The following is an 86,246-nucleotide window of genomic DNA, read 5'->3' as shown; positions in this document are numbered from 1 at the left end:
TAAGGTAGCGAAATTCCTTGTCGGGTAAGTTCCGACCTGCACGAATGGCGTAACGACTTCTCGACTGTCTCAACCATAGGCCCGGTGAAATTGCACTACGAGTAAAGATGCTCGTTTCGCGCAGCAGGACGGAAAGACCCCGGGACCTTTACTACAGTTTGATATTGGTGTTCGGTTCGGCTTGTGTAGGATAGGTGGGAGACTTTGAAGCCGTGACGCCAGTCATGGTGGAGTCGCCGTTGAAATACCACTCTGGTCGTGCTGGATGTCTAACCTCGGTCCGTGATCCGGATCAGGGACAGTGTCTGATGGGTAGTTTAACTGGGGCGGTTGCCTCCCAAAGGGTAACGGAGGCGCCCAAAGGTTCCCTCAGCCTGGTTGGCAATCAGGTGTTGAGTGTAAGTGCACAAGGGAGCTTGACTGTGAGACCGACGGGTCGAGCAGGGACGAAAGTCGGGACTAGTGATCCGGCGGTGGCTTGTGGAAGCGCCGTCGCTCAACGGATAAAAGGTACCCCGGGGATAACAGGCTGATCTTCCCCAAGAGTCCATATCGACGGGATGGTTTGGCACCTCGATGTCGGCTCGTCGCATCCTGGGGCTGGAGTCGGTCCCAAGGGTTGGGCTGTTCGCCCATTAAAGCGGTACGCGAGCTGGGTTTAGAACGTCGTGAGACAGTTCGGTCCCTATCCGCTGTGCGCGTAGGAATATTGAGAAGGGCTGTCCCTAGTACGAGAGGACCGGGACGGACGAACCTCTGGTGTGCCAGTTGTCCTGCCAAGGGCATGGCTGGTTGGCTACGTTCGGGAGGGATAACCGCTGAAAGCATCTAAGCGGGAAGCCTGCTTCAAGATGAGTATTCCCACCTCCTTGAGAGGGTAAGGCTCCCAGTAGACGACTGGGTTGATAGGCCAGATGTGGAAGCCCGGTAACGGGTGGAGCTGACTGGTACTAATAGGCCGAGGGCTTGTCCTCAGTTGCTCGCGTCCACTGTGTTAGTTCTGAAGTAACGACCGTGTTGTCATCCGGTTGGTTAACTTCATAGTGTTTCGGTGGTCATAGCGTTAGGGAAACGCCCGGTTACATTCCGAACCCGGAAGCTAAGCCTTTCAGCGCCGATGGTACTGCAGGGGGGACCCTGTGGGAGAGTAGGACGCCGCCGAACAATCATTGTGGGAAAGCCCCGCACCTTCTGGTGCGGGGCTTTTCTGCGTTCCGGGCGCGTTCAGCCGTTTACCGGCACGCGGTTCCCGTCAACCTGCGCTGACTGCTCGTATGGTGGGCCGATGGGCTACGAGCTGGTCATCTTCGACAACGACGGCGTCCTCGTGGACAGCGAGCCGCTCGCCACTACGACCCCGCCCGGGCGCGAACTGCGGCCCGTGCCCGGGGTGACCGAGGTGCTGGGAGAGCTGTCCGCGCTCGGACTTCCCTACTGCGTCACCTCCTCCTCCAGCCGCGACCAGATCCGGGCCGAGCACGGCGCGTCCGGGATGGGCGAGTGGTTCGAGGAGGAGTGGATCTTCAGTGCGGAGGACGTCGGCCAGGGCAAGCCGGCGCCGGACCTCTTCCTGCACGCCGCCGACATGATGGGCGTCGCCCCCGAGCGGTGCGTGGTGGTGGACGCCGGCCCGCTCGGGGTGCAGGCCGCACGGGCCGCGGGGATGGCCGTGCTCGGTTTCACCTCCCTGGTCCCCGCCGAGCAGCTCGCCGGCGCCACGGCCTGCTTCGGGGAGATGAAGGAGCTGTCCGCCCTGCTGGGGCTGGGCCGCTGATCGGTTGTGTGATCGCTCTACCCACCGGTAGTGGCGGCGCCTACGCTGTGCCGCCATGACGGTTGACGTACGGCTTCGCCGTGGGCGCGGGGCGCTCGGATTCAGCTTCTTCGCGCAAGGGGTGGCCTTCGCCCTGCTGGTGACGCGGATCCCGGCCATTCAGGACCGGTACGGGATATCCGACGGGCTGCTGCCCGCCTTCCTCGCCGCCGTGCCGGTCCTCGCCGGGGTCTCGAGCGTCGCCACCGAGCACCTGGTGAAGCGGATCGCGCCCAGTGCGGTGCTGCGGTGGGCGCAGCCCGTCGTCCTGCTGGCCCTGCTCGGGGTGGGGGCCGGCAGCCGGATGTGGCACGTGGCGGTGGCGCTGGGGGTGTTCGGGCTGGCGGTGGGTGCGCTGGACGCCTCCATGAACATGCTCGGGGTGAGCCTCCAGCGGGCGTACGGGCGTTCCATCATGCTGGGCTTCCACGCCGCGTACAGCCTGGGCGGGATCCTGGGGGCTTCGGCGGCGTGGGCGGGGGCGCACTGGCACCTGTCGTTGTTCGCGGGGTACCTGCCGGCGGTGGCGGTGGTGCTGCCGGCGGCGTTGCTGGCGAGCCGGTACTACGTGGACGTCGAGGCCGGGCCCCGGGAGGCGGGGCAGGGGTGGCCCGCGGGGGGCGGGAAGCTGTTGTTGCCGCTGTGCCTGGTGATGGCCTGCGCGTACATCGGGGATTCGACGGTGGCGAACTGGAGTGCCAAGTACCTGCAGGACGTGCTGGGCAGCTCCGAGCAGCTCGCGACGGTGCCCTACAACGTGTACATGGTGACGACGCTGGCCGGGCGGGCGGTCGGGGACCTAGGGGTGCGGAGGTTCGGGGCGGTGGCCGTGGTGCGGGCCGGGACGGTGGTGGCGGCCGGCGGGTTCGCGGTGGTGGCGGTGGCGCCGGGGGCCTGGGTGGGGATGCTCGGGTTCACGCTGCTGGGCGTCGGGTTGTGCGTGATCGTTCCGCAGACCTTCGCCGCCGCGGGGCGGCTGTTCCCCGGTGCCTCCGACACGGCGGTGGCGCGGTTGAACATCTTCAACTACGTGGGGTTCCTGATCGGTTCGCCGCTCGTGGGCGGGATCGGGGAGGCGTGGAACTACCGGGGCGCGATGGTGGTGCCGATGGTGCTGGTGCTGGTGACGTTGTTCTACGCCCCTTCGTTCGGCACGGACCGGGCCCGATACGGTGTCGGGCATGAGCGGCGAGCCGGTGACCGGGCTGTTGATGTGGGACGAGGCGGTAACGGGGTATGACTTCGGGCCGAGCCATCCGATGGACCCGGTGCGCCTGGCGCTGACCATGGGCCTGGTGCGTGCCTTCGGGTTGGACCGGGAGGTGGAGGTGCGGGCGGCTCCCGCGGCCGGGGATTCGACGCTGAGGCTGGTCCACCGGGAGGACTACGTCGCCGCGGTGCGGGAGGTGTCGGCGGATCCCGGCGCGGCGGACGGCTCGTACGGGCTGGGGACCGTCGACGATCCGGCGTTCCGCGGGATGCACGAGGCCTCCGCGCTGATCGCCGGGCAGTCGGTGGCGGCGGCGGAGGCGCTGTGGCGGGGTGAGGCGGGGCACGCGGTGAACTTCGCGGGCGGTCTGCACCACGCCATGCCGGGCGGGGCGGCGGGGTTCTGCGTGTACAACGACGCGGCGCTGGCGGTGGCGCGGCTGCTGGAGCTGGGCGCCGAGCGGGTCGCGTACGTGGACGTGGACGTGCACCACGGGGACGGGGTGCAGGCGGCGTTCTGGAACGACCCCCGGGTGCTGACGGTCTCGCTCCACGAGCATCCGCGGACGCTGTTCCCGCAGACGGGCTGGCCGGAGGAGACGGGCGGCGAGGCGGCCGCGGGCAGCGCGGTGAACGTGGCGCTGCCGGCCGGGACCGGGGACGAGGGGTGGCTGCGGGCCTTCCACGCGACGGTGCCGGAACTGCTGGCGGACTTCCGGCCGCAGGTGCTGGTGACGCAGCACGGGGCCGACACGCACTTCGAGGACCCCCTCGCGCACCTGGCGGTGTCGCTGGACGCGCAGCGGGCCGTGCAGGAGGCCTGCCACGCGCTGGCGCACGAGTACGCGGGCGGGCGCTGGCTCGCGCTGGGCGGCGGCGGGTACGCGGTGGTGGACGTCGTACCCCGGTCGTGGACGCATCTGGTGGGGATCGCGGCGCACCGGCCGGTGGATCCGCTGTCACCGGTGCCGCAGTCCTGGCTGGACGAGGTGTACGCGCGGACGCGGCAGCCGGGGCCGGCCCGGATGACGGACGGCCGGACGCCGCGGTGGCGGGACTGGGACGCGGGCTACGATCCGGCGGACCGTACGGATCAGGCCGTTCTGGCGACGCGCCGGGCGGTGTTCCCGCTGCGCGGGATGCTGGTGTGACGCGGGGCCGGCCCGTGGCACGGTTACGCCAACTGTGGGGGGAATCGGCGTAATTGATGAACCGGCAGGTGCGGTGCGGCAGCATCGGAGGGTGTTGAGCACCGGCGCGTTGCGTGCGCATCTGCTGGCCGCCCGGTTGGCCGGGCCCGTCGCCACGACGCGGGAGGAGAGCTTACGCAGTTACCGGCTGTTCGCGGCGCGGGATCCCCGGGTGCTGCTGGGGCTGGAGCCGGAGCGGCGCTGGGACGTGGGTGAGCTGCTGGGGCTGATGGCGGCCAGGTGCGGGGTCTCGGCGGATCCGGCGCACGTCAGCGGCCCGGACGTGATCGACCCGGAGCGGACGGTGGCGGCGCTGGAGGCCTTCGCGGAGCGGCTGGCGGCCGCGGCGGATGCCCGGTCGCCCGTGCTGCTCGGGACGGGGCACCCGCACCGGCTCCTGGGCTTCTACGCCGCTTTGGGGCAGGCGTTGTCGGCGGCGGGATGTGTTGTCCTCACCCCGGCGCAGGGGGTGGGTGTCGACATGGCGACCCGGTTCGGCGTACGTCCGCACCGCATCGATTACGTACGGGGTGTCGCGCTGGTGCGGGAGCCCGGCGCGCGGGGGGCGGGGAGTGCCACCGGCGCACACTCCCATTCGCCGCTGCCGGTTCGGATCGTCCTGGGGGCGCTCGCGGAGGCCGGCGGGCCGCTGCCGGACCTGGTGGTCGGGGACCACGGGTGGGTCTGCGGTGCAGGTCAGCTGGGTGTGGAGGCCATCGGGCTGGGCGATACGGATGATCCGGCGCTGTTCGTCGGGGAGGCCGAGGGGCGGGTGGCGGTGGCCGTTCCGCTTGATGACGGGGTGCGCTCGGACTACTACGGCCCACTCCTCCGGCACGTGTTGCACCGCGCCGGGCTGGCGGGGCGTCAGGAGTGGCCGTAGCTCCTCTTCCCCACTCGTATCACCCGCCCCTACTCTGGGGAGTGAGCGTGCGACGACGAGGAGTAACCGGAGGGGAAGCCGGTGCCCGTCATGCGCGGAAGGTCAGGTGGGTGTCATGGCTGCTGGCGAGAGGCCTCTCAGTGAGGTTCAGTTCCTGACCGTGGCGGAGGTCGCCTCGGTGATGCGAGTGTCGAAGATGACCGTGTACCGGCTGGTGCACAACGGTCATCTGCCCGCGATCCGGGTGGGCCGGTCCTTCCGGGTCCCCGAGAACGCGGTTCACGAGTACCTCAGGGAGTCCTTCGTGGGGGTGGAGTCGGCCTGAGACTCTCCCCTTCCGAGGGGGCTCGGCCACATCTCGGAGGGCTCGGATTACAAGCTCAGAGCTTGGGCGGGTAGGCTAGGCCGACGTAGGTCGTGTGGGCCCAGACGCCCCGCACCGATCCCCGCTGGCGCGGGGATGTTCCGAGAAGTGAGCGAGGGTAGTCGTGGGCTCTGTTATCAAGAAGCGGCGCAAGCGGATGGCTAAGAAGAAGCACCGCAAGCTGCTCAAGCGCACCCGCGTCCAGCGCCGTAACAAGAAGTAAACGGCAGCTGTACGTGTTCTCCGCAGCCCCTCCACCATCCTGGTGGGGGGGCTGCGGTGCAGCCGGGGGTACTTCTTCGAGGGAGGCGCTGAGCTCGTGGGGAAGGTCGTGCTCGTCACCGGGGCTGCCCGGCAGCTGGGGGGCCGCTTCGTGCGCCGCATCCAGCGCGACCCCGAGGTGGAACGGGTCATCGCGGTCGACGCGGTGAGCCCGCCGCACCGGCTCGGTGCGGCCGAGTTCGTGCGGACGGACATCAGACAGTCGGCCATCGCCCGGGTGCTCGCGGAGCACGCCGTGGACACGGTGGTCCATCTGGCGGTCACCGGTGGCGCCGTGGGGGCGCCGGGCGGGCGCAGCACCGTCAAGGAGACCAACGTCATCGGGACGATGCAGCTCCTGGGGGCCTGCCAGAAGTCCCCGACGGTACGGCGGCTCGTGGTGAAGTCGAGCACCAGCGTGTACGGGGGCACGGCGCGGGATCCGGCCGTCTTCACGGAGACCACGCAGCCGAAGTCGTTGCCGGCGGGCGGTTTCGCGAAGGACGCCGCCGAGGTCGAGGGCTACGTACGGGGCTTCGCGCGCCGGCGGCCGGACGTGGCGGTGTGCGTGCTGCGCTTCGCGAACATCCTGGGGCCGTTCGCGGATTCCGCGCTGGCGGAGTACTTCTCGATGCCGGTGATGCCGACGGTGCTGGGCTACGACCCGAGGCTGCAGTTCGTGCACGAGGACGACGTGGTGGACGTGCTGCGGCTGGCGGCGGGGGAGCCGCGGCGGGGGACGCTGAACAGCGGGACCTTCAACATCGCCGGTGACGGGGTGCTGCTGCTGTCGCAGTGCGCGCGGCGGCTGGGGCGGCCGACGCTGCCGCTGCTGCTGCCCGCGGTGACGTGGGTGGGGCAGGCGCTGCGGGCGGTGGGGGCGACGGACTTCTCGCCGGAGCAGATCCGGCTGCTGACGCACGGGCGGGTCGTGGAGACGACGCAGATGCGGGAGACGCTGGGGTTCCGGCCGGTGTACACGACCGCCGGGGCCTTCGCGGACTTCGCGCGGAGCCGGGGGAGCGGCTTGTTGCCGCCGGAGCGGGTGGGCCGGGCCGTCGGGCGGGTAGCGGAGCTGTTGAACGTTGACGAGGGAGTGGAGCGATAGTGGCCGACGCCAAGGTCATCCCGTTCGACGAGGACCGGCCGCGCCGCCGGGTCGGTGCGCCCCGGACGGTGCGGGCGGTTCCGGAACCGCCGGAGCCGGTGGAGCCGGTCGCCCAGGCGCCCGCGCGGCGCGGCGGTGACGGCGGCTGGGACCGGCGGATCGCGGGCGGTCTGGCGTTCCTGCGGCGGCGGATCACCGGGGAGTACGAGGTCGACGAGTTCGGCTACGACAAGGAGCTGACGGACCAGGTCCTGATGTCCTTGATGCGGCCGCTGTTCGACAAGTACTTCCGCGTCGAGGTCAAGGGCGTCGAGAACATCCCGAAGGACGGCGGCGCGCTGATCGTGGCGAACCACTCGGGGACGCTCCCGCTGGACGGGCTGATGCTCCAGGTGGCGGTGCACGACCACCATCCGGCGGAGCGGCACCTGCGGCTGCTGGCGGCGGACCTGGTGTTCATGCTGCCGGTGGTGAACGAGCTCGCCCGCAAGGCCGGCCACACGCTGGCCTGTGCGGAGGACGCGCAGCGGCTGCTGGAGGCCGGGGAGCTGGTGGGCGTGATGCCGGAGGGCTTCAAGGGGATAGGGAAGCCGTTCGGAGAGCGGTACAAGCTCCAGCGGTTCGGGCGGGGCGGGTTCGTCTCGACGGCGCTGAGGGCGGGCACGCCGATCGTGCCGTGTTCGATCGTCGGGGCGGAGGAGATCTACCCGATGATCGGCAACGCGAAAACCCTGGCGCGGTTGCTGGGGGTGCCGTACTTCCCGGTGACGCCGACGTTCCCGTGGCTGGGGCCGTTGGGGGCGGTGCCGTTGCCGACGAAGTGGACGATCCAGTTCGGTGAGCCGATCCCGACGGACGGGTACGCGCCGGAGGCGGCGGAGGACCCGATGCTGATGTTCAACCTGACGGACCAGGTGCGGGAGCAGATCCAGCACACCCTGTACAAGCTGTTGGTGCAGCGGAGGTCGGTCTTCTTCTGACGTCGGGCCGGGCGCGGGTGACGCCGGTGGGGCTGGTTGCGGCCAGCCCACCGGCGTTTCTCCTGCTACTCCGCGTCCTCCGCCTGGATGCCCAGGCCCGGGAGGAGACCCGGGAGGAGGGGCGGCAGGGTGATGTCCGGCTGGGGTTGCGCCGGGGGAGCCGCGGGCGGGGGTGTGGACTGGCCGGGCGCCGGCGGGTTCAGCAGGTTGCCCGTGCCGCCCAGGAGGCCACTGCCGGGCGCCGGGGCATTGCTGCCGGACGGGCTGGGCGCGGCCGGAGGCGCCGCCGAGCTGGCGGCGTCCGGTGCCGGTGCGGGCTGCTGCTTGCCCGGGGCCGGGCTGCTCGGCCTGGCCGGGCCGCCGCCCGGACCGCCGCGGTGCTGCTCCGGGGCCTTGGGCAGCATGCCCTGGAGCGGCGCCACCTCGTCGTCTATGGCCTGGAAGACCGAACTCACCTGGTCCCCCACGTCCGTGAGCTGCGGCGGCAGGTTGGACCGGAGCCGGCCCCACGCGTCGCGGTGGGAGTTGGAGAACGAGGACAGCGCCTGGATCGGGCCGAGCGAGCCGTCCCGCTTGTAGGCGGCCTGCAGCAGCCGGTGGCCTTCGGCCGCGTCGTGCTGCATCCCTGCCAGCGCCCGCCGGATCTCCCCGAGGACCTCGTGGTCCAGGGGGCCCGAGCGGCCGCGTTCCATCAGCCGGCGGGCTTCCGACAGCCGGTTCGAAGCCCGGTCGAGGTAGACCTCGCCCCGGTCCGCGCCCTCGTCGGCCAGACCCAGCTTCAGGTCCTCCATGCCCAGCTTGACCGGGTAGAGGGGATCACCGGGCAGGGCGTCGGTGCTGGCAGCGGCCACTCCGCTGAAGGCCCCGGCGGCCACACCCACGGTGAGGCCCCCCGCTGCGATGCCCTTGGACCAGCGGGAGCGGGGCCGCAATTTCCGGAGCGAGGTCGCCCGGTGGGCGCCGCGGCCGGTCCGCTGTTCGGGCACCAGAGGGTCCGCGGCGGCACCGCCTCCGGCCCTCTCCTCCATCACCATGGCCTCCATGGCGGCGACGAGCTGCGCTCGTTGCACCACTTTGACCTCGGGGTCCAGCACCGGGCGCGGCATTTCGCCGAGCACGCTCGCCAGGGCCAACAACCGGTCGTGGTCGGCGGATTCGGCAGGTGCCTCGGACTGCTCGGCCGCCGGATCCGGATCCGAAGGACCGGACGGGGTCCGATCCTCCAGGGCCTGGGCGAAGGCGTTCGCCCGCCGGTGCGGAGTCACGTTCGCGATCACTGGCGGCACCTCCTCTCGTCATGACGATCGACTCCCCAAGGTGTCCGGAAGGTTGCCTTCCTTGAGCACATCCACACTTTCGGGTGAGCGGCTTCGGGCAGGGCGTGTCCAAAGGGAGCCTGCATTCCGCACAACGAGCGGCGCGGCACTTGGGTTACGGACGAAGGATGATCGGACCACAGCGTCATCGAGGGGTCACCGGGTGTGAGGTCGTGTCGTGAGAGCGGGAGGGTGTCAGCGGGCGTCGTCGGGCAGCAGGCGGGCGAGGGTGCGGACCGCCCGGTACTGGAGCGTCTTGATGGCGCCTTCGTTCTTGCCCATCACCCGGGCCGTCTCGGCGACCGAGAGGCCCTGGAGGAAGCGCAAGGTGACGCACTCCTGCTGCTGGGGGTTGAGTTTCCGGACGGCTTCGAGCAGCGCCGCGTTGGAGAGGGACTCCAGGACGGAGTCCTCGGGGCTGCGCTCCACCTCGTTGGCGTCGAGCATCTCGCCGGTGGTGACCTCCAGGCGGAAGCGGCTGGACTTGAAGTGGTCCGCCACCAGGTTCCGCGCGATGGTCACCAGCCAGGCGCCGAAGTCGCGGCCCTGCCAGGTGAAGGTGGAGATGCGGCGCAGCGCGCGCAGGAAGGTCTCACTGGTGAGGTCCTCCGCGGTCGCCTTGCCGCCGACGCGGTAGTAGATGTAGCGGTACACCGTGTCGCTGTACTGGTCGTAGAGGCGGCCGAAGGCCTCGGCCTCGCCGGCCTGGGCGCGTTCGACCAGGTCCATCATGCGGGCCTGGTCGCTGTCCGCCGTGGGGCGGCGGGCGGCGGGCGCGCTCGTCCCGCCGGCGGCGGCCGGGCCGGAGCCCGAGCGAGCGCGTCTGCCCACGGTCGCCCCGCCGTCCGTCAGGGCGTAGCAGGGGCCGGCCGGGCCGAGGCCGGCAGGGACCGCGGCGGCGAGGGCGGGGACGGCGTACGCGGTGGGGACGAAGCCGCGCAGGTGGTCGAGGACCGTCGCGCGCAGCGTAGCCAGGCCCGAGGCGTCAACCCCGACAGGTGGGTACACGGGACTCCCAGAGGCAGAGCTTCCATCACGTGCAGTGCGGGACCGTTCACCCGTCTCGTGGCGACAGATGGGCGGTGGCATGCGTTTGAGGAGAATAACGCTTCGTACAGGCAGCGCTACACCCAGTTGCCTAAATCACCGGTTCCGACATTTCTGTTGCGTGTCCAGGGCATATTCAGACCTGGTTGGTGATCGATTCCTGATCGCTTGGGTGCGCGGAATGGACGCTTCCACGGTGGCTCGCGACCGAGTAGGGCAGGCCGGAGTGCCGCGCCGACGGCGCGGGTAGAGGGGAGCGAATGACCGGCGGGCGGCCCGTGGCGGGGCCGGGGCCCGGCGTTGCTACTTGCGGCGCCGGTGGAGGGCGACCGCGGCGGCCGCGCCGCCCGCGATCGCGCCGACTCCGGCGGCGGCCGGGACGCCGACCTTCACGGCCTTGCGGCCGGTCCGATAGTCGCGCAGCCGCCAGTCGTGGGCGCGGGCATGCTTGCGCAGTTTTGTGTCGGGATTGATCGCGTACGGATGCCCGACGAGTGACAGCATCGGGATGTCGTTGTGCGAATCGCTGTACGCCGCGCAGCGTTCGAGGTCGAATCCCTCGGCGGCGGCCAGCGCGCGCACCGCCTCCGCCTTGGCGGGGCCGTGCAGCGGCTCTCCCACCAGGCGCCCGGTGTAGATCCCGTCCACGGACTCGGCGACGGTGCCCAGGGCGCCGGTCAGGCCGAGGCGGCGGGCGATGATCGTGGCCGTCTCGACGGGGGCGGCGGTGACGAGCCACACCTTCTGGCCGGCGTCGAGGTGGGCCTGGGCCAGGGCGCGGGTGCCCGGCCAGATCCGCTCCGCCATGTACTCGTCGTAGATCTCCTCGCCGATGGCCATGAGTTCGGAGACCTTGTGGCCCTTGACGATGGACAGGGCGCTGTCGCGCGCGTCCTGCATGTGCTCGGGGTCCTCGACGCCGGCCAGCCGGAACCACGCCTGCTGCCAGGCGAAGCGGGCCAGTTCGCGGCGGCGGAAGAACTCGCGCTTGTAGAGGCCGCGGCCGAAGTGGAAGATCGCGGCGCCCTGCATGACGGTGTTGTCGAGGTCGAAGAAGGCGGCGGCGAGGGCGTCGCCCGGAACCGGGAACTGCGGCTCGGCGGCCTCCGGTGCGGCCGTCCCGGGCGCGGCTTCGGCGGCGGCCCCGGGAGCGCCCCCCGGGCCGCTTTCCGGCACGTCTTCCGTGCCGGGGGCCTGTGGCGCACCGGCCTGCGCGGTCTTGCGGGCGGCCTCGGCCGAGGCCTCGCCTGCCAGCACGCTCCGCGCCGTCGCGGAGCGCCTACGGGGGGTGAGCCATCCCAGAGCGGCCATGACGCGAGCATAGCCATTGTGTTCGGGAGTTCCCGAACCGCCGGGAAACGGAGCGGTTAACTCTTCGGGCGCCCCGGCCCGGCGCGGGACAATGACGGCATGAGTCCTCTGCTGCGCCGTAAGGAAAAGAAGCGTCCCGAGGAGCGGATGGTGACGCTCATCGGGAAGCCGGGGTGCCATCTGTGCGATGACGCCCAGGAGGTGATCGAGAAGGTCTGCGCCGAGACGGGCGCACAGTGGGAGAAGAAGGACATCTCGCAGGACGAGGAGCTCTACCGGCTGCACTGGGAGCAGATCCCGGTGGTGTTGGTGGACGGCGAACAGCACACCTTCTGGAGGGTGAACCCCGAACGGTTGCGGCGGGCATTGGGAGCCTGACCGGTTCGCCCGCTACCATCGTGGGCGATTTGTGGGGACTCGGGGGCGTATCGATGAGGAGTGTGTACCGTTTTGCCCCCCTCGGGATTTGAACGGGTTCGGCCCGTTCGCGGCCCGGGTGCCATCTGCCCAGCCCGCGTGACCCCGGTCACTTTGCTCGGACAAACCGGACACAATCTTTGTGCACGCGTTCACAAAGACATAGCCTGCATTCGACGGGGCGGTCCTGGGACACGAGGCCGCCTGCAGCCCCGCTCATCCCGCAGGAGCATCGTGGCAACTGGCCGAACTCACCGACCGGCGACCCGCAGCCGAGGTATTCCCGAGGCCACTGTCGCCCGGCTTCCGCTGTACTTGCGCGCCCTCACCGCGCTCTCCGAGCGATCGGTGCCCACGGTGTCCTCCGAGGAGCTCGCGGCCGCCGCCGGAGTGAACTCCGCGAAGCTGCGCAAGGACTTCTCCTACCTCGGCTCCTACGGGACGCGCGGCGTCGGCTACGACGTCGAGTACCTCGTCTACCAGATCTCCCGCGAGCTCGGCCTGACCCAGGACTGGCCGGTCGTCATCGTCGGCATCGGCAACCTGGGCGCAGCCCTCGCCAACTACGGCGGCTTCGCCTCGCGCGGCTTCCGCGTGGCCGCGCTGATCGACGCCGACCCGGCCATGGCCGGCAAGCCGGTGGCGGGCATCCCGGTGCAGCACACCGACGACCTCGAGAAGATCATCGAGGAGAACGGCGTCTCCATCGGCGTCATCGCCACGCCCGCCGGCGCGGCCCAGCAGGTCAGCGAGCGGCTCATCGCCGCCGGTGTCACCTCCATCCTGAACTTCGCGCCGACCGTGCTGTCCGTGCCGGACGGCGTGGACGTGCGCAAGGTCGACCTGTCCATCGAGCTCCAGATCCTGGCGTTCCACGAGCAGCGCAAGGCCGGCGAGGGCGCCGGCGGCGCGGACGCGGACGCCGGGTCCGGTGCGGAGACCGCCGCCGCGGGCGGGACGGGCGCGGCTCCGGCCGCCGCCGTCGAGCCGCCGGCCGGGCGGGCCGCCGCGGCCGCGCGCAAGGGCGGCCCCGAGGGCGACGTGCCGGCGGTGATGCCGGCATGAGTCTGCTCGTCGTAGGCCTCAGCCACCGCAGCGCGCCGGTGAGCGTGCTGGAGCGGGCCTCGCTGTCCGCCGACGCCAAGGCCAAGCTGCTGCACGACACCCTGGCGGCGGAGCCGGCGGCGGAGGCCGCGGTGCTCGCCACCTGCAACCGCATCGAGCTGTACGCGGACGTGGACAAGTTCCACGCCGGCGTCGCCGAGCTGTCGACGCTGCTCGCCCAGCACAGCGGGGTCGCGCTGGAGGAACTCACCCCGTACCTCTACGTGCACTACGAGGACCGGGCGGTGCACCACCTGTTCTCGGTGGCGTGCGGGCTGGACTCGATGGTCGTCGGCGAGGGCCAGATCCTCGGCCAGATCAAGGACGCGCTCGCGCTGGGGCAGGAGCTCCACACCGCGGGCCGGCTGATCAACGACCTCTTCCAGCAGGCGCTGCGGGTCGGCAAGCGGGCGCACTCGGAGACCGGGATCGACCGGGCCGGGCAGTCGCTGGTGACGTTCGGGCTGGAGCAGCTCGCCGTGCACCTGCCGGTGGAGGAGTGGGCCGCCGGGAAGCGGGCGCTGGTCATCGGCGCCGGGTCGATGTCCTCGCTGGCGGCGGCCACGCTGGCGCGGGTGGGTGTCGCCGAGGTCGTGGTGGCGAACCGGACCGCGGAGCGGGCGGAGCGTCTTGCGGAGATTTTGGTTGCCTCGGGCACTGGTGTCGCTGCGCGGGCCGTGCCGATGGCGGCTGTCGCCGGTGAGCTGGGCCGGGTCGACGTGGTCGTGTCGTGCACCGGGGCCACCGGGCTGGTGCTGACCGGGGACGACGTCGCCGACGCCCTTGCCGGTGCCGGTGGGATGGACCCTGCGGGGCTCTCCCCCACCCCGCCCCTCCCCGGAACCGGGGCCGCGCCCCGGGCCTCCGCGCAGGGTGTGGCCGACGGCTTCGCCGCGGCGCGTGCCGGGGCCCCGGCCGCCGGCACGGGTGGGGCCCTCGCCGACGTGCCGCAGGCGGCCGTCGGCGGCGTCGACGCCGAGGTCGTCGCGCGGCTCGCCGCCCTCGCGGAGGCCGGGCGGCGGATCGCCGACGCCGGGGCCGTGCGGACCATCACCGCGCCCGCCGCCGTCGAGGGCGACGGGTGTCCCGTCGGGCCGGACGCGCCGGTCGCGCTCGCCGGTGACGGGCGCTCCGCGCTCGCCGGGGTCGACGCCGGGTCGCTCGAACTGCACGGGGCCTGGGCCGATCAGGGAGAGGCCGCCGCGCAGCGGCAGCCCCGCCGGGCGGCCCGGAGCCAGGCCGACGGGGCCGTCCCCGTACGGCTGGCGCTGCTGGACCTGGCCATGCCCCGGGACATCGACGCCGCCGTGCACCGCATCCCCGGGGTGCGCCTCGTCGACATCGAGAGCCTCGCCGAGGCGTCCGCCGACGCGCCCATGGCCGCCGACGTCGACGCCGTGCGCGGCATCGTCGCCGGCGAGGTGGCCGCGTTCGGCGCCGCGCAGCGGGCCGCGCACATCACGCCCACCGTCGTCGCCCTGCGGGCGATGGCCGCCGAGGTCGTCGCCATGGAGGTGGCACGGCTCGACGGGCGGGTACCGGACCTCGACGAGCGGCAGCGCGCGGAGGTCACCCAGACCGTGCGCCGCGTCGTCGACAAGCTCCTCCACGCGCCGACCGTGCGCGTCAAGCAGCTCGCGAGCGAGCCCGGCGGCGCCGGGTACGCCGAGGCGCTGCGCGAACTCTTCGACCTCGACCCTCAGACGGTGGCATCCGTCAGCCGGGCGGACGCGGCCGATCCGAAGAACGACGACCCAGGACGGGCATCATGAACACACGTCCCGACCAGCCCCTCAGGCTCGGCACGCGGCGCAGCAAGCTGGCCATGTCCCAGTCCGGGCACGTCGCCGAGGCGGTACGGGCGATCACCGGCCGGCCCGTCGAGCTCGTGGAGATCACGACCTACGGTGACGTCTCCCGCGAGAACCTCGCGCAGATCGGCGGCACCGGCGTGTTCGTCACGGCCCTGCGCGACGCGCTGGTCCGCGGCGAGGTCGACTTCGCCGTGCACTCGCTGAAGGACCTGCCGACCGCGCAGCCCGACGAGCTGGTCATCGCGGCCATGCCCGAGCGCGAGGACCCGCGCGACGCGCTGGTCGCCCGCGACGGCCTGACCTTCGAGCAGCTGCCCGACGGCGCCCGCGTCGGTACCGGTTCGCCGCGCCGCATGGCGCAGCTGAACGCGTACGCCCGCAGCCTCGGCAAGTCCATCGAGACCGTCGCCATCCGCGGCAATGTCGACACCCGCATCGGTTTCGTCCGCGCCGGCGAGCTCGACGCGGTCGTGCTGGCCGCGGCCGGGCTGAACCGGATCGGGCGCGCCGACGAGGCGACCGACCTGCTGTCGGTCGACAACGTGCTGCCCGCGCCCGGCCAGGGTGCCCTGGCCGTGGAGTGCCTCGCCTCCGACGCGGACCTCGTCTCCGCGCTCGGCCGGCTCGACGACCCGCACACGCGGGCTGCCGTGACCGCGGAGCGTGCGCTCCTCGCCGCCCTGGAGGCCGGGTGCAGCGCACCCGTGGGCGCGCTCGCCGACCTTCTGGGCGACGGGCGGATTGTCAATGAAATGCGCCTGCGTGGTGTCGTCGGAACCCTCGACGGTTCGACGCTGGTGCAGCTGTCCACCACCGGTCCCGTGCCCCAGTCGTACGACGAGGCCATGGCGCTCGGCCGCGAACTCGCGGACGAGATGCTGGCCAAGGGCGCGGCCGGTCTGATGGGGGAGCGATCCCGTTGAACCCCTCAAGCCCCACCACCTCCCCCTTCGCGGGCGTCGCCGCCCCCGGGCTCGTCACCTTCCTCGGTGCGGGCCCGGGCGACCCGGGTCTGCTGACGCTGCGCGCCGTGGAGGCGCTCGCCGCCGCGGACGTGCTGATCGCGGAACCCGACGTGCTCGAGGTCGTACGGACCCACGCGCGCTCGGGTGTCGACACGCCGCAGCTGACGGTGGCTGACGAGGTGTCAGCCGCCGCCGGGGTCCCGGCGATCCGTACTCCGTCGACCGCCGCGGACGTCGCCAATCTTGTCATGGAGGCCGCGCGCTCCGGCAGGCGGGTCGTCCGTGCGGTGACCGGCGACCCCGGACTCGAGGGCAACGCGGCCGAGGAGATGCTGGCCTGCGCGCACGCCGGCATCCCCTTCGAGGTGGTGCCCGGCGTGGCGACCGCCGTCGGCGTGCCCGCGTACGCGGGTGTTCCGCTGCGCGGCGAGCAGGGCGCGGACGTGCGGTTCGTGGACGCGCGGCACGCCTCGGCGCGGTGCTGGAGCGAGGTCGGCACGAGCGACTGCGGCGTCGTGGTGTCCGCGACGCTGGAGACCGTCGCCGGCGCGGCCGCCGAGCTGGTGGCGGCCGGGCGCAAGCCGGAGACGCCGCTCACCGTGACCGTGGGCGGTACGACGACCCGCCAGCGGACCTGGAGCGCGACCCTGGGCACGATCGCCCAGGTGTTCAAGCAGGGCAAGGTGCTCCCCTCCCCCGAGGGCTCGCGGCCGGTCATAGCCGTGGTCGGGGAGCAGGGTGCCGCGGCGCGGCGCGAGGAGCTGGCCTGGTTCGAGTCGAAGCCGCTGTTCGGCTGGCGGGTGCTCGTCCCGCGGACGAAGGAGCAGGCCGCTTCGCTCTCCGACCAGCTGCGTTCGTACGGCGCGGTGCCGCACGAGGTGCCGACCATCGCCGTGGAGCCGCCGCGCACCCCGCAGCAGATGGAGCGGGCGGTCAAGGGCCTGGTGACGGGCCGCTACGAGTGGATCGCCTTCACGTCGGTGAACGCCGTCAAGGCGGTGCGCGAGAAGTTCGAGGAGTACGGGCTCGACGCGCGGGCCTTCGCGGGCATCAAGGTGGCCGCGGTGGGCGAGCAGACGGCGGCCGCGCTGGTGGAGTTCGGCGTGAAGCCGGACCTGGTGCCGAGCGGTGAGCAGTCGGCGGCCGGGCTGCTGGAGGACTGGCCGCCGTACGACCCGGTCTTCGACCCGATCGACCGCGTCTTCCTGCCGCGTGCCGACATCGCGACGGAGACGCTGGTGGCCGGGCTGATCGAGCTGGGCTGGGAGGTCGACGACGTCACGGCCTACCGGACGGTGCGGGCCTCGCCGCCGCCGGCGGACACCCGTGAGGCGATCAAGGGCGGCGGTTTCGACGCGGTGCTGTTCACCTCGTCGAGCACCGTGCGGAACCTGGTCGGCATCGCGGGCAAGCCGCACAACGTGACCGTGATCGCCTGTATCGGGCCGGCGACGGCCAAGACGGCGGAGGAGCACGGGCTGCGCGTGGACGTGCTGTCGCCGGAGCCGAGCGTGAGCAAGCTGGCGGAGGCGCTGGCCGCGTACGGGGAGGCGCGCCGGGCGGCGGCCAAGGAGGCCGGCGAGACGGTGTCCAGGCCGAGCGAGCGCCGCCCGGGCGCACGGCGGCGCCGGGCGACGTGAAGTGAGCGGCGGAGGGGCCCGGGAGCGGTGTACGCCCCCGGGCCCCTTCGGCGTACCGGGTGCCTTCGGCGTGCCGGGGAGGGCGGGCCGGGTGCCTTCGGCGTGCCGGGGCGGGCGTACGGGGTGGGCGTACGGGGCGTCCGGACGCGCGGGTACTCAGGCCGGTGCGGGTGGCGGGTTGAGTAGCCGCGCGGATTCCGGCGCGGCCCGGGGCGCGGTTCAGTGGGGCCCATGACCGAGAACCCCGTCGCCCACGACGCCCCCGCCGCAGCCGCCCGCGACCGGCGGGCCTTCCTGGCGCCGCTGCTCTCCACGCTGCTGACGCTGCCGATGGCGCTCCTCGCGCTGTTCTACGCCGGGATGTCGCCGATGGCCTGCGACTCCTGCGACGGCGAGGCCGCGGCCGCCTTCGACGCCGGTTTCGAGACCGCCTGGCCGGTGTTCCTGGGCGCGCTGGTGGTGGCGCTCCTCCTGCTGGCGGCGTGCTGGATCCTGCCGTGGGAGCGCCGCAACGCCGCCCGCCGCGTCCTGCTCGCCCTCGCCGCGCCCGGAGCGGTCCTGCTGGGCACCGTCGTCTTCACGGCGCTGATCGACTGGCCCTAGGGGGGTGGCGGGGAGGTGGCGGGGGCGGGCCTACGCTTGGGGCGACTGCTGTCGAGGCTCGAAGAGGCGACTAGAACATGAGCGCGTACGGATCCTTCCCCGGCTCGCGGCCCCGTCGGCTGCGCACCACCCCGGCGATGCGGCGGATGGTCGCGGAGTACCGGCTGCACCCCTCGGACCTGATCCTGCCGGCGTTCGTCCGCGAGGGCATCAGCGAGCCGCTGGCGATCTCGGCGATGCCCGGCGTCGTGCAGCACACCCGGGACACGCTGCGCAAGGCCGCCGTCGAGGCGGTCGAGGCGGGGGTCTCGGGCATCATGCTCTTCGGTGTTCCGGCGGACGAGAACAAGGACGCGCTGGGCACGGCGGGTACCGAGCCGGACGGCATCCTCCAGCTCGCGATCCGGGACGTGAAGGCGGAGGTCGGCGACGACCTGGTGATCATGTCGGACCTGTGCCTGGACGAGTACACCGACCACGGCCACTGCGGGGTCCTCGACGAGCACGGCCGGGTCGACAACGACGCGACGCTGGAGCGGTACGCGGAGATGGCGCAGGTCCAGGCCGACGCGGGCGTCCACGTGGTGGGCCCCAGCGGGATGATGGACGGCCAGGTCGGCGTCATCCGCGACGCGCTGGACGAGACGGGCCACGAGGACGTGGCGGTCCTCGCCTACACGGCGAAGTATTCCTCCGCCTTCTACGGGCCCTTCCGCGAGGCCGTCGCCTCCTCCCTCCAGGGCGACCGCAAGACCTACCAGCAGGACCCGGCCAACGCGCGCGAGTCGCTGCGGGAGCTGGCGCTGGACCTGGAGGAGGGCGCCGACATGGTCATGGTGAAGCCGGCGGGCCCCTACCTGGACGTCCTGCACCGCGTCGCGCAGGCCGTGGACGTGCCGGTGGCGGCGTACCAGATCAGCGGCGAGTACGCGATGGTCGAGGCGGCCGCGGAGAAGGGCTGGATCGAGCGGGACCGGGCGATCCTGGAGACGCTGCTCGGCATCAAGCGGGCGGGCGCGGACACGATCCTGACGTACTGGGCGACCGAGGTCGCGGGCTGGCTGCGCGCGGAGCGGTAGGCCGCCCCGGCCGCTGCGGCACGCTCCCCGCGGCCGTGCGGGAGCGGTCGCGGTGGGGCGGGCGCACCCTGGAGGGGTAGGCCGACTGTGGAGGTGATCCGCCATGCCCACGCTCGCCGGATGGCACGTGGAGCTGGAGTTCTCCGAGGAGGGCCACCGCACCAGCGCGGCCGCGCTGGTCAGGCTCGCCGACGGCTCCGAGATGAAGGCGCGCGGCTACGCCATGCGCCACCCTTCCGACCCGGAGCAGCTGCGGGTCGGGGAGGAGATCGCGGGCGCGCGTGCGCTCATGGATCTCGCGTCCCAGCTGCTGCAGAAGGCGCACGCGGAGATCGACGAGGCGTCGGGCAAGCACTCCTATCCGTTGAACGGTTGAGCCGCTGACCCGCTGACCCGCTGACCCGCTGACCGGCTGACCGGCTGACCGCCGCTGCGCCGAAGGGCCCGCCCGGGCCCCGGCGCGGGCCTTCGGCGGGCCGGCCGGCCGGGCGGGCGGTCAGCGCGTGCGGTGGCGGAACAGGGCCGTGGCGAGGGCCAGGGCCAGGGCGGTGATGCCCGCGCACCAGGCGAGGGCCGTCCACGGGGTGGTCCCGACGGGCTGGTCCAGGAGCAGGGCGCGCAGCGATTCGATGACCGGGGTCAGCGGCTGGTGCCCGGCGAAGCCGTGCAGCCAGGTCGGCATCGTCGCGATCGGGACGAAGGCGCTGGAGGGGTACGGCAGGAACATCATCAGGAAGGTGAAGCCGCCCGCCGCCTCCGGGGTGCGGGCCAGCAGCCCGAGGGCGGCCGCGAGCCAGGAGATCGCCGTGATGTAGGCGACGAGCAGTCCGGCGGCGGCGAGCAGCGCGAGCGGCCCGCCCGAGGGCCGGAAGCCGATGGCGAGGGCGACGGCCAGCACCAGGGTGGTGGAGAGCAGGTTGCGCACGACCGAGGCCGCGACGTGCCCGGCCAGGACGGGCAGGCCGCCGACGTCCAGGGAGCGGAAGCGGTCGATGACGCCGTTCTGCAGGTCGGCGGCCACGCTCACGGCGGTGCTCGCCGCGCCGAAGCCCGCGCACAGCAGCATGGCGCCGGGGACCACGTACGTCACGTACGCCGTCCCGGTGTCGATGGCGCCGCCGAAGAAGTAGACGAAGATCAGCATCAGCATGACCGGCAGCATCAGGGCGGCGATCAGCGCGTCCGGGCTGCGCCGGCTGATGCGCAGGCTCCGTCCGGTCATGGTCAGGGCGGCGGTGGCGGTCATCGGGCGGCTCCCGTCAGGGCGAGGAACACGTCGTCGAGGGTGGCGCTGCGGAGCGTGAAGCGGTCGACGGCGGTGCGGTCGGGGTCGAGTTCGTCGAGCAGGGCCCGTACGTGGGCGGCGGAGCCGTCGGTGGCCAGGCCCAGCGTCAGCTCGTCGGGGGCGTGGTGCACGGCGCGGGCGGCGAGCGCTTCGTAGGCGTCGCGGCTGGCCAGGGTGAGGTCGAGGCGGTGCCGGGCGACGCGGGCCTTCAGCTCGGCCGGGGTGCCCTCGGCGACGGTCCGGCCCGCGTCGAGGACGCTGACCCGGTCCGCGAGCCGGTCCGCCTCCTCCAGGTACTGGGTGGTGAGCAGGACGGTGGTGCCGTCGGCGCGCATCTCCCGTACGACGTCCCACAGTTCGGCGCGGCTGCGCGGATCGAGTCCGGTGGTGGGTTCGTCCAGGAAGAGCACCTCGGGCCTGCCGACGAGGCTCGCGGCGAGGTCCAGGCGCCGCCGCATCCCGCCCGAGTAGGTGCGGGTGAGCCGGCCGGCGACCTCGGACAGGCCGAAGCGCTCCAGCAGTTCACCGGCGCGGGTGCGGGCGTCGCGGGCGGACAGCCCGGTGAGCCTGCCCGTCATGCACAGCGTCTCGGCGCCCGTCTGGAGGTCGTCCAGGGCCGCGAACTGCCCGGTGAGGGCGATGCGTTCGCGTACGAGGGCCCGGGCGCCCGCGATGTCGTGCCCGGCCACGCGGGCGGTCCCGGAGTCGGGCCGGGTGAGGGTGGCGAGGATCCGGACGGTGGTGGTCTTGCCCGCGCCGTTGGGGCCGAGCAGGGCCAGGACGGAGCCGCGGGGGACGGCCAGGTCGAGGCCGTCGAGGACGCGGGTGCCGCCGTAGGACTTGGTCAGTGCGTGGGCGTACAGGGCGTGGTCGTGCGTGGTCATCGGCAACACGGTCCCTTCTGCGTATGGGTTACGCGCTTCTGTGTAAGTAATACACAGAACTAGGATGTGGGTCAACGACGGAGGAGGGAGGGGTGGCGGTGGAGAAGGACCCGGCGGACGACACCGGCCTCCCGGCGAGCCTGCAGATGGCCTGGGGCCTGCGTGAACGCCCCGGCAAGGGCCCGCGCCCCACCCTCACCCTGCCGAAGATCGTCGACGCGGCCGTCGCCCTGGCCGCCGGCGAGGGCATGGACGCCGTCTCCATGGGCCGCGTGGCCAAGGAACTGGGCGTCTCCACCATGTCCCTCTACCGCTACGTCACGGCGAAGGAAGAGCTGTACATCCTGATGTCCGAGGCGGGCGTCGGCACCCCGCCCCCGCTCCCGGCCGAAGCGGAGCAGTGGGGCTGGCGGGAGCTGCTGACCGACTGGGCGTACGCGCAGCGCACCCTGCTGATGACGAAGCCGTGGATCCTGCGGATCCCGCTCACCGCCCCGCCGGCCTCGCCGAACCAGCTCGCCTGGATGGAACGCGGCCTCGCCTCGATGGCCGGCACGGCGCTGGAGGAGGGCGAGAAGCTCTCGGCGGTCATCCTCATCGGAGGCCTCGTCCGCAACGAAGCCACCATGGCCGCCGACATGATGGACGCCATCATCAAGGGAGGCGTCCCCCCGGACCAGGTGCTGGGCCGGTACGTGACCACCCTGCGCCTGCTGACCGGCCCGGACAGCCACCCCGCGCTGACCCGGCTGCTGGAATCCGACGCCTTCACCGGCTCCGGCGAGCCCGACTTCCAGTTCCGCTTCGGCCTGGACCGGATCCTCGACGGCCTGGCCCGCCTGATCGCGGACCGGACCGCTCCGCCGAGCGCGTAGCCGCCACCGGGTGCACCCTGGAATCCAGCGGCCACGGAGGTGATCGCCATGAAGGATGCCGTCGGATGGCACGTCGACGTGCGGTTCGAGGAGGACGACGAACGCACCCGCGCCGCCGCCCTCGTCCGCCTGCCGGACGGGAGCGAGCTGCGCTCACACGGCTACGCCAGCCGCCACCCCAGTGACGGGAATCAGCCGAGGGTGGGTGAGGAGCTCGCGGCGGCGCGCGCGCTCAACGATCTGAAGGAGCAGTTGCTCACGAAGGCGCACGACGAGATCGACGGGGCGTCGGGCCGCACGTCGTACCCGATCACGCGCTGACCCCGCCTGGGCGGCACCTACCGGCCGACCCAGCCGGTCAGCGCCGCCCAGCTCGCGGGCGCGAGGTCCAGGACGGGCCCGTCGGCGACCTTGGAGTCCCGGACGTGCACGGTGGCGGGCGTGGTGGCGACCTCGACGCAGTTCCCGCCGTTGCTGCCGCTGTAACTGGATTTGAACCACTTCGGTTCGGTGCTCATGGCTGTAGCTCTCCTAGCAGGCGGTCCAACTCGACCCGAGTCTCATCGAGGTTGAGGGCCAGTGTCCGCAGCATGGCATACCTGCGTTCCACCACGCTGACTTCTTTTCCGTGGGAGGTGAGGTGGCTGCCGTGCTGGCTTTCCATGTAGGCGAGTCGCTGGTGGTCCGGGGTTTCCAGCAGGACGAAGGGGCCGTCGAGCGCCGGGTGCTGGGTGCGCTCCAAGGGATAGAGCTGGAGAGACACGCCCGGAAGTACCGAGCAGGCGCGCAGATGGCTCAGCTGCGCCCGGTAGACCTCCCGGCCTCCCAGCCTCAGCCGGAGAGCGGGCTCCCAGATGACGAAGCTGAGCATGACGGGCTCCTTGCGGCTGAGGATCTCGCGCCGCTGGGTGCGTACCGCTGTACGGCCGACGATCTCCTCCTCGTCCAGTACGGGTACGCAGCTGCGGAAGACGGCTTCCGCATAGGCGTCCGTCTGAAGCAGGCCGGGCAGCACCTGGTTCTCGTACGAGGAGATGGCGATAGCCTCGCGCTCACGGTCGAGATACTCCTCGACCCATGGCGGGATCGCATCCACAGAGGGCATCTCATGGGCCGCAACGGTCAGCGTGCCCGGCAGGCCCAGGTGCAGGTCCAGCAGCTCCGCGACGTTCGGCATCAGGGCCCGGCGCCCCTGTTCGATGGAGGCGATCGTCTCCTCATCCAGCTTGACCAGGTCAGCCAGCTGTTTTTGGGTCAGGCCCTTGGCGACGCGGGCGGCGGCTACCTGCCTTCCGATCATCTTCATGGTCGTCGCGTTGGCGCGCGGGCGCTTCTTGGGTGGCATGGCGATGGACTCCCCACCTCTGCACATGGATTACCCCGGACCGACCCGTACTCATCAAGGAGTACGGGTTGGCGCAGGGTCACAGGCTAGTCACGCCGCGCCACCATCGTCCCGTGAACCTAAACACTCAACCCGGTCTGCTGCGCGAGCGGTTGTTCCCGCGGGCCTTCCAGACGGTGGCCGCCGCCCGGGCCTTCACCCGCGACACGCTCACCACATGGGACCTGACCGACCGCCGGGACGACGTGGTGCTCTGCGTGAGCGAACTGGCCACCAACGCCCTGCGGTACGGGGTCCCGCGCGGGCGCGCGTACCGCCTCCGGCTGCTGAACTTCGGCTGCTGCGTCCGCGTCGAGGTGCACGACAGCGGGCCCGGGCTGTCGCGGATCACGGCCGGACCGCCCGGGAACGGGCTGCTGCTCGTCGCCGGGGTGGCGGACGGCTGGGGAGTCCTGCCCCGGCGGCCGGGAAAGGTCGTATGGGCGGAGTTCGGCCCGGGCGGCTGCTAGCTTCGGCTGATCGGAAGGTGTGACGGCCGGAGGGGGATCAATGCCGCGTCCCTGGCGCTGGGTTGTGGTGGTCGGTGCGACCGGCATGGGGTTCCTGATCGCCTTCCGCATCGGACTGTGGGACCCCCTCGGCTGGTTCCCCGAGAAGGAGTCCGACCGGGCCTCCGCCGCCGCCGGCCTCGGCGGGGCCATGGCCGCCGTCATCGCGCTGGTCGGCGGCTGGTGGGCCGGCGGCAGCGGCGGGGACGGCGGGACCTCGGTCCGGCAGCGCGCCCGCGCGACCGGGACGTCGCGGATCACCCAGAGCGGTGCGGCCCCGGCTCCCGGCCGGGTCGACCAGCAGGCCCGCGCCGACGGCGACGCCGAGGTCCGGCAGACCGGCGGCGGTGAACCCGGCGGGGAGGCCTCCTAGTGGCCGCCGAACAGCGCGCCCGGGCCGTCGGCAACGCGCGGATCACCCAGGTCGGTGGCGACCACATCACCTACGCCGCCGGGGCCGGACCCGCGCCCCCGGCAGCCCTCGGGATCCCCGAAGGCCCCGCCGTACTGGTGGGGCGGGACGGAGCGCTCGAGGAACTGGTGGCCCTGCTCGCCGAGGGCGGGCCCACCGTGGCCGTCGTCACCGGGCTGGCCGGGGTCGGCAAGAGCGCGCTGGCCGTGGCGACCGCGCACCGGGCGGTGGAGCTCGGCTGGTTCGGGGACCGGGTGTTCTTCCTGCCCCTGCGCGGCTACGCCCCGGACGGAGGGCTGAGCGGGCCGCAGGCCGTCCAGGAGATGCTGCGGCTGCTCGGCGTACGGGACGCGGACATGCCGGGGTCGCCCGAAGCCTGGGCGGCGCTGTACCGGGCGCGGCTGGCGGGCTTCGCCCGGGCGGGGCAGCGGGTCCTGGTCGTCGCGGACGACGCGGGATCGGTGGCGCAGATCCGCGACCTCGTACCGGCCGGCCCCGCCCATCGGCTGCTGGTCACCTCCCGGCACCGGCTCGTGGCCCCGGGGTTCGCGGCCCGGCTGGTGGGGCTGGAGGAACTGGAGGCAGCGCCGGCGGTCGAGCTGCTGTCCGCCGCGCTGTCGGACGACCCCAGGCCGTCGCGGGAGCCGGAGGCCCTCACCGAGGTCGCGGAACGGTGCGGCCGGCTGCCGCTGGCCCTGACCGTCGCCGGGGCGTTGCTGGCGGGTGACCCGGGTCTGCCGGTGCGGGAGTTGGCGTCGCGGCTCGCGGTGGGGCTGGAGGCGCTGACCTTCGACTACGGCGGCGAGGTGCCGGTCGGGGTGCGGGCGGCCTTCGACCTCTCGTACGCGCGGCTGCCGGCAGGGCAGGCGCGGCTGCTGCGGCTGCTGACGGTCAATCCGGGCCCCGACTGCTCGACGGCCCACGCCGAACTCCTCGCCGGGGCGCAGGACCTGCGGCCGCAGCTCGCCGCGCTCGTACGGGCCAGCCTGCTGACCGAGCAGCCCGTCGGCTCGGGACGCTGGCGCATGCACGACCTCGTACGGCTGTACGCGCGCGAGCGGGGAGAGGAGAACGCCCGGGAGGACGGCCGGGAGGGCGTGATCGACGCCTTCCTCACCCGGCTGCGCCACGACACCGCGGAAGGCCGTGCGGCCCTGGGCCTGGACGGGAGGCCGGTGGCGGGGCAGGGCGTTCCCTCGGCGGCGGAAGCCCTCGGCCGGCTGGAAGCGGAACGCGCCGTGGCCGTCGCCGCCGTGGGCTTCGCGGCCGACACCGGACGGGTCGGGGAGGCGTTGATGCTGTCCATCGACCTGTGCGCGTACCTGAAGCTCTACGGGAACCGGCAGGACGAGCTCGTCGTGACGCGCAAGGTGGCGCAGGCGGCGCGACGGGCCGGATCCCCGGAGTTCCTGGCCGTGGCCCTGAGCAACTACGGCAGTGCCCTGACCGACCAGCAGCAGCCGGCGGAGGCCGTGGAGCAGCTGACCGAGGCGCTCGCCCTGTTCCGGGCGTTTCCCTTCCGGGAGGGGGAGGGCCTGGCGCTGACCGAGCTGGGGGCCGCGTACGCCGGCATGCAGCGCCTCCAGGAGGCGCGGGACGCGAACGAACGGGCCCTGCGGATCTTCCGTGAGCTGGGGAACCTGCACAGCCAGGGCCCGCCCCTGGCCCGCCTCGGGGAGATCCATTACAAGACGGGGAACCTGGACGCGGCCGTGGACGCGTTCCGGCAGGCGGTCGCCCTGATGAGGCGGACCGGGGACCGTCACCGGGAGGCCACCTGGTCCGGCTCCCTGGCGACGGCCCTGTGGGAGGCCGGGCAGCGTCAGGAGTCCCTGGCGGTCCGGGAGCGGGCCCTTGAGACCCTGAGGCAGCTGGGCCACCGGACGAAGGTGGCCTGGACGCTCACCGGGCTCGCCAGTTCGCTGCTTGACGCGGGGGAGCCGCAGGAGGCGTTCGTGCGGATGGAAGAGGCCTACACCCTCTTCCGGGACGCCGGTGACCCCAGGGCGGCGTCCGCCCTGAGCGATCTCGGCCTGCTCCATCTGAAGGCGGGCCGGGTGCGGGAGGGGCTGGAGTCGGCGCAGCGGGCCCGGGCGCTGCTCGCGGACGCGGGGGAGCCGGACGATCAGGCCAGGGCCGCTCAGCGGACGGCGATCGGGCTGTCCCTGCTCGGCCGGACGGGCGAGGCCGTGGAGGCCTTCGAGCGGGCGGCGGAACGCTTCCGGGAAGCCGGCCTGCCCCAGGACGCGGCGGAATGCCGCGAGCTGGCGGCCGCCCTGCGGGAGGAAGCCTCCCCACCGGGTCCACGGCGGCCGGGGCGCCGCGGGCGGAAGTGAGGGCCTTCGCGGACGCGGACCGCAGGCCCGGCCGTCCGTCGTCCGCGGGCGGGCCGCTGCGCGTACTGCTCCCCGCACCCGGCCCACCCCGGCACCCCGGCCGTCACACCGCCCGGCCGGGACGGGCGTCAGGCCGGCTGTTCCGGGGAGGACGCCGTGATGATCGAGAACGCGCCGCCCTGCGGGTCGGCGAGGACCGCCATGCGGCCGGCGACCATGTCGAACGCCGGGGCGAGGACGGTGGCGCCGGCGCGGACGGCGGCCGCCTGGATGTCGTCGACGCTGTCCACGTGGAAGTACGGCTGCCAGTGCGGCGGTACGCCCGGCGGCAGCTTGCTCATGTCCATCATCCCGCCCACCGCCCGGCCGGCGACCTTGAACTCGACGTAGTCGTCGGCGCCGGCCATCTCGGAACGGGCCGTGGTGACGGGCAGGACGGAGGAGTAGAACGCGGAGGCTGCCGGGATGTCGCCGGTGGTGAGTTCGTTCCAGATCAGTGCGCCGTGCTCGTTGACGATGCCCGCGCCCTCGAAGGTCCCGGGCTGCCACAGGCCGACGACGGCGCCGGTCGGATCGGCGACCAGGGCCATCCGCCCGAGGTCCATGACGTCCACCGGGCCCATCATGACGGTGCCGCCCGCGTCGGTGACGGACTTGAGCGTGGAGTCGATGCTGTCCGTGGACAGGTACGTGGTCCACACGGTCGGCGGCAGCGGGTCCGGCACCGTCCCGTCCGGGTTCATCGCCTTCATGATCCCCGCCACCGGCTTGCCCTTGAGGGTGCAGACGGAGTACCCGCCCTGCTCCGCCGGGCCGACCTCGCCCTGCCAGCCGAAGAGGTCGCAGTAGAAGTCGAGGGCGGCCTGCTGGTCGGGGACCATCAGGTCGATCCAGCACGGGGTGCCGGGCTTGTAGGGGCCGTTCATGTCGGGCACGGATGCCTCCGTCGGTGGTGCTGGGGAAGGACGGGCCAACCCCTACCCGGCCCCGGCGCCCGGAACCGGCCCGTACGGGTGACGTCCCGGCGCCGGGCCCGGTGCGGCGTCAGGGGCAGAGGTGGCCGGGGCGCGGGCTGCACTCGCCGGGGTCCGGGTCGACCGGGCCGCCGGGGCGGAAGGTGGACCACCAGATCGGCGTGCCGCCGGAGTAGACCACCGTGTTCCCCGTGTTCTGGATGGCGAGGTACGCGCCCAGGTGGCCGTGGGTGCGGCTGTTCGTCACCAGGCTTCCAGCACCCGGGCCGCGTCAGGGCGGAACCGGCCGTTGTCTCAGGCGCCGGACTTCCGTGCGCGGGCGTCCAGCCGGCGGGCCGCCCCCTCCAGTTCCCGCAGCGTCCCGAACGGTACGACCGCCGCGCGCGCGGGGATCCGTACGCCCCCCGTCAGGGCGATGCGGGTGCCCGACCCGTCCGGGGTCGGGGCCGCCGCCAGCCCGGCGATCAGGAACCGGCTCTGCAGCCAGCACCAGCCGGGGCGGCGGAAGCCCCGCAGGTGGGCCCGGAAGCCGTACCTGCCGCGGGCCAGCGCCTCGACGCGCTCCCCGTCACAGCGCACCACGCGGATCCGCTCGAAGTCGGGCAGGAAGTCCAGGGCGGCCATCACCGGCCACACCTCCTCGAACGGGGCCGCCACCACGCGCTCGGCCACGCGGGCCCCGCGCACTGCGGCGGCCATCACGTGCAGCCGTGCCACGGTGTCGATGTCGGTGCCGGTCATGCGGACCACGCCTTTCGGAAGCTGGAACGGGCCCGGTGCAGCCGGGACTTGGCGGTGCCGGCCGGGACACCGAGGACGGCCGCGGCGGCCTCCTCGTCCAGGCCCTCCACGTCCCGCAACACCAGCACCGCCCGGTGCGCGGGCGACAGCCGGGCCAGGACGTCCCCGATGTCGGCGGCCAGCTCGGGATCCCCTTGCGCCGGCACGTCCGCCGGCTCGGCGGGACGGACCCGGGCCGCGCGCTGCGCCGCGCGCACAGCCTCCCGCACCGCGATCGCCCGCACCCACCCGTACAGCGCCTCCGGCTCCCGCAGCGACCGCAGCGACGTGAACACCGCCAGCAGCGCCTCCTGCGCGGCGTCCGGGCCGTCCCCGAGGGCGATCGGGGTGCAGATCCGGGCGATGTAGGGGGCCAGGTGGTCGAGCAGCTCGTGCAGCGCCAGGGTGTTCCCCGCCCGGGCCGCCCGGGCCAGCGCCACCCCGCGCTCGCGTTCCTGCGGGCTCACCTGGCGCGTGCCAGCCGGGCCACCGCCCAGCCGAAACCGAGGCAGGTGGGCGTGTACACGGCCAGGTTCAGGGCGTGGAAGGGGCTGCCCGGCGGACTCGCGAGGACGCCCGCCGCCCAGCCCAGCCCCGCCAGGCCTCGTACTCCGAGCCCCACGGCCACCGCCCCCGTCACGGCCCGCGCGAGCCGGCCCCCGCGCCCGTACCCGTGCGCCAGGACCCCCGCCCCGGCGGTCAGCGTCAGCGCCGCCAGCGGCAGCACCACCCGCGGCCCGAAGGACACCTCCGTGCCGAGCACGGCGAGCGACAGGGCCCGCTCCCCGGACGCCGGCCAGGTCGCCCCGGTCGCCCAGTACAGGTGCGCCAGCCCGTCTGCCCCCAGCAGCCCCGCCACCGCGATCCCGGCCCGCCGCCGCGCCGTCCCGTCCATCCCCGCTCCCCTCACCGTGCCGCGCCCTGACACACCGAAGAGGCCCGCTCCCGCCCGGACGTTCCCCGTGACGCCGCTCACACGCACGACGGCCCCCTCCCTTGCCGGGAGGGGGCCGTCCGCCGAGCCGGTGCCGGACCTCGTCAGAGCTTCTCGGGAGTGCGGATGCCGAGGAGGGACATGCCCTTCGACAGCGTCCGCGCGGTCAGGTCGCACAGGAAGAGGCGGTTCTCGCCGACCACGAGCTCCGGCTCCGGCTTGATGACCGGGCACTGGTCGTAGAACGTCGTGAACAGCGACGACAGCTGGTAGAGGTACGCCGCCAGCTTGTGCGGCGCGTACTCCGCCGCGGCCTCGCCGATCAGCGCGCCGAAGCCGTCCAGGTGCAGGCCCAGCGCGCGCTCCGCCGGGGCCAGCTCCAGCTCCGGGTGGGCGGCCGGCCGCCGCTCGCCCGCCTTGCGCAGGATGGACCGGATCCGGGCGTACGCGTACTGGAGGTAGACGGAGGTGTCGCCGTTGAGCGAGACCATCTGGTCCAGGTCGAACTTGTAGTCGCGCGCGGCCGACGTCGACAGGTCGGCGTACTTCACCGCGCCGATGCCCACGTACTGGCCGTTCTCGACGATCTCCGCCTCCGTCAGGCCCACCTTCTCGGCCTTCTCGCGGACGACGGCCGTCGCCCGCTCGACCGCCTCGTCCAGCAGGTCGACCAGCCGGACCGTCTCGCCCTCACGGGTCTTGAACGGCTTGCCGTCCTTGCCGAGGACCGTGCCGAACGCCAGCTGAACGGCCTTGACGTCCTCGTTGAGCCAGCCGGCCCGGCGGGCCGTCTCGAAGACCATCTTGAAGTGCAGCGACTGCCGCGCGTCCACCACGTAGATCAGGGACGTGGCCGACAGGTCGGAGACGCGGTTGCGGATCGCGGAGAGGTCGGTGGCGGCGTAGCCGAAACCGCCGTCGGACTTCTGGACGATCAGCGGCGTCGGGTTGCCGTCCGGCCCCTTGTACTCGTCGAAGAACACGCACAGCGCGCCGTTGGAGCGGACGGCGACGCCCGACTCCTCCAGCAGCTTGCAGGTCTCGACCAGCATGTCGTTGTAGCCGGACTCGCCGACGACGTCCGGGTCCTGGATGTCCATGTCCAGCTTGTTGAAGACCGAGTAGAAGTAGATCTTCGACTCGTCCACGAACCGCTGCCACAGGGCCAGGGTCTCCGGGTCGCCCGCCTGGAGGTCCACCACCCGGGCCCGGGCGCGCGTCTTGAACTCCTCGTCGGAGTCGAAGAGGGCGCGCGAAGCCTTGTAGAGGCGGTTGAGGTTGGACATCGCCTCTTCACCGGAGGCCTGGGGGTCCCCCTCGGCGGCCTTGTGGTCCAGCTCGTGCGGGTGCTCCAGCAGGTACTGGATCAGCATGCCGAACTGGGTGCCCCAGTCGCCGATGTGGTGGCGGCGGATCACCGTCTCACCCGTGAACTCCAGGATCTCCACCATCGCGGCACCGATCACGGCGGACCGCAGGTGGCCGACGTGCATCTCCTTGGCCACGTTGGGCTGCGCGTAGTCGATCACGGTCGTGCCGGCGGACGCGTTGAGCGGCACGCCGAGCCGGTCGTCGGCGGCACGGGCGGCCAGGGTCTTGATGATCGCCTCGTCGGAGACGGTGATGTTGAGGAAGCCGGGGCCCGAGACCTCGACCTCCTTGATCACCCCGCCCTTGTCCAGGCCGTCGAGGACGGTGGCCGCCAGCTCGCGCGGGTTGGCCTTGGCCTTCTTCGCGAGCGCCAGGATGCCGTTGGCCTGGAAGTCGGCCCGGTCGCTTCGTCGCAGCAGCGGGTCGGCGGCACCGGCCTCCGGCAGGGCGGAGACGAGGGCGTCCGCGACGCGCTGTTCGACGGAGGAAGCGAGGGAAGGGACCGAGGCCATGAGCTGCCGTTCCTGTGAGGTTGCGCCTGAAGGTGCACTTGGGTGTTCCGACAAGTGCCGAGTATCCCACGCGGAGGGGCCCGGCCTCTCGGGATATCACTGCGCGGAAGCAACCCCGGAGCGGCAGCTTCCGTCTGGGAGAATGGCCGAAGCCAGCATTCGAGATAGAAGGACGTGTCGTGGCTCAGAGCGCCCAGAGCAGCAGCACAGAGACCGACTGGGTCTCCCGTTTCGCGGACGAGGTCATCGCCGAGGCGGAGCGCCGAGCCCCGGGCAAAGTGATCGTCGTCGCGTCCGGGCTCTCCCCCTCCGGCCCGATCCACCTCGGCAACCTGCGCGAGGTCATGACCCCGCACCTGGTCGCGGACGAGATCCGCCGCCGCGGCCACCAGGTCCGCCACCTCATCTCCTGGGACGACTACGACCGGTACCGCAAGGTCCCCAACGGCGTCCCCGGAGTCACCGAGGCGTCCCACGCCCAGCACATCGGCCGCCCGCTGACCGCCGTGCCCGCGCCCGAGGGGTCCCCGTACCCGAACTGGGCCGAGCACTTCAAGGCCGCCATGGTCGACTCCCTGGCCGAGCTGGGCGTCGAGTACGACCCGATCAGCCAGACCGAGCAGTACACCTCCGGTGCCTACCGCGAGCAGGTGCTGTTCGCGATGAAGCACCGCGCCGACATCGACGCCGTCCTCGACCAGTACCGCACCAAGCAGAAGCCGGGCGGCAAGAAGCCCCAGCAGAAGCAGGCCGACGCGGCCGAACTCGAGGCCGCGGAGGGCTCGGGCGCCGCCGCCGAGGACGACGGCAGCGCCGAGGGCGCGGAGTACTTCCCGTACAAGCCGTACTGCGGCGCGTGCAACAAGGACTTCACCAAGGTCACCGCCTACAACGACGAGACCACCGAGCTGACCTACGTCTGCACCGAGGACGAGTTCACCGAGACCGTCAAGCTCTCCGAGTTCAACCGCGGCAAGCTGGTCTGGAAGGTCGACTGGCCCATGCGCTGGGCGTACGAGGGCGTCGTCTTCGAGCCCTCGGGCGTCGACCACTCCTCGCCCGGCTCCTCCTTCCAGGTCGGCGGGCAGATCGTCGGCCTCTTCGGCGGCGAGCAGCCCATCGGCCCGATGTACGCCTTCGTCGGCATCTCGGGCATGGCGAAGATGTCCTCCAGCAAGGGCGGGGTCCCCACCCCGGCCGACGCGCTGAAGATCATGGAACCGCAGCTGCTGCGCTGGCTGTACGCGCGCCGCCGCCCCAACCAGTCCTTCAAGATCGCCTTCGACCAGGAGATCCAGCGCCTCTACGACGAGTGGGACAAGCTGGAGGCCAAGGTCGCCGACGGCACCGTCCTGCCGGCCGACGCCGCCGCGCACGCCCGCGCCGTCCGCGTCGCCTCCCACGAGCTGCCCCGCACCCCGCGTCCGATGCCGTACCGCACCCTCGCGTCGGTCGTCGACATCACCGCCGGGCACGACGAGCAGACCCTGCGGATCCTCTCCGACCTGGACCCCTCCCAGCCGCTGGGCTCCCTGGACGAGGTCCGGCCGCGCCTGGACCGCGCCGAGAACTGGATCACCACCCAGGTCCCGGCCGACCAGCGCACCCTCGTCCGCGAGGACGCCGACACCGAGCTGCTGTCCTCCCTGGACGACGCCGGGCGCGAGTCGCTGCGGCTGCTCCTGGAGGGCCTCGACTCGCACTGGTCCCTGGACGGGCTCACCACGCTCGTCTACGGCGTGCCGAAGGTGATGGCCGGCCTGGAGCCCGACGCCAAGCCGACGCCGGAGCTCAAGGTCGCCCAGCGCGAGTTCTTCGCCCTGCTCTACCGGCTGCTCGTGACCCGCGAGACCGGCCCGCGCCTGCCCACGCTGCTGCTCGCGGTGGGCGCGGAGCGGGTGCGCAAGCTGCTCGCCGCCTGACGCGGAGCGCCCGTACGGAAAAGGGCCCGCACCCCCGGTTCGCCGGGGGTGCGGGCCCTTTTCCGCGGTCGCGGCGCGCGGTCGCGCGGGTTACGGGATGTGCTCGTCCATCAGGTCGCGCTGGTAGCGCTCCTTCAGCCGGGGGATCAGCTGCTTGAGCTCGGCCGCGTCGCGCGAGTCCGCGATCCCGAGGCGGTCGGAGAGGCGCTCCTCCAGCTGCACGGGGCTCGGGACCTGGGCGTACTCCTCGATGTAGGCCCGGAAGACCTCGTACGCGGCCTCCCGGAACTTCTCCTCGTCGGCGTCGGAGAGGGCGTCGGCGGGCTCGGCCTGCTCGGCCTGCTCCTCCGGCCCGGCCGGGGGCATGACCGGGATCGGCTCCAGGCCCTCGACGTACTGCGGGTTGTAGTCGCCCTCGTACGCCGCCTGCGGGGCGAGCGGCGCCGCGAACCAGGCGCTGTCGTGCGCCGCGGGCATGGCCGTCGGCTCCACCACGAAGGGCGCCGGGCCGTGCACGGGGCCGGGGACGGGGGCGGGGGCGGCGACGGGCGGCTGGGCCTGCGGGCCGGCCTGCCGGGGCAGCCCGGCGGGGGCCCGCGTACCGGTCTCGGGCTGCACGGGGGCGGCCTGCGCGGGTTCCGGCACGGAGTGCTGCCCGGAGGCGTGCGCGGGTTCCTGCGCGGAGGTGTGCGCGGGTTCCTGCGCGGAGGTGGGAGCCGGGCCGGGGGCCGGCGCCGCCACCAGGGCGGGAGCACCCGCCGAGCCCGCGGTGACCGCCGCCGGAGGCAGCAGCACCGGGTCGATGCCCGCGGCCGCCAGCCCCTCGGGCGCCGTCTGCGACAGCGGCACACCGATCCGGGCCAGGCGCAGCGGCATCAACGCCTCCACCGGCGCCTTGCGCCGCCACGCCCGCCCGTAACGGGCCTGGAGCCGCGCCTGGTAGATCAGCCGGTCCTGCTCCATGCCGACCGCCTGCTCGTAGGAGCGCAGCTCCCACAGCTTCATCCGGCGCCACAGCTTGAAGGTGGGCACCGGCGACAGGAGCCAGCGGGTGATCCGCACCCCCTCCATGTGCCGGTCCGCGGTGATGTCCGCGATCCGGCCCACCGCGTGCCGAGCCGCTTCGACCGTGACCACGAACAGCACCGGGATCACCGCGTGCATGCCCACGCCCAGCGGGTCCGGCCAGGCCGCCGCGCCGTTGAACGCGATCGTCGCCGCCGTCAGCAGCCACGCCGTCTGGCGCAGCAGGGGGAACGGGATGCGGATCCACGTCAGCAGCAGGTCCAGCGCCAGCAGCACGCAGATGCCCGCGTCGATGCCGATCGGGAACACCAGCGAGAAGCTGCCGAAGCCTTTCTTCAACGCCAGCGCGCGCACCGCGGAGTACGAACCCGCGAAACCGATGCCCGCGATGACCACGGCTCCGGCGACCACGACACCGATGAGAATCCGGTGCGTACGAGTCAGCTGCATCGCGGCCACGCGATCCCCTCCCCTTGCCTTGTCGAGCTACGGCAGGCACAGCGTACGGGTGACTGCGCGTCACCCGTGCCGTAGGCCCCCTCCTGTCGGCGGGTCTGCTGCCGGGCTACTGCTGGGGCGAGGCCGACGCGGAAGCGGAAGCCGAAGCGGAACCGGACGGAGCCGCACCCTGGTCGGTGTTGGCGGAGGCGATCGAGGCAACCGTCTCCTTGGCCGCGGAGATCGCGTCCTGGAGCAGCTTGCCCTGGTCCGGCGCACCGGCGCCCTCGTAGGCGGCACCGTTGAAGTCGAGGGTCACCACCACGTTCTGCGTGCGGACGACGACCGTGTTGTTGAAGAAGTCGACGTCCTTCTTCACGCCGTAGGCCACCGTGGTGCCCTGGTCGCCGACCCCGCCGGCCTGCTCCACCTTGACGTCGTGCGCGCCCTCGGAGGCCTTCGCCAGCTCGATCTGCTTGTTGTACTGGTCTTCCGCACGCTTGTTGCCGCTGCCGAGGGAAGCGTGCGAGTCGTAACGGACCAGGGAGACGGACAGCCAGCGGTACTGCGAACCCTTCGCACCGTCGGTGTCCAGGCCGTTCCAGGAGCAGCTGGCGCGGTTCGAGAGGTCGTTGGACTTCGCCGCCGTGCCGTTCTTGTCCTTCGCCTCGGGGACGAGCGACTCGACGGTCTTGCCGGCCAGCGCCTTGCAGGGGTCGGGCAGCTTCGCGAAGGCCACCTTCTCCAGCGGGGCCGACGGCTTCGTGCTCGGCTTGGCGGACGCGGAGGAATCGGACTTCTTGCCGGAGTCCGAGCCGCCCGAGGACTTGCCCGAGTCGGACGAGCAGCCGGCGACGGCGAGGATCACCGGGACGGCTGCGCAGGCGAGAACGCGGGTGAGGCGCGAGGCTGATCGGTGCATGTTTCCTTCAGACGTTGGGGGCTTCTTCGGGGCGCGTTACGGGCGCGGGACCCGAGCAACGGTAGCCCGACCGGGCGCCCGGCTGCTGTGCGCGCCGTCACGGGGGGCGTGCGCGCCCCCCGTGGGGGGCGCTGTCACTGGTTGAAACGCTCGGCCAGGGCCTGCGCCAACTGACGTGCCCTGTCCTGCGTTTCCGCACTCGGGGGGACCGTGCCCGGGCCGGACGGCTGCACGCTGTACTCGACGGTGACCAGGACGTTGGAGGTGCGGAAGACGATCCGCACGGTCCGGGCCTGGGCGGCGGTGGCGCCGGCCGCGGCGAGCTTGTCGTCGAGGAAGGCCTCGTTGCCGAGCCCCTCCAGGACGCGCGAGCCGAGCTCGGGCGGGGTACTGGGGGAGGCCGGCGCGGAAGCCGGAGCGGAACCCGAACCGGAAGCGGCCGGGGCAGGCGCGCCACTGCCGCCCGGAAGGCCGGCGGGGCTCGCGCCGGGGCCCGTGGCGGAGCCTGTGGCGGGGGCGCCGCCCGGGGGCGGGCCGGTCGTCGGGCCGCCCGTCGGGTTGCTCGTCGGGCCGCCCGTCGGGTTTGCCGTCGGACTGACCGTCGGGCCGGTCGGGCCGGGGAAGGGCAGGTGCGCGTCGGTCAGCCGGCGCACGTACACCTGGCGCGCCTTGTCGTCGTCGCTCGTCGTGGCACGGTCGTACGAGACGACGCGCTCGAAGGTGACCGACAGCAGCAGCGTCCCCTCGGGGGTCTGCGCGTTCCACCGGCAGCCGACGTGCCGGTCACCGTCGTACGAGGCCTCCGCGGTCCCGGCGTAGAGCTGGTCGCGCTGTTCGGTGGTCAGGGAGTCGACGGCCGGGAGCATGGCCCGGAGCCGCTTGGGGTCGGCGGCCTTGCAGGGCTGCGGCAGGCTGCGGTACTTGCCGGGCTGCGCGGGCACGGCGGTGTTCCCGCCGCCCTTGGGGTCGCCGGCCCCGGTGCCGCTGCTGTCGGTGCACCCGGCGAGCCCGGCCGTGCCGGCCACGAGCGCGGTGAGCATCGCGATGCCCGGCAGGACTCGGCGACGTACCGGCGATCGGTCCACGTCCACTGGCTCCCCTGGCTCCTTCGGGAAATTCCGTTGCCGCGACTCGGGCACGGATGGACACAATGTCTATCGCACACGCTGGTGCCGGCGCCGGTTCCCTGTCTGCTTTGGGGCTATGAGCGCGGCTTTTCGCGTATTCATACTTTTCTGTGGATTTCAGGGGATTCTTGTCTTATGTCGTACGTAGAGGTACCAGGGGCGAACGTCCCGATCCGGATGTGGGCGGACCCGGCGTCCGTCGAGGACAGCGCGATGCGGCAGCTCCAGAACACGGCCGGGCTGCCGTGGATCAAGGGCCTGGCCGTGATGCCGGACGTGCACTACGGCAAGGGCGCCACGGTGGGCTCGGTCATCGCCATGAAGGACGCGGTCTGCCCGGCCGCGGTCGGCGTGGACATCGGCTGCGGCATGTCCGCGGTCAAGACCTCCCTGACGGCGAACGACCTCCCCGGCGACCTGTCCAAGCTGCGCTCGCGCATCGAGCAGGCGATCCCGGTGGGTGCGGGCATGCACCGCGAGGCGGTGGACCCGGGGCGGCTGTACGGCTTCTCGGAGGAGGGGTACTCCGACCTCTGGGAGCGCTTCGACTACCTCGCGGACGCGGTCAAGTTCCGGCGGGACCGGGCACTGCGGCAAACCGGGACATTGGGCTCTGGTAATCACTTCGTAGAGATTTCAATCGATATGTCGGGAGAAGTGTGGCTCATGCTGCACTCGGGCTCCCGCGGTATCGGCAACGAGCTCGCCGCGCACCACATCGGCGTGGCGCGGGGACTGTCGCACAACCAGAACCTCGTCGACCGGGACCTGGCGGTCTTCCTCGCGGCAACCCCGGAGATGGAGGCGTACCGCAGCGACCTCTTCTGGGCGCAGGAGTACGCGAAGTACAACCGCGCCGCCATGATGTGCCTGCTCAAGGAAGTCATCCGCAAGGAGTTCCGGAAGGCCAAGGTCTCCTTCGAGCGGGAGATCAGCTGCCACCACAACTACGTGGCGGAGGAGCGGTACGACGGAATGGACCTGCTGGTCACCCGGAAGGGCGCGATCCGCGCCGGCAGCGGCGACTACGGGATCATCCCGGGCTCGATGGGCACGGGGTCGTACATCGTGAAGGGGCTCGGCAACGAGAAGTCCTTCAACTCCGCCTCGCACGGAGCGGGCCGCAGGATGAGCCGGACGGCGGCGAAGAAGCGGTTCACGACGCGCGACCTGGCGGAGCAGACCCAGGGCGTGGAGTGCCGCAAGGACTCGGGCGTCGTGGACGAGATCCCGGGCGCGTACAAGTCGATCGAGCAGGTCATCGACCAGCAGACGGACCTGGTGCAGGTCGTGGCGAAGCTCAAGGCCGTCGTCTGCGTGAAGGGCTGAAGCGCTGAAGCGCTGAAGGCCCGAGGGGGGCACCGCCGTGGCGGTGCCCCCCTCGGTCGCCCGTCTGCCGGTGTGGTGTCAGCGGGCAGGGGTGCTAGCTGATCTTCGAGAGGCCCTTGTCGATGTGGGGGGCGCTGCTCGGCTTCAGCGGGGTGTGCTTCTTCTTGGTGGGCGGCGGCGGGACCTGTCCCGGCTGGGGGTTCGCCGGGGTCCAGACGACCGGGGTCGGGCAGTCGAGCCGGTCCGGCTCGCCCCGGACCACCGCGCACTCGGTCTCGTAGACGGTTCCGGATGCGGTGAGCACCTCGACGATGACCCGGTTGGCGGTCTCGGCGATCGTGACGCCGCAGGGGTTGGCCGGGAACGTCGGGGAGCCGGTGGTGAGGTTGTACCAGGTGTAGGCCGGGGTGGTCGGGTTGGCCGCGTTGAAGTCGTAGACACCCGCCCACACGATGCCGTTGGGGCCCAGTACGGCCTTGTACTTGACTTCTTCCTCGTCCCAGGAGGTGGAGATGTCCACGCAGGGTCCGGGCGGCCCGGGGGTGCCGGGGGCGCCGTCGCGGCCGTCACGGCCGTCACGGCCGTCGCGCCCGGGAGGTCCGGGAGGCCCGGGAGGGCCGACCCGGCCTTCGCACTTGTCCTTGTGCGGGTTGGCCTTGGCGCCCTTGACGTCGGGGTCGTAGTCGTCGTCGTCCCTGCAGTCGTCGCCGCCGCCCTGCGCGCTCGCGGCGGCCACCGCGGCCGCCTGCGGCGCACCGGTGTCGGCCTGCACGGGGGTGGCGAGGCCGAGCATCGCGATGGCCATCGAAGCCACCGCACCGCCGGCGAGCCATCTGGTCTGCCGGGGTAGCGGGCCCATGGGGGACGGTGTCCTTGTCTCAGGACTCATGTGTGGTGCTCCTCGTGGAACCGGAGGGTCTGACCCTGGGGGGTCGACCTCGAGGTCTGGCGACCTCGATCTGCATGGTTCGGCCGCCGGGTCCCGTGCGGCGTGAGGCGCGAGGTCCGATCATCTGATCGGCGGCACATATGGCGCCGATCGGCCGAGCCGGGGTTCCGGCGGGGTCGCGGCGGGTGAGGGACGCGGCGAGGGCCGCCGGCTGGCGCCGGCGGCCCTCATGTCGCTCCGCAGGGCCGACTAGAGCTCGCGGTGCACCTTCGTGTTCGAGGCCTGGGCGCGGGGGCGGACCACCAGGAGGTCGATGTTGACGTGGCTGGGGCGGGTCACCGCCCAGGTGATGGTGTCGGCCACGTCGTCGGCGGAGAGGGGCTGCGCCACGCCCGCGTAGACCTTCTCGGCCTTGGCGGAGTCGCCGCGGAAGCGGGTCTTCGCGAACTCCTCGGTCTTGACCATGCCGGGGGCGATCTCGATGACGCGGACGGGCTGGCCCACGATCTCCAGGCGGAGGGTCTCGGCGAGGACGCGGGCGCCGTTCTTGGCGGCGACGTAGCCCGCGCCGCCCTCGTACGTGGCGTGGCCGGCGGTGGAGGAGAGCACGACGACCGTGCCGTCGCCGGAGGCGGTGAGGGCGGGCAGCAGCGCCTGGGTGAGGTTGAGGGTGCCGATGACGTTGACCTCGTACATCGTGCGCCAGTCGGCGGGGTCGCCGGTGGCGACGGGCTCGGCGCCGATGGCGCCGCCGGCGTTGTTGACGAGGACGTCGACGGAGGGGAAGCGTTCCAGGGAGGCGGCGAAGGCGTCGACGGCGGGGCGGTCGGTGACGTCGAGGGCGTGGGCGGTGGCCTCGTGGCCGGCTTCGGTGATCTCGGCGGCGAGGGCCTCGATGCGGTCCTTGCGGCGGGCGGTGAGGACGACGTGGTAGCCGGCCGCGGCGAGCTGCCGGGCGGTGGCCGCGCCGATTCCGCTGCTCGCGCCGGTGACTACGGCGGTTCGGGTGGCCGGGCGCGTGCTCATGGGCGGGGCTCCTCGTGGGGTCGCGTGGTCGCGGGGGTCGCGGGTCGCGTGGTCGCGGGGTCGCCCGCCGGTTCGGTCGTTCGTACGGGCGAATGCCCGCCAGCATAGGCCGGGTCGGCGGCGCGGCGCGTACGTGATCACGGCTGCTGCGGCGGGGGTGAGGGGCGCGGTGGCGGTGATCGGCCTGGTCCGCGGCCTGCGCCGGGGCCCGGTGCCGGGGGCGGGGCGAATGGCGGAGGGCTTGCCCTCATTCGTGTGATGGTCCGATCGGCGGCTGGGCGGGGTGGCTACCGTCCGCGCGAGGAGGTGGTGGCGGTGCGCCGTGGTGCCGTACGGAGTGTGGTGGTGGCGGGCTTGCTGGTGCTGTGCGGGGCCGGGCCGGCGGATGCCCGGTCCGGCCCCGGGGCGGAGGCGGACGTGGCGTACCACGGGCGGGTCCGGCTGTCCCACGGGCAGCTGAAGCTGTGGATGGTGCCGCGGAACGAGGGCCCGTCCGCGGTGCCGGACGCGACGGTGCGGGTGCGGCTGTCGGCGGACCTCGCCGACCGGCCCGAGCTGGACGAGGGGTGCGCGCGGGTGGGCCGGCGGGAGGTCGTGTGCGAGACGGGCGCGCTGCCGGAGCACGGGCAGGGCCGGCACATCGCGCTGCTGCTGGGGCTGCGGGAGCGGCCGGCAGAGGTCGCGGTGCGGATCGACACCCTGTGGGACGGCGGCGCGACCGACCGCAACCACGCCAATGACGAGCACGTGGTGCTGGCCCTGGACACGGGCGACACGTACGCCTTCTGAGGCCTGTCGGAGGCTGCTACGCCTTCCGGGGCCGTCCTCCCGGGAGCAGCCAGCGGGCGACGGCGGCGGCGGTCTTGGCGTCGTCGGCCGCGGGGGCGCTCCAGGCGACGTAGCCGTCGGGGCGTACGAGGACGCGGGCGGTACGCCCCTGCGTGGCCCAGTGGTGGTGCGTGAGGGGCGTTCCGGGCGGGGTGGCCGCGCCGGGCGGGGTGATGAGGACGAAGCCGCCGGCGCGCAGGGCCTCGTAGAGCCGCGTTCCGGCGGCGAGGGGGAGGTCGGGGGCGCGCCGGCCGGCGGGGGTGGGGCGCCGGGTGCCGGGCGGCGGCGGGTAGGCGATGCCGATGCCGGAGACGAGGCCGAGCGCGCGGTCCTGGGCGGGGCCGAGGCGGGCGAGGAGGCCGGCGCCGAGGCGGCGGGCGGTGCGCCGGGCGGGGGTGCCGGCGGTGACGGCGCGGACGAGGGCGCCGCTGGCGCGCAGGACGAGGCGGCCGACGGGGTGGCGCTCGCGGTGGTAGCTGTCGAGGAGGGCTTCGGGGTCGGGGGCCTGGCCGTGCAGGACGGCGGCGAGTTTCCAGGAGAGGTTGGCGGCGTCCTGGAGCCCGGTGTTCATGCCGAGGCCGCCGGCGGGGGAGTGGACGTGCGCGGCGTCGCCGGCGAGGAAGACGCGGCCGGCGCGGTAGTGGGGGACCTGGCGTTCGTCGCTGTGGAAGCGGGACATCCAGCGCGGGTCGTGCATGCCGTGGTCGCTGCCGAGGGCGGCACGGGTGAGGGCGCGCAGTTCGTCGAGGGAGGTGGGGTCGGTGTCGGCGGCCCGGGCGTCGGGGCTCCAGGCGATGGCGCGGTACCAGCCGTCGCCGAAGGGGACGAGGAAGGCGAAGGCGTCGGCGGTGCCGTTGGCGGTGAGGGTGTCCTCGGGCGGGTCGGTGAGGCGGACGTCGGCCAGGATCATGGAGCGGACGACGGCCTGGCCGGGGAAGGGGAGGCCGAGGCGGTCGCGGACGGTGGAGCGGACGCCGTCGGTGCCGACGACGTGGCGCGCGTGGATCTGGCGGGGGCGGCCGTCGGGGCCGGGGCCGTGGTCCTCGGGGCCGTGGTCTTCCGGGCCGGCCTTCTCCGTGTCCTGGACGTCGAGGGTGACCGTCTCGTGGTCCTGGCGGAGGCCGGTGACCTGGCAGTCGTATTGGATGACCGTCCCTGTGGACAGTGCGCGGCGCTCGAGCAGTTTCTCTGTCTCATATTGAGGCGTGATGAGCACGAAGGGGTAGCGGCTACGCAGTCGTCGGAGGGAGAGGGCCATGGAACCGAAGGGGCGCAGCAGGTCGATCCGCCGGCCGGTGGAGACGAGTTCGTCGGCGAGGCCGCGCGCGTCGAGCAGTTCGAGGGTGCGGGCGTGGACGGCGAAGGCGCGGGTGAGATTGGCGGCCGTGCGGGGCCGCTTCTCCAGGAGGGTGACGGAGAGTCCGGCGGCGGCGAGGTCGCCGGCGAGCAGGAGTCCCGTGGGTCCCGCGCCGACGACGGCCACGTCGAAGACCTCGGTGGTGCCGGTGTCGCCGGATGCTCCGGTGGTGTCCTCAGCGGCAGTCATGCTCCAGGAGTCTGCCAGCCGGGAGCGGCCGCCGCAGGGCGCTACACCGGGGCGCCGTTGCCGAATTCGGCCAGGGCGTCGTCCACGATCCGTTCCAGGCGCGAGTGGTGGGCGCCGCGCCAGTAGACGCGTTCGCAGTCGGTGCACTGCGCGAAGACGTCGTACGAGCGCTGCGTGCCGTGCTCCAGCCGGTCGCCGACGCTGTCCTTGTCCGCTTCCCGGAGCGGGCCGTTGCAGGCCGTGCAGCGGGTCCAGGGGGTGAGCTCGGGTGCGAACCGGCTGAGTACGTCCCGCAGTTGTTCGTCCGGGTTGTCGCTGTAGACGTACGCGCCGGCGAAGATCTCGCGGCGGCGCAGCAGGCCGCGGTCGCGGGAGAGCAGGACGCGCTGCTCGGCGGCGGAGCGGGTGGCGAGGGCGGGGTCGCCGATGTCCTCGTTCTCGTAGGCGGCGTCGACGCCGAGCAGGCGCAGCCGGCGGGCGAGGGTGCCGAGGTGGACGTCGAGGAGGAAGCGCAGGGGGGCGCCGGCGATCCGCTGGGGCCGGTCCACGCCGAACACCTCGACCGTCTGGCCCGCTTGGGGCACGTACGAGACGGGGACCTCCTGGCCGTCGACGACCAGGCGGCCCACCTCGGTGAGGGGGACGCCGGCGGATTCGACGACGTGTCCGATGCTGGAGGCGCCGTCGGTGGCGGTCGGTACGCGGTCCGCGCGCCGGCTGGGCGGGGCGAAGAGGCGCAGTTCGGGGGCGAGGGTGAGCTGAATGCCGGGACCGTTCACGGTCCCAGCATGCCATCGGGGGCCCGGCGGCGCCGCCGAATTCGGTGGTTCCGGGTGGAGGGGGTCAGGTGGTGGCGGTGGCCTGGTCATAGGCCTCGCGGTGGGCACTGACCTCGTCGAAGTGGTTCTCGGCCCACTTCTTGACGGAGGAGAGGAGGCAGCCGAGGCTGCCGCCGAGTTCGGTGAGGCGGTAGTCGACGCGGACGGGGACGGTCGGGGTGACGGTGCGGGTGACGATGCCGTCGCGTTCGAGGGAGCGGAGGGTCTGGGTGAGCATCTTCTGGCTCACGCCGGGGATTTTGCGGCCCAGTTCGCTGTAGCGCATGGAGCCGGTTTCGGCCTCGCCGAGGGCGCTGAGGACGAGGCCGACCCACTTGTCGCTGATGCGGGCGAGGAGCTGGGTGGTGGGGCAGTCCCTGACGAAGGCGTCGTAGGCGGCGCGGGCCTCTTCGCGCAGGGCGGCGGCGGTGCGGGTGGCCATGGTTGCCCACTTCCGGGTCGGGTACGCACTCCGAAGTGCGTACTTTCGAAAAGAGAGTACCTCTCCCTAGGTTAGTGGTCATCGGGAACGGCTGACCGGGACCGAACGAGACCTGACGAACGGGGAGAGAGACATGAGCGAGCAGCAGCGGACCCGCGGCATGCGGGCAGCGGTGGTCACCACCTTCGGCGGGCCGGAGCGGGTGGAGCTGGCCGAGGTGGCGGTTCCCCAGCCGGCGGCCGGCCAGGTCCGCGTCCGGGTCCGGGCGGCCGGGCTGAACCCGGTGGACGGCGCCGTCCGCGCCGGCGTCTTCGGCGGGGCCGGACAGCGGCTCGGGCTCGGCTGGGACGTGGCGGGCGAGATCGACGCGGTCGGCCCCGGGGTGGACGGCTGGGCGGAGGGCCGCAGGGTGGTCGGGCTGCACTACGGCCCGGTGAAGCCGCTCGGGACGCACGCCGAGTACGTGGTGCTGGACGCCTCGGCGGTGGCGGCGGCCCCCGCATCGGTGGACGACACGGCCGCGGCGGCGCTCCCGCTGAGCGGGCTGACCGCCGCCCGCGCGGTGGACCTGCTGGGGCTCGCCCCGGGCGACTCGGTCCTGATCACCGGCGCGGCCGGTGTGGTCGGCGGCCTCGCGGTCCAGCTGGCCGCGCGGGCGGGCCTGGTGGTGACGGCCCTCGCGGGCGAGGGGGACGAGGAGTTCGTACGCTCCCTGGGCGCGGCCGGGTTCGTGCCGCGCGGGTCGGCTCCGGCGGAGCCGGTCGACGGGGTCCTGGACGCGGCGGTGCTGGGGGAGACGGCGCTGGGCTTCGTCCGCGAGGGCGGTGCGTACGTGGGCCTGATCCCGGGCGCGGCGCCGGCCGCGGAGCGGGGGATCCGGGTGGAGGAGCAGGAGGTCGCCCCGGACGGCGCCCTGTTGGCCCGGCTGTCCGCCCTGGTCGACGCCGGCGCGCTGACGCTCCGCGTGGCGGGCACCTTCGACCTCTCCGAGGCCGCCAAGGCCCACACGGCCCTCGCCACCCCGGGCACCCGAGGCCGCCTGATCCTGACCGTGTCCCCCTGAACGCACCGCTCGCACCGCTCAGCGCCGGCGCGCTTCCCGGGCTTCGCGCCGCTGCGCCGGACTCCGTCCGTCGACCGGCCGGGCGGGGTCACGGGCCGGGGCGGGTACCGACGGTCGCCTACGGGTGGCGTGCCGCTGCGCGGGGTCCGGGGCGGAGTCCCGGGGAACGGTGGAAGGGCGGGTAGGGGATCTCCGGCTCCGCGCAGCGCCACACCGCCCGCACCGGGGCCCGGTGGCCCGACGGGCGGCGGGTGGGGCTGGGCGGTGGAGGGGTTACGGCGGTGGGGGGCGGAGGAGCCAGTGGCGGGTGAGGGCCAGCATGTCGGCGGGGCTGCGTCCGCCGTGGTCGACGGCGATGAACCGGCCGCCGATCCGCAGGGAGAACGCCATCAGGCAGCGGACCTCCACGTCGTCCGGGTCCGGGCAGAACGCGCCGAACAGCTCCCGCAGGTAGTCCATCCTCCGGTTGTCGACACGGCGCAGCCGCGCCGCGACGGCCGCGTCGCGCCGGGCCCAGTCGCGGACCGCCAGGTCGACCGCCGTCCCCCGCACCGGCCCGTCGGCCGACTCCTCGACGATGGTGAACAGCCGCTCCAGCTTGGCCCGCGCGTCACCGCCCGCGCCCTCGGTCTGCTGGATCACCCCGTCCGCGACCTCGTGTTCCCACGTGTCGAGCATCTCCTCCAGCAGCGCGTCGCGGTTGCGGAAGTACCCGTAGAAGCCGCCCTTGCTGACGCCGAGCGCCTGCGCCAGCGCCTCGACGCGGACGGCGTCCGGGCCGCCGGCGGCGAGGGCGCGCAGGCCCTGCTCGATCCACTTGCCGCGGGGCGTGCGGGCGGTGGCCATGGTGTGTCTCCCGTCACGTGCCGATGATCTGTACGGGTGCGTACAGACAGGTCTAGCCTCATCTATACGGCATCGTATAGATGAGGGGCACGCCATGAAACTCCCCAGTTCCGCCCACACCTCCCGGCCCTGGCGGATCCACGAGATCGCAGGCGACTTCCAGCTCGAGGACGTGTGGGCCCTGCCCACCCCGGGCGGCCCGGACGACCTCGCGCGGCTGGTGGCCCAGTTCGCGCAGGGCCCCAGCCAGACCTCCGGGATCTCCGCCCCCGCCTACCGGATCCTCTTCGCCGTCCGCTGGAAGCTCGGCGCGCTGCTCGGCTGGGACAAGCCCGGCGACGGCGTCGGCGGCCGGGTGCGCTCGCTGCGGGAGCGGCTGCCGGCGGACCTCGCCGAGGGGCCGCAGGGCCCCGACCTCCAGGCGCTCCCCTTCACCTCCGTCTACCAGACGCACGACGAGTGGGCCGCGGAGATGGGCAACAAGACCGTGCACGGGATCATGCACATCGGCTGGGTGCCGGACGGGCGGGGCGGCCACCGCGGCCAGATGGCCGTCCTGGTCAAGCCCAACGGGCTGCTCGGCCTCGTGTACATGGCCGCCATCAAGCCCTTCCGCTACCTGGGCGTGTATCCGGCGCTGATCAAGGCGATCGGCCGCCAGTGGCAGGAGAACGCCGCCGCGCGCGACGCGGCCTGACGCCCCGCCCCGACCTGACGCCCCGGCCTGACGCCCCGGCCTGACGCCCCGGTCTGACGCCCCGGCCGGCGCGGCCCGCCTCAGGGCCAGACGAGGCAGTACGCCTGGTGGCCGTTCTCGTGGAGGCGGTGGGAGAAGTCCTGCCATTCGTGCAGCAGCTGGTAGACGTTGAAGGCGTCGCGCGGGCCGCCCCGGTCGGGGACCGTCGACCAGATGAACGCGGCCGCTCCCACCGACTCCTCGCCCACCCCGCGCAGCGGGTCGACCACCGTCATCGGCAGCTTGACCACCGCGTAGTCGGGGTGCAGGACGACCAGTTCCAGCGGGGGCACCTTGTGCAGCGGTATGCCCTCGATGCCGGTCAGGACCATCGCGGCCATCGTCTCCGGCTTGATCTTGGTGAACATGCCGCCCATGCCGAGCTCGTCGCCGCCCAGTTCCTCGGGCCGCATCGTCTGCGGCACCCGCGCGGCCGTCGCGCCGTCGGGGGCGCCGAAGTACTTGTACGTCACTCCCATACCGCGGCCCTTGGGCAGGCCGCCGGTGTCGTCCGCGTCGTCCGCCGCCGCGTCGGCCTCGCCGCCCGGCGCACGGGGCAGCCCCGGTACGGGATCGACGGCCTCGGCGCCGCGCCGCCGGTGCCTGCCGCGTCGGCGGGCTTCGCGGGCGCGCTGCGGGTCGAGGCCGTCCGTACCCTCGCCCGGTCCACCACCGCGTTGCATATCTCCACCCGACACGTATTGCCTGCCCCGGCCCCGCGGCCCCCGCCACGCAGCCTGATCATCATGGCAGTGACCTCCCCCGCGGCGGCGCGGTGAAACGCCCGTCCGCAAGTCTGTCGCGGCCTCTGAGACCATGGCTGGTGTGAGCTACCCGTACCCGTATGAAGCCCCAGTTTCGCAGACGCTCTTCGAGCGCGCGTCCCTCGTGACCCCCGGCGGCGTGAACTCTCCCGTACGCGCCTTCCGTGCCGTGGGCGGTACGCCCCGGTTCATGGTGTCCGGTACCGGTCCCTACCTGACCGATGCCGACGGGCGTGAGTACGTCGACCTGGTCTGCTCGTGGGGGCCGATGATTCTCGGCCACTCCCACCCCGAGGTGATCGAGGCGGTGCAGGCGGCCGTCGCCCGCGGCACCTCCTTCGGCACGCCCGGTGAGGGCGAGGTCGCCCTCGCCGAGGAGATCGTGGCCCGTATCGAGCCCGTCGAGCAGGTGCGCCTGGTGTCCTCGGGCACCGAGGCGACCATGTCGGCGATCCGGCTGGCCCGGGGCTTCACCGGCCGCGCCAAGGTCGTGAAGTTCGCCGGCTGCTACCACGGACACGTCGACGCGCTGCTGGCCGCCGCCGGTTCCGGCCTGGCCACCTTCGCCCTGCCCGACACCCCCGGGGTGACGGGCGCGCAGGCCGGCGACACGATCGTGCTCCCCTACAACGACCTCGACGCCGTCCGGGCCGCCTTCGCCGCGCACCCCGGCGAGATCGCCTGCGTGATCACGGAGGCCGCGCCGGGCAACATGGGCGTCGTCACCCCCGGCGAGGGTTTCAACCAGGGCCTGGCCGACCTGTGCCGCGAGAACGGCGCGCTGTACATCTCGGACGAGGTGATGACCGGATTCCGTACCTCCCGCGCCGGCTGGTACGGGGTGGACGGGGTCAAGCCCGACCTGATGACCTTCGGCAAGGTCATGGGCGGCGGCTTCCCGGCGGCGGCGTTCGGTGGCCGCGCGGACGTCATGGGGCACCTGGCCCCGGCCGGCCCCGTCTACCAGGCGGGCACGCTCTCCGGCAACCCGGTCGCCACCGCCGCCGGCCTCGCGCAGCTGCGGCTGCTGGACGGGGCGGCGTACGACAAGGTCGACGCGGTCTCGAAGGAGATCCAGGGCCTGGTGACGGCGGCGCTGAGCAAGGAGGGCGTGGCGCACCGGCTGCAGACCGCCTCCAACATGTTCTCGGTGTTCTTCACCGCGGACCCGGTCCGCAACTACGACGACGCGAAGAAGCAGGAAGGGTTCCGCTTCAACGCGTTCTTCCACTCGATGCTGTCGCAGGGCGTCTACCTGCCGCCGTCGGCGTTCGAGTCCTGGTTCGTGTCCACCGCTCACGACGAGCGGGCCGTCGAGCGCGTCGCGGCCGCGCTGCCGGCCGCCGCGCGTGCCGCCGCGGAGGCGAGCGCATGAGCGACATCACCGTCGTCCACGTGATGCGGCACGGCGAGGTGCACAACCCGGACGGGGTCCTGTACGGGCGCCGCTCCGGCTACCACCTCTCCGAGCTGGGCCGGCAGATGGCCGACCGGGTCGCCGAGCACCTCCAGGGCCGGGACGTCACGTACGTGGTGGCCTCGCCGCTGGAGCGGGCGCAGGAGACGGCCGCGCCGATCGCGAAGGTGCACGGCCTGGAACTGGCCACCGACGGCCGGCTGATCGAGGCCGGCAACGTCTTCGAGGGCAAGACCTTCGGCGTCGGTGACGGGGCGCTGCGCAAGCCGGGCAACTGGAAGCACCTGACGAACCCGTTCAAGCCGTCGTGGGGCGAGCCGTACGTCGAGCAGGTCGTACGGATGATGAGTGCGATCGAGGCGGCGAGGGACGCGGCGCGCGGGCACGAGGCGGTGGCGGTCAGCCACCAGCTGCCGATCTGGATCGTACGGAGCTTCGCGGAGCGGCGGCGGCTGTGGCACGACCCGCGGCGGCGGCAGTGCACGCTGGCGTCGCTGACGTCGTTCACGTACCAGGGCGACAAGCTGGTGTCGGTCGGGTACAGCGAGCCGGCGCGGGACCTGGTGCCGGCGCATCTGCTGGCGGGCGCCAAGCCGGTGAAGGGCAAGTCGAAGGCGTTCGGGGCGTAGCCCCGGGCCCCGGACCCGGCGGGGCGGTCCCGGGGGCGGGGTGCGGGGCCGTGGGCGCCGCTGCGCGGGGCTGGGTTCCCCTACCCGCCCTTCGCCCGTTCCCCGGGGCTGCGCCCCGGATCCCGCGGGGCTGTGCCCCGGATCCCGCGGGGCTGCGCCCCGGATCCCGCGGGGCTGCGCCCCGGATCCCGCGGGGCTGCGCCCCGGATCCCGCGGGGCTGCGCCCCGGACCCCGCGGGGCTGCGCCCCGGACCCCCGCGCCTCGAACGCCGGCGGGGCTGGAGGCCGCCGGGTTGGGTTTGAGGTTGACCTGGGGGTTCATGGGGCGCTGGGGGGTGCGGAAGATCCGCAAATCGGTCATGCGAAACTTTTCACATGAGCCTTAGCCGCGCGCGTGACCGTCGAACCAACCGCCGCTCGACCAGCGGCCGCGCCGTCCTGCTGACCGCGATCACCCTCGCGAGTGCCCTGACCCTGTCGGCCTGCGGTGATTCCGGCAGCGGAGGCAAGCCGGCCGGTTCCGGCGGGGGGAACTACGTGACGGGCCCCAGCGGCATCTCCACCGTCGCCAAGGCCGACCGCACCGACGCCCCCAAGCTCGACGGGGACACCGTCGACGGCAAGACGCTCGACACCACCGCCCTCAAGGGCAAGGTCGTCGTCCTCAACGTCTGGGGCTCCTGGTGCCCGCCCTGCCGCGCCGAGGCCCCGTACTTCGCGAAGGTCTCCAAGGAGATGGCCGACGCCGGCAAGGACGTCGCCTTCGTCGGGATCAACACCCGCGACAACAGCAAGCAGAACGCCGCCGCCTTCGAGGAGAACTTCGGGATCACCTACCCGAGCCTCTACGACCCGGACGGCAAGCTGATGCTCCGCTTCCCCAAGGGCACGCTCAACGCGCAGTCCATCCCCTCCACGATCGTCCTCGACAAGCAGGGCAGGATCGCCGCCCGCACCCTCGTCGCGGTCAACGAGGAGCAGCTGCGCTCGATGATCGACCCGCTCCTCGCGGAGCAGTGAGCGCGTGGACCCGCACCTCCTCCTCGCCGCCGAGGCGACCGGCGTGAACACCACGGTCCTCAGCGGCGCGCTCCTGCTGGCCCTGCCGATCGCGCTGCTCGCCGGGCTGGTGTCGTTCTTCTCCCCCTGCGTGCTCCCGCTCGTGCCCGGCTACCTCTCCTACGTCACCGGCGTCAGCGGTGCCGACCTCGCCGAGGCCCGGCGCGGGCGGATGCTGGCGGGCGCGAGCCTGTTCGTCCTCGGCTTCACCGCCGTCTTCGTCTCGACGGGCGCGCTCTTCGGCCAGTTCGGCGACGTCTTCCAGGGGGAGAACAAGGAGATCGTCACCCGGGTCATGGGCGGTCTGGTGATCCTGCTCGGCCTGTTCTTCATGGGGGCGATCCCGGGGCTGACCATGCGGGAGTTCCGCTTCCACAGGAAGCCGACGGCCGGCCTGCTCGGGGCGCCCGTGCTCGGCGTGCTCTTCGGCATCGGCTGGACCCCGTGCATGGGCCCCACCCTCGCCGCCGTCAACACGCTCTCCATCGACCAGGCCAGTGCCGGGCGCGGCGCACTGCTGATGGTGGTCTACTGCTTGGGCCTCGGCCTCCCCTTCATCCTCGCGGCGATCGCCTTCCGCAAGGCGCTCGGGGCGTTCGGATGGGTCAAGAAGCACTACGCGTGGGTGATGCGCATCGGCGGCGGCATGCTGATCGTCACCGGTCTGCTGCTCGTCACGGGACTGTGGGGCGGCATCGTCAACGAGATGCAGAGCTGGACGAACGGCTTCACGGTGGGGATCTGAGGACTACACGGACATGAGTACGACCGACAAGGCGCCCGCCGAGGCGCCGAACGACTCCGGCACGCCCAACGACTCCGGCGGCACGCCGAACGACTCCGGCACGCCGCACGACGACGCCGCAGCCGGAGCGCAGCTCTCCACCGCCCCCGTCGAGGACGGCGCGGCCACCCCCGTCGGCATCGGGGTCACCGGCTGGATCCGCTGGTTCTGGCGCCAGCTCACCTCCATGCGGGTGGCGCTGATCCTGCTCTTCCTGCTCTCCCTCGGCTCCATCCCCGGCTCCCTCGTCCCCCAGACGCAGGTCGACCCGATGAAGGTCGCCCAGTGGAAGAAGGACCACCAGTTCTGGGTGCCGGTCGCCGAGAAGCTCCAGCTCTTCGACGTCTACAGCTCGGTGTGGTTCTCCGCGATCTACATCCTGCTGTTCGTGTCGCTGATCGGCTGCATCGTCCCGCGCACCTGGCAGTTCGTCGGCCAGCTCACCGGCCGCCCGCCGGGCGCGCCGCGCCGCCTGGAGCGGCTGCCGGCGTACGCGGCGTGGCGTACGGAGGCCTCCCCGGACGAGGTGCTCTCCGAGGCGAGGACCCTGCTGCGCAAGCGGCGCTTCCGTACGGAGCCGGTCGGCGATGCCGTCGCCGCCGAGAAGGGCTACCTGCGCGAGGCCGGGAACCTGGCCTTCCACATCGCCCTGATCGTGCTGCTGGTGGCCTTCGCGGCCGGGCAGCTCTTCAAGTCCGAGGGCGGCAAGCTCGTCCTGCGCGGCAAGGGCTTCGCCAACACGCTCACCCAGTACGACGACTTCAAGTACGGCAGCCTCTTCTCACCGGACAGCCTGCCGCCGTTCTCGTTCACCCTGGACCGGTTCGACGCGACGTACGAGAAGAGCGGCCCGCAGAAGGGCACCCCGCGCGACTTCAAGGCGTACGTCACCTACAGCGAGGGCGCGCACGGCCGGCCGAAGCAGGCCGAGATCGAGGTCAACAAGCCGCTGGAGATCGACGGCTCCAAGGTCTTCCTGCTGGGCCACGGCTACGCGCCGGTCATCTCGGTGTCCGACCCCTCCGGCAAGGTGATCTACAAGGACGCCGTGCCGATGCTGCCCTTCGACGCCAACCTGAGTTCCTCGGGCGCGGTCAAGGTCCCGGACGGCTACCGCAACAAGAACGGCGACAAGGAGCAGCTCGGCTTCAACGCCATGTTCGTGCCGACCTTCGCCGGAGCCGGCAAGGGCACGATGCTCTCGCAGTTCCCCGCCCTGGACTTCCCGGTCCTCGCCCTCAGCGCCTACCACGGCAGCCTGGGTGTGGACGCGGGCCTGCCGCAGAACGTGTACCAGCTGAACACCTCCAAGATGCAGGAGTTCAAGAACCCCGAGGGCGAGCTGTTCAAGCAGCGGCTGCTGCCGGGCGAGACGATGACCCTGCCGGACGGCGCGGGCACCGTGAAGTTCGAGGGCATCGAGCGCTGGGCCACCTTCTCGGTCACCCAGCAGCCCGGCAACGGGCTGGCCCTCGCGGGTGCGGTCGTCGCCATCGGCGGTCTGGCCGCGTCCCTGTTCATCCAGCGCCGCCGGATCTGGGTCCGTGCGGTCCGGGGCGAGGACGGCCTGACCGTCGTGGAGATGGCGGGCCTGGGCCGCAGCGAGTCGGCGAAGCTGCCGGAGGAGCTGTCGGTGCTCTGCGCCGCCCTGTACGAACGGGCGCCGAGCCCCGTGCAAGCCGTAACCACAGAGGAAGAAGAGGGGGAGCGCGCATGACGACGCTGCTCGCGGCGGCGACGAACGAGAGCCTCGCCGATCTCAGCAACAAGCTGGTGTACGCGTCGATGGCGGTCTACACGCTCGCCTTCCTCGCGCACATCACCGAGTGGGTCTTCGGCAGCCGCAGCAAGGTGGGCCGTACGGCCGCCGCGCTGACGGCGCCGACGGCCGCGGCCGGTGCGGCGCCCGCCGTGCGGGTGCGGACCAAGGGTGGCGCGACGGCCGTCCTCGACAGGCCGGAGGTCGTCACCCGCTCCGCGTCCGGCACCCGGGACGTCCCCGACGGCCCCGGCGCGGCGGGCGGCACCGAGCAGGGCGACCTGTACGGGCGCATCGCGGTCTCGCTGACCGTGCTCGGCTTCCTCATCGAGGCGGCCGGCGTGGTCGCCCGCGCGATGTCGGTGCAGCGGGCCCCCTGGGGCAACATGTACGAGTTCTCGGTGACCTTCTCCACGGTCGCGGTCGGCGCGTACCTGATGCTCCTGGCGCTGAAGAAGAACGTCCGCTGGCTCGGCCTGATCCTGGTCACCACCGTCCTGCTGGACCTCGGCATCGCCACGACCTGGCTGTACACCGCCAGTGACCAGCTGGTGCCGGCCCTGCACTCGTACTGGCTGTGGATCCACGTCTCCACCGCCATCTTCTGCGGCGCCGTCTTCTACATCGGCGCGGCCGGCGCGGTCCTCTACCTGTTCCGCGACAGCTACGAGAGCCACCTGGAGGCCGGCCGCACCCCGGGCCGGTTCCGGACCTCGGTGCTGGAGCGGCTGCCCTCGGCGGCCTCGCTCGACAAGTTCTCCTACCGGATCAACGCGGCCGTCTTCCCGCTGTGGACCTTCACCATCGTCGCGGGCGCCATCTGGGCGGGCGACGCCTGGGGCCGCTACTGGGGCTGGGACCCGAAGGAGGTCTGGTCCTTCGTGACCTGGGTGGCGTACGCCTGCTACCTGCACGCGCGGGCCACGGCGGGCTGGAAGGGCCGCAAGGCCGCCTATCTGGCGCTCTTCGCCTTCGCCTGCTGGATCTGGAACTACTACGGCGTGAACATCCTGCTCAGCGGCAAGCACTCGTACGCGGGCGTCTGACCCGCCGGAGTGGGACGCTGGTGGTATGTCTCCTGTGAGCCATGCCACCAGCGAGCCGCACGGCTCCGGCCGCTGGACCATCCGCTTCGAGATGCACCTGCCGTACGGCTACCAGGCCCTGTGGCCCGCCGTGACGACGCCGGACGGGCTGCGCGGCTGGCTGGCGGCGGCGGACGTGCTGGAACGCCGGCTCGGCGGGGCCGTCACCCTGCGCTGGCTGAACACCGGCACCACGGTGTCCGGGCACGTCACGGCCTGGGACACCGAGCGGGTCGCCGAGTACACCGTCTCCGAGCACGGCCGGATCCGCTTCCACCTGGAGGCGGTGGGCACCGACTCGACGGTGGTCCGCTTCCTGAACGAACGCGGCGGCTCCGCGCAGGAGCGCCTCGACTGCCTGGCCGGCTGGCACGACCACCTCGAACGGCTGGAGGCCGCGTTGGCCGGGCATCCGACCGACTGGGCGGCCTGGACCGACGCCCGCTGGGGCGAGCTGCGCGCCTCCTACGCGTCCTTCTCGCGGACGTAGGCTCACCACACCGGCCGCAGCGGCGGCAGCCCCCCGTCCCCGTGCAGGGCGCGGATGACGCGCGCCAGCTCCCCCCGCAGCGCGGCGAGGTCGGCCCGTGCGGCCAGCTCGGCCTCCAGTTGGTGCAGGACCCGCCCGGCGGTGGCCAGGTGCCGGTCGGCGGCCGGGGTGAGGACCACCAGTTTGCGGCGTCCGCCGCCGGGGTGCGGTTCGCGCCGGACGTAGCCGCGCTTCTCCAGGTCGTCCACGATCTGCCCGGCGGCCTGCTTGGTCACCCCGAGCCGTTCGGCCAGCTCGCTCGCGGTGGCGCCGGGTCCCTTGAGGGCCTGGAAGGCCATGCCGTGCAGGGGGCGCAGGTCGGCGTAGCCCTCATCGGCGAGGCGCCGGGTGAACTCGCCGAGCATCAGCTGGAAGCCGATCCCGAGGAGGAAGGTCAGCTCGGTGCCGGGGTTCTCTTCTGCGGAGGTCACGCGTCCATGGTGCCACAGGCGAGTAAAGCCCCTTGACTCGCTTGAGTAAAGGGTCTTTACTCACATGCATCCGCACGCCGCACCGCCAACGGAAGAGGACACCACCGTGCACGTGATCAGCGTTTCCCCCGAGAACGTCACCGCCACCCCGAACGCCACCATGACCGGCCTCGCCGCCCCCAGCCGCGGCAGCTCCGAACTCGCCACCTGGCACGTCGACATGGCCGCCGGCGCCACCGGCCCCGAGCACACCGTCAGCCGCGAGCAGGTCTGGCTGCTCACCGCCGGCTCCCTGGAGGTCAGCTGCGACGGCCGCACCGAGAAGGTGTCCGCCGGCCAGACCCTCGTCCTGCCGCCGGACGTGCTCCGCCGGATCCACGCCCCCGAGTCCTTCGAGGCGTACGTCGCCATGCGCGCGGACGGTGTGGTCTCGGTGCCCGGCACCGAGGGCACCCGCGTCCTGCCGTGGGCGCAGTGACCGGCCCGGGCCGCACCCCCCGGCGGCGGGGCTGCTAGTCCTTGTCCGTGCCGGGCTCGCCCTTGCCGCCGTCCCCGTCCTTCTTCCGCTCCTGCTCCTCGCGCAGGGACTTCAGGAACTCCGGGTTGTCGTCGGGCGCCACCCACTGCGTGCGGCGGGCACGCCCCCCGCCACCGCCGCCGACCACGGAGCGCTTGCGGCCCGCGAAGAGCCACACCACCGGGCCGACGATCGAGAACAGCAGGATGATCAGCACCCAGACCGTCTTGGGGAGGTGCTTGACCTCCTCCTCCGGGGTGTTCAGGCAGTCGATGAAGGCGTAGATGGTCAGCGCGATGATCAGCAGGAACGGCAGATAGCGCAGCACGGTGTGGGACCGACTCCCGGGAAGTGGCGACGGGCCCGCGCGGGGCCCCGGTGACGGTTCCAGGGTATGGGGTGACGGATACTGGGCTCCATGGCTTACGACGATCTCCGCTCGCTGCTCCGGGCTCTGGAGCGGGAGGGCGACCTCAAGCGCATCAAGGCCGAAGTCGACCCGTACCTGGAGGTCGGGGAGATCGTCGACAGAGTGAACAAGGCCGGCGGCCCGGCCCTGCTCTTCGAGAACGTCAAGGGCTCGGCGATGCCGCTCGCCATGAACGTCTTCGGGACCGACCGCCGTCTCCTGAAGGCCCTCGGCCTGAAGTCGTACGGCGAGATCAGCGAGAAGATCGGCGGCCTGCTCAAGCCCGAACTGCCCCAGGGCTTCATCGGCGTCCGCGAGGCCTTCGGCAAGCTCGGCTCGATGGTCCACGTACCGCCGAAGAAGGTGAAGGGCGAGTCCGCGCCCGTCCAGGAGGTCGTCCTCACCGGCGACGACGTCGACCTGGACCGACTGCCGGCCCTCTTCACCTGGCCCAAGGACGGGGGCTCCTTCTTCAACCTGGGCCTCACCCACACCAAGCACCCCGAGACCGGCGTGCGCAACCTCGGCCTCTACCGGCTCCAGCGCCACGACAAGCGCACCATCGGCATGCACTGGCAGATCCACAAGGACAGCCGCAACCACTACGCCGTCGCCGCCGCCCGCGGCGAGCGGCTGCCGGTCGCGATCGCCTTCGGCTGCCCGCCGGCCGTGACGTACGCGTCCACCGCGCCGCTGCCGGGCGACATCGACGAGTACCTCTTCGCCGGCTTCGTCGCGGGCAAGCGGATCGAGATGGTCGACTGCAAGACGGTCCCGCTCCAGGTCCCGGCCAACGCCGAGGTCGTCATCGAGGGCTGGCTGGAGCCGGGGGAGATGCTCCCCGAGGGCCCCTTCGGCGACCACACCGGCTTCTACACGCCGCAGGAGCCCTTCCCCGCGCTGAAGATCGACTGCGTGACGATGCGGAAGCGCCCGCTGCTCCAGTCGATCGTCGTCGGCCGGCCGCCGACCGAGGACGGCCCGCTGGGCCGCGCGACGGAGCGTTTCTTCCTGCCGCTGCTCAAGATCATCGTCCCGGACATCGTGGACTACCACCTCCCCGAGTCGGGCGGTTTCCACAACTGCGCGATCGTCTCGATCGACAAGAAGTACCCCAAGCACGCGCAGAAGGTCATGCACGCCATCTGGGGCGCCCACATGATGTCGCTGACCAAGCTGATCATCGTGGTGGACAAGGACTGCGACGTCCACGACCTGCACGAGGTCTCCTGGCGGGCTCTCGGCAACACCGACTACTCCCGCGACCTGACCGTGGTCGAGGGGCCGGTGGACCACCTGGACCACGCCTCCTACCAGCAGTTCTGGGGCGGCAAGGCGGGCATCGACGCGACGAAGAAGCTGCCGGAGGAGGGCTACACCCGCGACGGCGGCTGGCCCGACATGGTCGAGTCCGACCCGGCGACCGCCGCCCTCGTGGACCGCCGCTGGAAGGAGTACGGCCTGTGAGCACCATCGGCGTGACCGGCCCCGAGCTGTTCATCGGGGACCCGGAGACCTACGTGGCCCTCGTGCGCCCGCAGATCGACCCGTCCGACCCCGATGTCCGGGAGGCCGCCGAGCAGGCGGGCGTGAGCCCCGAGGAGTTCGCCGGCTCCGGCGACGTCTGGGCGCTGATGTGGGAGCAGGGGGAGGACGGCGGCGGTGGCGGCTTCGAGCTGCCCGGCCTGCGGGACGCGGACGCCGACGACTTCGCGGAGCGCCTGCTCGCCGAGCTGGCGTTCGCCGCGGCCGAGCCGTTCACCGTCGAGGCGGGCCCGGTGCTGAGCCTGGAGGGCCGCCCGTCCGGGGAGTTCTGCGCCTTCCTGGCCCGGATCACCCCGCCGGAGGGCGAGGAGGTGCCCCCGCTCACCCTGGAGATCGCCCCGGAGGCGGTGGGCACCCTGCGCGCCGACCTGGAAGCGTTCCGCAGGAGCCTCGTATGACCTCCGCCGCCGAAGCCCTTCCGGGACCCGGGCCCGCCCCGGAGGCCACCGGCAAGGTGAAGGCCTTCCTGCGCCTCGTGATGATCGAGCACTCGGTCTTCGCGCTGCCCTTCGCGTACATCGCCGCCCTCACGGCCATGTTCCGGCTCGACGGGCGCATGCACTGGAAGGAGCTGCTGCTCGTCACCGTCTGCATGGTGGGGCTGCGGACCTTCGCCATGGCCGCGAACCGGATCATCGACCGCGAGATCGACGCCCGCAACCCCCGCACCGCCGGCCGCGAACTGGTCACCGGCGCCGTGTCGGTCCGCTCCGCATGGACCGGCGCGGGGATCGCGCTGGTGGTCTTCCTCGGCTCCGCCGCCCTGCTGAACCCGCTGTGCCTGGCGCTGGCGCCGGTCGCGGTCGTGCCGATGGTGGTCTACCCGTACGGCAAGCGCTTCACGGACTTCCCGCACGCCATCCTCGGCCTGGCCCAGGCCATGGGCCCGGTCGGGGCCTGGCTGGCGATCACGGGGGAGTGGTCCTGGGACGCGGCCGTCCTCGGCCTCGCCGTGGGCGTGTGGATCGGCGGCTTCGACCTGATCTTCGCCTGCCAGGACGTGGCGGCCGACCGCGCGGAGGGCGTCCGCTCGGTCCCGGCCCGCTTCGGCGTCCCGGCGGCCCTGTGGGGCGCCCGCGGCGCGCACGTGGTCACGACCGGCCTGCTGGCCTGGTACGCCGTTCTCACCGACGCGGGGGTCCTCTTCTGGACCGGCCTGCTGATCGTGGTGGCGGCCTTCCTCTACGAGCACACCATCGTCAAGCCGCACGACCTGTCCCGCCTGAACCGCGCCTTCTTCACGGTCAACGGCTTCATCGGGATCGCCCTGTTCGTGTGCGCGCTGGCCGACCTGGTGGTGCGGGGCCTGGCCTTCTAGGCGGCCAGGGCCTGCCGGGGCGCCGGGCGGCGGTAGTACACGGCCGTCGCCACGCCTGCGGCGAGGCCGATGAGGTGGGCGTACCAGGCGATGCCGGAGTCCGTGGGCAGGATGCCCGTGAATATCGTTCCGCCCCACACCCCGGCGACCACGAGGCCCACCGCCACGTTCAGCGGCTTGCGTTCGACGAAGCCGCGGACCACCACGTAGCCGAAGAGGCCGAAGACCAGGCCCGAAGCTCCGGCTCCGATGGTGTTCGGCGGGGCGACCAGCCAGGAGCCGATCCCGTCGGCCAGCATGATCAGACCGCTGACGGCGAGGAACCGGCGTATGCCGCTCAGCGCCGCGATGAAGCCGAACACGAGCAGCGGGATGCTGTTGGACGCCACGTGGTCGAAGCCGAAGTGCAGGAACGGGCACGCGACGATGCCGACCAGGTGCTCCGTGTCCCGGGGCCTGATCCCGTACTGGTCGAGGGAGTGCCCGGTGGCGTAGTCGACCGCCTCGATCGCCCACAGCAGCGCCACCCAGCCCAGCATCAGCTGCGCGGCGGCCTTGGCGCGGTCCGTTCTGCTCCAGGCCGGCTCGGTCGACGTGCTCATGGTGGTTCCCCCTCGTGCCGTCCCACCCTCTGGGACGTGCGCACACCTTACCGAGTGCCCTCGCGCCGTGGCCGGATAGTCTCGGAGGTATGACTGACGGCAAGCGCACCCCGTGGGTGGTCGGGGTTTCCGGGGCGTCCGGGACGCCGTACGCGGCGGCGGTGATCCGGGGGCTGCTGGCGGCGGGCGAGAGTGTCGACCTGGTGGTCAGCCGGGCTTCGCGGCTCACCCTGCTGGACGAGACCGGGATCGCGTTCCGGGACGCGCACTGGCGCGCGGACCTCGAGGAGTGGCTGGGCCGCGGCGCCGACGGCAAGCCGGGGACCTTCGAGGGGTTCGACGTCGCCGGCGTGCGCCACTGGGGCGCCGGGGACCTGGCGGCCGGGCCGAGTTCGGGTTCGTACCCCGTCAAGGGGATGCTGATCGTCCCGGCCTCCACCGCCTGTGTGGCCGGTGTGGCGCTCGGGCTGTCGAAGGACCTGCTCCAGCGCGTCGCGAGCGTGACGCTCAAGGAGCGGCGCCGGCTGGTGGTCGCGGTGCGGGAGACCCCGCTGAACGGACAGACGCTGAGGCATCTGGTGGCGCTGGACGAGGCGGGCGCGGTCGTGCTGCCCGCCTCTCCGGCGTTCTACGCGGGCGCGACGCACATCCAGGACCTCGTGGACTTCGTCGCGGGGCGGGTGCTCGACGCGGCGGGTGTGCCGCACGGGCTGTACCGCCGTTGGGAGGGGGAGCTTGGCAGCGCCCGCCCCCGTGAGTAGCGGCAGCGCTGTCAGCGCTTCTTGGTGCTGCCCGGGCGACGGGTCTTGTCGACGCGGTGGGCGGCGGCGGGCTGGTCGGTGCGGGATCGGTTGGCCAGCTCCTGGAGCTGTCGCATGTGCGCGTAGGCCATCTCGATCGTGTACACGGTGAACCACTCCTGAAGATCGTCATTGATCTGTTGAAAGATTCACAGGGTGTTGACCCTGTGCGCCTTTGATTCTATACCTAAACTTGCAGGATCGCCGAATAATGGAAGGCTCCACGTAATGGACACGGTGGACAGGCAGCTCATCCAGGCACTCCGTGAGAACGGTCGCGCCTCATACGCCGAGCTGGGCCGTCTCGTGGGCCTCTCCGGCCCCAGCGTCACCGACCGCATCAACCGGCTGGAGTCGGCCGGTGTCATCACCGGCTACCGCGCGACGGTGGCCGCCGCCGAGCTCGGACTCGGCGTCACCGCGCTGATCGGCATCTCCCTCTCCGACGCCGCCGACCACGAGGACGTGGCGCGCCGGCTGCGCGACCTCGCGGAGATCGAGGACTGCTGGTTCATCGCGGGCGACGACTCGTTCATGCTCAAGGTCCGCGCCAGCGACGTCGACGGTCTGGAGAAGATCATCCGCAAGCTGTCGGGCACCAAGGGCGTCTCCCGCACCCGCACCACCATCGTGCTCTCCACCAAGTGGGAGAACCGGGTCGGCGAGCTGCCCGAGGACGCCTGAGAGTACGGTGGGTGGCGGTTGCAGACAGGTCTGGACAGGGACAGGTAGAGGAGACACCGGCATGGACGCGGGGCTCAAGCGCGAGCTGGAGGAGAAGGTCCGCTCCGGCGAGCGGCTGACGCGGGAGGACGGCATCGCCCTCTACGCCTCGGACGACCTGGCCTGGCTGGGCGGTCTCGCCCACGAGGTGCGCACGCGCAAGAACGGCGACGTGGTCCACTTCAACGTCAACCGCCACCTCAACATGACGAACGTGTGCACCGCCTCCTGCGCGTACTGCTCGTTCCAGCGCAAGCCGGGCGAGAAGGACGCGTACACGATGCGCATCGAGGAAGCCGTCCGCCTGGCCAAGGCCATGGAGAACGAGAACCTCACCGAGCTGCACATCGTCAACGGCCTGCACCCCACCCTGCCGTGGCGGTACTACCCGCGCTCGCTGTCCGCCCTGAAGGAGGCGCTGCCGAACGTCTCGCTGAAGGCGTTCACGGCGACCGAGATCCACCACTTCGAGACGATCTCGGGCCTGTCGGCCTCCGAGATCCTCGACGAGCTGATCGAGGCCGGCCTCGAATCGCTCACCGGCGGCGGCGCGGAGATCTTCGACTGGGAGGTCCGCCAGCACATCGTCGACCACGCCACCCACTGGGAGGACTGGTCGCGCATCCACCGCCTGGCGCACGAGAAGGGCCTCAAGACCCCGAGCACGATGCTCTACGGGCACATCGAGGAGCCCCGCCACCGGGTGGACCACGTGCTGCGGCTGCGCGAGCTCCAGGACGAGACCGGCGGCTTCCAGGTCTTCATCCCGCTGCGCTACCAGCACGACTTCGTGGACATGCAGGACGGCAAGGTCCGCAACAAGCTCCAGGCGCGCACGACGATGGCGACGGGCGCCGAGGCGCTGAAGACCTTCGCGGTCTCCCGGCTGCTCTTCGACAACGTGCCGCACGTCAAGGTCTTCTGGGTGATGCACGGCGTGCAGACCGCCCAGCTCGCGCTCCAGCACGGCGCGGACGACATGGACGGCTCGGTGGTCGAGTACAAGATCACCCACGACGCCGACAACTACGGCACCCCGAACAAGCTGGGCCGCGACGACCTCCTGGAGCTCATCCGAGAGGCGGGCTTCCGCCCGGTCGAGCGCAACACGCGCTACGAGATCATCCGCGAGTACCCCGGCCCGGACGCCTCGCTGCGCGAGACCCCGCAGGCCATGCGCGTCTGACCCCGCGTCCGGCACCGCCGCCGCGGAAGCCCCGGCCCCCGTTCACCGGCGGGCCGGGGCTTTCCCGTTCCCCGACGTCTGCGTAATGGGTACGATAGGCCAATGACCCTTACCTTCACGTTCGATCCGGTCGTCGACCCCGCCCTGCGCGAGGGCATCGCGCAGCTGTGGACCGAGGTCACCAACGCCGGCGGCGCGGTCGGCTTCGTCCCGCCCGTCACCGTCGACGACATCCGCCCCGCCCTGGTCAAGCACCTCGTCGCGATGGCCGAGGGCCGCCACCGGCTGCTGGTCGGGCGCGACGCCGGGGGCGCGGTCCAGGCCGCCGCCTTCCTCGCCTTCGAGGCGCACCCGTTGCGCAAGCACTGGGTCTGGGCGTACACGGTCATGGTCAGCCCCGCCCTCCAGGGCCGCGGCGCCGGGCGGGAGCTGATGGCCGCCCTCGCCGACGCGGCGCGCACGCTGGAGGGGATCGAGGCCATCCGCCTCGAGTGCCGCGGCGGGGCCGGGCTGGAGCACTTCTACGCGGCGTGCGGCTACAAGGAGGTCGGCCGCGTCCCCGACGCCATCCGCGTGGCCCCCGGCGACGACCGCGACGACATCACGATGCTGCTGCCGCTGCACTGACCCCACCGGGCCGCGACGGGGGCCCGGCGTGCTTCACTGGACGGGCACGTGCCGACGTAGGAGAGAGGAAGGGGTCACCGTGTCCCTCAAGCCGAGCGCGACGATCCGCTACACCGCGATGCGCCTGGGCATCTTCGTCGCATGCCTGGTGCTCGTCGCCGTCCTGGTCAACCTGGGCTGGTTCCCGGCCGGGCTGGGTGACGCCAACTTCGCCTGGGTCGTGCTGCTCGCGCTGGTGATCTCCGCGCCGCTGTCCTTCGTACTGCTGCGCAAGCAGCGCGACGAGATGTCCGCCCAGATCTCCGGACGCGTCGCGGATGCGAAGCAGAAGCTCGCCGCGAACCGCAGCCAGGAGGACGCGGCCGACGACGCCGCCCGCGTCGCCTGAGGGGCGCGGGCCGGCCCCGCCGGTCGCCTTCCTCACAGCCGCCCCGCGGCCGTCCGTCCACCGATACGCCCCGGCGCCGGGAACTCCCCCCGCGACGCCGGGGCTTCGGCGTTTCCGGGGCCGCGACGCCGGGCGGATCGACCTCCGCGTGATCGGTGCTCAAAGCATCCCTTTGAGTTTCTCAAAGCGGAGGTGTTAGCGTGGGGACCATGTTGACCGCAGCCGCGCACCCGATGATCCCGAGCGTCCCGCTCGTGGCGCGCCTGCACGTCGACCTCTGCCGCCGCGTGTCCGCGGCCTGTTGCCGTTGCCGCTGAAGCGCAACAGCAGCGGTCCCCGGCCGGCCCGGCCCCTTTCCGGCTGCCGCCGTACCGCATCCCTTGCAGAAACCTTCCGCCGTACGTCCGTGCGTCCCCCGGAGAGTGTGTCTTGTCCGCGTCCCCCCAGGCCCCGGCTCCCGCCAAGGCCTCCTTCACGTTCCCGTTCTGGGCCCAGATCGTCGCCGGCCTCGCGCTCGGCGTCCTGTTCGGCTGGCTCGCCCGCAGCCAGGACGTCAGCTGGCTGAAGACCACGCTGGAGCAGATCGGCGACATCTTCATCCAGCTCCTGAAGCTGGCCGTCGCCCCCCTGGTCTTCTTCGCCATCCTGGTGTCCATCACCAACCTCCGGAAGGTGAACAACGCCGCGCGGCTCGCCTCCCGCACCCTGCTCTGGTTCATGATCACCTCGCTGATCGCGGTGGGCATCGGCCTCGCCATCGGCCTGCTGACCGACCCGGGCGCCGGCACCGGCCTCACCCCGGCCGACGGCAAGGAGCCCAAGCGGCACGGCTCCTGGCTCGACTTCCTGACCGGCATCGTGCCGAAGGACATCGTCACGCCCTTCACCGAGCTGAACGTCCTCCAGATCGTCTTCCTGGCCGCCGTCGCCGGCATCGCCGCCCTCCAGCTCGGCCCCAAGGCCCAGCCCGTCCTGAACCTCGCCGAATCCGTCCTGGAACTCCTCCAGAAGGCCCTGTGGTGGGTCATCCGCCTCGCCCCGATCGGCACCGTCGGCCTCATCGGCACCGCCATCGCGAGCTACGGCTGGGACCTGATCGGCAAGTACGCCACCTTCACGGCCGACGTCTACATCGGCTCGGCGCTCGTCATGTTCGGCGTCTACCCGCTGCTGCTCGCGACGGTCGCCAAGGTCAACCCGGTCCAGTTCTTCAAGGGCGCCTGGCCCGCGATCCAGCTGGCCTTCGTCTCCCGCTCCTCGGTCGGCACCATGCCGGTCACCCAGAAGGTCACCGAGCGCCTCGGCGTCCCGAAGGAGTACGCCTCCTTCGCCGTTCCCTTCGGCGCCACCACCAAGATGGACGGCTGCGCCGCGATCTACCCGGCGCTGGCCGCGATCTTCATCGCGAACATCTTCGACGTGCAGCTGGGCATCAAGGAGTACCTGCTCATCGCCTTCGTCTCGGTCGTCGGCTCCGCCGCCACGGCCGGCCTGACCGGCGCGACCGTGATGCTGACGCTGACCCTCTCCACGCTGGGCCTGCCGCTGGCGGGCGTCGGCCTGCTGATGGCGATCGACCCGATCCTCGACATGATGCGCACCGCGACGAACGTGGCCGGCCAGGCCGTCGTCCCGGTGATCGTCTCCGCCCGTGAGGGGATCCTCGACAAGGAGGCCTACGCCGCCGCCTCGTCCTCCCCGCTGGACGAGCCGGCCGCCCCCGCGGCCCCGGTGCCCGTCGCCGCGTAAGGCGGCGCGCGAGGCGCGACGCACGCCGTACGGCCAGGGGCGCCCCGGATCTCACCGATCCGGGGCGCCCCTTCGCACGCCGGTCAGGACGCGCCGTGCGCCGGAGCCCGGAGCTCAGCCGCTGACCAGCGTGCGGTCGAGGAGGGGGAGCAGGCGGTCCCAGTGGCGCCGCAGCGCCGAGGCGTCGAAGGCGTCGGTGTCGGGCATGGTGAAGCCGTGGACGGTGCCGGGGTAGATCTCCGAGGTGTGGGCGACCCCCGCGGCGTCCAGGCCCCGGTTGAGCTCCGCCAGGGCATCGGGCGTCAGGTCGCTCTCGGCGTGGCCGAAGTGCACCTCGCCGCTGATCCCGGCGAGGGCGCCGGGCCCGTCCGCGCCCACGGGAGCGTGGAACGCGGCGACGGCGGCCACCCGGCCGGGGTGGGCCGCGGCGGTGCGCGCCGCCAGCAGCCCGCCGATGCAGTAGCCGGTCACGGCGACCGGTCCGGGGGCGACTTCGGGCCGGGTGGTGAGGAACCCGAGGTAGGCGTCGGCGTCGCGCCGTACGCGTTCGGCGGTGTGCGCCATGATCAGCGGCATCACGCGGTCCATGAGCGCGGGCCGTTCCTCTTCCCCGATGTGCCCGGGCAGGTCGAACAGCGGTGCCGGCCCGTGCCGGTGGAAGACGTTGGGGACGAGCACGTAGTAGCCGTGGCCGGCCAGCTCGCGGGCCATGTCCTCGATCACGGGCCGGATGCCGAAGCCGTCCGCGTACATCAGCACCCCGGGGTGCCGCTCGCCGTGGTCGGGGAAGGCGGCGAAGGCGTCGGCCCGGCCGTCCGGGGTGGGGATCAACAGTTTGTGGATGGGCATGGGTTCTCTCCTGTCGTGGCTGATGTCTGACCTGTGATCGACACGACGGAGGCGGGGCCCGCGCGGCAGCGCCGGAATCCCGGTCCGACAGCGGGCCCGCAGCGGCCCGTACGGCGCTCAGCGGAGCACCGGGTCACCTATCCGTGTGTGGCGCGAAGCCGTCCCGGTATGCATGGCTGCGAGCCTAGCCCACCGGCCGCGGGGGTCCTCAGACCGTCTGACCCCGCCAGTACGCCACCGCGGCGAGGAGGAAGGGGGCCGCGTACCACCAGCGGCCGAGGTTGCGGTGGAAGACGGGGACGGCGGTCAGCAGCAGGCCGAGGAAGCAGAGGAAGACCGAGACGCCGGCGGTGAAGCGCACGTCGTCGTGCAGCCGGTCGTACGGGGAGCCGGGCCGCAGGACCAGGGCGATCCAGCAGAAGTAGGCCGCCGGGAGGTAGACGAGGGCCAGGGGCACGGCGAGCACCCAGCGCAGGCACCCCCGGTCCTCGGGCAGGTCGATGGACGTCATCCGGCCATCTTCGCCGCCGTCAGCGCAGCTTCCACACCCGGAAGGTGGTGTCCTCGCTCCCGCTGGCGAGGAAGGTGCCGTTCGGGCTGAACGCCACCGAGCTGACGGCGGCGGAGTGCCCGTTGAGGGTCGCCCGGTGGACGCGCGTCGCCGCGTCCCACAGCCGGACGGTACGGCCGCCGCCGCTGGCGAGGGTCTTGCCGTCCGGGCTGAACGCCACCGACCGGACAGCGCTGTTGTGGCCGGTGAGGGTGCCGTCGGCGGTACGGGTGACCGCGTCCCAGAGCCGGATGGTGTTGTCGGCGCCGGCGCTGGCGAGGGTCTTGCCGTCGGGGCTGAACACCACCGAGGCGACCGGCTTGGTGTGACCGGTGAGCGTGCCGGTGGGGGTGCGGCTCGCGTAGTCCCAGAGGCGGATGGTGCCGTCGATGCCGCCGCTGGCGAGGGTCTTGCCGTCGGGGCTGAACGCCAGGGACGTCACCGGCTTGGTGTGGCCGGTGAGGGTGGCGACGGGGGTGGGGGAGCGGTTCAGGAAGTCCCAGAGCCGGATGGTGTTGTCGTCGCCCCCACTGGCCAGGGTGTTGCCGTCCGGGTTGAACGCCACCGCGCGCACCGGCCCCGTGTGTCCCGCCAGGACGCCGACGGGGCTCAGGCTGGAGACGTCGTACAGGTGGAGGGCGCTGCCGCTCCCGCCGACGAGGGTCGTGCCGTCGGGGCTGTAGAGCACGCAGCTCACGGTCGTGTCATGGCGGTCGAAGGGGTTGAGGCCCCCCTGCCCGAGGAGGTTCCACACCCGCACGCTGCGGTCGTTGCCGCCGCTGGCGACGTACCTGTTGTCCGGGCTGAACGTCACCGACTGCACGGGGCCGGTATGGTCCTTGACCTCGTACGCCAGGCGCACGCCGTCCGTGCCGGGGCCGCCGTTCGCGTCGTCGGAGTTGCCGCCGCCGGAGCCCTCGCTGCCGTTGCTCTTGTCGCCGGTCAGCCGCAGTACGGCGTACGTCCCGCCCGAGACCCCCGCCAGCGCCCCCAGCCCGCCGAGCAGGACGTTGCGGCGGCTGGGCCGTGGTGCGGCCGGGGCAGGACCCCGCAGGTCCACCGTCGGTACGTCGCGCACGGCCGGCTGCCGCGGCAGCGCGCGCAGCCGCTCCGCGACGGCCGGCGCGTCGGGCCGCTCGGCCGGCTCCTTGGCCAGCATCGAGGCCACCAGTTCCAGGAGGGCGGGCGGCACGTCCGCCCGTACGGTGTCCAGGGCCGGCGGCTCCTCCTCCAGGTGCATCCGCATCAGCACCCAGGCCTGGTCGGTGCCGTGGAACGGCGGCGCGCCGGTCAGCAGCGCGTACAGCACGCACCCCAGGGCGTACACGTCGCAGCGCCCGTCGACGTGCTCGCCCCGCCACTGCTCGGGGGACATGTAGGGCGGCGTACCGAAAACACGGCCGGTCACGGTCAGCCCGCCCGTGGCGTCGGCGGTGCGCGCGATGCCGAAGTCGCAGATCTTCAGCCGGCCGTCGGCGAGGAGGAACAGGTTCCCGGGCTTCAGGTCCCGGTGCACCACCTTCTGCGCGTGCGCGGCCGCCAGCGCCTCCGCCGCCTGGAGGGCGAGGTCGAGCACCTGGGGGAGGGCGAGGCCGCCGCCGGGGGAGCGGGCCAGGAGGTCGGACAGGTCCCGCCCCTCCAGCAGCTCCATCACGATGAAGAGCCGGTCGTCGTGGCGGCCGATGTCGTGGACGACGGTGATGCCGGGATGCTGGAGCCGCGCCCCGATGGACGCCTCGCGGCGGAACCGGCCGAGCAGCTCCTCCGAGGCGTCGAACTCCCGCAGCACCTTCACCGCCACGGCCCGGCCCAGCTCGACGTCGTACGCCCGCCACACCTCACCCATGCCGCCGTGCCCGAGCCGCTCGTCCAGCCGGTACCGCCCGGCCAGCTGCTCCTCCGGCTGCATGCCGCCCCCTGCTCTACGTCAACCTCGGCCTACGCAGGGGTCATTGTGTAGCAAGGAAGCCCGTCCAGGCGGAGGGTCCGAAGGTGAGGTGGGGGAGCGCGGCGTCCTTGGAGTCGCGGACGTGGATCCGAGCGGGGGTGGCGGCCACCTCGACGCAGGAGTCGCCTTCGCTGCCGCTGCTGTAACTGCTCTTGTGCCAGGAGTGCGCCACCTCGACGCAGTCGTTGATGTCACCGCTGTCGCTGTAGCTGCTCTTAAACCACTCCAGCTCGGGCTCGTGGATCATGTCTCTCCCAGCACTTGCTCGATGAATGCGACCGACTCCCGTGGCGTAAGAGCCTGGGATCGGATCATGGCATGGCATTGCTCCAAGATGCGGACCTGCCTCGGATCGGAGACGGGGCGACCGTTGAACGCTCCTTCACACCGCCCCACCGCCGATCCATCGGCGAACTTCAGCACTTGGATCAACCCGCCCATTCCGGCGTGCTCTTCTACGTCGGTGGGCATGACCTGAATCGTCACGTGCCGCAGCTTGGCAACCTCCAGTAGGCGTTCGAGCTGCCCACGCATCACCATTGTCCCCCCGATGCGTCGTCGAAGAGTCACCTCTTCTTGGACGAAGCAGAGTGCGGGTACGGGATCCCGGCCGAAGATCGATCGCCGTGCCATGCGTGCGGCCAAACCGCGTTCCACCTCCTCCTTGGTGTGGGGAGGCTGCCACATCTCGAACAGGGCCCGCGCGTAATCGTCTGTCTGCAACAGACCGTGGATGTTGTGGCTGCCGTATGCCGACAATTCGACGGCCTGGCGCTCCAGCTTTGCCAGGTTGCGGACCTTCTTCGGGTAGCGGACCTGCTCCATGTCCGCCTTCATGGCCGTGATCTTGCCGCCTGCCCGCAGTACCTCGTCCGCCCTGTCCAGGTACTCCGGGCGCGGGATCCGTTTGCCCGCCTCCACCTTGCGGACCAGGTCCTCGCCGTACCCGACCTCCGTGCCGAAGTCGGCGGCCCGCATGCCCGCCTCCTCGCGCCACGCCCTGAGCTGGCGGCCGAGTGCCGCCAGGACCGCCGCTCCCTGTTCGTCCTCCGGGTCGATCTCCCAGCCCGCGTCTTCCGTACCGTCGTTGTCCACCGCCATGCGTGCCCCACCTCCGACGCACCGAAATCCTCAACACCCCCTGCCCCTACGGCCTTCAGGACAGCCCGGACAGCACCGGACAAGCGCGGGACAAACCCCGGACGCACCGGCGGTACCGCTTCTCACGGTAGCCACGCCGCTCCACGCTGGGTGAGGTGACGACTCAAATCTGGTGCTCTGCACATCAGTTCGGTGTCCAGCTGCCCGCCACGCCCCGTGGCGCCCGACAGGCCCGGCAGCTCGCCGTGGAGAAGCTCCGCGCGTGGGGGCTGCCCACCGACGGGCCCGCGCTGATCGTGGCCGAGCTGGCGGCCAATGCCGTGACCCACGGGCGGGTGCCCGGACGGGACTTCCAGGTGGTGCTCAGCCTGCGTGGCGGGGCGCTCCGGATCGAGGTGGTGGACACCCGCCGCGACCGGATCCCCGTCCCCCGGGAGGCGGACGCCGACGCCGAGGGCGGCCGGGGCCTGGCGGTGGTGGAGGCGCTGGCCGACCGGTGGGGGGTGGAGCAGGGGCCGCCGCCGTGCAAGGCCGTGTGGGCGGAGGTGGACCTGCCTACAGGCGGCTCGCCAGAAGGATCGTGACCGGAGGCGGGACCACCGCGATCCAGCCCGCCCAGCGTGCGGCCGTGGCCAGGGCGGGGCGTCGCCGGAGCAGCCAGCAGGCAACGGCGAGCACCGGGGTGAGGGTCCAGGACGCGAACCAGAAGACCATGACGACCGCCACGGCCTCGGGGTGGACCTCCGAGGCCATCCCGGCCAGGGCCCCGAAGACGAAGGCCACGGGGCTCAGGGCCACGGCCAGGACCGTGCCCCAGGTCAGCGCGGTGTCGGATGCGGAGGTCGGGTCGTTCATGGGTCCAGCCAAGCGGCTGGGCGAGCGGTGCGCCTGCGCCCGGGTACTCAGCGCCGGCCGGTCCCCGTACTCATCCGGGGCGCGGGCCGCCAGGATCCGGCGACCCTCGACATAACCCCCTAAGTACGGAGGTAAATCCACCCAACCCCCCCTCCGGCCCCCGCTCACTCTCTCGGGTGAACTGTGACAACTCGGCTGGATTCCGGGGTGGTTGCCGGGCATATGCTCGGCCCGCCAACCACAGAACTGAGACGGCCCCCGCCGGGACTGGCATCCCGAACGAGGGCCTGACCAACTAGGAAGAGAACGACTTCCAGATGGCGTTCAAAGAGCTTAACGGGCGTGCGCGCACGGCGTCCCGCGTTCGAAGCGGGACCATCCCATCAGGTGTCGTCCACGTCAACGTGCGGCACACCGACCACTACGTCGTGATCGGCAACCACCTGGCCCAGCACCCGGTCCTGTCGCTGGTGGCGATCGGCCTCGCGGTGCACATCCAGTCGCTGCCCGCCGGTACCGGAATCGGCATCAAGGAGCTGACCGCCCGCTTCCCGGAGGGGGAGATCCGGATCGCCGCCGCGCTGCGGGAGCTGGAGGCCGCCGGGTACCTGGAGCGGACCCGCGTACGGACCCCCGAGGGCCGGCTCGTGACCCGGACGGTGTCCTACAACCGGCCGCGCGCCGCCGTCCCGCCGCAGGACGACCCGCCGCCGCCCCCGCCGCCCGCCGACCGGGCCCCCGTACCGGAGCCGGAGCCGGAGGCGGCCCCCACCCGGGAGCCCGCCCCGGAGCCCGCCCCGCGGCCAGGGGCGACCGCCCGGCAGGACGCCGCCGACCTGCTCGCCCGGCTGCGCAGCGACGACCCCCGGCTGCTGCTTGCCGAGCGGGACGTACGGCGGCTCGCGCCCGGGGTGGCGGCCTGGCTGGACCGGGGGGCCGAGCCGGAGGCCGTGCGCCAGGTGCTGGCCTGGGGCCTGCCCGCCGACCTGCGCAGCCCGGCCGCGCTGATCGGCCACCGCCTCAGGGAGGGGATCCCGCCGCACATGCCGGTGACCCCGCCGCCCGCGCACCATGCCCGGCGGCCGGAGCCCATGCAGAACTGCGACGGCTGCGACCGGGGCTTCCGGGCCAGCGAACCGGGCCGCTGCCGCGACTGCCCGCCGCCCGAGTCACCACGTGCCGCGTAGCCCGGCGGGCCGGGCCCGCATCGACTGCGGGCCCGGCCCGGACCGAGGATCCGAGGGGAAGCGGATCAGTCGGTGCAGTACTGCTTGATCGCGGTGCCGAACGCCGCGGTGTAGGCCTTCGTGTAGGCCTCGTCCGCCTTCTTCTTGGCCTCGTTGTCGGCGGTCAGACCCTGGTTGGGCTTTACCTTCGGCTTCGGCTCTTCCTTGCAGGCGCCGGACTGCCCCAGTTCCCTGCCGTCGGCGAAGCCTTCACGGGCGCCGCGCTTGCGCTCGTTGTCGATGAAGTTCTTGTTGACCGCGTCCTGCGCCTCCTGGCCGCCCAGACAGGTGGCCTTGGTTCCATCGGACTGGGAGGCCGCGTACTTGCCGACGGGCAGGTCGAGGGCGGAGAACTTGCCGTCGGCGCCCACCGTGACGAGGGACCCGCCGTCGCCGTCGGTCTGGTCGACGGTGACCTTTCCCTTGGTCTTGTCGAATCCTTCGCCGGTGACGACCACCTTGGTCGCGTCGTTGGCCTTGGCCTCCACGAAGCACTGGGCCGCGGGCGCGGCCTGGGGGGTCGTGGTCATGGCCGATGCGGCGGTCGCCGACCCCAGGGCGAGCGAACAGACCGCCAGGGGGACGAAGAGGGTCGTACGGGTGCGCTTGTTCATGTCGTTCCTCACCTTGGGGGCGGGAGAGGGGGCGTGGCCGGGGCGGGTCGGCACCGCGGAGGGGAAGACGCCGCACCGGTACGCGGTCCACGGATCGGAGCAGTGCCCGGGGCGGTGCGCTCCACGCGCAACGGCAGGCCCCGGCAGCAGTCCGTCCCTTCCATCGTGCCCCGCCCCTCCGGGCCTGTCGACCGGAGTCCCGGACCCCCCGGCCGCAGGCCGTCGTACGTGCCGAACAGCTGCCCTGGCCAGCGCCGTTGCGGCGGGCTCGCGACCGGGCGGGCCGGGGTCCGGGCGCCTAGACTGAGGGGGTCACGCCCTGCGCCCGCCCCGGGTCACGGCACCCGTCCACGGGCCCGGGGACCGCCCGTGGACCCGCGCCCGCCGAACCATCCGGGCCGGGCGGGATCCACCCGTATCCGGGAGGGCGACCATGACCGGCCACCTCCGGCGGCGGGCGTTGGGCCCGCTCGTCCTGTTCTCCGCACCCGCGCTGGTGCTGCTGACGGTCGTACCCGCCGGCGCCCTGCCCCCGGCCGCCGCGTCGGCGGCCACGACGGTGTCCGCCACGGCGGCGAAGGCGCCGACCATCTGCCACGGGCTGACCCAGGGTCAGGACCCGTACCACCGCGGCTGCCGTGAGGGCTACCTCCAGGGCTCCAGCTCCGGCAACCGCGACGGCAAGCCGCCCATCTGCCGCAAGACGCTGCCGCCGTTGGTCCCGCCCAACCCCAGCCCGTTCGTCCAGGGCAAGGCCGAGGGCTACACGTACGGGTACAACCAGGCCTACGCGAAGTCGGCGGCCGCCAACAAGGCCGCGTGCGCCGCGATGAACAACCCCCAGCCCCAGCCTCAACCGCAGCCCCGGCAGCAGACGCAGGAGAGCATGTTCGCCGCGGGGAAGTCCTCCGGGGAGACCTGGGGGCGGGACGAGGGCAAGGCGTGCCTCCTCGCGCGCACCCACGCGCGCCTCGTACCCCCCAAGCAGCCCGACCCGCTGATCCTCGCCTTCCAGAACGGCTACGCAGTGGGCTACGACACCGCCTTCGACGAGGCGTACCGGGCGAACTGCCTGAACAAGTGAGCTCGGGGGTGATGTGGGAGGTAGGACGATGAGGATGCGACGTGCCGCCGGCGCGGCAGCGGCCGTACCGCTTGCCCTGGTGTGCGTCTGGACGGCCCCGTCCGCGGAGGCGGCCGGCACCCACACCATCACCCTGAGCGGAAGCCTGACGGTGTCCGGCTCTTCGAGGGCTCGGACTGCCTGAACACCGACCTCGACGGGGAGGACCAGGGGATCCAGCAGGGCTTCATGCCCGGGAAGAGCCTGACCAACTGGCAGCTGTCCGCCGAGAACGGCGAGGCGGGCTCCGACGACTACGCCCGGGTGACCTTCAGCCTGAAGCACGCGGGCGGCACCGGCATCGGCCTCGGCCGTCCGGCCGAGCCGTCGAACGTGGTCCCCACGAGGGACGCCGCCGACCCCACGCGCGTGGTGGTGGAGTGGAGCGACCAGGCGACCGACGAGAGGTGGTACGAGGTCTCCGACAGCACCCTGCGGCAGATCAAGAAGGTGCCCCCGAACAGCACGTCGTTCACCTGGACCGGACTGCCCGCCGAGAAGCAGTGCTTCCAGGTGCGGGCGGTCAACCTCGTCGGCCCGTCGGCCTGGACGCCGGTCAGGGCCACGGCCGAGTGCGTCTGATCCGGCGGGAAGAGTCGCCGGGAGGGTCTGTCACGGTCTTGCCACAAGGATGAGTTGAATGTGTTCAAAACCCGGGGGTGCGGGCCTACGCTGACGGCCACGCAACAGGGGAGGGGACCCGATGTCCGACCACGCCGACGCGCCCGAACAGGCGCAATCAGGCGGATCCGCCGAGGCTCCGGCTCAGCCCGCTCCGCCGACGCCCGCGCCGCCGCCGACGCCCGCGCCGCTCGCCCCGCCCGCCCCCGGAGTGCCCGGGCACGACCCGGCCGCCTGGCGGGGCTGGCTGGCCTACCAGCACCGGATGCGCCAGCAGCAGGCACGCGAGGCGGCCGCCGCGAAGGCGGCGAACTCGATGTGGCGGCGGATCCGCCCCGCCGAGGCGGCCCCGGTCCACCCCGTCACCCTGGTGGCCGCGCTCGCCGCCGGGCTCACCACCGCCGTCGTCCTCGGGGAGGGCATGGGCCCCGGGCTGCTGCTCGCGGCGCTGCCCGCCATGGTCGCCGCGTACGCCGCCGCCCGCGCGGCCGGGCGCAAGGCCAGGCCCTGGAGCCTGGTGTGGGCCGCCGGCTGCGTCGTCCTCCTCGCCGTGCCGGCGCTGCGGGACGCCGCCTGGCCCTCCACGCTGGCGATCCTGGCCGCCGTGCTGCTGGCCGCGCTGGCCCTGCACGGAACCCGCCGGTGGCCCGGCGTACTGCTCGGCCCGCTCGGCTTCGTCGACAGCGCGGTCACGGGCGTCGGCTGGGCCTGGGCGGGCGTGCGGGCGCGCGGCGGCGGGGCGGGGCGGGAGCGCTGGGTGCCCGTCGCCAAGGCGGCCGTGGTGACGGTGGTGCTGCTGATCGTGTTCGGGGCGCTGTTCGCCTCCGCCGACGCGGCCTTCGCGGATCTGATCGGCGGCCTCAGCCCCGACATCCCGGTGGCGGAGGGGCCCTGGCGGATCCTGCTCTTCCTGCTCGGCACGGTCCTCGCGCTCGCCTTCGCCCGTACGGCCGCGGCCCCGCACCGGTGGGACCGGATGAAGCGGACGCCGGGCAAGGCGCGCTCACGGGTGGAGTGGAGCCTGCCGCTGATCGTGCTCAACCTGCTCTTCGCCGGCTTCAACGCGGTACAGCTGGCGGTGCTGTTCGGCGGCTACGACACGGTGCTGGAGCGCACCGGGCTCACGTACGCCGAGTACGCGCGCCAGGGGTTCTGGCAGCTGCTGTGGGCCACCGTCTTCGTCCTCGGAGTCATCGCGCTCGCCCTGCGCTGGGCGCCGCGCGGGGGTGCCGGGGACCGGCGCCTGGTCCGCTCGGTACTGGGGACGCTGTGCCTGCTGACCCTGGTGGTGGTCGCCTCCGCGGTGCGCCGGATGGACCTGTACGTGGACGCGTACGGCCTGACCCGGCTGCGGCTGTCGGTCGTCACGATGGAACTGTGGCTGGGCCTGGTCATCGTGCTGCTGATGGCGGCCGGGATCGCCGGCGGGCGCTGGCTGGCCCGTGCGGTGGTCGGCAGCGCGGCGGCGACCGTCCTGGCCTTCGGCCTGCTGTCCCCCGACGGGATCATCGCCGAGAGCAACGTGACCCGCTACGAGCAGGACGGCAAGCTGGACCTCGCCTACCTCCGCGACCTGTCGGCGGACGCGGCCCCCTACCTGGACCGGCTGCCCGAACCCCGCCGCTCCTGCGCCCTGATGGGGATCCGGGACCAGCTGCGGGAGGCCGAGGACGCGCCCTGGTACGCCACGAGCCTCGGCGAACACCGCGCCCGGGCGATCCTGCGCGAACGCCCGGTGACGGCGACGGCCCGCGAGTGCGCGCTGCTCGGCGCGTACGGCGGCCGCGTGGAGTAGGGGTCCCTCAAGCCGTACTGCCGGCCGTACCCGTCCCGCCGCGGTTGCCGAGGGCGGCCTCGGCGGCGAACTGTACGGAGGGGTCGCCCTCGGCGACCAGCCGTCGCAGAGCCTTCTCCGCCGCAGGGTCGCCGGGCGAGCCGGCGCCGAGCGCGGTGGCGGCCGCCGCCTTGACGGCGTCGTCCACGTCATAGGTCAGGCGTACGACGGTGCCGCGGACCACGGCGTCGCCGGGCCAGCCGGCTGCCAGCGCGCCGGCTGTGAACAGTCGTACGTACGGACTCGGATCATCGCTCAGCCGGAGCACCGCGGAGCGGGCCGTGCGGTCTCCTGGCCAGCTGGCAGCGATCTTCTCGGCGACGTACCAGCGGACCTCCGGCTCCGTGTCGCCGAGCATCCGTAGCACGGCGGCGCGGGCCGTGGAATCACCGGACCAGCCGCGAACGAGTGCCTGCGCGACCTCCGCGCGGACGTCTTCGTCCGGGTCGCTTGCGAGCAGCAGGAGGATGTCGCGGGCCGTGGGATCCCCCGGCCAGCCGTTCATGAGCGCGTTAGCGACGCTGTCGCGTACCGGCGGACTCGGATCGCCGGCCATCCGCAGCACGGTGTCCCGGGCGAGGGGGTCACCGCTCCATCCGACACCGAGACCATGGGCGGCGGTCCGGCGAACGCGGCTGTCCGCGTCACTGGTCAGTCGCAGCATGGCTTCCCGGGCGTCCGGATCACCCGACCAGCCGGCCGCCAACCCTTTGGCGGCGTGCTGCCTGACAGCCGCGTCGGGGTCGGATGCCAGACGGATGACGGTGCCACGGGCATCCTCGTCGTGGTGCCAATCGGTTGCGAGCTTGGCGATGGCCGACTGGCGGGAGTCCGGGTGGGTCAGGCGGGCAGAGGACAGGAGGACCGCGAGCTCATAGTCCGGTTCGAGGAAGCCCTCCCCGCCGATGAGGGTGTTGCGCAGTTCGCGGACCTCCTCCTCCTTGCGGGTGTTGACCTGGTGTGCCTTGGTGAGAGCCGCCGCGATGTCGTCCAGGGCTTGCCGGGCGAACAGGTCGGCGGGCGGCATCGGGCCGTGCGGGTGACCGGGGTCCGGGTGGGTGAGCGTGAGTTCCGAGACGTCGGGGTGCTGGGCGAGGCGTTGGAGGTCGGCTCGGGCGCGGTCCCAGAGCTGTTCCAGGGTCAGCTTGCGGGCGATGACCCGGTCCGCCTCCTGCTGTGCCGTCGACTTGTAGGCCTCCGCCTGGCGGGTCTCGTCGCGTACCCGGGCGAGCGCGTGCGGGTCGGTGGTGCGGAGGGCGCGGACGTCGTTCCCGGCGATGATCTCGCGCAGTGCGCCGGTGATCTGGAACAGGGTCAGGAGCAGGAACTCCGCGTCGCGCAGGGCGTAACGGAGGCGGCTCTCGGTGTCGGCGGCCGACGCCAGGTCCCGCTCCACCCGGGCCAGGTCCCGCTGGGCGAGGGCCAAGTCCCGCTGGTGGCGGAGGGCGGTGGTGTCACCCCCGCCGTCCGCCGGCCGTGGTGGGGAAGTGGCGGCCCGGAGCAGGGAGAGGGCCTCGTCGCAGCGGCGCTTGTGCTCCTGCTCGGTGAGGTGGGCGGCCTTGTTGGTGATGCGCAGGAACTGGATGGTGAAGGGGACGGGGGGCTTGGGTGTCGTACGCCCGCTGTAGAGGCGGTCGATGTGGGACTTGGAGTACGCCATCCCGTCGATGCCGCAGCCGGGTTTTCGCAGCGCCGCCTTCTTGAAGGCCTGCTCGATGTCGCGCGCGCCCAGGCGGGCTTCCTCGGCCTGGGCGCGCAGGAAGGCCCCGTACCGCTGCCACGTTTCGGAATGCATCTTCTTCCCCGGTCGTCCCTGGGACGGATCAGGCGGTCCCCATAGCGCGGGGATTCGCCCCGGCCGACGCGGTCGCCCGTCCCAGGGCGTCCCTGCCCCGGTGGGGACCGGGTGCAAACGGGTCAGGGTCTGCTCATGTCCCCATCCCGGGGCTCTCGTGTGAAGGAGATCCGCATGCATGGCAACCACGTTCGGGAACTGCTGCTCGCCGCCGTGCCGGAGGCGGTCGGCGGGGTGGCCGCCGCCGTCGTCGTCGGGGTGGCCGTCTGGGTCTGGCGGCGGGTGGCGCGGAAGGGTCAGGAGCGGGAGTAGGAGCCGAGGCCGATCAGGCAGTAGACGTACTCGTTCACGACGCTGCCGTTGATCGTGTACTGGTACGAGAAGCCGTACTCGGTGCGGGAGTTCTCGTCGCAGCGGCTCATGTCCGAGGTGCCGGGGAAGCGCTGGATGACCCGGTAGTGGGCGTCGTCCGCCGAGCAGGAGACCTCGTCGATGTTGCTGACGCGCTGCGCGGTGGTGGAGTCGGGCAGTTCGCCGTTGAGGCAGGTGCCCGCCTCGAAGGGGCGGGGGGCCGCGGTGGTGGGGGTGGGGTCGGGCGTGGGCTCGGTCGTCGGCTCGGTCGTCGGGGTGCGCGTCGGCGGGCTGTAGGTCGGCGGGTCGTAGGTGGGCGTGCTGTCGGTCGGCGAGGGGTCCGGGGTGTACGTCGACTCGGCCGTCGGGGACGAGGAGGCCGACGCACTGTGGGAGTGGTCGTCGTTGCTCGTGACGACGATGCCGATGACCACGGCGGCGACGGCCCCGAGCGCCAGCAGGCCCCCGAGGGCGCCGCTCTTCCCCGTCCGCGCGGGCTGCGGCGTCACCGGCGGCGGTGCCGGGGGTCCGGACACCCGTATGCGCAGCAGGACTTCCGTCTCGCCGACGCGGGCCCGTACGAGGTCGCCGTTGCGTGCGGGGGGTATCCGCATGCGCTGCGGGCCGGCCGGAAGGGAGACGGAGACGGTGGCCCCCGCGGCGGCCTGTGCGGGGGTGAGCGTCAGCTCGATTTCCTGGGGCGACACCGGCGGCTCCTCGGGGTGGGGGCGGGACCCTCCCCGGATTCTGCCGGGTACGGGCCCGGGGACGCAGGCGTTCCGGCAGTCCCGCGGGGTGGCGTGTGCGCGCCAGGGGGTGGTCCCGTCGACGGGGTGTGGAGCTGGCGGGGAGAAGGCGTACGGGGGGTGGTCCCGGGCGCCGGGGCGTGCGTAGATTACCGGCGGTAACACCCCGACGACCGAGGAGAACGCCGTGGACGCAGCCGAGCCGAAGCCGGTCGAGCCCGTCAAGACGATCGTGGGCGGCGTGGTGCGCGAGGTGGCCGTGCCGGCCCTCGTCGGCCCGGCGGCGAGCGGGTCCCTCGGGGACATCCCGTTCCAGAACGCCCGGGAGGCCCCCCGCGAGGCCGTGCTCGCCCGCAAGGAGCGCGACGGCAGCTGGCGGGACGTCACGGCCGCCGAGTTCGCGCGCGAGGTGCTCGCCGTCGCCAAGGGGCTGATCGCCGAGGGGCTCGCCGAGGGCGACCGGCTCGCCATCATGGCCCGCACGACCTACGAGTGGACCCTGCTCGACTTCGCCGGATGGGCCGCCGGGCTGGTCACCGTACCCGTCTACCCGACCTCCTCCGCCGTCCAGGCCCGCTGGATCATCCACGACTCCGGGGCCGTGGCCTGCGCCGTCGAGGACACCGTCCAGGCCCGGCTCATCAGCGCCGAGCGCGCCAACCTCCCCGGGCTGGCGCACCTGTGGGAGTTCGACACCGGCGCGCTGGCCCGGCTCGTCAAGGCCGGGGAGCACCTGCCCGACGCCATCGTGCACGCGCGCAGGGCCGCCCGTACGCCCGATTCCGTCGCCACGCTCGTCTACACCTCCGGCACCACCGGTCAGCCCAAGGGCTGCGTCCTGACCCACGCCAACTTCTTCGCCGAGGTCGACAACGCCGTCGAGCTGCTGCACCCCGTGTTCAGATCCGCCACCGACGAGCCCGCCTCCACGCTGCTCTTCCTGCCGCTCTCGCACGTGTTCGGGCGGATGGTCGCCGTGGGCTGCCTGCGCGCGCGGGTGAAGCTCGGCCACGCGCCGAGCATCAGCAGCGAGGACCTGCTCGCCGACCTCGCCGGCTTCCAGCCGACCTTCCTCCTCGCCATCCCCTACGTGCTGGAGAAGGTCTACAACACCGCCCGCGCCACCGCCGAGAAGATGGGCCGCGCCGCCTCCTTCGACCGGGCCGCCCGCATCGCCCAGCGGTGCGGCGAAGCGGCCGGGGGCAACCCGCCCGGAATGGGGCTGCGGGCGGCCCGCGCCCTGTACGACCCGCTGGTCTACCGGCGGATCCGGGCGGCCCTCGGCGGCCGCGTGCGCTACGTCCTGAGCGGCGGCTCCCCGCTCGGGCGGCGGCTCGCCGCCTTCTACACCGGCGCCGGCATCGACGTCTTCGAGGGCTACGGGCTCACGGAGACGACGGCGGCCGCGACCGTCACCCCGCCGCAGCGCCCCCGGCTCGGCACGGTCGGCTGGCCCCTGCCGGGGACGGCGGTGCGCATCGCCGACGACGGCGAGGTGCTGCTGCGCGGCCGGCACGTCTTCGCCGGGTACTGGAACGTGTCCGCCCACCAGCCCGGACAGTGGCTGGCCACCGGCGACATAGGCGAGCTCGACGCCGACGGGTACCTGACCATCACCGGCCGCAAGAAGGACCTGATCATCACCTCCGGAGGCAAGAACGTCGCCCCCGCGCCCCTGGAGGACTGGCTGCGCGCCCACCCCCTGGTCGGCCAGTGCCTGGTCATCGGCGACAACCGCCCCTACATCGCCGCCCTCCTCACCCTGGAGCCGGACGGGCTGGCGCACTGGCGGCAGATGCACAAGAAGCAGAACGTGCCGCTGCGCGAGCTGGTCGCCGACCCCGAACTGCTGGCCGAGCTCCAGCGGGCGGTCGACGAGGCGAACAAGCTGGTCTCACGGGCCGAATCCATCCGCCGCTTCACCGTCCTGCCCGGGGAGTTCACCGAGGCACGCGGACACCTGACCCCCTCGCTGAAACTCCGGCGCGGGGCCATCGCCCGCGACTACGCGAGGGAGATCGAGCAGCTGTACCGGGCGCCGCGCACCGCCTGAGCGCCCGCGGCCGTCGAGGGGCGGGGGCGGCGGAGCCCGCTTATGGTGGGCTGGGCCGACCGGTCCGGGGGGCGACCCGAGGAGGGCGCAGTGTCCCGTCCCCGTTCCCGTCCCCATGCCCGGCCCCTTCCACAGCCCTTTTCCCGGCCCTTTGCCCGGCCCCGTTTCCTGCCCCGTACGGTCGCCGGCGCGGCCTGCGCACTGGTCGTCGCCGCCGCCCTCGGGGCAGCCCCCGGCCCGGGCCCGGCCGCGGGCATACGGTGGGGGGACTGCCCCCTCGAAGCCCCGCCCGAGGGGATGCGGTGCGCGGAGGTGACCGTCCCCCTCGACTACGCGGACCCCGCCAAGGGCACCACCCGCGTGGCCGTGGCCCGCATCCCCGCCACCGCCCCCGGCCGCAGACCCCTCGGCTCCCTGCTGCTGAACTTCGGCGGCCCCGGCAACCGCGGGATCGCCTCCCTGGCCGCCGACCCCAAGGCCTTCGCGGAGCTCGGCGAGCGCTACGACCTCGTCGCCTTCGACCCGCGGGGCGTCGGTCTCAGCAGCCCCGTCTCCTGCGGCGGCAACCAGCAGACCGGCGACGACGTGCCGGAGGACGCCGCCTCCCAGCTGGCCGCCCTGCGGGCCGTCGCCCAGCGGTGCGCGCTGCACTCCGGGCCCGTCCTGCCCTATATCGGCACCGTCAACGTCTCCCGGGACATGGACCGCATCCGCCAGGCCCTCGGCGACAGGAAGCTCAACTACCTCGGCTTCTCCTACGGCACCCGGCTCGGCGCCGTCTACGCCGCGCAGTTCCCGAAGACGACCGGCCGGATGGTCCTCGACGGGGTCGACACCCTCAGCGAACCGCTCGCCGAGCAGGCCCTGGTCTCCGCGCGGGGCCAGCAGCGGGCCCTGGACAACTTCCTGACCTGGTGCGCCCACCAGAACGGCTGCGTCTACGGCACGAACACCCGCACCGCCCGGGAGAAGATCGAGGAACTCGTCGAACGACTCGACGCGCGCCCCCTGACCGGCACCGACGGCACGCACTTCACCGGCCAGGACGCGGTCGGGGCGATCGGCGCCGCCCTGTACTCCAAGACCCTGTGGCCGGACCTCGCCGAGGCCCTCGCCCGGGTCGAGCGCGACCGGGACCCGGCCGCCCTGAAAGAGCTGGGCAACCCGCCCGAAGGGGAGACCGACGACGGCCCCGCCAAGATCCCCGAGGACAACGGCGAGGCCGCCCTCACCGCCGTGAACTGCGCCGACGACCCCGACCGGAGCAACGACGAGGCCACCCCGCACGCCATCGCGCAGGAGATCCACGACCTGGAGGCGGAGTTCCGCCGCACCTCGCCGGTGTTCGGGCCGGGCCAGCTGATGACCGTGCTGTCCTGCTACGGCCGGCCCGCCGGCACCGACTTCATCCGCCGCATCGACCGTCCCGGCGCGCCCCGCATGCTCCTCGTCGGCACGCGCGGGGACCCGGCGACCCCGTACGAGTGGACGGAGGAGACGGCCCGCCGGCTCGGCTCGGCGGTGGTGATCGACTACAAGGGCGAAGGCCACACCGGCTACACCGCCTCCGCGTGTGTCCGGGGGTACGTCCACGACTTCCTGACCGGCGGCAGACTGCCGGCCGGCACACGCTCCTGCCCCGCCGGGGAGTGAGCCGGCGGGACATGAGCGGGATACCGCTTAGCAGTCGGGGCGGGTGGCGCGGCCCGCGAAGCGGTCCGCCATCCAGGCACCGACCGCCAGGGAGTGCGTGATGACACCGCTGACGTGCTCGCCGAGCACGATGGTGTCGAACTGGACGTCCGCGCCCCGCGCGCACCACTCGGAGCGCAGCTGCCGCCCGACCGCGTACGGGATCAGCTCGTCCCCGAGCGCGTGGTACTGGAGCACCGGCGCGGCCGGGGCGGTGCGGCCCAGCCGGCTCTGGTTCAGCCGGGCCTGCCAGTCGGGCTGCGCGAGCGGGTCGCGGGTGGTGAGGTCGGAGATCCGCTTGAAGGAGCCGGCGATGGCGTCGATCGCCACGCAGTTCTCCTTCATCCCGCCCACGAGCGCGCGGCCCGCCGGGTTGAGGTACGTGTCGAGCTCCAGCTCCGGGAAGGCCGCGTCCTGCCCGGCCGCCGCCATGAAGACGAGGCCGGAGCCGAAGGAGCCGTTGTTGGCGGCGGCCACCTTCAGCAGGTCGGCGGGGACGCCGCCCGTCGCCGTTCCCTTGACCTTCAGCTCCGGCGCGTACGAGCCCTGCAGCTCGGCGGCCCAGCCGGCGGCCTGGCCGCCCTGCGAGTAGCCCATGATGCCGACGGGCGTGTCCGCCGGCAGGCCGGCCTCGGGGAGGCGGATCGCGGCGCGGGCGGCGTCGAGCATCGCGTGGCCCGCCGACGGGCCGACGGTGTAGGTGTGGAGGCCGGGGGTGCCGAGGCCCTCGTAGTCGGTGACGACCACGGCCCAGCCGCGCTGGGTGTACTGCTGGATGAGGTTGGCCTCCATGGCGGTGCCGTTCGGGAGGTTGTTGCTCGGGGCGCAGGAGTCGCCGAGCCCGACCGTGCCGACGGCGTAGGTGATGAGCGGGCGCGGTCCGGTGCGGCCGTCCTGCGGGACGATGACGGTGCCCGAGACGACGTTCGGGGCGCCGTCGGCGGCGGTGGAGCGGTAGTGCACCTTCCAGGCCTTGGTACCGGTGGGCTGGCCGGGCAGCGGGTGGAAGGCGGAGGGGGCGCTGCTGACGAGATCGCCGGGACGGCCGGCGGCGGCGGCCGTGTCGGCACCGGCGGCGGGGACCTGCGCCGAGAAGACCAGGGCGGTGGTCGCGGCCACGGCGGCCAGGGCGGTGCTGCTGCGCAAACGCATGGGCGGTACTCCCAACGTGCGTAAGGGTGGGGGCGGGTGAGGCGAAGGTACTGACCGACCGGTCGGCACGTCGCTGACCGGACAGCTCACCTTTCCTGACCGGGCCTCCCACCCCGCCCGGGACGCGCCGCGCCCCCGCCCGGGGCTACCGGCGGGGGAGGGCGAAGCCGTGGTCGGCACGCCGCCCCGGCCGGAGCGCCCGCGCGCTACCCGCCGGAGGCCATGCGGTACGCGCCCGGCGTCGTGCCCGTCCAGCGGCGGAACGCGCGGTGGAAGGCGGTGTCCTCCGAGAACCCCAGCCGGGCGGCGAGTTCCGCGATCGGCTCCCCGCTCTCGGCCAGCCCCGCGATCGCCGCGTCCCGCCGCACCTGGTCCTTGAGCTGCTGGAAGGAGGTCCCCTCCTGCTGGAGGCGGCGCCGCAGCGTCGCCGGGGAGACCGCCAGGCGCGCGGCCACCTCCCCGAGCTCCGGCAGCCGCGGCGAGCCGCGCAGCCGCCGCGTAAGGGTCCGGCGTACCTGCTCCGCGACCGTCGTCCCGTACTCGGGCCGCGCCAGCAGGTCGAAGGGGGCCCGGCGCAGCATCGCGTCCAGCGCGGCCTCGTCCCGTACCAGCGGCGCGGTCAGCCAGCGCGCGTCGAAGACGGCCTCCGTCCGCTCGGCCCCGAAGCGGACCGGGCAGCCGAAGAGGGTGTCGTACTCGTCCCGGTGCGGCGGCGGCGGATAGGCGAAGCGGGCCTGCGCCAAGGGGATCCGCCGCCCGACGAGCCAGCTGCCCAGCCGGTGCCAGATCGCGAGCACGCACTCGCTGAGGAAGCGCTCCTCGTCCCCGTCGAAGGTGCTGCGCACGGTGAACCGCGCCTGCCCGCCCCCGGTCTCCAGGGCCAGCTCCGGCCCGCCCGGGAACAGCCCGTAGAACGCGGCGGCCCGCTCCACGGCCGCGCCGAAGTCCCGGCAGCCCAGGCAGGCGTGGCACATCATCGCGAACGTGCCCGGGCGGCTCGGGAGGGCGGACAGCCCGAGGAACTCGTCCTGCGTGGTCCGGTACAGGGCCCGGAAGAGCCGCGCGAACTGCGCGGGCGTGATCCGTGCCCGGTCGTCGCCGAGCAGCAGGGGCGGGATCTGCGCCTCCTGGAGCAGCGGCACCAGGTCGCAGCCGGCGCGCCGCGCCCCCGCGAGCACGGCGCGCACGTGGTGCACGGTGATCGTCCGCCTCCCCATGGCTTCGACGGTAGCCCCAATGAGCGCCGGGGTCAGCGGGGGTGACGCTTCCGGTCATGCCGGGCGGGGCCGCGGGTGCCCACCATCGGGGGGTCACCTATGCCGGGAGGGCGCGCGATGGACGGTCGGCCGAGGACGCTGGCGGTGTTCACCCAGTGGACCGAGGAGAGGTACGGCAACGGCACGGCGCTCCGCTTCCGCCCGCCGGACGGCGGCGACGGCTGGACGACCCGTACGTACGCCGAACTCGGCGCGGCCGTACGCGAGGCCGGGCGGACGCTGCTCGGAATGGGCGTCGCGGCGGGCGAGCGGGTGGCGGTGCTCGCGGAGACCCGGCCCGAGTGGACCTGCACCCACTTCGGGATCCTCGCGGCGGGCGCGGTCCTGGTGCCGGTGTACCCGACGGCGGGGGAGGAGGAGCTGGCCTGGGTGCTGTCCGACTCGCAGGCGGTGGTGGCCGTCTGCGAGGACGCCGCCCAGGCGGCCCGGGTGGAAGCGCTGCGGCCGAAGCTGCCGGCGCTGCGGGAGGTCGTACGGATGGACGCGCCGGGCGGAGTGGGCCGGCTGGACGGACCGGGCAGGCCGGGTGGGCCGGGCGGCGGGGCCGACGTGCCGGACGGGTCGGGCGGCGGGGACCGGAGGGATGCGGCGGGAGCGCCGGGCCGGCCGCCGCGGGCCTCGGAGTCCGAACTGGCCGCCCGGGCCGCCTCGGTGACCCCCGACGCGGACGCCGCGATCGTCTACACCTCGGGCACCACGGGCCCGCCCAAGGGCTGCCGGCTGACGCACGGCAACCTCGGCGCCGTCCAGGACGCCACCCTCCCGCTGGTCCGGGGCGGGCCGGGCGACTCGACGTACCTGTACCTGCCGCTGGCGCACCTGCTGGCGCAGCTGATCCAGTTCACCACCCTGCTGGAGGGCGGGGAGCTGTGCTACTTCGGCGGCCGGGTGGAGGACGTGGTGGCCGAGCTGGCCGAGGCCCGGCCCACGCACCTGCCGTCGGTCCCCCGTCTGTTCGAGAAGGTCCACGCGGTGGTGCTCGGCCTGGCGGAGGGCCAGGAGGGGGGCCGGGAGCGCTTCGAGGAGGCGGTCCGGCTGGGCGTGCGCGCGGCCGACGGCGCCCTGCCCGAGGAGCTGCGCCCGGCGTGGGAGGCGGCGGAGGAGTCGCTCTGCTCCCCGGTCCGGGCCGCCTTCGGGGGCCGGCTGAAGTGGGCCCTGACCGGCGGGGCGCCGATCGCCCCCGCCACCCTGGACTTCCTGCGCGCCTGCGGGATCCGGGTGTTCGAGGGCTACGGGATGACCGAGTCCGGCGGGGTCATCAGCCTCAACCACCCGGCCGCCGTCCGGTACGGCACGGTGGGCCGCCCGGTGGCGGGCTGCGAGGTGCGGATCGCCCCGGACGGGGAGGTGCTCGCCCGGGGCCCGATGGTCTTCCCCGGCTACCACGCGAACCCCGCGGCGACGGCCGGGGTCCTGGACGCGGACGGCTGGCTGCACACCGGCGACCTGGGCGCACTCGACGGCGACGGCTTCCTGACCATCACCGGCCGCAAGAAGGAGCTGATCATCACCTCGGCCGGGAAGAACATCACCCCGACCGAGGTGGAGTTCGCCGTCCAGGCCGCCTCCCGCTTCGTCTCCCGCGCGGTCCTGATCGGCGACCGCCGCCCCCACCCGGTGGCCCTGATCACCCTGGACACCGCCGAGGTCGCCGCGTGGGCGGCCCGCCGGTCCCTCGACCTCGGGCCCGCCCCGGCTGCGCACCCGGCCGTACGGGCCCTGGTGGCGGAGGCCGTCGCCGCGGCCAACGCCACCGTCTCCCGCCCGGCCCGCATCCGCGCCTTCCGGGTCCTGGACGAGGAACTCTCGGTCGGCGCCGG

90 protein-coding genes and 2 rRNA genes (1 of these 92 only partly in view) are annotated in these 86,246 nt (G+C 72.7%); 54 read left to right on the top strand and 38 right to left on the bottom strand.

Going from position 1 to position 86,246, the window contains the following annotated elements; translation table 11 throughout:
• The 10 genes from AB0D45_RS07440 to AB0D45_RS07395 all read left to right on the top strand — a co-directional run.
• Positions 1-974, top strand: a 23S ribosomal RNA gene (locus AB0D45_RS07440); the annotation flags it as partial.
• Positions 975-1,047: 73 nt separating this feature from the next.
• Positions 1,048-1,164, top strand: a 5S ribosomal RNA gene (rrf, locus tag AB0D45_RS07435).
• A 121-nt stretch (positions 1,165-1,285) separates the two neighbouring features.
• On the top strand, positions 1,286-1,774 hold the full coding sequence (locus tag AB0D45_RS07430; RefSeq protein ID WP_362455803.1) for an HAD-IA family hydrolase: 489 nt from the start codon (positions 1,286-1,288) through the stop codon (positions 1,772-1,774).
• Between the two features lie 55 nt (positions 1,775-1,829).
• On the top strand, positions 1,830-3,053 hold the full coding sequence (locus tag AB0D45_RS07425) for an MFS transporter (protein WP_362455801.1): 1,224 nt from the start codon (positions 1,830-1,832) through the stop codon (positions 3,051-3,053).
• On the top strand, positions 3,025-4,173 hold the full coding sequence (locus AB0D45_RS07420) for an acetoin utilization protein AcuC (RefSeq protein ID WP_362455814.1): 1,149 nt from the start codon (positions 3,025-3,027) through the stop codon (positions 4,171-4,173). Before AB0D45_RS07425 ends, AB0D45_RS07420 begins: the two co-directional genes overlap by 29 nt.
• Before the next feature lie 91 nt (positions 4,174-4,264).
• A complete protein-coding gene (locus AB0D45_RS07415) occupies positions 4,265-5,095 on the top strand; it encodes a phosphatase (RefSeq protein WP_362455800.1) in 831 nt (276 codons plus the stop codon).
• 115 nt (positions 5,096-5,210) lie between these two features.
• On the top strand, positions 5,211-5,420 hold the full coding sequence (locus AB0D45_RS07410; RefSeq protein ID WP_162688852.1) for a helix-turn-helix domain-containing protein: 210 nt from the start codon (positions 5,211-5,213) through the stop codon (positions 5,418-5,420).
• Positions 5,421-5,583: 163 nt separating this feature from the next.
• The gene (locus AB0D45_RS07405) at positions 5,584-5,682 is read left to right on the top strand and encodes an AURKAIP1/COX24 domain-containing protein (RefSeq protein WP_003948845.1); all 99 of its coding nucleotides are present in this window, start codon (positions 5,584-5,586) and stop codon (positions 5,680-5,682) included.
• A gap of 96 nt (positions 5,683-5,778) precedes the next feature.
• On the top strand, positions 5,779-6,828 hold the full coding sequence (locus tag AB0D45_RS07400; protein WP_362455798.1) for an NAD-dependent epimerase/dehydratase family protein: 1,050 nt from the start codon (positions 5,779-5,781) through the stop codon (positions 6,826-6,828).
• Entirely contained in the window at positions 6,828-7,808 is a 981-nt protein-coding gene (locus tag AB0D45_RS07395; RefSeq protein WP_362455797.1) for a lysophospholipid acyltransferase family protein, read from the top strand. The genes AB0D45_RS07400 and AB0D45_RS07395 overlap by 1 nt, the downstream gene beginning before the upstream one ends.
• Before the next feature lie 65 nt (positions 7,809-7,873).
• On the opposite strand, the gene AB0D45_RS07390 is transcribed toward AB0D45_RS07395, so the two are convergent.
• From AB0D45_RS07390 to AB0D45_RS07380, 3 genes are all read right to left on the bottom strand, one after another.
• Entirely contained in the window at positions 7,874-9,085 is a 1,212-nt protein-coding gene (locus AB0D45_RS07390; protein WP_362455795.1) for a DUF5667 domain-containing protein, read from the bottom strand.
• Positions 9,086-9,319: 234 nt separating this feature from the next.
• The gene (locus tag AB0D45_RS07385; protein WP_361596992.1) at positions 9,320-10,132 is read right to left on the bottom strand and encodes an ECF subfamily RNA polymerase sigma factor, BldN family; all 813 of its coding nucleotides are present in this window, start codon (positions 10,130-10,132) and stop codon (positions 9,320-9,322) included.
• A gap of 342 nt (positions 10,133-10,474) precedes the next feature.
• A complete protein-coding gene (locus AB0D45_RS07380) occupies positions 10,475-11,482 on the bottom strand; it encodes an HAD-IB family hydrolase (RefSeq protein WP_362455794.1) in 1,008 nt (335 codons plus the stop codon).
• Between the two features lie 99 nt (positions 11,483-11,581).
• Here AB0D45_RS07380 and AB0D45_RS07375 point away from each other — a divergent pair, with 99 nt between their 5' ends.
• The 8 genes from AB0D45_RS07375 to AB0D45_RS07340 all read left to right on the top strand — a co-directional run bounded on the left by AB0D45_RS07375 (position 11,582) and on the right by AB0D45_RS07340 (position 19,480).
• A complete protein-coding gene (locus AB0D45_RS07375; protein ID WP_362455792.1) occupies positions 11,582-11,860 on the top strand; it encodes a glutaredoxin family protein in 279 nt (92 codons plus the stop codon).
• Positions 11,861-12,133: 273 nt separating this feature from the next.
• Positions 12,134-12,964: a redox-sensing transcriptional repressor Rex gene (locus tag AB0D45_RS07370; protein ID WP_362455791.1), complete on the top strand. Its 831-nt coding sequence runs from the start codon at positions 12,134-12,136 to the stop codon at positions 12,962-12,964.
• Positions 12,961-14,775, top strand: coding sequence for a glutamyl-tRNA reductase (locus AB0D45_RS07365; protein ID WP_362455789.1), 1,815 nt, complete (start codon positions 12,961-12,963; stop codon positions 14,773-14,775). Before AB0D45_RS07370 ends, AB0D45_RS07365 begins: the two co-directional genes overlap by 4 nt.
• Positions 14,772-15,740: a hydroxymethylbilane synthase gene (hemC, locus tag AB0D45_RS07360; protein ID WP_362455787.1), complete on the top strand. Its 969-nt coding sequence runs from the start codon at positions 14,772-14,774 to the stop codon at positions 15,738-15,740. Before AB0D45_RS07365 ends, hemC begins: the two co-directional genes overlap by 4 nt.
• Positions 15,737-17,422 (top strand): uroporphyrinogen-III synthase, encoded by a 1,686-nt coding sequence (locus AB0D45_RS07355; protein WP_362455784.1) that lies wholly within the window; start codon positions 15,737-15,739, stop codon positions 17,420-17,422. The genes hemC and AB0D45_RS07355 overlap by 4 nt, the downstream gene beginning before the upstream one ends.
• 231 nt (positions 17,423-17,653) lie before the next feature.
• Positions 17,654-18,025: a hypothetical protein gene (locus AB0D45_RS07350; protein WP_362455783.1), complete on the top strand. Its 372-nt coding sequence runs from the start codon at positions 17,654-17,656 to the stop codon at positions 18,023-18,025.
• A 77-nt stretch (positions 18,026-18,102) separates the two neighbouring features.
• On the top strand, positions 18,103-19,104 hold the full coding sequence (gene hemB / locus AB0D45_RS07345) for a porphobilinogen synthase (RefSeq protein ID WP_362455781.1): 1,002 nt from the start codon (positions 18,103-18,105) through the stop codon (positions 19,102-19,104).
• A 103-nt stretch (positions 19,105-19,207) separates the two neighbouring features.
• Positions 19,208-19,480, top strand: coding sequence for a DUF1876 domain-containing protein (locus tag AB0D45_RS07340; protein WP_361597019.1), 273 nt, complete (start codon positions 19,208-19,210; stop codon positions 19,478-19,480).
• Positions 19,481-19,600: 120 nt separating this feature from the next.
• Here AB0D45_RS07340 and AB0D45_RS07335 read toward each other — a convergent pair whose 3' ends face one another.
• Positions 19,601-20,350, bottom strand: coding sequence for an ABC transporter permease (locus AB0D45_RS07335; RefSeq protein ID WP_361597022.1), 750 nt, complete (start codon positions 20,348-20,350; stop codon positions 19,601-19,603).
• Positions 20,347-21,273, bottom strand: coding sequence for an ATP-binding cassette domain-containing protein (locus tag AB0D45_RS07330; RefSeq protein WP_361597025.1), 927 nt, complete (start codon positions 21,271-21,273; stop codon positions 20,347-20,349). The genes AB0D45_RS07335 and AB0D45_RS07330 overlap by 4 nt, the downstream gene beginning before the upstream one ends.
• A 92-nt stretch (positions 21,274-21,365) precedes the next feature.
• Between AB0D45_RS07330 and AB0D45_RS07325 the strand changes: the two genes are divergently transcribed.
• Both AB0D45_RS07325 and AB0D45_RS07320 read left to right on the top strand, forming a co-directional pair.
• Positions 21,366-22,148 (top strand): TetR/AcrR family transcriptional regulator, encoded by a 783-nt coding sequence (locus AB0D45_RS07325; RefSeq protein ID WP_362455780.1) that lies wholly within the window; start codon positions 21,366-21,368, stop codon positions 22,146-22,148.
• Between the two features lie 48 nt (positions 22,149-22,196).
• Positions 22,197-22,469: a DUF1876 domain-containing protein gene (locus AB0D45_RS07320; RefSeq protein WP_361597031.1), complete on the top strand. Its 273-nt coding sequence runs from the start codon at positions 22,197-22,199 to the stop codon at positions 22,467-22,469.
• A 17-nt stretch (positions 22,470-22,486) separates the two neighbouring features.
• On the opposite strand, the gene AB0D45_RS07315 is transcribed toward AB0D45_RS07320, so the two are convergent.
• Both AB0D45_RS07315 and AB0D45_RS07310 read right to left on the bottom strand, forming a co-directional pair.
• Positions 22,487-22,666: a DUF397 domain-containing protein gene (locus tag AB0D45_RS07315; RefSeq protein ID WP_362455778.1), complete on the bottom strand. Its 180-nt coding sequence runs from the start codon at positions 22,664-22,666 to the stop codon at positions 22,487-22,489.
• The gene (locus tag AB0D45_RS07310) at positions 22,663-23,493 is read right to left on the bottom strand and encodes a helix-turn-helix transcriptional regulator (RefSeq protein ID WP_362455776.1); all 831 of its coding nucleotides are present in this window, start codon (positions 23,491-23,493) and stop codon (positions 22,663-22,665) included. The genes AB0D45_RS07315 and AB0D45_RS07310 overlap by 4 nt, the downstream gene beginning before the upstream one ends.
• A 113-nt stretch (positions 23,494-23,606) precedes the next feature.
• Between AB0D45_RS07310 and AB0D45_RS07305 the strand changes: the two genes are divergently transcribed.
• Genes AB0D45_RS07305 through AB0D45_RS07295 form a run of 3 tightly spaced genes read left to right on the top strand, consistent with a single transcriptional unit; the run spans position 23,607 to position 26,789 of the window.
• Positions 23,607-24,002, top strand: a complete 396-nt coding sequence (locus AB0D45_RS07305; RefSeq protein WP_362455774.1) for an ATP-binding protein — start codon at positions 23,607-23,609, stop codon at positions 24,000-24,002.
• A 40-nt stretch (positions 24,003-24,042) separates the two neighbouring features.
• Positions 24,043-24,414 carry a hypothetical protein gene (locus AB0D45_RS07300; RefSeq protein ID WP_362455772.1) on the top strand — a complete coding sequence of 124 codons (372 nt, stop codon included), beginning with the start codon at positions 24,043-24,045 and terminating at the stop codon, positions 24,412-24,414.
• Complete coding sequence (locus AB0D45_RS07295) at positions 24,414-26,789, top strand: tetratricopeptide repeat protein (protein ID WP_362455770.1); 2,376 nt, start codon at positions 24,414-24,416, stop codon at positions 26,787-26,789. Before AB0D45_RS07300 ends, AB0D45_RS07295 begins: the two co-directional genes overlap by 1 nt.
• Before the next feature lie 128 nt (positions 26,790-26,917).
• Here AB0D45_RS07295 and AB0D45_RS07290 read toward each other — a convergent pair whose 3' ends face one another.
• The 6 genes from AB0D45_RS07290 to argS all read right to left on the bottom strand — a co-directional run bounded on the left by AB0D45_RS07290 (position 26,918) and on the right by argS (position 31,360).
• On the bottom strand, positions 26,918-27,715 hold the full coding sequence (locus tag AB0D45_RS07290) for a VOC family protein (protein ID WP_361597193.1): 798 nt from the start codon (positions 27,713-27,715) through the stop codon (positions 26,918-26,920).
• Positions 27,716-27,833: 118 nt separating this feature from the next.
• On the bottom strand, positions 27,834-28,010 hold the full coding sequence (locus AB0D45_RS07285; protein ID WP_362455768.1) for a hypothetical protein: 177 nt from the start codon (positions 28,008-28,010) through the stop codon (positions 27,834-27,836).
• A gap of 47 nt (positions 28,011-28,057) precedes the next feature.
• Positions 28,058-28,504, bottom strand: a complete 447-nt coding sequence (locus tag AB0D45_RS07280) for a hypothetical protein (RefSeq protein WP_362455766.1) — start codon at positions 28,502-28,504, stop codon at positions 28,058-28,060.
• Positions 28,501-29,010, bottom strand: coding sequence for an RNA polymerase sigma factor (locus AB0D45_RS07275; protein ID WP_362455764.1), 510 nt, complete (start codon positions 29,008-29,010; stop codon positions 28,501-28,503). Before AB0D45_RS07275 ends, AB0D45_RS07280 begins: the two co-directional genes overlap by 4 nt.
• The gene (locus AB0D45_RS07270) at positions 29,007-29,438 is read right to left on the bottom strand and encodes a DUF3995 domain-containing protein (RefSeq protein WP_362455762.1); all 432 of its coding nucleotides are present in this window, start codon (positions 29,436-29,438) and stop codon (positions 29,007-29,009) included. The genes AB0D45_RS07275 and AB0D45_RS07270 overlap by 4 nt, the downstream gene beginning before the upstream one ends.
• Before the next feature lie 143 nt (positions 29,439-29,581).
• Entirely contained in the window at positions 29,582-31,360 is a 1,779-nt protein-coding gene (gene argS / locus AB0D45_RS07265; RefSeq protein ID WP_362455760.1) for an arginine--tRNA ligase, read from the bottom strand.
• A gap of 179 nt (positions 31,361-31,539) precedes the next feature.
• Between argS and lysS the strand changes: the two genes are divergently transcribed.
• Positions 31,540-33,282 (top strand): lysine--tRNA ligase, encoded by a 1,743-nt coding sequence (gene lysS, locus AB0D45_RS07260; protein WP_362455758.1) that lies wholly within the window; start codon positions 31,540-31,542, stop codon positions 33,280-33,282.
• Positions 33,283-33,372: 90 nt separating this feature from the next.
• Here lysS and AB0D45_RS07255 read toward each other — a convergent pair whose 3' ends face one another.
• From AB0D45_RS07255 to AB0D45_RS07245, 3 genes are all read right to left on the bottom strand, one after another.
• Positions 33,373-34,767, bottom strand: coding sequence for a DUF2637 domain-containing protein (locus AB0D45_RS07255; RefSeq protein WP_362455756.1), 1,395 nt, complete (start codon positions 34,765-34,767; stop codon positions 33,373-33,375).
• Between the two features lie 106 nt (positions 34,768-34,873).
• A complete protein-coding gene (locus AB0D45_RS07250; RefSeq protein ID WP_361597073.1) occupies positions 34,874-35,668 on the bottom strand; it encodes a DUF3558 family protein in 795 nt (264 codons plus the stop codon).
• Between the two features lie 134 nt (positions 35,669-35,802).
• The gene (locus tag AB0D45_RS07245; protein ID WP_362455754.1) at positions 35,803-36,753 is read right to left on the bottom strand and encodes a DUF3558 domain-containing protein; all 951 of its coding nucleotides are present in this window, start codon (positions 36,751-36,753) and stop codon (positions 35,803-35,805) included.
• Between the two features lie 177 nt (positions 36,754-36,930).
• Between AB0D45_RS07245 and AB0D45_RS07240 the strand changes: the two genes are divergently transcribed.
• Entirely contained in the window at positions 36,931-38,124 is a 1,194-nt protein-coding gene (locus AB0D45_RS07240) for an RtcB family protein (protein ID WP_362455752.1), read from the top strand.
• A 94-nt stretch (positions 38,125-38,218) separates the two neighbouring features.
• Here AB0D45_RS07240 and AB0D45_RS07235 read toward each other — a convergent pair whose 3' ends face one another.
• Positions 38,219-38,983: a hypothetical protein gene (locus tag AB0D45_RS07235; RefSeq protein ID WP_362455750.1), complete on the bottom strand. Its 765-nt coding sequence runs from the start codon at positions 38,981-38,983 to the stop codon at positions 38,219-38,221.
• Between the two features lie 279 nt (positions 38,984-39,262).
• On the bottom strand, positions 39,263-40,039 hold the full coding sequence (locus tag AB0D45_RS07230; protein ID WP_362455748.1) for an SDR family oxidoreductase: 777 nt from the start codon (positions 40,037-40,039) through the stop codon (positions 39,263-39,265).
• Between the two features lie 315 nt (positions 40,040-40,354).
• Between AB0D45_RS07230 and AB0D45_RS07225 the strand changes: the two genes are divergently transcribed.
• A complete protein-coding gene (locus AB0D45_RS07225) occupies positions 40,355-40,828 on the top strand; it encodes a hypothetical protein (protein WP_362455746.1) in 474 nt (157 codons plus the stop codon).
• Between the two features lie 16 nt (positions 40,829-40,844).
• Here the strand turns inward: AB0D45_RS07225 and AB0D45_RS07220 are convergent, their stop codons facing one another.
• The 3 genes from AB0D45_RS07220 to AB0D45_RS07210 all read right to left on the bottom strand — a co-directional run bounded on the left by AB0D45_RS07220 (position 40,845) and on the right by AB0D45_RS07210 (position 43,673).
• The gene (locus tag AB0D45_RS07220) at positions 40,845-42,413 is read right to left on the bottom strand and encodes an FAD-dependent oxidoreductase (RefSeq protein ID WP_362455744.1); all 1,569 of its coding nucleotides are present in this window, start codon (positions 42,411-42,413) and stop codon (positions 40,845-40,847) included.
• Positions 42,414-42,454: 41 nt separating this feature from the next.
• Complete coding sequence (locus AB0D45_RS07215) at positions 42,455-43,192, bottom strand: Mut7-C RNAse domain-containing protein (RefSeq protein ID WP_361597093.1); 738 nt, start codon at positions 43,190-43,192, stop codon at positions 42,455-42,457.
• Positions 43,193-43,256: 64 nt separating this feature from the next.
• Complete coding sequence (locus AB0D45_RS07210) at positions 43,257-43,673, bottom strand: helix-turn-helix domain-containing protein (RefSeq protein ID WP_361597096.1); 417 nt, start codon at positions 43,671-43,673, stop codon at positions 43,257-43,259.
• A 160-nt stretch (positions 43,674-43,833) separates the two neighbouring features.
• Here AB0D45_RS07210 and AB0D45_RS07205 point away from each other — a divergent pair, with 160 nt between their 5' ends.
• A complete protein-coding gene (locus AB0D45_RS07205) occupies positions 43,834-44,736 on the top strand; it encodes an NADP-dependent oxidoreductase (protein WP_362455812.1) in 903 nt (300 codons plus the stop codon).
• Positions 44,737-45,009: 273 nt separating this feature from the next.
• Here AB0D45_RS07205 and AB0D45_RS07200 read toward each other — a convergent pair whose 3' ends face one another.
• Positions 45,010-45,582: a TetR/AcrR family transcriptional regulator gene (locus AB0D45_RS07200; RefSeq protein ID WP_362455742.1), complete on the bottom strand. Its 573-nt coding sequence runs from the start codon at positions 45,580-45,582 to the stop codon at positions 45,010-45,012.
• A 94-nt stretch (positions 45,583-45,676) separates the two neighbouring features.
• Here AB0D45_RS07200 and AB0D45_RS07195 point away from each other — a divergent pair, with 94 nt between their 5' ends.
• On the top strand, positions 45,677-46,279 hold the full coding sequence (locus AB0D45_RS07195; RefSeq protein ID WP_362455741.1) for a DUF2867 domain-containing protein: 603 nt from the start codon (positions 45,677-45,679) through the stop codon (positions 46,277-46,279).
• 80 nt (positions 46,280-46,359) lie between these two features.
• On the opposite strand, the gene AB0D45_RS07190 is transcribed toward AB0D45_RS07195, so the two are convergent.
• Entirely contained in the window at positions 46,360-46,797 is a 438-nt protein-coding gene (locus AB0D45_RS07190; protein WP_007264729.1) for a hypothetical protein, read from the bottom strand.
• 337 nt (positions 46,798-47,134) lie between these two features.
• Here AB0D45_RS07190 and hemL point away from each other — a divergent pair, with 337 nt between their 5' ends.
• The 7 genes from hemL to AB0D45_RS07155 all read left to right on the top strand — a co-directional run bounded on the left by hemL (position 47,135) and on the right by AB0D45_RS07155 (position 54,305).
• Positions 47,135-48,457 carry a glutamate-1-semialdehyde 2,1-aminomutase gene (gene hemL / locus AB0D45_RS07185; RefSeq protein ID WP_362455739.1) on the top strand — a complete coding sequence of 441 codons (1,323 nt, stop codon included), beginning with the start codon at positions 47,135-47,137 and terminating at the stop codon, positions 48,455-48,457.
• On the top strand, positions 48,454-49,128 hold the full coding sequence (locus tag AB0D45_RS07180) for a histidine phosphatase family protein (RefSeq protein ID WP_361597108.1): 675 nt from the start codon (positions 48,454-48,456) through the stop codon (positions 49,126-49,128). The genes hemL and AB0D45_RS07180 overlap by 4 nt, the downstream gene beginning before the upstream one ends.
• A gap of 375 nt (positions 49,129-49,503) precedes the next feature.
• Complete coding sequence (locus AB0D45_RS07175) at positions 49,504-50,148, top strand: TlpA disulfide reductase family protein (RefSeq protein WP_361597111.1); 645 nt, start codon at positions 49,504-49,506, stop codon at positions 50,146-50,148.
• 4 nt (positions 50,149-50,152) lie between these two features.
• Positions 50,153-50,932 (top strand): cytochrome c biogenesis protein CcdA, encoded by a 780-nt coding sequence (locus AB0D45_RS07170; RefSeq protein ID WP_362455738.1) that lies wholly within the window; start codon positions 50,153-50,155, stop codon positions 50,930-50,932.
• A 13-nt stretch (positions 50,933-50,945) separates the two neighbouring features.
• Positions 50,946-52,688: a cytochrome c biogenesis protein ResB gene (locus tag AB0D45_RS07165; RefSeq protein ID WP_362455736.1), complete on the top strand. Its 1,743-nt coding sequence runs from the start codon at positions 50,946-50,948 to the stop codon at positions 52,686-52,688.
• Entirely contained in the window at positions 52,685-53,776 is a 1,092-nt protein-coding gene (gene ccsB, locus AB0D45_RS07160; RefSeq protein ID WP_362455735.1) for a c-type cytochrome biogenesis protein CcsB, read from the top strand. Before AB0D45_RS07165 ends, ccsB begins: the two co-directional genes overlap by 4 nt.
• Before the next feature lie 25 nt (positions 53,777-53,801).
• Positions 53,802-54,305, top strand: coding sequence for an SRPBCC domain-containing protein (locus AB0D45_RS07155; RefSeq protein ID WP_361597123.1), 504 nt, complete (start codon positions 53,802-53,804; stop codon positions 54,303-54,305).
• A gap of 2 nt (positions 54,306-54,307) precedes the next feature.
• Here AB0D45_RS07155 and AB0D45_RS07150 read toward each other — a convergent pair whose 3' ends face one another.
• On the bottom strand, positions 54,308-54,775 hold the full coding sequence (locus AB0D45_RS07150; RefSeq protein WP_362455733.1) for a MarR family transcriptional regulator: 468 nt from the start codon (positions 54,773-54,775) through the stop codon (positions 54,308-54,310).
• 112 nt (positions 54,776-54,887) lie between these two features.
• Between AB0D45_RS07150 and AB0D45_RS07145 the strand changes: the two genes are divergently transcribed.
• A complete protein-coding gene (locus tag AB0D45_RS07145) occupies positions 54,888-55,253 on the top strand; it encodes a cupin domain-containing protein (RefSeq protein WP_362455731.1) in 366 nt (121 codons plus the stop codon).
• Between the two features lie 34 nt (positions 55,254-55,287).
• On the opposite strand, the gene AB0D45_RS07140 is transcribed toward AB0D45_RS07145, so the two are convergent.
• Positions 55,288-55,620 carry a PLD nuclease N-terminal domain-containing protein gene (locus tag AB0D45_RS07140; protein ID WP_362455730.1) on the bottom strand — a complete coding sequence of 111 codons (333 nt, stop codon included), beginning with the start codon at positions 55,618-55,620 and terminating at the stop codon, positions 55,288-55,290.
• Between the two features lie 90 nt (positions 55,621-55,710).
• On the opposite strand from AB0D45_RS07140, the gene AB0D45_RS07135 reads away from it, so the two are divergent.
• The 3 genes from AB0D45_RS07135 to mqnP are packed head-to-tail and all read left to right on the top strand — an operon-like array spanning position 55,711 to position 58,564.
• The gene (locus AB0D45_RS07135; RefSeq protein WP_125595376.1) at positions 55,711-57,168 is read left to right on the top strand and encodes a menaquinone biosynthesis decarboxylase; all 1,458 of its coding nucleotides are present in this window, start codon (positions 55,711-55,713) and stop codon (positions 57,166-57,168) included.
• A complete protein-coding gene (locus AB0D45_RS07130) occupies positions 57,165-57,644 on the top strand; it encodes a hypothetical protein (RefSeq protein WP_362455728.1) in 480 nt (159 codons plus the stop codon). The genes AB0D45_RS07135 and AB0D45_RS07130 overlap by 4 nt, the downstream gene beginning before the upstream one ends.
• Positions 57,641-58,564 (top strand): menaquinone biosynthesis prenyltransferase MqnP, encoded by a 924-nt coding sequence (mqnP, locus tag AB0D45_RS07125; protein WP_362455726.1) that lies wholly within the window; start codon positions 57,641-57,643, stop codon positions 58,562-58,564. Before AB0D45_RS07130 ends, mqnP begins: the two co-directional genes overlap by 4 nt.
• Here the strand turns inward: mqnP and AB0D45_RS07120 are convergent.
• Positions 58,561-59,166, bottom strand: coding sequence for a rhomboid family intramembrane serine protease (locus AB0D45_RS07120; protein WP_362455724.1), 606 nt, complete (start codon positions 59,164-59,166; stop codon positions 58,561-58,563). The genes mqnP and AB0D45_RS07120 overlap by 4 nt on opposite strands.
• A gap of 89 nt (positions 59,167-59,255) precedes the next feature.
• On the opposite strand from AB0D45_RS07120, the gene AB0D45_RS07115 reads away from it, so the two are divergent.
• On the top strand, positions 59,256-59,927 hold the full coding sequence (locus AB0D45_RS07115) for a UbiX family flavin prenyltransferase (protein WP_361597149.1): 672 nt from the start codon (positions 59,256-59,258) through the stop codon (positions 59,925-59,927).
• An 11-nt stretch (positions 59,928-59,938) separates the two neighbouring features.
• Here the strand turns inward: AB0D45_RS07115 and AB0D45_RS07110 are convergent, their stop codons facing one another.
• Complete coding sequence (locus tag AB0D45_RS07110; RefSeq protein ID WP_361597152.1) at positions 59,939-60,073, bottom strand: hypothetical protein; 135 nt, start codon at positions 60,071-60,073, stop codon at positions 59,939-59,941.
• Positions 60,074-60,194: 121 nt separating this feature from the next.
• Here AB0D45_RS07110 and AB0D45_RS07105 point away from each other — a divergent pair, with 121 nt between their 5' ends.
• The 5 genes from AB0D45_RS07105 to AB0D45_RS07085 all read left to right on the top strand — a co-directional run bounded on the left by AB0D45_RS07105 (position 60,195) and on the right by AB0D45_RS07085 (position 64,639).
• Complete coding sequence (locus AB0D45_RS07105) at positions 60,195-60,650, top strand: Lrp/AsnC family transcriptional regulator (RefSeq protein WP_344151061.1); 456 nt, start codon at positions 60,195-60,197, stop codon at positions 60,648-60,650.
• Between the two features lie 61 nt (positions 60,651-60,711).
• The gene (gene mqnE, locus AB0D45_RS07100; RefSeq protein ID WP_361597156.1) at positions 60,712-61,875 is read left to right on the top strand and encodes an aminofutalosine synthase MqnE; all 1,164 of its coding nucleotides are present in this window, start codon (positions 60,712-60,714) and stop codon (positions 61,873-61,875) included.
• Between the two features lie 102 nt (positions 61,876-61,977).
• Positions 61,978-62,502: a GNAT family N-acetyltransferase gene (locus AB0D45_RS07095; protein ID WP_361597159.1), complete on the top strand. Its 525-nt coding sequence runs from the start codon at positions 61,978-61,980 to the stop codon at positions 62,500-62,502.
• A 79-nt stretch (positions 62,503-62,581) separates the two neighbouring features.
• Positions 62,582-62,890, top strand: coding sequence for a DUF4229 domain-containing protein (locus tag AB0D45_RS07090; RefSeq protein WP_361597162.1), 309 nt, complete (start codon positions 62,582-62,584; stop codon positions 62,888-62,890).
• Positions 62,891-63,319: 429 nt separating this feature from the next.
• The gene (locus tag AB0D45_RS07085; RefSeq protein ID WP_362455721.1) at positions 63,320-64,639 is read left to right on the top strand and encodes a dicarboxylate/amino acid:cation symporter; all 1,320 of its coding nucleotides are present in this window, start codon (positions 63,320-63,322) and stop codon (positions 64,637-64,639) included.
• A gap of 114 nt (positions 64,640-64,753) precedes the next feature.
• Here AB0D45_RS07085 and AB0D45_RS07080 read toward each other — a convergent pair whose 3' ends face one another.
• The 5 genes from AB0D45_RS07080 to AB0D45_RS07060 all read right to left on the bottom strand — a co-directional run bounded on the left by AB0D45_RS07080 (position 64,754) and on the right by AB0D45_RS07060 (position 69,087).
• Positions 64,754-65,488, bottom strand: a complete 735-nt coding sequence (locus tag AB0D45_RS07080) for a dienelactone hydrolase family protein (RefSeq protein ID WP_362455720.1) — start codon at positions 65,486-65,488, stop codon at positions 64,754-64,756.
• Positions 65,489-65,696: 208 nt separating this feature from the next.
• Positions 65,697-65,999: a hypothetical protein gene (locus AB0D45_RS07075; protein WP_362455718.1), complete on the bottom strand. Its 303-nt coding sequence runs from the start codon at positions 65,997-65,999 to the stop codon at positions 65,697-65,699.
• Between the two features lie 19 nt (positions 66,000-66,018).
• A complete protein-coding gene (locus AB0D45_RS07070) occupies positions 66,019-67,947 on the bottom strand; it encodes a serine/threonine-protein kinase (protein WP_362455717.1) in 1,929 nt (642 codons plus the stop codon).
• Between the two features lie 40 nt (positions 67,948-67,987).
• A complete protein-coding gene (locus tag AB0D45_RS07065; RefSeq protein WP_362455715.1) occupies positions 67,988-68,233 on the bottom strand; it encodes a DUF397 domain-containing protein in 246 nt (81 codons plus the stop codon).
• Positions 68,230-69,087, bottom strand: a complete 858-nt coding sequence (locus tag AB0D45_RS07060) for a helix-turn-helix transcriptional regulator (RefSeq protein ID WP_362455713.1) — start codon at positions 69,085-69,087, stop codon at positions 68,230-68,232. The genes AB0D45_RS07065 and AB0D45_RS07060 overlap by 4 nt, the downstream gene beginning before the upstream one ends.
• Before the next feature lie 146 nt (positions 69,088-69,233).
• Here AB0D45_RS07060 and AB0D45_RS07055 point away from each other — a divergent pair, with 146 nt between their 5' ends.
• A complete protein-coding gene (locus AB0D45_RS07055) occupies positions 69,234-69,671 on the top strand; it encodes an ATP-binding protein (protein WP_362455810.1) in 438 nt (145 codons plus the stop codon).
• Here the strand turns inward: AB0D45_RS07055 and AB0D45_RS07050 are convergent.
• Positions 69,643-69,942, bottom strand: a complete 300-nt coding sequence (locus AB0D45_RS07050; RefSeq protein ID WP_362455711.1) for a hypothetical protein — start codon at positions 69,940-69,942, stop codon at positions 69,643-69,645. The genes AB0D45_RS07055 and AB0D45_RS07050 overlap by 29 nt on opposite strands.
• Before the next feature lie 404 nt (positions 69,943-70,346).
• On the opposite strand from AB0D45_RS07050, the gene AB0D45_RS07045 reads away from it, so the two are divergent.
• The gene (locus AB0D45_RS07045) at positions 70,347-71,129 is read left to right on the top strand and encodes a helix-turn-helix domain-containing protein (RefSeq protein WP_362455709.1); all 783 of its coding nucleotides are present in this window, start codon (positions 70,347-70,349) and stop codon (positions 71,127-71,129) included.
• A gap of 65 nt (positions 71,130-71,194) precedes the next feature.
• Here AB0D45_RS07045 and AB0D45_RS07040 read toward each other — a convergent pair whose 3' ends face one another.
• Positions 71,195-71,782, bottom strand: coding sequence for a hypothetical protein (locus AB0D45_RS07040; RefSeq protein ID WP_362455708.1), 588 nt, complete (start codon positions 71,780-71,782; stop codon positions 71,195-71,197).
• A 433-nt stretch (positions 71,783-72,215) separates the two neighbouring features.
• Between AB0D45_RS07040 and AB0D45_RS07035 the strand changes: the two genes are divergently transcribed.
• The 3 genes from AB0D45_RS07035 to AB0D45_RS07025 all read left to right on the top strand — a co-directional run bounded on the left by AB0D45_RS07035 (position 72,216) and on the right by AB0D45_RS07025 (position 75,321).
• Positions 72,216-72,866, top strand: a complete 651-nt coding sequence (locus AB0D45_RS07035; protein ID WP_362455706.1) for a hypothetical protein — start codon at positions 72,216-72,218, stop codon at positions 72,864-72,866.
• 228 nt (positions 72,867-73,094) lie between these two features.
• On the top strand, positions 73,095-73,487 hold the full coding sequence (locus tag AB0D45_RS07030) for a fibronectin type III domain-containing protein (protein ID WP_362455705.1): 393 nt from the start codon (positions 73,095-73,097) through the stop codon (positions 73,485-73,487).
• Between the two features lie 121 nt (positions 73,488-73,608).
• Positions 73,609-75,321: a DUF4173 domain-containing protein gene (locus tag AB0D45_RS07025; protein WP_362455703.1), complete on the top strand. Its 1,713-nt coding sequence runs from the start codon at positions 73,609-73,611 to the stop codon at positions 75,319-75,321.
• Positions 75,322-75,328: 7 nt separating this feature from the next.
• Here the strand turns inward: AB0D45_RS07025 and AB0D45_RS07020 are convergent, their stop codons facing one another.
• Complete coding sequence (locus AB0D45_RS07020; RefSeq protein ID WP_362455701.1) at positions 75,329-77,155, bottom strand: HEAT repeat domain-containing protein; 1,827 nt, start codon at positions 77,153-77,155, stop codon at positions 75,329-75,331.
• A gap of 174 nt (positions 77,156-77,329) precedes the next feature.
• Here AB0D45_RS07020 and AB0D45_RS07015 point away from each other — a divergent pair, with 174 nt between their 5' ends.
• Positions 77,330-77,467: a hypothetical protein gene (locus AB0D45_RS07015; RefSeq protein WP_362455699.1), complete on the top strand. Its 138-nt coding sequence runs from the start codon at positions 77,330-77,332 to the stop codon at positions 77,465-77,467.
• Here AB0D45_RS07015 and AB0D45_RS07010 read toward each other — a convergent pair.
• A complete protein-coding gene (locus AB0D45_RS07010) occupies positions 77,452-78,213 on the bottom strand; it encodes a hypothetical protein (RefSeq protein WP_362455697.1) in 762 nt (253 codons plus the stop codon). The two genes, AB0D45_RS07015 and AB0D45_RS07010, sit on opposite strands and share 16 nt — an antisense overlap.
• A 226-nt stretch (positions 78,214-78,439) precedes the next feature.
• Between AB0D45_RS07010 and AB0D45_RS07005 the strand changes: the two genes are divergently transcribed.
• A complete protein-coding gene (locus AB0D45_RS07005; protein ID WP_362455695.1) occupies positions 78,440-80,305 on the top strand; it encodes an AMP-dependent synthetase/ligase in 1,866 nt (621 codons plus the stop codon).
• 312 nt (positions 80,306-80,617) lie between these two features.
• A complete protein-coding gene (locus tag AB0D45_RS07000) occupies positions 80,618-81,958 on the top strand; it encodes an alpha/beta hydrolase (protein WP_362455693.1) in 1,341 nt (446 codons plus the stop codon).
• Positions 81,959-81,985: 27 nt separating this feature from the next.
• On the opposite strand, the gene AB0D45_RS06995 is transcribed toward AB0D45_RS07000, so the two are convergent.
• Positions 81,986-83,149: a lipase family protein gene (locus AB0D45_RS06995; RefSeq protein ID WP_362455691.1), complete on the bottom strand. Its 1,164-nt coding sequence runs from the start codon at positions 83,147-83,149 to the stop codon at positions 81,986-81,988.
• A 206-nt stretch (positions 83,150-83,355) separates the two neighbouring features.
• Positions 83,356-84,366, bottom strand: a complete 1,011-nt coding sequence (locus AB0D45_RS06990) for an AraC family transcriptional regulator (protein WP_362455689.1) — start codon at positions 84,364-84,366, stop codon at positions 83,356-83,358.
• A 117-nt stretch (positions 84,367-84,483) separates the two neighbouring features.
• Here AB0D45_RS06990 and AB0D45_RS06985 point away from each other — a divergent pair, with 117 nt between their 5' ends.
• Positions 84,484-86,246, top strand: the 5' portion of a protein-coding gene (locus AB0D45_RS06985) for an AMP-dependent synthetase/ligase (protein WP_362455687.1). The gene runs 82 nt beyond the window's last position; the window shows 1,763 of its 1,845 coding nt (coding positions 1-1,763); it begins with the start codon at positions 84,484-84,486; its stop codon lies off the right edge, out of view.

This window comes from Streptomyces sp. NPDC048352 (assembly GCF_040651895.1).
Taxonomy (GTDB): Bacteria; Actinomycetota; Actinomycetes; order Streptomycetales; family Streptomycetaceae; genus Streptomyces.
This window is presented reverse-complemented; position numbering and strand designations above follow the sequence as displayed.

Bases quoted from the DNA above. Each gene is read 5' to 3' on its own strand.
- AB0D45_RS07115 (WP_361597149.1), top strand. From the start codon at position 59,256: ATGACTGACGGCAAGCGCACCCCGTGGGTGGTCGGGGTTTCCGGGGCG.
- AB0D45_RS07205 (WP_362455812.1), top strand. From the start codon at position 43,834: ATGCGGGCAGCGGTGGTCACCACCTTCGGCGGGCCGGAGCGGGTGGAG.
- AB0D45_RS07190 (WP_007264729.1), bottom strand. From the start codon at position 46,797: ATGGGAGTGACGTACAAGTACTTCGGCGCCCCCGACGGCGCGACGGCC.
- AB0D45_RS07350 (WP_362455783.1), top strand. From the start codon at position 17,654: ATGACCGAGAACCCCGTCGCCCACGACGCCCCCGCCGCAGCCGCCCGC.
- AB0D45_RS07175 (WP_361597111.1), top strand. From the start codon at position 49,504: ATGAGCCTTAGCCGCGCGCGTGACCGTCGAACCAACCGCCGCTCGACC.
- AB0D45_RS07320 (WP_361597031.1), top strand. From the start codon at position 22,197: ATGAAGGATGCCGTCGGATGGCACGTCGACGTGCGGTTCGAGGAGGAC.
- AB0D45_RS07075 (WP_362455718.1), bottom strand. From the start codon at position 65,999: ATGACGTCCATCGACCTGCCCGAGGACCGGGGGTGCCTGCGCTGGGTG.
- AB0D45_RS07230 (WP_362455748.1), bottom strand. From the start codon at position 40,039: ATGAGCACGCGCCCGGCCACCCGAACCGCCGTAGTCACCGGCGCGAGC.
- AB0D45_RS06995 (WP_362455691.1), bottom strand. From the start codon at position 83,149: ATGCGTTTGCGCAGCAGCACCGCCCTGGCCGCCGTGGCCGCGACCACC.
- AB0D45_RS07020 (WP_362455701.1), bottom strand. From the start codon at position 77,155: ATGCATTCCGAAACGTGGCAGCGGTACGGGGCCTTCCTGCGCGCCCAG.
- AB0D45_RS07330 (WP_361597025.1), bottom strand. From the start codon at position 21,273: ATGACCACGCACGACCACGCCCTGTACGCCCACGCACTGACCAAGTCC.
- AB0D45_RS07340 (WP_361597019.1), top strand. From the start codon at position 19,208: ATGCCCACGCTCGCCGGATGGCACGTGGAGCTGGAGTTCTCCGAGGAG.
- AB0D45_RS06990 (WP_362455689.1), bottom strand. From the start codon at position 84,366: ATGGGGAGGCGGACGATCACCGTGCACCACGTGCGCGCCGTGCTCGCG.
- AB0D45_RS07050 (WP_362455711.1), bottom strand. From the start codon at position 69,942: ATGAACGACCCGACCTCCGCATCCGACACCGCGCTGACCTGGGGCACG.
- hemB (WP_362455781.1), top strand. From the start codon at position 18,103: ATGAGCGCGTACGGATCCTTCCCCGGCTCGCGGCCCCGTCGGCTGCGC.
- AB0D45_RS07040 (WP_362455708.1), bottom strand. From the start codon at position 71,782: ATGAACAAGCGCACCCGTACGACCCTCTTCGTCCCCCTGGCGGTCTGT.
- AB0D45_RS07375 (WP_362455792.1), top strand. From the start codon at position 11,582: ATGAGTCCTCTGCTGCGCCGTAAGGAAAAGAAGCGTCCCGAGGAGCGG.
- AB0D45_RS07095 (WP_361597159.1), top strand. From the start codon at position 61,978: ATGACCCTTACCTTCACGTTCGATCCGGTCGTCGACCCCGCCCTGCGC.
- hemL (WP_362455739.1), top strand. From the start codon at position 47,135: ATGGCTGGTGTGAGCTACCCGTACCCGTATGAAGCCCCAGTTTCGCAG.
- AB0D45_RS07155 (WP_361597123.1), top strand. From the start codon at position 53,802: ATGTCTCCTGTGAGCCATGCCACCAGCGAGCCGCACGGCTCCGGCCGC.
- AB0D45_RS07280 (WP_362455766.1), bottom strand. From the start codon at position 28,504: ATGACCGGCACCGACATCGACACCGTGGCACGGCTGCACGTGATGGCC.
- AB0D45_RS07105 (WP_344151061.1), top strand. From the start codon at position 60,195: ATGGACACGGTGGACAGGCAGCTCATCCAGGCACTCCGTGAGAACGGT.
- AB0D45_RS07335 (WP_361597022.1), bottom strand. From the start codon at position 20,350: ATGACCGCCACCGCCGCCCTGACCATGACCGGACGGAGCCTGCGCATC.
- AB0D45_RS07240 (WP_362455752.1), top strand. From the start codon at position 36,931: ATGTCGTACGTAGAGGTACCAGGGGCGAACGTCCCGATCCGGATGTGG.
- AB0D45_RS07195 (WP_362455741.1), top strand. From the start codon at position 45,677: ATGAAACTCCCCAGTTCCGCCCACACCTCCCGGCCCTGGCGGATCCAC.
- AB0D45_RS07290 (WP_361597193.1), bottom strand. From the start codon at position 27,715: ATGAACGGCCCCTACAAGCCCGGCACCCCGTGCTGGATCGACCTGATG.
- mqnE (WP_361597156.1), top strand. From the start codon at position 60,712: ATGGACGCGGGGCTCAAGCGCGAGCTGGAGGAGAAGGTCCGCTCCGGC.
- AB0D45_RS07025 (WP_362455703.1), top strand. From the start codon at position 73,609: ATGTCCGACCACGCCGACGCGCCCGAACAGGCGCAATCAGGCGGATCC.
- AB0D45_RS07080 (WP_362455720.1), bottom strand. From the start codon at position 65,488: ATGCCCATCCACAAACTGTTGATCCCCACCCCGGACGGCCGGGCCGAC.
- hemC (WP_362455787.1), top strand. From the start codon at position 14,772: ATGAACACACGTCCCGACCAGCCCCTCAGGCTCGGCACGCGGCGCAGC.
- AB0D45_RS07200 (WP_362455742.1), bottom strand. From the start codon at position 45,582: ATGGCCACCGCCCGCACGCCCCGCGGCAAGTGGATCGAGCAGGGCCTG.
- AB0D45_RS07035 (WP_362455706.1), top strand. From the start codon at position 72,216: ATGACCGGCCACCTCCGGCGGCGGGCGTTGGGCCCGCTCGTCCTGTTC.
- AB0D45_RS07430 (WP_362455803.1), top strand. From the start codon at position 1,286: ATGGGCTACGAGCTGGTCATCTTCGACAACGACGGCGTCCTCGTGGAC.
- AB0D45_RS07065 (WP_362455715.1), bottom strand. From the start codon at position 68,233: ATGATCCACGAGCCCGAGCTGGAGTGGTTTAAGAGCAGCTACAGCGAC.
- AB0D45_RS07250 (WP_361597073.1), bottom strand. From the start codon at position 35,668: ATGCACCGATCAGCCTCGCGCCTCACCCGCGTTCTCGCCTGCGCAGCC.
- AB0D45_RS07210 (WP_361597096.1), bottom strand. From the start codon at position 43,673: ATGGCCACCCGCACCGCCGCCGCCCTGCGCGAAGAGGCCCGCGCCGCC.
- AB0D45_RS07120 (WP_362455724.1), bottom strand. From the start codon at position 59,166: ATGAGCACGTCGACCGAGCCGGCCTGGAGCAGAACGGACCGCGCCAAG.
- AB0D45_RS07425 (WP_362455801.1), top strand. From the start codon at position 1,830: ATGACGGTTGACGTACGGCTTCGCCGTGGGCGCGGGGCGCTCGGATTC.
- AB0D45_RS07380 (WP_362455794.1), bottom strand. From the start codon at position 11,482: ATGGCCGCTCTGGGATGGCTCACCCCCCGTAGGCGCTCCGCGACGGCG.
- argS (WP_362455760.1), bottom strand. From the start codon at position 31,360: ATGGCCTCGGTCCCTTCCCTCGCTTCCTCCGTCGAACAGCGCGTCGCG.
- AB0D45_RS07180 (WP_361597108.1), top strand. From the start codon at position 48,454: ATGAGCGACATCACCGTCGTCCACGTGATGCGGCACGGCGAGGTGCAC.
- AB0D45_RS07030 (WP_362455705.1), top strand. From the start codon at position 73,095: ATGCCCGGGAAGAGCCTGACCAACTGGCAGCTGTCCGCCGAGAACGGC.
- AB0D45_RS07220 (WP_362455744.1), bottom strand. From the start codon at position 42,413: ATGACTGCCGCTGAGGACACCACCGGAGCATCCGGCGACACCGGCACC.
- AB0D45_RS07015 (WP_362455699.1), top strand. From the start codon at position 77,330: ATGCATGGCAACCACGTTCGGGAACTGCTGCTCGCCGCCGTGCCGGAG.
- AB0D45_RS07315 (WP_362455778.1), bottom strand. From the start codon at position 22,666: ATGAGCACCGAACCGAAGTGGTTCAAATCCAGTTACAGCGGCAGCAAC.
- AB0D45_RS07300 (WP_362455772.1), top strand. From the start codon at position 24,043: ATGCCGCGTCCCTGGCGCTGGGTTGTGGTGGTCGGTGCGACCGGCATG.
- AB0D45_RS07365 (WP_362455789.1), top strand. From the start codon at position 12,961: ATGAGTCTGCTCGTCGTAGGCCTCAGCCACCGCAGCGCGCCGGTGAGC.
- AB0D45_RS07070 (WP_362455717.1), bottom strand. From the start codon at position 67,947: ATGCAGCCGGAGGAGCAGCTGGCCGGGCGGTACCGGCTGGACGAGCGG.
- AB0D45_RS07235 (WP_362455750.1), bottom strand. From the start codon at position 38,983: ATGGGCCCGCTACCCCGGCAGACCAGATGGCTCGCCGGCGGTGCGGTG.
- mqnP (WP_362455726.1), top strand. From the start codon at position 57,641: ATGACCTCCGCCGCCGAAGCCCTTCCGGGACCCGGGCCCGCCCCGGAG.
- AB0D45_RS07420 (WP_362455814.1), top strand. From the start codon at position 3,025: ATGTGGGACGAGGCGGTAACGGGGTATGACTTCGGGCCGAGCCATCCG.
- AB0D45_RS07060 (WP_362455713.1), bottom strand. From the start codon at position 69,087: ATGGCGGTGGACAACGACGGTACGGAAGACGCGGGCTGGGAGATCGAC.
- AB0D45_RS07165 (WP_362455736.1), top strand. From the start codon at position 50,946: ATGAGTACGACCGACAAGGCGCCCGCCGAGGCGCCGAACGACTCCGGC.
- AB0D45_RS07310 (WP_362455776.1), bottom strand. From the start codon at position 23,493: ATGCCACCCAAGAAGCGCCCGCGCGCCAACGCGACGACCATGAAGATG.
- AB0D45_RS07270 (WP_362455762.1), bottom strand. From the start codon at position 29,438: ATGGACGGGACGGCGCGGCGGCGGGCCGGGATCGCGGTGGCGGGGCTG.
- AB0D45_RS07135 (WP_125595376.1), top strand. From the start codon at position 55,711: ATGGCTTACGACGATCTCCGCTCGCTGCTCCGGGCTCTGGAGCGGGAG.
- ccsB (WP_362455735.1), top strand. From the start codon at position 52,685: ATGACGACGCTGCTCGCGGCGGCGACGAACGAGAGCCTCGCCGATCTC.
- AB0D45_RS07410 (WP_162688852.1), top strand. From the start codon at position 5,211: ATGGCTGCTGGCGAGAGGCCTCTCAGTGAGGTTCAGTTCCTGACCGTG.